Here is a 115,343-nt window from a genome sequence, read left to right on the forward strand (position 1 = left end):
AATTATCATAGCGTAGTTGCTTTAGCCTTCTCACTGATGTGGCTACCCATGTGGGTTGATTGAATTATGTACACCAAAGATCAACAGGCTCTAGTATTTAGTATTAAGAATATTGATTTCACTTAACATTATAGTCATATGTTTAGAAATGGGCGACAAAAGCCCTGTTAAATTGTGACTTTTGCAACAAACAACCTGTTATATATCAAACATAACGCGTGCAATGGCGCAGCTTTTACCTGCTAAAGTGTTAAATTGGTCGTGAGGTAGGCAGGGGGAATACTTCGCGTGTTTAAATTAATTAACACTTTTGGGGCGATTAGCAGTAAAAATGCAACGACAGTTTCATGCCGCGCCTTATGTAACTAGTTTGGCCTAATTGAACTTTCTTCATTCATTTTATTTACCGATATCTCGCTTTAATGCTATTTTTAACCTAAGCACTACTGCCACGATAAAGGACGTAAAATGGCAACCAAAACAATCGATTACTACAACCAAAACGCACAAGCATTTGTTGATGCCACGCTCGATGTAGATTTAACTCAGCTTTACGATGAGTTTTTACCGCTGCTGCCAAAAAATGGCACCGTATTAGATGCTGGGTGTGGCTCTGGCCGCGACGCCTTTATTTTTAAAGAACGCGGCTTTAGCGTTGATGCGTTTGATATAAGCCCCGAAATAGCCAAGCTAGCCTCAGAATACTTAAATCAAGAGGTGGCAGTAAGCAGCTTTCAAGACCTAAAAGACGTTGAAAAATACGACGGCATTTGGTGCTGCGCAAGTTTAATTCATGTCTCAAAAAACGACTTAACCGACGCCTTTAATAACCTAGCCCGCGCACTTAAACCTCAAGGTATTGTGTATGTATCGTTTAAATACGGCGACGGCGAGCGAGAACACAACGGCCGCGAATTTACCGATCTAAACGAAGTTGGCCTCGAAAGTATTATTAAAAATACCAATCTGTTTATTTTAAAGTCGTGGCAAAGCGCCGACCAGCGCCCAGAGCGCGCCTCAGAAACATGGCTAAACGCCATTTTGCATAGACGAACGCCAAAGTAAGTCTTTAGTCTTGCAAATTACAAAACGACAGTGCGGCATGCCTCGTTATGCCGCATTTTTAAACGAATCCCTCACATGTTAATTTAGAGCAACCACTTTATTCATCGATAAACCCTATATTTATCATGGCCATTCGTGCTAGATTGTTTTTAAACTTAATATCAGCTTAACGGCTCGTTATTTAGTATTAATAAATAACCATGGAGCGGTTTACTAATTTTAAGCCGCAGTAACAGGATTTAGCTTATGCGCTTAAAAGAAGCCCTCAGCGTTTTATCAAAGTCTTCATTAAAGGCATAGTTTGGATATGGCTATGCAGCAACAGCTCGACTTTATCGCTTATATTCAACGCATGCTGGTGGAAGGGGACTTTAGTGCCACTTACAAGTTTGCCTTGTTGCATGCGCTTGCTGATATCAGCATTGAAAAACAGCAAATAGATCCGAATGCGCAATTACAAATAACGTTTGATGAATTAGTCGAAAAGTTTATTGCGTTGTATTGGCATCAAGCATCTCCTTTTGGTGCCATTGGTAATAATAGAGACCAGCTGCTTTTACAAAATACCAATTCCAAAAAACAAGCCAAAATCATCACCACACTGCACGATGCAAAATTAAATAACATTACTTCAGTTAGCCAATTAAAAAAGTGCAGTGATTGGAAAAACATACGCAGAACAACGTTACAAACCATAAAAGATGGACCGTTATGGTTATTACAAAAGCTAAATGGCAAGGAAGAGTGTTTCTTATATCCTCATGTTAAAGGGCAGCAATACATTACCTTAAATGCAGGTATTGCCAGTTGCTTTAGACGCTTTTACGACTTAGTTGTGTACTTAGCTAAAAATGCATGGCTACAAAAAATTCAAAGTATTAAATACAACCAAGCGTTAATCGGCCCACAAAGCCAACTTCATGACTTTTTATTTGGCTTTGATCGCAATGCACTCAATAAAGCAAAACCTGTATTAATAGAACTACAACGCGGTCACTGCTTTTATTGTCAAAAGGCATTAAACAGCAAAACCGAGGTTGATCACTTTATTCCGTTTACGCGTTACGCCAACGATTTAGGCCACAACTTTGTGGCAGCTCATAGTAAATGCAATAACAGCAAACGCGATTTTTTAGCTGCGCAAGAGCACCGCGAGCGCTGGCAAGAACAAAACCTCGTTATATATAACCAGCATATATCTCGTGAGTTGAGCGATTACTTTAATTGTGATGCCGAAAAATCACGCTCAGTGAGCGACTGGGCGTATCAGGTTGCACAGGCAAACAGCGCCAAATTGTGGGTAGGCATAAATAGTTTCGAGTTTGCAGAAAGTGCTGTTTATCAACAGCAAAATAATGAGCTTGGTTTAGTGGCGGAAGGTAAGCCAAGTTATAACGTGTAGATAGTGAAGTTTAACGTACAGACCTAGAGTTTGCGTGCAGGATTTTTAAGGGATTAAAAACCTCTATTTGAGGTTTTATCGCGTTGGCGATGGCAACCAAAGAGAGGCTGCCGCCGACCTCTCTCTGGACTCTCTCGGCGCACCCGAGGATCACACTTGATCTTCAACTTACGTTAATGATGTGAACGTAACCAGCGTAGATAGGCCATCCATGGCCAAACTACGCTTTGTACAGCATCCATGCTGTAAATTACTCATCATTAACTTAGTTTCAGGTGTGATCACGGGGAATTGGAGTGTGCTGGTAGATTGGTGTTTATGGATGAAGATGAGAGCTTTCTCATAAATTGTATATCTGTATTGAAGGGAAGATCATACATCTAATACACTTCTTCTAAATCAATAGCAGCAAGACAGCTTTCAAATAAATCATCTAATTGGGTAAAATCAAATCCGTGAGTTAAAGCCGTTTCCTGTTTTAATCTGCGCCATTTTCTTAACTGACTTCGTCCACAATACTTAGCTATTTTTTCGATTGCATCGTCAATATGCTCGTTACTTTCTTTTGCTACGCGTATTAGCATTATTCTTTTTACACGCTTTAGTAAATCTTTTGTAGTATCAGGTTGTGGGCCCATATTGGGTATGTGAAGGGTAGCTATTTGAGCTTTTGAAGTTTCAAATAGTTTGAGAAAATTGTCTCGACCTCTAATTTTAAAAGCTAAAATAGGGTTGTCTTCTGCCAAGTCAGCTAATTTTTCATTAAGAGCTGGTATTACGCTCTCAGAAAGGTTCTCCTCTATAGAGGCTAGTTGCTCTTTGAATTTGCACTCAATAAGTTTAAGTACAGGGTTCTCTGATGAGATATTTTCTTCTGTAGGAGTAAATGAATTAAGTTTTTTGGCTGCATATTCATAATACTCTTTAGCGACTTCATCGATGGGTAAAGTTTTTAGCTTAATTGCGTGGCGAACCTCAAGCAAATGGAATAAGACTTTTTTTGCATTTCTTTTACTATCTCTGCGAGATCTATAAAAGAAAGCAACAGCGCCTGTTAATGCTATTATGAGAGCTACAGTAGTTGTAATTAGAGCTGAGATGATTTTAGTGTCTTGTAAAAAAGCTTCCATTTATAATTCCTATATAAAACTTATAACTAATCACCCAACCGCTAATTTCCCAGCCTCATGCCACATTTCGTTTGGCATGGTGCTTACTAATTCCCATGTTATGTTCATTGGCTGGCTGCCGCTGTGGCTTTGATATTTAACCTCGCCATAGTTCACAAATCCCATGGTTCGGCCGTTTTCATCTTTGCTTTGTTCACGCACAAACAGCAAGATGGTTTTGCCTGTTTGTTGGTGCTGAATGTAGCTTAGGCCGCGGCCGTGTTCTGGTCGGGCGCTGTTTTGCGTTTGCCAATGAAACAAGGTTGGGCTGATTGCATAGTCGTGATACAGCGTTGTTGGTGAGTAGGTTTTTTCGCATTTATTGAGCGTGACGAATAGTAGCTCTAAATTTTGTTCTTTGAACTCTAATACACCTTCGCGAGCGGTCGATTTTTTATCAAATGTATGCGCGCCGAATGCGGCTAATATTTGTTGGCGAGTGTAGCGGCTGTGCAATTTTATTGCATGGTTTGGTAAGCACGCTAAGTCACTTTCTTGTTGCTGAATACGATTTATTAAAAGTGTGATAACTTCTGATAACTCTTGTTGTAATAACGGGTTTTTTAGTGCTTGTAAGCTTTGCTTAAGGGATTTAAACCCTAAACTCTCACCTGTTGAATCCCAAAAGTTATAATGTGCCATGAGTGCGTATTGTTGATTTTGAGGTGTTATCTCAATTCTAAAGTCGCTGTTACATAAATCGCGTAAAAAGCACAAATAGCTCAGTGAATCACAGCTAAGTAATTGCGTATTTATAGCTCTGTAATAGGCACTATATATATCAACTTGATCTGCTGGAATATCATCGTCTTTTAACCAATGCCAACCGCCATGCCTTGTATCTTTCGGTTTATAAATATCTTCTAGTGTGACTTGTGGGTTTATACGTAAAAAGTTACTTAGCGTTAGCTCGTCGCTTGTATGATGAGAATAACTGTTTATAAGCTGTTGCAAACGGCGTTTGCTGTTTGTTGCTTGTTGTATATTACGTAGAATAGTTTTTTGCGTGCGTTCTTGTAGCTCTATACGACAGCCCAGCGGCAAGTGCGGAAAATTATTTTCTATTTCGGTTTTTATTGGCTGGTTACTTTTTCCAATGAGTGCGCGAAACTTATTGGCAAAGTCATATTCGGGGCGAGCGTTACCAACAAAGTCGAGTACAGTACAACATTGCTTTTGACTGTTGTCGGGTAAACGTAGGCCACGACCTAATTGCTGTAAAAATAGCGTTAGGCTCTCTGTTGGACGCAAAAAGAGCAAGGTATCTACTTCTGGAATATCGACCCCTTCGTTAAAAATATCAACGACGCAGAGTATGTGTATTTCACCCCGTCTAAGCGCCTGCTGTTTGTGTTTTCGTTCACTAGTATTTTTACTGGTAAGTACGTCTGCACTTATACCTGCAAGGTTAAACTTACTGGCCATAAACTCAGCATGATCTTGGCTTACACAAAATGCTAATGCCTTAATAGCGTTAATATTTGTAACGATGTCGTTGAGACTCGATATGATTTTATTCGCGCGGTTATTCTCGCCTGTATATAGCTTACTAAGCTCACTAATATCGTAACGACCGCCTCGCCACGTTACCGTGCTTAAATCTGTATCGTCATCAAGGCCAAAGTATTGGAACGGGCATAAATGGCGCTGATTTATGGCTTCTGGTAAGCGGATCTCTGCGGCAATAACACCACAGAAATCTTCTAATATATTTGCCCCATCTTGCCTTTCAGGTGTGGCCGTTAACCCTAATAAAATGTTTGGTTTGAAGTAATTAAGAATGCCACGGTAACTGTTAGCACTTACGTGATGCACTTCATCAATAACAATATAATCATAAAAATCAGCACTCAATTTTATGTTGTCGATTTGGTTGTTAAGGGTTTGAATTGAGGCAAATAATTGGTTGTATCTTTGAGGTTTGTAGTTGCCAACCCAAAGCTCGCCAAAATCATTATTTTTTAGCACTCCACGATATGCGCTTTGTGCTTGAGTGAGGATTTCTTCTCGGTGAGCAACAAATAAAAAGTTGGCATTTGGTTTTTTGTCGTACACGGTTTTAAAATCAAATGCAGATATGATTGTTTTACCTGTGCCAGTTGCAGCCACTACTAAGTTTTTAAAGCGATTGTGAACGCTTCGTTCAACACTTAGTTTTTCTAAAATAGCTAATTGATGAGTTTTAGGGGTTATATCAAAATAGAACTGGCTACTTGCTTGTCCTTTACCACGCTGTTCATTCAGTGAGTTTATTAGCTTTTCTTTACATTCAACTTTACCACTAAACAGTTCAAAGTCTGGTGATTGCCAGTAGGTTTCAAAGGTGCTTTTGGTTTTAGCGATAATATGCGGAATTTCTTGCGCTGTAATTTTTAAATTCCATTCAAGGCCGCTGGTGAGTGCCGAATGCGATAAGTTAGACGAACCAATATAGCCAGTATGAAAACCGGTGTTACGCATAAATAAGTAAGATTTTGCGTGTAAACGTTCTTGCTGATTGTTATAGCTTAGTTTTACTTCAGTGTTTGGTAGGCTTGCCAAAAACTCAACCGCTTTAGCATCTGTTGCCCCCATGTAAGAGGTGGTGATAACTTTTAGTTTGTTACCACTTTTGGTAAAGGCTTCAAGTTCATTTTTAAATATTCTTAGCCCTGTCCACTTTATAAATGAAACTAACCAGTAAATAGTGTCGGCCGATTTTATCTCACGCTTTAATTCTGTTTCGAGCGATATACCCGCATTCGCGCCACTAAATAATTCGCTTTGGGTAAGCCCTGTTAATGGAAATATATCTTTGGCGTAGTCTTTGAGGTTTGCTGCAATTGGGTTTTCAGTATTGAATAGTGCAGTGAGGATTCTGCCTTGGCTATCTATTAGGTTTTCACTTATTAGCTCATCATCTCGAATATGATCTTTAAGCCAAAAAACTAAGTTATTTGCTAGATTGATTTGCTCTTGTAAGCGATTATTTGAACTAGGTATAGCATCAATCGCGTGAGCAATTAACTTACCTAAAAATCGAGACAGCCAAGTGGCAGCTTCTGCTGATTCAAGTTGGCGTTCTCCGACATAAAACTGTTCACGATCTAGGTGTTGCTCGATTACTTGCGTAATCAGCTGCTCGTAAATACCAACCTGTTCCATAACGACTCCCTGTTTTCGAACAACCAGTTTACTAAAATGATTAATATAAACAAGCAGTAACTAAGACGTGTAGAGGGAATGCATCATGTTTTGATGCATTATTCGTTTAAAAGAAAATCAAGAAATAGTTCTTTACTCGGAAAAACGTTAAATGACTTTTTTCGATTTTGAGAAGTCTGATACATCAACCAATCGAAAGCTTCTTTTTTATATCCTTTCCCGTCGAAAACAATAATCACATTTTCCTCTGGGGCATTACTTAACGATTCATAAAAGAATGGAAACTTTTGATCAACAGAGCCACTCTGAACTTGTCTATGCGCTTCAACTCTTAGCAGTCCTTTTAACTTGTGATGAATTAAAAAAGTACTGTGTCTCGTGCCTCCATACATATCAGTGTATTCGGCTCTTTTAAGGTAGTGCATCGGGGAAGGTGATTTATCTTCACTTTCATTAAAACCCAACGAATTTAATTCTTCTTCCAACTCTGAGCAAAACCTTCTATTTGAATCTTGAGGTGAACTACTGTAGGCACCTGTTTCATTTATTTCTTTAAAGAGTGATAATTGGTTATCCATAACATTACCTTTTTAAAATTGAGTGTTTAATATACTAAATTATTATGTATAAATAAAAGTCACATCAAATAATTGTGCTACTAAAAATTTAATATGTTAGGTTACTTTTTCTAGGTTCTAAATTTGGTACAATGTAACTAACTTAATTACATTGATGTAACGTTATGAATAAATGGATTTTATTGCTCGCTATTTTACTCGTGGGCCAGAATGCGGTTGCTGTTGAGCAATATTCTCAAAGCCAATGCGATAGAATTAAGGCTGAGCGCGAGGGCATTCGTAAAAGAATGAATAGAAGTTACACCGCTGAGCAAGGTGAGCGGTGGAATAAGCGCTCTGACGAGCTGTTTACCTTGCTTGCTAAGTATTGTAAAAACCCCAAAAGAACATCGGGTAATGGTGGCACCCATACCTATCAATCAAGCCCTACTGCACTTTAAAATACCAAAGTACATAACTCCACGGTTTACAGTAATTCGTTTAATGATGATAAAAAACGCATTGCATGGGGACAGTTTTATCAGTTGCCTGAGCGATGCCGAGCTAAGAAAATAGAACAAGCTGATTTTGTATGGTGTAGTGAAAATAAATCGGAGCAAAAAGCCCTTTTTGAATCTATATGGGATGCAAAGCCTAAATCTGACTATAAAGATGTTGTCATTACAGTAAAGCCGACCATTACAGAAATAAACTCACCACAAAGCGCAGTTAAAACAACAGAAGAAAGTACACCCATTATTCAGCATAAAGTGCATGCTGTAACTCCTCAGTTAGATAAAATGAACGAGACCAAAATTTGGCAGTTAATAGGGGTTGGTTTTGCGGCTTTACTGTTTGTATTTGGTTTTTATCGGTGGTTTAAGGATTAATTTCTTCACCGTTAAAACGGCTCTTACGGGTGGTGGCTGTTAGGTATGGTGGTGTGTTTTTGTGTATAGTTGCGATTGAAAAACGCGCGAAATAAATTTCACGCCTACAAGGGCGGAATAGCGCCGAGGTGCGAGATTTGAGATGCGAGATGCGATGTGCGAGCTTGGAGAGTCAATCTTAGTGAGCTAAGCCTAGAGCGATACGCGCTATAAAATCGCTGCGAAAGATTCACTGTTAAAACGGCTCCTACGGGTGGTGGCTGTTAGGTATGGTGGTGTGTTTTTGAGTATTGTGGCGATTGAAAAACGCGCGAAATAAATTTCACGCCTACAAGAGCGGAATAGCGCCAAGGTGCGAGATTTGAGATGCGAGATGCGAGCTTAGACTTAGAGATTCAATCTTAGATATTCAATATTAAAGAGCCAAGCCTAGAGCGAATACGCGCTATAAAATCGCTGCGACAGGCTCCCTCACAACACAAGCAGCAAGTATTAAAGCGCTAATATTTCCCCCTGTAAGCTTGGTGAACCCGCAATACTTGTTTGTAGTTGCTCTATTAATAACTGCGCATTCGCAGAGGGTGTGCGCGAGTGAGCCCACAGGGCGTATATTGGCCTTGCTGGAATGCTGTGGGGCGTTTCTACATAACTAAAGTTGCGGGTGTCTTTTATGCAGCTAATTTCACTCATGGGCAGTATGCCTACACCGTAGCCTGCTTCGATCATTTTTCTGGCGATTGTAATATCAAAACAAAAGCTTATTTGTTCAAATTCATTTTTTAATGCGGTTAATAATCCGCTAGGTAGCTGCGACTCTGAATAGGGCAACACTAGGCGTGATGCTGGCGCCTCTTTCTTTACTATTAGCTTTATTGCAATCGCCCCTAGGCGTTTTTGAAAATAGCTTGAATCTTGTTGCTCGCCCACTCTAATCGCTAGGTCAAAACGCTTTTGGCTTAGTTGGCTATTGGCATTACTTGGGTAAATGTGGAGATTAAGCGCAGGGTTGGTTAAGGCAAATTGGTTTATTGCGCTCATGAGTGGGCCAGCAATGATATTTTGTGGGCAAAGTAGGTAAAAGTCTTTTGCTCCCGACGAGTCATTTAATTGTTTTAATTGGCTATTAAGTGCAAGCACTTGCTGACCGAGTTCATCGTAAAGGGTTTCACCTTTGGCTGTGAGTACAATGCCTCTGGCGGTGCGTTGCAGCAACGGTTCGCCAAGTTTGTCTTCTAATGCCTGTATGCGCCTAGAAAGGGTTGAAAGATTTAAGCCGAGATCTTTTGCTGTTTGGCTCATGCTTTTACGGCGCGCTATCTCAATAAATAAATGCAGATCATCCAGCATACGACTCCCTCAATCTTAGTTTGCATTTTCGTGACTGTTGTCACTTGCCCTGTGCAAATATAGTAACGCCAAGGAGGACATATGAAAATTCATTTTATTTTTACTGCGGCGTTTTCGTTCTTAATGTCGTTTTTATTATCGGCATGGGTTACATACGTGAATTTAGGCCTAAGCGATACGTTTATAGCAAGTTGGATGAAGGCCTTTGCTAATGCGTGGCCGGCTGCGTTTGTGGTGGTATTTACGGTGGCACCGCCTATTAGAACATGGGTTTTAAAGTTATTTAGTAAGGAATCAGTATGATAAATATAGTGGCAAAAATCACCCCTAAAGCAGCGTTATTCGAAGAGTGTAAAGGGCGTTTACAGTGCATTTTAGCTGCCACTCGCGCAGAGCCTGGATGCAACCGATTCGAGTTGTTTGCAAGTAAGGAGCAGCGCTGTTTGTTTTTAGTGGAGCAGTTTGTATCGCAAGCTGCGCTTGATGCGCATTATGCTCAGCCTTATACCAAAGCGGTGTTCGCGTTTTATGAGAATGCGTTGGCAGAGCCGGTTGAAGTTGAGAAAGTGGAAGAAGTTATAAACTAGAAATTAGACGCTAGAAATTAGAAGTTAGAAATTAGAAGTTAGAAATTTGATCTGACCCCGATAAAGTAGACACGGGGTTTAATTAACTTGTTCGTACTGCATTGGACTTTTATACCCTAGGGTGCCATGCCTTCTTACTGAGTTGTAGTATTTTTCAATATAAAAATAAGTTTGTGTTGTCATTTCACTACGACTCAGTTCATTTAAATTCTTTATCCACTCCTTTTTATACTGCGCGAAGAAGCTTTCTGAGCATGCATTATCCCAGCAGTTTCCTTTTCTAGACATACTCACTGTGACACCTCTATCAGTTAACCACTTCACTGTTTCCTTCGCGATATATTGAGGTCCTTGGTCTGAATGAAAGAGCAAGTTCGCACCATCAGGTTTGCGTGCTGACCATGCTTTTCTCAGTGTTTTAATAACTAACTCGGCGTTGTTTATCCGGCTTGTTACCCAGCCAACAATCTTACGGGAGTATAAATCAAGAACGACGCACAAATACTGCCAACCATCTTTACAGCGTACTTGCGTGATATCTGATACCCACACGGTGTTTGCTGTATCAACATTAAATTGGCGTCGTAATAAGTTACTCGCTTTGATTGTACCTTCTTTCTTCGCGCGGCTTGTATAGCGTCTCTTACCTGACTTTGAACGATAGCCAACGCTTTGTAAGAGCCTCTGTACACGCCCTTTACTACAATCGAAACCATGCGCTACCGCTGCCTCCCATAGCTTTCTATAGCCTGGGATACAGTGCTCCTGGTCGCTGATATGCTTAAGAAACTTAAGTAACGAACTGTTCTCTTTATAGCGCGTGCTAGGTACTTGTTTTAACCATTTATAATACCCAGCCGGCGACACAGATAACCAACTTCACAACTTCTTCACTGTGCGTTTGGCATCTGTGACCTTGTGGATATATTCGAACCTTATTCTTTTAGGCTGTCGAAGTAGACCTTCGCCTTTTTTAAAACATCATTCTCCAACTGAGCATCTTCGAGTTGCTTCTCAAGCTTGCGAATTTGGCGCTCTAAATCTGTGTATGACTTGTCTGGGCCTTGGTTCTTTAATGGCTTTGCTGTTTTCTTCTTCGAGGTCATGTGACTTCTCCAACTTGATAGCATGTCGGGATGAATATCGTATTTATTCGCGACCATCTTAACTGTATCTGTTGTGTCTAACGACTCTTGAACGACTTTTATTTTAAATTCGAGGGAATGTTTACGATATGGTTTTACTTTCATGATTACTGACTCCAAAAAGGTGTCTACTTTTATGGAGTCAGATCAATTAGACGTTAGAAATTTTGGGCGCTAAAAAAAACTAGGCTACTGGGGAAGTACTGCTATTCGTAGCCTAGTTTTACAAGGTTGAAACAGGTTAAAGCATGGTTAAAATTTGTTTGGCTTTGTCACGTGTGAGGCAAGCGGCCATGGGGCGTTTGGCAAATAATTTTGCAGACACGGTGTGCTCTTTGCCATTGTATTGATTATGCAGTGTTTGCACATTCACGCGGCACGTTACGGTGTATTGGTTTTCAACGTAGCTAATTTCAACGCGTTCTACTTTTTGAATTAAGTTTTTATAGGGGTAGCCTTCGTCGGTATCAAGCTGTGTTACAGCGGGTTGGTTTGCATAGCTTGCACTCGATAGGCAAATAAAGAGTAAAATGATGCAGTATTTCATAACAGTTATCCTTAATTGATGGCGGTTGGCTGTATGAGTATTACGTGAGAGAACAATGCTGACAAACGATTAAAAATTGCCTATGCTTAAGTTTTTATTAACCATAAGTGCATATGAAACTTCCCCCCTTAAAGAGCCTTTGGTATTTTAAGCATGCTGCAAAGCTTGGCAGCTTTAAGCTGGCCGCTGAGCAGTTATATGTAAGCCAAGCTGCTGTGAGCCAACAAATTCGGCTACTCGAACAGCAACTGGGTTGTGCTTTATTTACCCGTCATACGCGTTACGTTGAACTAACGCGTCAGGGCGAGCAATTGTTGCCTCATGTACTCAAGGGGTTTGATCATTTGCATACGGGTGTGCAGTCATTAAGCCAAGACAGTCACCCAAATACGTTAAACTTATCGGTGCTGCCTTCGTTTGCTAGTGGCTGGTTACTGGGGCGTATCAGCGATTTTCAACACCAATACCCAAACATAAAAGTACGTATTGAGCCTAGCGATCAATTGGCCGACTTTTCAACGGGGCAAGTTGATTTAGGTATCCGCTTTGGTCTTGGTAATTACCCAGACTTACAAAGCGAGCTTTTAACCGACGACAGCTTATTTTTAGCTTACAAACCGGGTTTAATTGATGTAACTAAAACGCTTAAGCCGCAAGTAATGGCGCAAAAACTAATAAAAGATATTTGCCCCGATGCCGAACGAGGTTGGTTAAGGTTTGCAGAGCAATTAGGCATGAACGCCGATGCGTTACCTTCGCTCGAAATAGACAATGCGGCATTGGTTATACAAGCAACCCTTGCAGGGCAAGGTATTGCTATCGTACGCCGACGCCTAATAGAAACGCAATTACAACTTGGGCAGCTTGAAATTTACCCCGACTTTGAATACCCATGTCAGTTTAAATACTATTTAGCGGGGCCAGCAGAGCATTTTACATGGCACAAGGTGCAGGTTTTTAAAGACTGGTTAATGCGCCAATTTGAGCTTGACGACGAGCAATTTTATAAGCATCAGCAGTCACTTTAATGACTAAGCGACATTATATTAATTCGCAAGAATACTTAATCGTTTTGAGGGATTAAACCTGTCGCTAGCGGTGCTTAAAATGTCTGATTTACGACGGCATGGATGCAGGAGGTAGCGCAATGTAGGAGCAATTGCCGAGAACAACTCAATAACGACATGTTTGCCTTGTTATCAACGGGATTTTATTGCCCCAAGATTGCTCACTTAATTAAATGAATAGGTATTACTGCCTGTTGTAGCAAGAATGATTTAATAGTGGCAGCGCCCAGTAGGTAAATAATGAATACGAGGAGCGTATTCACCTTAGCCATTATTTAAAGAAGAGCGGAGATTTAACGCAACCGTATTGAATTTTTAGCTAAAAATGGTACTCTGTTCCTCTCTATTTTACAGTGACGTAAATTAATGATTAAACGGATTTTATTCTCTCTGTTATTGTCGCCGTGTGTGTCATGGGCGCAAACAACAGCACCTTCAGTTGAATGCCACGCTATGGAAGCTGAACGCAGTGAACTGCAATCGGCACTGCGTAAAACTCACCTGCTCGACGAAGTTGATGATTACAAACAGCGCATTCAAAACTTATCTGATCGCATTGCATCGAATTGTTTAACCGAAGAGCAAATAGCTGAGCGCAAGTTCGCATTTTATAACCATGATATTGCTTACCTTGAAAATTCGTTAGCGAAACCCTTGTCAGAACAAGCATACATTAGCAAGCAAGCCGCATGGGACCGTTTTTATGTGATCCCGTCTCGTTGCCTTAATAAGCCATTGTCAGTGCAATATTTAGAGTGGTGTATTGAGAATAAGCAAGTGCAGTTTCAGCAGTTTGATATGCTATGGCAGCAAAAGAGCACCCAAACGGTGCGTTCAGAAGTGACATCTAACGACTCATTTCATGAGTTTAAATTACCCAGTAAAGCCGAAAGAACAAAGTTAAGTGCTGAGCGCGAAATAAAGCGCCACACCTACAAGAGTGACTCGTTTTTGCCAAAAAACATTATTCTTTTGTGTGTGCTGGCCGTGGCTGTTTTCTTTTCGTTGATATTTGTTTTTCATTGGTTAATGCGCCCGCGCACCACACTGAAATAAAAAGGGAAAGCACTGTGCTTTCCCTTTTTTATTTTAAAAAATCTTTATTTAAAAAACCTTAGTCGCTAGTCGTCGGTTTTGAGTTGTTTGGCGCGTTCTTCGGCGTCGATCAAGGCTTGAGATTTCGGCTGTTTAGCTTTGCTCTCTAACGAGGGTTTTTCTGATGAGTTTGGATCCCACGCAGGGTCTAGCGACAAGTTAGCAAACGGATTGTGTGGCTTACTGTCGGTATGCTCGTCGTTATCATCTTGCTGTGCGGGCTCTTGCTCTTGCTCGGTTTCTGTTAGTGTTTCATCATCGTTTTGCTCTGTATATTCAACCTGAGTGTGCTTAGGCTCTTCGTACAGTTCTTGCTCAAGTGCTTGTAACGCTTTTGCCAAATCGTCGTCGCTAATATCGTCGTCGGTGTTTGATGGCTTAGGTTCAGTGACTAGCGATGGCTGGTCGCTAAATTGATCGGCAAATGATAAATCGTCACCCATTAACGATGATAAGTCGTACTCTGGTACGTCATCTTTTGCAGGCTCGTCGTCTGACAGCGGTTCTTGCTTTGCGTACTCGTCGAAGCCAAATGATGAACTGCTAGTAAAAGCCGGCGCTTGTTCAAGCTCGTTATTTGAAAGCTCGTCATTTTCAAGCTCGTCATTAATAAGCTCATTGGTCAATGGCTCGTCGTCTGTAAGCGGCTCTTGCTTTGCGTACTCGTCGAAGCCAAATGATGAACTACTAGTAAAGGCAGGCGCTTGTTCAAGCTCGTTATTTATAAGCTCATTGGTCAATGGCTCGTCGTCTGTAAGCGGCTCTTGCTTTGCGTACTCGTCGAAGCCGAATGATGAACTGCTAGTAAAGGCAGGCGCTTGTTCAAGCTCGTCATTTGAAAGCTCGTCATTTTTAAAATCGCTGCTTTCAAAACTGTTGCTTTCAAGCTCGTCATTAATAAGCTCATTGGTTAATGGCTCGTCGTCTGTAAGCGGTTCTTGTTTTGCGTACTCGTCGAAGCCGAATGATGAACTGCTTAACAAGGTTTCAGCTTGCGTGGGCTCAGTATCTTTGGGCTCTGTCTCGCCGTTGTCGAGTTCAAGCTCATTAAACTGATCCGCATCGGCAAAATCAGTGTGTTGCTCGTGAAAGTCGCGTTCAGCACTAAAGCGGGCAAGTTCCGAAAGCTCATCGTTGCTGTCTTCGTTGTCTGTGGCTGTAAACGAACGACTTTGCTCTAGTTCACTCTCTATGTCGGGGGCTTGTTCTGTGCTTTGCTCTGCAAGTATCGCGGCGGTGGCCGATTTAAGTTCTTCGGCTTCTTTATTTGCGTTTGCGGCGGCTTTTAGTGCTTGCGCTTCTAGTAAGCTGTGTTCAAGTTCAGGGTGTGTGTCTTGTTGTTTACTTTTGCGTAATCGTACTATAAACAAACCCGCCACAAGCAGCACTAATAGCACGATTAAGCTGGGCATAAGCAGTGACGTTGACGAACTAGGCGCGGCGCTTTGCATCGGAGCTGGTTGTGGTGTTGGTGCAGGCTCTGCAGGTATTGGCGCGGCATCGACTGGTTTTTCTGCCTCTGTTGCTGACACAGGGGGTGTATCAGATACAGGCTCGCTTTCAAGGTTATCGGTTGAATTATTTGTCTGCGGCGCTGTTGTTTGTGATGCTGTTGTTTGCGGCGTTGCTGTCTGCGCCGTTGTTAGCGCTTCGTTAGTCTCGTTTTGCGGCTGCGGTACGCTCTGCACTGGCTCTGTTGTTTCAAGCGCTGATGCATTGGCAACAGGTTCAATGGCGGCTGCATCAGAAATGAGTTCTGGCTCTGATGTAGGCGGCGTATCTTGAGTTGCTTGCTCTAATTGCGTTACGTCGAGGTTTTGTGGCTCAGGTGCTGGGGTATCGTCAGCAATGCCTTGAATGGCAGCCGAGTGCTCTGTTGGGCTTACTGATTTGTTGGGGGTTATGGGGGTTGATTCTGCCGATTGCGCGGTTAACTTTTCAAATGCTTCGACATTGTGGACAGGCGTCGGATTTTTACAGTTCTTTTCATAGTTACGAGCTGCAGAGCGATAATTGCGATTACTCGTATTATTACGAAATTCATGCATTTGTTGTTTTAACAAAATGCACATGGCCTCATTATACTGCGCTTCGCTGGTGAAACTTACACTAGCAAGTATCAGTAAAAGTGTTGTTTTTATAATTGGCATAGTTTCCTGACCAGTAAGGTTAATCTGGTGACCCAAACAATGACTTAATTCTAAGCCTTGATAGGTTTTTTATCCACATTTTGTTAACAAATTAAAATAAATAGCTAAATGAATCAATCAATAACCATTAAAGCGCGGTACTCGTCGTAAGCAAATTGGTCGGTCATACCGCTAATGTAATCTTGAACAAGTCTGCAACGGTAATAAAACTCATAGGCTGCAAAGTGATCGGGCTCTGCTTTTAAGGCATCAATGGCTTTTTGGTAGCTGTTTATGTGTTTATTTGAGAGCTTTTTAACGAGCCGCGTTTCAATTAAATACTGAGGGTCGCCTTTTAAAACCCGTTTAAAGGCGTCGTGGTCAAGGGCAAGTAACGGTTTGTAGCAATCGAGCAAACCGCTAATGATCCGATAACCTTGCAGCTCTAGGCGCTCTACTTCTTTGTGGCAAAATACATGTTTAATGGCCACTTGTTTTAACGTGAGTGTGACGGCATGCAAGTGGCTGCGATCTTCCAGTAAGGCTTGGTTAAAGTCGCCGTGGTAAATGGCTTCAATATTGCCAACAAAACGCTCTGCGGCATAATTTACCAAGGGGTGTAGCAAGGTCACGCGTAGGTAAATAAAAAACTCGCTATTATAGTTATAGGGCTGCTCGGCGGCTTTACTCAGTGCGTAATCAATGGCTTTTTCAGCAAAGTCACTGTGCTTGGTGTCGTTAAGCGTGAGGTTTGTTAAGGTGCGCGTGTATTGCTCTTTTAATTTTTCGCACAATAGTTCAACGTTTATAATGCCTTTTTCTACAGCGTCTTCTATGTCGGCAAGGCAATACGAAATGTCGTCGGCTGCTTCCATTATGTAACTTGCGGGGTGGCGGCAATATTGCTCTATATCAAGCTCGGTTTGCAGTGCCTCAATAAAGGGTTTTTCGCTAAAGTAATAACCCACTTTTTTCATTAAGTAATTTTTGTCTTGTGGGATGTCTTTTTTAGCCATGCTGGCAGGGCGGGTGTACTTTAATATGCCGGCGCTTTGGCTGTATGTTAGGTTAAGTGAAAGCAAAGAATGAATAATGCGAATGCCTTGCGCATTGCCTTCAAAATTTTTGATGTCTTGTGCAAGGTGCTTAAAAATAACATGTATGCCACTGGCTTTGCAGCGTTCTGGCGTGAGCGACTCTAGGTGTTTTTCAAACCATTGGTTTATGGCGGCTTCGCCAAAGTGACCAAATGGCGGGTTGCCAATGTCGTGCATCAAACACGCCATTTCAACAAGGCTCTCTAAGGGCCTTTCTAGGCCTGCAAGGCCATACTCTTTTTGTTGAGCGTCGCTTAACTTATTAAAAATTGTTTGCACTATAAAGCGCCCCACTTGTTGTACTTCAAGAGAGTGGGTTAGCCGCGAGCGCACCGCTGCATTGCGTTCGAGAGGGAAAACTTGGGTTTTTTGTTGTAAACGACGAATGGCGGCACTGTTAATAATGCGCCCCCGATCACTTTCAAGGGCAGTGTGTAACGTGTTGGTTGAGCGCATTTCGCGCGCAGAGGTAATTTTTTTACGAAAGTCGATCATGTTTCATTCCCACGAGGCGCTTCCTATTAGGCTGCTCAGTGTTGTTATCAAAACTGCGATAGTTATTAAATTTAATCTAACAGCTTGTATCTTAAATTAAAATATTTGGATTAATTAAAGTTATTACTTTAAATCGGGACCTCTATTCATATATTATTCAGCTTTACACACTTCTTTATGAGCTCTAATAAAAAAGGAAAGCCTTTTGGCTGTAAATGCAATGATGCAAACTTCGTTTACTAAACCTTTGCTGCTGGTCGGCATTTTACTTATTTGTGTTGGCTTAACGGCCTGTAAAAGTACCCCAGAAGCGACTCCCGAAAGCACGCTCACTGTTGCACAAAAGCAAGCAGTGAAAGCCAAGCAAGAAGCACTGTTTGCCCGAGGCTTCTTTGAGAGCCAACTTGGCAATATTAACTATGTGTCGGCGCGACAATGCAGTGGATTTAACCTGCAAAGCCACCGAGGTTCGATTCGTTACGCCGAAAACTCAATTAATGCAGTGATTGATGCCATTGATAATAACTTTGATGTGATTGAAATTGACGTGCGTATTACCCGCGACGATGTGTGGGTTGTACACCACGATGCGCGTACCGGCCGCGAAACGGGCACGGTCGACAACAAGCGTCGCAAAATTGAGTCGATGAGTTATAAAAAAGAGTGGGGGTATTTACGCCTCCGCAATCAAGATACAGGCTTACTGAGTGATGACTTGCCTGCCTCTTTTCGTGAGTTAGCATCGAGCTTTGCGCGTTATCGTAAACCGCATCAAAAGCTTAATATTGAAATTAAATCAAACGCTTCGATCAACGATCTTAAAATGCTCGACTACCTGGCGTATGAATACATTGGTGGCGGTAATTACTTTTTTAGCAGTTTAGAAATGCGCAATTTAACGCGTATGCGTGACATTAACCCCGACATTTATTTAGCGTTTATTCAGTCGCCAGCTAAAGCGTCTATGAACAAGCTTGCCAGTGACTTAAAACGCGGTGCAGGGAGTGACCCTATTTATGAGCGCAACAAAGAACAGCTCGAAAGCTTGCAAGCATTAGGTAATCGTTATCACCGTGAAAAGCGTTACGACAGCCCGTTGCAGCTCGACAAATTAGCAAAACAGCTGAAGCGTAACTTTGGCTACGTGCTTGATATTCGACACTACAAGCAAACCGCTGCTCGTTTAAAGCCCAGTGCCAAGGCGCGTGGCATTATGATTGCGACTTATTCAATTAACGGTCACGACTATCATGAGCGCAGTTTGTTAGCGCAGTCGCGCTCGGTGCGTCCCGACTCTGTGATTATTGACGACACGGTGTATGGCTTTTGCTCGGTGTTTGAGCTGCCAAACGTGACCCCTTATTTTAGCGATGAAGCCGACGCTAAGTTAATAGCAAGCATGCCCGATGATCTTGATTTAGAGCGCCTAGACGAGCTTAAAGCGTATCAAAGTAACAAGCTTTATCCTGCTGTTGGAGGCACGCTTAAATCGACTCAAGCAGTGAGCTATGTTCCACAGGTTACACAGACGCCTAAAGCACCCAATCTCGAAATTGGCACACGCCAAGCCGATGAAGACTTTAGCTTGGAAACCGACCCAGCGGTTGAATTAGAACTACGTAAAAAGCAATAAAGAACAATACTATGACTACAATAATAAAGCCGTTTTGGTGGCGCTGTCTGCTGCTTGTTTTAGCTACTTTATATTTATTACCCGAAGCAATTTTTAATGCGCAACTTGTGTCGCTCGTAGGGTTAGGCACCCCTTCTGCGGCAGATTTAGAGCACCTCGAAATTTATGGGCGTGCGGTGTCGGGCGTTGGTGTCGCACTGTTATTAGCCGACTTTTTACCCAAAGCCATGGTTGCTAAAGTTGGCCGCGGTGTTGTTTCGTTTATTGCGCTACTTTGCCTTGTGTGGCCGGTGGTGTTTTTTGGGCAAAAGTACGCCATCGAAAAAACGTTAATAGAACCCTCAACGGCTGAGCAACGCCAGTTTGCAACCTATAGCGCAGCGCTGCGTGATGCCTTGGCAATTAACTCAATTAAAGTAAACGACCTTGATTACAACCCCGAACAACTGCACAGCTCAGAAAACCTGACTTTTTTAGCGTTGTTTGGTGGCCTACTTTATAGCGATGCAGCACTGTCTGATAACCTTGAGCAAGATAAGCGTAAAATTATTGCCTCTTTCGTGCAAAAGAAAGCGTATCAAGACTTTGATAAACATTATAAAAATTACAGCCAGTTGTACGATGAGCTGGTGGTTAAGTACAAAGCCTACGCACAGGGCAGTAAAAAATATAACCATACGTTAGCCAGCATTGGTGAGCGCGAGCAAGGTTATTGGCAACAGGTTGAGCAAGAAATCAACAGCGGGTGGAATAAGTATCAACAAGCGCAAAAAGCCCATATTGCTAAAGCCTCTGCGCGTGCACAAAAGTACGGCCCGAAAATATACGATTACCACAATAGTATTGCGAAGTGCCGTGAGCGCTACGATAAAAGCAGCGAAAAAGACCGCCGTAATCGCTGTTACGAACGTGAAGCGGCCGATTACAGAAGCACCATTTTAAAAGCCGGTATTGGTTACATTGAGCCAGACTATTGGTTAATTGAAGAAGATGTCTCGGTGGCAGAAAACGCCGCAGGCACTATTTTAATGGGCGTGCTAACGGGCGGTGTTTACACTGCATTGCAAGCGGCAAGTTTAGCGACCGGTGGCGACGGCGGTTTTAAAGATAAGCGGTATAAATACACCGACGACCCTGATCATTATCAATTACGTTTTTTACAGCATCCTAATTTTCATAAAATGTTTGCTAAAGAAACGGGTTACCCGTTTACCCTTGAAAACTTAATGGCGTTTCGTGCACACGACACCACGCAACAAAAGCTGCGTGCCCATTTTGCAAGCAAAGGCCTTGAGCTTGATAGCACGTGGAATGTGAATCAACGTCAGGTATTTGCTAATGCCGTTGCGACTAAAGTCACACAAGAAGCGACAAACCAATGGCAAAGTGAAATGCGCAAACGGGGTATGAGCTTACAGCCCAACTTAAGCTGGGTTGAGTTTCAGTTACACCCGGAAATTCAAGCCAAAATCGCCGACCGTATGGGCGACTTATACGTGAAAAACATTCGCGCAGACTGGAATAAAAAGAACTTTAAAGATCAGGTGCTTGATCCGAATATTGAAAAACGCACCGACAAGTACGTAGCCATGCTTAATAGCGCTGAAGGTAAATTTGCCGATGGCGGTGAGTACGCACAGTACGGTAAACAGGCGCTGCGTTCGGTGATTATTCCGCCTATTTCAATGTCTTTATCGTTATTTTTAATTTGTTTAACGTTTAGCAAGTTGCCGTTGAAATTATGGCAACTTATTAAACCTGCTCAAGAAAAGCAGCCAACAACATGGCTGAGCGTACTGCAAAAACTGATAATGCCTGCCGTGATTTTAATTGCCCCAGTGCTCTTTATTCATAATAGCTTTACCGAAGATGAGCAAAGCCCGGTTAACTACTTTTTAGACAAAGTGGATGAGTCGAGTAATCCGGTATTTAGCTACGCGATTCGTTGGACTCTTCATGCCCAGCCGGTACTGCATCCTTTAGGCTTAGCCTTTGAAGAAAAACTGCATATATACGAGCGTTTTAGCCCGATGAGCCATGCGCTGGCACAGGTTGATATTTTACGTCACGACACGGCAAATTTAAGCGCCGAGCAACAATCTCGCAGACAATATTTGGTTGAGCAAAAAACCAAACTGACCATTGCCACCAATGCACCTAATGCCACGGTTCGTATTATGAATATAGGCCCTAAGTACCGCCCAGGAATGACTTTAAAAACGGGCGCGTACGATATTCAGGTGTCGGCACCGGGGTATAAAACGTATCGTCGTTGGCATCAAATAGAGGCTGGCGAGCAAACATTAACAATTGATTTAAGTAAATAATTAAGCAAGGAATGACTATGCAACATTGCCAAAATACGGTGTATGCCACCGATCTTCACTGTTGTGATTGTGGTGAAGCTCTTGAGCAAAAAAGACAGATGCACACGGTTGAAGAGCTCAACCCAGACTTGCTTGCTGAAGTAAAACACTACTCGCCACAAGCCTGCACTATTACCGGTGTTGTTAAATCGATGTACTACTATAAGCGCCGTTATAAAACCAATAATGACGATATGTTATATGGCTATTGGTGGTTAGAAGTTGAAGACAAACACGGCCACATTCACGAGTTTAGCGTGGATGCTGAAAAAGAGGTGATTGCTAATTTACAAAAGGGCAATGTGATCACTGCATTTCAGCCAAGCCCTTTGACACTAAATTACCGAATAGCAAACAACGACGCGATTAAAGTCGTGAAGAATAACCGCTTTATGCCAATTGTGATTGTGCACTTTGCTGATCAACAATACCGCAGTTGGGATAGCAGCATTAACCGAGTCTACACCGGCGGGACTGTGCTATGGCTTGTATTGGGCTTTATTACATTTTTAGTGATGCTATTTGCTGCCAAACTTGAGTTTGTGCCGGCATTATTAGCAACCTTGCCTGTCGCTATTGGGGTATTTATTGCAGAACATAAATACCATAAAAAAGCCAAGGCCAAAAAGGAAGCACATTACGATGCGATTTTAGCGGCCACCGATGTCATGTTATCAACCAGTCAAAATCAATTGGGGTATCATATGCTTGCTCGCTTGCCGAGTAAGTCCGATGTAATTTGTATTTCGTGTCAGCAGCGTATTAGTAAAGATGCCGCACACTGTTATTGTTGTGGTGTTAAGCAGCATGTTGAGCCGGTAGCATCGGTTTTGGCAGATGACGAGCAAAGCACAGAAAACCAAACGGTGAGTGCAGAGCGAAAGGCTGAATCACATTTAGTTAAACCAACCACTATTGCTGATCTTGAACACGCCATAATGGGTGAATACAGCCTAGACTACAAAACAAACTATGTGCATAAAAACGTGTGGGCGCGTAATGAAAAGGGCACTATTCGTCACCGTGCCGTGCTAGGTAAAGTATTAGACAAAGCACAAAGCGCGCACGCCAATGAAACCCGTGAAACAGTCACTACAACAGAAACCACCACCACCTACCGTGGCGGTAATTATGTTGGCACCGATGTGACAGAGCGCGTTCAGGTATACCGTAATCGTAGCACGACCCTAAAAGGTGAGATCATGCTCGAAACAGCCTCGGGCGAGCCGTATATTTTTAAAGCCGGTGAAGACTTGTTAGGGTCTGTCGATGTCGGTGATTGGGTTTACTATGCCTACAGTGATGTAGAAACACAGCGTTATTCAAAGTACTTCCGTGAGTATGCGGTGAATATGAGTAAAGATATTAAATATGATTACTCATCAGTTAAACGCTTTGGTATGGTGCATGGTTTTAACCGTATGGTAATGCTAGGCCTTACATCAATTGGCTTGGCTTGGTATTTAGACCCGCAAGATTTTTATCCACTGGTGAATGCGCTTGTGCCAGACGCCGGCATTGAGTTACTTGATCAATACCCGCAAGTCGTGGAGCATTTAGATGGCTTTCCTGTTGTGGTATTTATTGTGTTAAGTGTGGTTACTGGGCTGTGGGGATTTATGTATAGCTTAGCAAATGGTACACGTTTAAAACGCAGTGTGAAAAAGCTTGAAAGCACGATCACAAAATTTTCAAAAGAGTACGGTAACATACTCGAACGAATCAAAAAATTAAACTAATAAGGGTTTTGTATGCGTATTTTTCAGTTACTTTTAGCAGGTTTGTTAATCATAAGTGGAACGGTAAAAGCCGATAGTGAGCAGTCTGTTGTGCTTATTTCGATTGATGGGTTTCGCTGGGATTACATTGAAAAACACCGCGCATCTGCGTTAAAAGCAATCAGTGAACAGGGAGTAAGGGCAACCAAAATGCGCCCTGTTTATCCAACTAAAACTTTTCCTAATCACGTGTCGATTATTACGGGGTTGTTGCCAGTTAACCACGGTATTGTTGATAACCGTTTTTGCGATACACAGCGCAATGAGTGTTACAGCATGGGTAAAGGCAAAGACGACAGCACTTGGCTAAATGGTATTCCGCTTTGGAACCTTGCACAAATGCAGGGGGTTAAAGCGGCAACCTATTTTTGGCCAGAGTCTGATGCGCGCTTTAACGGCATGTTGCCTGATTACTTTTACCACTATTCTAAGCACAGTGATTACCAAAAACGTGTTGATCAAATTATTCAATGGTTAAGCTTACCAAAAGAAAAGCGCCCACGTTTGGTGGTGAGTTACTTTTCGTTGGTAGACAGTATGGGGCATGAGTATGGCCCTGATGCAAAGCAAACCTTTGATGCAGTACAAACCTTAGATGCCCTAATGGCAGACTTGCACACACGCTTAAAAGCGCTTGATGAGAATATTAATTTGGTGATTGTTTCTGATCATGGCATGTCGACAGTTGATCCCCAACAGAGCATCAAAATTAGTCAGCTACCAGAGGATGATAACTTCATTGTTAAAAACACCGGTCCGCGCGTGCTTTATTACGCCAAACCAGATAGCCAAGCCGATATTGCGGGGTTTAGCAAAAAGCTTGCTAAGGCGGCAGATGGCCGATACATCGTTTTAAATGATCAACAAAAGCGTGATTATCATTACGATAAAGGCCCGCGTGTGGGGGATATTATTTTACAAACGACTGCACCGCGCGTATTCACCGACAGCAAAATGGCGCCTTATTTAGGCACTCATGGTTACGCATACACCGATGATATGGCCGCCACATTTATTGCCACCGGCCCTGCCTTTAAAAACGGTATGCAACTTGATGAAGTGAGTAACTTAGATGTGTATCCGCTTATTGCAAATATATTAGGCCTGAAAATTTTAAGCCCTATCGACAGCGATGGCGCGACTTTGTGGCCAGTGTTAAACAAGTAATACGCAGCTTAAAAGCAAAGAGCGAGCGTGTAGTGCGATGTAAAACCGCGGCTACAAACTCGCCCTTTGTTGCTTGAATCTTGTCACTTACAGCTTGGTTACCCAACCATACTTGCCATAACTTTCAAATTGGTAGTTTTCGTTACCCGCATTAAACTGCCCGTGTAAGGTATTTTCTGTCAGGGTCATAACGGCTTGATGGTAGTTTTGTGCGTGATCATTTAGCTTACCAAACACACTGCGATCACCGTTGCTGGCTTCAATAATGTCGGTAATTTCGACGGTGTAGCTTAGGTATTCGTCTACCTTCAAAATATACTGATCACCGGTTTTTAAGGTTTTGAGTGTTTCAATATCAAATTCACTAAATGCGGTATCGCTCAGCGTTTTAGGTAAGCGCCTTTGTTTGTATAAGTAGTCGTGCGCTTTGTTTGAAAGCTGATTAAGGGGCGCGGTTAAGTTAACAATAGGCTGAGGTGCAATAAATTGCTCATCTGATTTGTATGTAATAACAGGCTTTTCAGCGCTTGGCGTAGATATAAAGCCATCGCTTTGAATATGCCATTCGTTAAGCGCAAATGCACTGATTGGAAGAATGAAGATTAATGCAAGCGTCCTGTTCACATGTTTCTCTTACGGGTTTTAATGTTAACTTAATGTAAGTTTTTACCTTAAATTAACTTAATGGTCAATAGTTGTTCTATCAATGCTGCTTTTGGTAATCGTGACGATAAAATTTATTTGTTTTACTCGGGCTGCAATGCTGCGCATAATCCGCGTTTTTTTGTCACTTAAACCCCAAGACTAGAGGTACTAACCATGCGTGGGTGGATCATTTATAAAGACAGTTCGGGCTTGTTAAAGCAAGAAACCTATGAAGTTGAGCGTTTACTTGCAGCTGCCAAAGAAGAGGGCATTGATTTACAAGTTTTTTCGCCTGATCAATTTGATTTAACCATTACCCGCGAAGATGGCAAAAGCATTTTGATTGATGGTCAATCCGTTGCACTACCTGATTTTGTTATTCCACGTATGGGCGCGAGCACAACGTATTTTGCTTTGGCTATTATTCGCCACCTTGAGCGTTTAGGTGTGTATTGCGTGAATAGCTCGCAGTCAATCGAAACGGTGAAAGACAAGTTATTTGCACAGCAAATTTTAGCTGAGTGTAATTTACCAACCCCTAATACAATGCTCGTAAAGTTTCCGGTAAATATTGATTTAGTTGAAAAACAAATTGGTTTCCCGGTGGTGATCAAAACGTTATCGGGGTCGCAAGGCAGTGGTGTCTTTTTATCAAAGTCGAAAGAAGAGTTTGATGATCTTATGCAGTTAATCGAGGCTGCAAACCCACAAGCAAACATTATTTTGCAGCAGTTTGTTAAGTCGAGCCACGGTCGTGATTTGCGTGTACTTACTATCGGTGGACGTGCCGTTGCATGTATGGAACGCAACTCGCAGGGTAAAAACTTTAAAGCAAATGTCAGTGCGGGTGGTACAGGTAAGTCATTCCCAATTACCCCTGAAATTGAGTGGCTTGCAACACAAACGGCCAACGTTTTAAAGCTCGATGTAGCGGGCATCGATTTATTATTTGACGAGCAGCATTTTAAAATATGTGAAGCAAACTCAAGCCCTGGCTTTGAAGGCCTAGAAGGTGCATTGGGCATTGATGTCGCAAAAGAAATTTTGCACTTTATTCGTATCCGCTTAGGTATTTTTGACAAGCCCGTAGCGAAAGAAGTAAACGAAGAAGTGGTTGATCAAACTGCCGCTTAGTGATTACTTAACCGAAAGATGCACAAATACGGCCACCGCGACTAGGTGGCCTTCTGTATAGTAAATTACTCTTCAAATACTACAAAAGTGTACAGTGTCAACGTGTGCTTCTTGCGATAAGGTAGGTTTTTATCTGCATGTTTTGCAAGGAGTCTCCCCTTTATGAGTCAACTGATCAGTCGAGCAACCGCGGGCTTAGTGGCGGTGATTATTGGCTTTACCAGCTCAATTGCATTGATATATCAATTAGTGATGGTGCTAGGCGGTACCCCTGATTTAGTGGCCAGTTGGGTATTAATGCTGGGGCTTGCGATGGGAGTAAGCTCTATTGCATTGTCGTATTACTATAAAGTGCCCATTTTGGTTGCGTGGTCGACTACGGGCGCTGCATTACTTATTTCAAGCGCGCAAGGCTACACCTTAAACCAAGCTGTTGGGGCGTTTATGTTCTCGGCGGTGTTGGTGTTTTTATGCGGTATCACCGGTATTTTCGAAAAAATGATGAACAAAATTCCCAGTCAATTGGCCTGTGCTATGTTGGCGGGTGTCTTGGTGAATTTTGGCATTGATGTGTTCAATTTTATGAACGAATTGCCCTTAGTGATTGGCGTGATGGTGGCTGTTTATTTATGTGGTAAACGTTATTTCCCCCGTTTTGCGATGTTAGCTGTTGTTGTGGTTGGCTTTTTAATGGCTGCAATGACCGGACAAATTGATACAAGCAGTTGGCAATGGAAATTAAGCGAGTTTACATTTATTGCGCCAGAGTTTGATTTAAATGCCATGGTCAGTGTGGGCTTACCGCTGTTTATTGTGACGATGACATCGCAAAACTTACCAGGCATCGCTGTGTTAAAAGCACATCATTATAAGGCTCCGGTCTCGGCTGCTCTGAATGTTACGGGGCTTTTAAATGTGTTTATCGCGCCATTTGGTGGGTATTCGATTAACCTTGCGGCGATCACTGCGGCAATTTGTATGAGCCCCGAAGCCGATAAAAATCCCGATAAGCGTTATTGGGCAAGTATTGCTGGTGGTGTGTTTTATATCATTATGGCGTTACTGGCTGCGACATTAGTTGGTTTAGTCGCCAGTTTACCGCAAGCACTTATTTTAGCATTAGCGGGTATAGCCTTGTTTGCCACGATTGCCAGTAGTTTACAGCAAGCGTTAACAGAGGCTTACTATACCGAGGCAGCCATAGTGACATTTTTAGTGACGGCTTCAAACCTGACCTTGTTCACGGTTGGTTCGGCATTTTGGGGGATTGTTGCAGGGGTAATAACCTTAGTGATGACACGCAAAGATTAGGGGCTATTTAAACTAATCCGCAATGATGCTTAATCATTTTGAGGGATTAAACCTGTCGCGAGCTGTGTTAAAAATGTCTGATTTACGACTGCATGGATGCAAGAGGCTGGAGGCAGAGCAATGCGGGAGTAATTGCCGAGAACACCTCAATAACGACATGTTTGCCCAGTTATCAACGAGCTTATATTGCCCAAAATAGATCACTTAATTAAACAAATTAGTATTAAAGGTGAAAGTAACAAATGAAAGTAATACGAAGTCATGAATTTACTGCCGACCGTGCATGGGGCGCATTAGATATCGCCACAATGAACGGCATTACAACCCGCTTGCATTGGACGAATGAGCCTTACAAGTGGCACACCAACGATGGTGAAGAAGTGTTTGTGGTGTTAAGTGGTCAGGTTGAGATGCTTTATAAGCAACAGGGTGAAGTATGCGCTGAGCTGTTAAATGCCGGAGATATCTTTTATGCCAGTGTTGGCACTGAGCATGTGGCTCACCCAAAAGGTGAAGCGCGTATTTTGGTGGTCGAGACACAAGGCAGCGTGTGAGTATCAATTAGGCCCTAGTAACTAGGGCCTAACTACAATTACTTAAGCAAAGGCTTAATAACTTCGTACATGGCGTTAATGTGGTCATCGCGCGTATTAAGTGCAGGAATATAACGGTATTTTTCACCGCCTGCATGCTCGAATATTTCGCGGTTTTCGCCTTCTATCTCTTCTAATGTTTCTAAGCAATCGGCGCTAAACGCAGGGCTAATTATGGCAATATCTTTAATGCCTTGTGCGGGGTAACTCTCAAGCGTGGCGTCGGTGTATGGTTTTAACCATTCTGCTTTACCAAAACGGCTTTGGAACGTGGTCACCGCTAAGTCTTTGTCTAAGCCTAGCTTTTCTGACACTAAACGCGTGGTTTGCATACAAAAACAGTAGTAAGGGTCGCCATTTTCTAAAAATAGTTTTGGCATACCATGATACGAAAATACCAGTTTTTGCGGTGTGCCATGGGCATTTAAATCTTCGCTGATACTGGCTGCTAACGCATCAATGTAAATAGGGTGGTCGTGGTAGCCGTTTATAAAGTGAAGCTCGGGTACCCAGCGCCATTTTCGTAATACGTTCGACACAGCATCAAACGTTGAACCAATCGTTGTGCTTGAGTATTGCGGATAAAGCGGCAGCACAATAACGCGGGTAATGCCTTTTTCGCGCAGTGCTTCAAGCCCCGCTTCAATCGATGGATTACCATAACGCATTGCCATAACAACGTCGGTATCTTGATGGCCTTTCTCTTTTAAAATTGCGGCGAGTTTTTCGCTTTGTTGGCGTGTGATATGCGTTAATGGCGAGCCGTTTTCTGTCCATATACTTTTATAAAGTGCAGCAGAGCGCTTTGGGCGAAGCGTGAGTACAAAGCAATACAGGATGATCATCCAAATGAAGCGCGGGATTTCGACAATGCGTGGATCAGATAAAAATTCGCGTAAGTAGGTTCTGAGTGCCGCTGTGGTTGGGGCATCAGGGCTGCCTAAGTTGGTCAATAAGATACCGGTTTTTTTATTAAATCGGCCATCATGAGGCTTATCTGTTATAGCGGAAAATCGCGACACTGATCGCTCCTTTAGAAGTAAAAGTAATATAAATCACATTGTAACGAAGTAGCGATAATAAGTGATCACTTTATTCGTTAATTTTTGATCATGATCCTGAAAGGATTCGGTTTTTTCGCTTCGAGCTGCTGTAACTTACTTATCGATTTAGGGCCAAATACATGCCCTTTAGGTAAGAGCAAAATTCCATCGTAGTTTCTCAGAGCATGCCCAAGCACCATGCCGTTTTTTAACTCGTTTGCATTAATGATTTTCATGCTGCCAACGAGTTGGTTACTGGCGCAGCTAATTTTTAATCCACTTAAAATCTCGAGCAATTTAGGATGGTAGTAGGTGCCACTGTAAAGTTGTAATTGCCCCAGTGCATTTTCGAACTTGCTGTTTCCCAGCGAACTGACTTGAGCCACGGCTTGCCAAAAGTCGCGAGAAATAGCCAAAATCATGGCGGTTATCGGGATGTCGGCGCCTTTTAATCCTTTTGGAATACCATTGCCATTGTATTGCTCAAATTGGTAATAAATGGCTTCGGATACATCGTGTAAATGGGTTGCGGGCATTAACATAAGTTGCGCCGTGCTTGGGTGCGTATAAAAAAGCTTTTTTTGATTTTCGTTTAATTCACGCGTGGGCTTTTTATACAGGGCTGGCTCCATTGCCAATAAGCCAATTTGCGCTAAATAGCCTGCCATTTCGGCCATTTCTATGTGTTTTTTATCTAACCCAAGTGCCTGCGCAATTTGCTTGCAGGTGTTCGCTATATTTTGCGCTTGAATACCATCTAGGTATGGGTTGGCGTTGATAAAATTATATAAAATCTCGAAAGTTGTGCGGTGTTCGTGTTTTTCACGTTCGTTTGCTTCTTCAAGCTGTTTAAGCACTTTACGTATTTGTTGGGTGCGTTTTTCAACCATCTGCTCAAGGTTATTATTGAGCTCTTTTAGTTGGCTGTTTTGGGCTTTAATTTTTTGCTCAAGTTGCTTGTTTTTACGTTTTAAAGAGGTTTTTTCGATGCCGTCATGAATGTTGCGTAACAACAGCTCATTTTGCCAAGGCTTTTGAATATAAGCGTGAATTTTTCCTTTATTTACAGCGGCAATGGTATTGTCGATATCGGAATAGCCGGTTAATAAAATACGTTGTGTATCGGGGGCAATGTTGATTGCTTGTGCAAAAAAGTCTGCGCCATCCATACCGGGCATGCGCATGTCACAAATGATCACATCAAAGGTGAAACTGTCTAAAAGTTTTAGTGCTTCAATGGGCGAAAGGCTGGTCTTAACCGAAAGGTTATTTGCCGTTAACAACCTAACTAAGGTGCGTAAAACAATTTCATCGTCATCAATGCATAAAACCTGAATATGTTCTTTATTAAGTTGTTTTGCCATACCACATTGCTTTGAATCATCTTTAATCAATAACATAGCCTTAAATTAGGGCTTGTGCTAGGTTTTATAAGAGATGAGCTAAGTTTGAGGCTAAAATGGGTGATTTTAAACAAGCCTATTTACTAGAAAAAGCGGCGCGTGAACAAGCGGAGCAATTGTTAGCAGATAAAAGCCGGCTGTTGGTTGCATTAAACAGTGAACTTGAACAAAAAATTGCTGATTTAGAGCATCATCAGGCGATGTTTATTCAGGCCGAGAAAATGGCAACACTTGGCACGCTTTGCGCGGGTGTTGCGCATGAAATTAATAATCCACTGGCTTACAGTATTAGTAATGTTGACTGTTTAAAAGATTACTGTGATTTTTTTAGTGAGTTGCTTAGTGCATGTGACAAGTTTGCCAAGCGACACATTGAAAGAGATGTTTTTTCTGAGCAATTGACGCAACTGAATAAAAAACATGAATTTAATTATGTGGCCAACGATTTGCCTGAGCTAATTAGCGACACTGCCCAAGGCTTACAACGGATCCGTAAAATAGTTGCAAACTTGCTCGATTTTTCGCGGCCTAAAGGGCACGAAAAGCAATTTGCCGATATGACTGACGCGGTGAAAAGTGCCGTAAAACTGTTAGCAAATCAGTTAAACGATTACCACTTACACACCCACTACAGTCCTATTTCGATTAGCTGGTGTAATTTGCCTGCGATCAGCCAAGTTGTCGTTAATATTTTAATAAATGCCAAGCAAGCATGTGACAGTAATCGCTCAGAGGCACAGATTACGGTGTCGGTGTATGAGATTGAGCATCATATTTACATTGATATTGAAGACAATGGTGAGGGAATGTCGGAGCAAACAATGGCTAAAATTTATGATCCCTTTTACACCACTAAACCTGTAGGCGAGGGAACCGGTATGGGCATGACCATGGCATACGCTATTGTGCATGAGCATCAAGGCCGGATTGATATTCAAAGTACACAAGGTATGGGAACGCGTATTAGCTGTGTGTTTCCGATCCTCAGTCATGTAAGGCAAGTTGTTGACAATATCTAAGTTGTTGCAAAAAAATGTGGATTCGCTAGTGTAGGAATACACCCTAACAAAGGCAAAATATAAAGGCTCAATATGCTTAATAAAGAAAGTGCAGATGTATTTAAAAACTATCTCGCAAGTCAAAGCGAAACACAGCAGGTTAGTTTAGACCAAGTAATCGGTTTTATGAGTGGCTTGTTAGCGTGTTCTGAGTTTTTTGGCGAGTCTGAATTGGCTAATTACATAGCCGACGGCGACGAAACGGTGTTTAACACGTTAATGACTGAGTCAGCCCCTCGTGATGCGATGATTGAGCTGCTTGATAATGTAACGGAAGCACAAGTTGAGCAAAAAAAATTACTCGTACATTTATACCCAGATGAAGTGAAAGCCAACGAGCCAAGCCAAGCATTGCAAGATTTTTGCAGTGGCTATATTGCAGCCTATATTGTTAACCAAGATATCTGGCATAGTGATTTACAATTTTTGTTGAAAGCCGATGAACAGAATGACAACGCAGGTGATGGTCAGCTGTTTATTGATAATTTTGAAGCAACGCTTGATTTACTCACAACCTTAGCCATGTGGGATCAGGCGCTTGCAAATCACCCCGAGCCTGATAAGTTAGGAGAAGGTTTTGCGACCTTTTTTACCGCGTTAGATGAAAGCTTGTCTGAGATTGCAACGATGGCGCTGATGCTTGAAGATGAAAAACTCGCGATGATAGAGCAAGAATAACCTCACCCTGTTAATAGCAGAGATAAGTGTGTAGTTGCATTTTCTTGCTTATTTCTGCTCATTAAATAATCAAAACCCCTTTCTTTAATCACTTAATAGTACAAATAGGTATAATTATACCTAAGTCGTAGCTAATTTTTCTTTCTTTTCATTTTTTTGTTGATAGGATGTTTTGTAAAGGTTAACTCGCAGGCTTGAGTTAGCTTTCAAAATTAAGATTTTATAAATCTATAACACGTGCTTAATGCTTTTCCTTTGTTTCTCCCTGTGGGGCGCTTTATTTTTTAGCTTTGGAAAAGCCAGAATATCAACAGGATTCACATGACAACACATTCTTTTAGTATGCTGGCTATTGCCGTCAGCGTCGCTGTGTCGGCGACTTCATTGCAGGCTGCTGAGCAAGCAACAGACGTTCAAGCTGATAAAAATATTGAACAAATTTCAGTTTTGGGATCGCGAGTAGCAAACCGCACTGTGACCGAATCAAGCTCTCCTATTGATTTAATTGATGCTGATACCCTGAATAAAGGGGGCTTCACTGAACTTGGCCAAAGTTTACAAGCGACCGCACCGTCTTTTAACTTTTCTCGTACGCAAGTGTCAGATGGGTCTGATTTATTTAGACCCGCGACTCTGCGCGGTTTACAGCCAGATCAAACGTTGGTGCTTATTAATGGTAAACGTCGTCATAATCAGTCTATTTTTGGCCTAAACGGCACAGTGGGCGCGGGTGCAGCGGGAACCGACATGAACGCTATTCCGCTTAGCGCATTAAAAGGGGTTGAAGTATTGCGTGATGGCGCAGCGGCGCAATATGGCTCTGATGCAATTGCAGGGGTGATTAACTTATCACTTAACGATTCTACCGGTGTGACAACGGGCTATGTGCAAGCAGGTAGTACGGGCGAAGGCGACGGCGATACGATTTCGATTGGTTTAAATCGTGGTTTTGATTTAGGCGACGAAGGGGGGTTTATTAATTTTTCGGCTGAATACCGTAATGCTGATGGCACTAATAGAGCCGAGCGTGATACGGGTGGGTCGTTAGATGTCCCTGCTGGCACATTATCTGACGATGTCCGCTGGGGGCAAGGTAATGCCGACAGCGAGTTTACGTCACTTTTTTATAATATGGCACTTCCGCTGGGTGACACAGAACTTTACTCATTTGGTGGCTATTCAAACCGAACAGCATTAGGGAATGGTTTTTACCGTAACTATAATCAGGCCGCAAAGAATGTGGTGCAAGTATACAGCGATGGCTTTTTACCTCGTATAGACAACGAAGCCGAAGATATTTCATTTGCAGTGGGTCTGCGTGGCGAGCTGAACCCTGACTGGGGTTATGATGTGTCTGCTGTGTACGGTGAAAATAGCTATGATTTCACTTCAAAAAATACCTTAAATGCTTCTTATGCTGCTGAATATGTAGCTAATAACCCAGATGCGAGTGATGCAGATATTGCTGCTAATGCGGGCCCACGAGGCGGGTATTCGGGCGGATTTAGATTTGATCAAGCCACCGTTAATGCCGATTTAAACGGCGTTGTTAATATTGGCCGCAGTGAGCCTGTGTATGTGTCGGTGGGGGCTGAGTACCGCAAAGAAAACTATCAAATTGTCCCAGGCGAAGAAGCATCCTATGCGTGCGGCCTTGCTAATACAGACACTTCTTACCCAGCGGTAAACGATGACAGCGTATTTGCTGAATGTGGTTTTCAGGCTTATAACGGCCTTCGTCCTGAGGCATCAAACAAAGAAAGCCGCGACAGCTATGCATTTTATGTCAATGCTGAAACCTTACTGACAGATGCATGGCAAGTGAGTACGGCACTGCGCTATGAAGATTTCTCTGATGCAGGTGACGACATCATTGGTAAATTAGCGACACGCTATGAAATCTCTGATGATTTTGCAGTGCGTGGTGCAATCTCATCGGGTTTCAGAGCGCCTTCATTACAGCAAAGTGCTTATACGGCTTACACCACTAACTTAGGTGCGGGTGGGGTATTATTGCAGTCATTTACTGCAACGGCGGGATCTGATTTTCCTTCAGCACTGGGCGTTGATAACCTTGGTCTTGAAAGCTCAGAGAACCTAAGCGCAGGTTTTGTTTATAACGTGAGCAGTGAACTGTCGTTAACCGTTGATTTTTATCATATTGAAATTAAAGACCGCATTACGCTTGGCAGCTTAATGTCTGCGGATGATGTTGCCTTTAGCCCTGCGGCTGTGGCTGCATTGAACGCCACTGGCGCACAGCAAGCGAACTACTTTTCAAACTCGGTAGACTCAACTACGAAAGGGGTTGATATTATTGCCTCGTACCGTACTGATTTGTACGACGGTAATTTCTCAGCAACGTTTGCTGGTAATATTAACGACACCGAAATTGATAATGTTAATGCCCCAGAGGGGATCCCTGAGTCGATTGCACTGGATGATTTGCAGCGTAGCTTTTTAACAGATGGCCAACCTGGTGAGCGTGCAACGCTTACGTTTGAATATGATCGTGGCGACTTTAACAGTATGTTGCGCTTTAATTATTATGGCGAAACAGACGTTAAGTACTTTGGTAATGACCATATTGGCTTACCAGATGAGCTTTCACCTACAGGCGAATTTAAAGATACCAGTACGGTAGAGTCTGCGGTTTTAGTTGATATTAACGTGGGTTATCAGTTAACTGATGAGCTTATGCTGTCGGCAGGTATTGATAATATCTTCGACGTGACCCCTGATGAGTTAGGCGAAGATGAAGCACTTGATTTTATCACTAATCAAGCGTTTAAGTACCCTGTACGTGCCTTGCCTTATGGCTTTGATGGCATGACCTACTATGCAAAACTTAGTTTTAGCTTTTAATTCCTATATTGAAATGAAGTTTAAATAGCGCCGAAAGGCGCTATTTTTTTGTCTTTGCGAAGGTGAATACTAATACTTAATTAAGCACAGTGGTATACGTATAGCGCCCTGCATTTATAAAACGCAGCTGGGGTAAAGCAAAGCGTATAGCAGCGGTTTAATTCACTTTGAGTTATACCGCATAAAACCGCTGTTACGTGTAAGCCTTTATTGTTTTGAACTATTGGCAGCCCGTTCGCATATGTCGCGCATTCGCTGTTTAATCTCAGGCTCTTTTTCGTTGAGTAGTTTACTAATGCAGTCGATGTACGCGTGGTTTTCTTCAAATGGCACACCTATTTCGTAGGCGTCTGCGGCTAAGCGCAGCATTTCTTTGTCAAATTCGCTGAAGATATTAACCAGCTCTTGTGCTTTTTGTTGCTCAATGCCGAGTGCTTCAAATGCGCTGCGACCCATGCGAAGGGAGCTGTCGTAGGTTTCTCTTATAATGTCGCGACACCCGTATGCCCACAAGTCATAAACATGATGGCGGTCTACAGCACGCGCAACAACATGAAGGTGCGGATAGTTTTGCATTGCATAGCGAACCAGTTTGGTTATTTGCTCGGCATCATCGAGTGTAACAACTAGTAATTTTGCATTGTCTATTCCGGCGGCGCTGAGTAAGTCGGGTCTTGTTGCATCACCAAAAAAATTGCGGATCCCGACACGCTCTAATCGATCAAGCTGTTTGTAATTGTAATCAATTACGGTGGTGTTAAAGCCGCCTGCTTTTAAGATTAAATCGATAACCCCTCCAACACGACCAGAGCCAGCAATGATGACGTGGCTATCTTCAGGAAAGGTTTCTTCTCGGTGAGCTTGCTCGCCAATATAACGAGGGGCAATGAAACGTTGATACACAATGTATAATACCGGTGATAACAACATAGAAAGTGTGACAACCAATAACAGTTGGTCGGCCAAAGCCGATGGAAGCACATGATTGCCCACGCTGTAGCTTAATAGCACAAACCCAAACTCACCGGCTTGAGCAAGCCCTAGCGCCAGTAACCATAGGGCGGCTCCTTTTAAGCCAAACAGTCGTCCAAGCATTAATAACGCCGCTGTTTTAGTAAGGATCAAAATCGCCGTTAAAAGCACAATGGTCGCGAGGTTATCAGTTAATAACTGAAAATTAATACTGGCGCCAACCGTGATAAAAAAGAGCCCTAACAGTAATCCTTTGAAAGGATCGATATTGCTTTCGAGCTCGTGCTTATAGGGGGAGTTTGCAAGCACCACGCCTGCTAAAAATGTGCCCAATGCGGGTGAAAGGCCCACTAACGACATCATCAATGCTATGCCAATAACAAAAAATAGCGCCGTGGCGGTAAAGAGTTCACGTAGCCGTGCTTGTGCTACAAACCTAAAAAGTGGGGCTGTGAGATGGCTTCCGCCAAACACCACAAGCGCAATCATACCTAATGTGACTAAGGCTGCTTGCCAGCTTTCAAGCCCTGCTACGAGGCTAAGCCCTGTATGACTGTTATTGCTGGTGCTTGTTATTCCTGTTGCCAGCTCTGGTAGGGCTAATAATGGAATAAATGCGAGCATGGGAATAACCGCAATATCTTGCGTGAGTAACACACTAAATGATGCTTGGCCGCCGTCTGATTTTAATAACCCACGCTCTGACAGGGTTTGCAGCACAATCGCCGTTGAAGAAAGCGATAAAATTAAGCCAATAGTGAGGGCTGTTTGCCACGGGTGATCCAACATCATAGCTAATGCTGTAAATGCTGCACTGGTTAATAAAACTTGCCCTCCGCCAAGACCTATTAGTTGTTTGCGCATTGACCACAGTGTTTTAGGTTCAAGCTCAAGACCAACAATAAACAGCATCATCACCACACCAAATTCGGCAAAATGCTGAATGGCAATCACATCCACATTTAAGGTGGTTAGCAAAGGAGAAATGGCAATACCAGCCAGTAGGTAACCCAGTACAGACCCGAGTCCCAGCTTGGTGGCTATTGGCACGGCAATAATGCCTGCAATGAGGAAAATATAGGCTATTAACAGTAAGTCAGTCATTATGATCCTGTTGTTCTTTTTGATTTTTAGTCATTATTTTTTAATAACTATGGTTGTTTTAATCAGTATTGCCAGCTGTTGGTATGTGAATGCAAATAAAAAACACGCTTAACCATAAAAATGGCAAAAATGCATGGCAGCAATTGATTTAAATTACGACAAAATAAGGGTGAAAAAAGAGCCATATTTTTAATAAAACTACTTGCGTAGCAGTATTAACGGTATACAATCGCGACACATTCATGAGGAGTAAAAAATGAGCAAAAAGAAACAAAAAAACCAAAGCCAAGTTGATATTGGCCGCGGCGTAATTAACGACAATGCCTATGCTGCATTGGTTACCTCTAAGCTGTTTCAGGCTAAAGTTGAAAAAGCTAAAAAAGGCAAAGGTGCATATCAGCGTAAGGCAAAACATGCAGGACGAGAGTCCTATTTAATCGCTGCTTAATTGAGTTGTGATCAAATAGGATTTTTTATAAAAGCAAACACCCGTTGTTTGCTTTTTTTATTTCAAACATCTTCTAAAAAAGTCACCGCGTTTACTTTTTACACAATTTTTATATATGTTTTTACAATAAAACTAATTTATTCGCTATATACCTAAAAAAGATACATTTTTTATTAACGATATTTACCGCTATTTTCCCTCGCCAAATTCTAAATGCCTTGTAAGCCGTACGCTTCAAGGTTAAAAACTTGTTAATTTTGTGTTCATTTTTACGCTGTAGAATCGAGCAAGTTTTAGTCGCAGCTCAATAATTTTTATCAGTTTTGACTGAGATTAACGGTATTTTTCAGTAAAAATAAGAATGTATTTACCTTTATTGGGTAAATTAGAGGTTGACCTGATTATTTTTTATGTTACTTTTAGGTTGGAAATGTAAAATAATTGTTATAACAACCTTGGGCGGAGGGAGCGAATGAGCTCACATCAATTAATAAAAAATGCCTTTAAACTAAGTGCGCTGTCACTCAGTGTATTTGGCTTTACAGCACAGGCTGCAATTGATTGCAGTAACTTAGAAGTATGGCAGCAAGGCCAAACACATGTCGGTGGCGATCAGGTGCAAGCACAAGACAGTGCCTATGAAGCTAAATGGTGGACACAGACTAACCCCGTGGAGACATCGGGTGTTGATCAAGAGTGGCGTTTATTGGGCGTTTGTGACAGCGCTGTCAGTGAAAATCAAGCACCACAAGTAACAAGCTTAAACCCTGCTGAGGGTTCTTTGTTTACCACTGGTGACAGCGTTGTCATAGAGGCTGACGCCATTGACACTGATGGCACAGTTGCGAGTGTTGAATTTTTTGTTGATGGAACATCGGTGGCTGTTACAAGCAGTGCGCCATATTCAACAAGTTGGCAGGCAACCGTGGGAAGTCATGTAATAAGTGCGGTTGCAACGGATGAGTTAGGGCTTACATCAACAGCGGTGGCACATTCGGTGAGTGTGTCTGATGCTGTCGAACCGGGTAATCAAGCGCCGACAGCAAGCATTGAATTTAGCACTGTGGCGAGCCAAGTTACCGTGGGTACTGATATTGTATTTGCACTTTCGGGCAGTGATAGCGATGGTCAGGTGACTGGGCTTAGTTTGGCAGAAAATGACAGCGCTGTTTATCAGGCAAGTAGCGCGTCATCAAGCTATACATGGCAAGCACCGGCACTGGGTCAATTTACCTTTACGTTAACCGTGACAGACAATGAAGGCGCAACTGGCACTGCCACTCACGTTGTGAATGTGGTTGAAGCGACGCCGCCAGGTGCTGATTGTAAGCCCCACGGTTTATACCAAACACCGGGTGTGAATACACCGTATTGTACAGTTTATGACAGCAATGGCCGTGAAAAAATGGGCGCTGATCATCCGCGTCGTGTGATTGGTTATTTCACTAGCTGGCGCAATGGTGCAAATGGTCAACCGAGTTATTTAGTGAATGATATTCCGTGGGACAAAATTACCCATATTAACTATGCCTTTGCGCACGTTGATGCCAATAACAAGGTGTCGATAGGCGATCCGAATGCTGCGGGCAACCCCGCAACAAATATGACTTGGCCGGGGGTAACAGGGGCCGAAATGGATCCTAGCTTTAGCTACACAGGTCACTTTAATCTACTGAATAAATTTAAAAAACAGCATCCAGATGTAAAAACATTAATCTCTGTGGGTGGCTGGGCCGAAACCGGTGGTTATTTTGGTGCAGATGGCACGCGCGTAAACAGCGGTGGTTTTTACACAATGACAACGAATGCCGATGGCTCGGTAAACCAAGCTGGTATTGATGCGTTTGCGAAAAGCGCCGTTGAATTCATTGAAACGTATGGTTTTGATGGGGTTGATATTGACTATGAATACCCATCGTCGATGAATGATTCGGGCCATCCTGATGATTTTGCTATTTCGAATGCGCGTCGAGCAGGCTTAAATGCCTCGTATCGTGTGCTGATGAAAAAATTGCGTGAAGAGCTTGATATTGCGGGTGAAAAAGCCGGTAAGCATTACCTACTCACGATTGCATCACCGTCTTCGGGTTACTTACTGCGTGGTATGGAAACTTTCCAAAGCGTGAAGTACCTAGATTACGTGAACATTATGTCGTACGACTTACATGGCGCATGGAACTCACACGTAGGTCACAACGCAGCATTGTATGACACTGGCCTTGATTCAGAGCTTGCACAATGGGGCGTGTATACAACAGCTGAGTTCGAAGGCATTGGTTACTTAAATACCGATTGGGCTGTACGTTATTTCCGTGGCGCGGTGTCTGCTGGTCGCATCAATATTGGTATTCCTTACTACACGCGTGGCTTTAAAGATGTGTCGGGTGGCACACATGGCCTGTGGGGACAAGCTGCGTTACCTGATCAATCTAACTGTGCAAAAGGCACCGGGGTTGGTGAGAAAAACCTATGCGGCAATGGTGCGCTAGGCATTGATAACCTGTGGCATGACAAGAACGATGTAGGTGAAGAAATGCCTGCAGGTTCTAATCCTTTATGGCATGCGAAAAACTTAGAAAACGGGATTAATCCGTCTTACCTTGAAATCTACGGCTTAACGCCAGATACCGACACAGATGATGTTTTAACGGGCACTTATACACGTTATTACGATGATGTTGCCGTGGCGCCTTGGTTATGGAACGCAGATAAAAAGGTGTTCTTATCAATTGAAGATGAACAGTCGATGGCAACCAAAGTTGATTACGTTATCAACAATGGCTTAGGTGGCATCATGTTTTGGGAACTGGCGGGTGACTTTGATTACGACTCGGCAAAAGGCGAGTACTTTATGGGGTCAAGTTTAACGACGCTGGCTTACGATAAGTTTAATCAAAGCGGTGTGGCATACGACACACATCAAGGCAATGTTGATTTTACCGTGCCCAGCGAAGCTGTAGATGTGAGCTTTACGGTTAAAGACTTCCCGATTGGTGATGATAACTACCCAATTTCACCGACTTTCTCATTTACTAATAATTCAAATATTGATTTAAGCGGCGCGAAAATTAGCTTTGATGTGCCGGTATCGACATCAGCCATTTTCAAGTCGAACTGGAATGCGCAAGAAAAGCTCGGTATGGCGGTTGAGGCAAATGGCTCGAATGCTGCGGGCAACAATATTGGTGGTTATGAGAATGAATTCCATCGCTTTTCAATCACTCTGGTAAATGAGTGGGGTGGAATTGAAAAAGCCTTTAACACCGGCGAAACCGTTGATGCACAAGTCATGTATTACATGCCTATTACTGGCCCAACTAATTTCACTATTGAAAAAGAGGGCAAAACCTACGCATTTAAATACGAGTACCCAATGTTGCCTGATGCCGTGCCGGGCACCACAAATCCAGGCGGTGACAATGGCGGTGACACAGGGGGTAACGATGCAACGTGTGACGGTGTCGATGTCGCCAGCATTGCGGTCTATCCAAATTGGCCGCAAACAGACTGGGCTGGTAATCCAAGCCATGCCGTTGGCGGTGATCTGATGAATCACAACAATGTGATTTACGAAGCTAAGTGGTGGACAAGCACAGAGCCAGGCACATCAGCTGATTGGACTGTGAGCTGCACGCTTTAACTCAACAAAGCGGGGCACGCAATGTGCTCCGCATTTCTACAGCGAGAATACAACAATGAAAACAACTAAATCGAAGGCATTGTCTTTATCGGCAGTGGCAACCAGCATGCTGCTTGCCTGTGTATCAAGCCATGTGAATGCCCACGGATTTTTAGAAAGCCCTAAAGCTCGCCAAGCATTTTGTCAGGCAGACGGCGGTTATTGGTGGCCCGCTGATGGTAGCGCTATTCCTAATCTTGCTTGCCGTGCAGCATTTGCAGAGGCAGGGCATGTGCAGTTTGTGCAAGATATTGAATATTCAGCGAACACGATTGATTACACCAACCTAGCAGCGGTAAAAGACAGTGTGCCCGATGGCCGTTTATGTGCGGCAGGCGACAGTGAAAAACGAGGCATGGATTTACCCTCGGCTCATTGGCAACGTACCGAGGTGGTGCCCAACGCGAATGGCGATATTTTAGTGCGTTTTTTAGCAAGTACGCCTCATAACCCAAGTTTTTGGCAGTTTTACCTGACAAAGCCTGGATTTGATAGCGCCACAGACGTTCTCACGTGGGACGATTTAGAGCTGGTTGAGGAATACGGCAATCTTGATTTTGTGATTGGTGATAATAACGACCGTTACTATGAAATGAGCGTGTCTATTCCTGCTGAGCGCAGTGGCGACGCTATTTTATATACTCGCTGGCAGCGTGATGATGCAGGTGGCGAGGGCTTTTATAACTGTAGCGATATTACCATTGTCACAGATACAGCACCGACTGATCCGAGTGAATGGTCTGCACTGACGTATTTTGTGCGCCAAGGTCAAAATGCAGAAGTGGGTGACAGTGTGTCTGCGCGTTTGTTTGATGAAACGGGGCAAGAGCTGTTTACGCAACAAATGCAAGTCACCAGCGATAATCAGGCTAATTGGCAAGCAGAGTTTGCTCAGCTGCTTAATCTGAATTACAGCCATTTACTACGCATTGGTGTGCAAGATGCTGGTGGCGCAATCGCTTTTAATGCCAGCGATATATTAACCAATCAGGTGTTTGCAACAAACGCCAACTACAGTTTTGCACTGAGCGTAAAAGCCGCACCTGAAAATACTGCCCCTATTATCCATCAACCTGAAGCTATCACCCTGAATGAAAATAGCACGGCAGATGTGCACTTACATGCCTTTGACGATCAGCAAACTGCATTAACATACCGCTGGAATGTACCGGCTCCTCTTCGCTTTACAGGGGTGGGTGCCGACATCACGTTAATAGCACCAGAAGTCGATGCAGATACCTCTTTTACTGTCACGGCCTCAGTATCTGACAGCATGCTTACCAGCGAAGCCAGCTTTACGGTCACGGTGCTAAATAGCAGTGTGGTTGAGCCAAACCCCGATGCGCCCGCGTGGGATAACAGCGCGCAATATAACACTGGCGATAAAGTGAGCTTTAACGGCGGGATCTACAGTGCGAAATGGTGGAACCAAGGCGCACAACCCGACAGCAGTGATGCATGGCAGCTTGAATCAGGTTCGGCATCGAGCGAATGGAACATCGGCAAAGCCTACCAAGGCGGTGACGAGGTGACCTATCAAGGACAGCGCTATCGTGCGCAGTGGTGGACTCAGGGCGATACACCGAGTACCAGCCAAGTATGGGCAAAAATCTAAAGTTTTGTAGTTCAAACTTTATCAATAACAGCAAACAGCTAAATAAAAATAGATAAGAGAGAATCATGAATATAAAACAATTAAGCGCAGCCATTGGTGTTGCATTATGTGCCAGTGCAGCAAATGCTGCACTATCGACACCGACCATTATTTGGGAACCGCAAGAGTACTCGTTTGTTGAAGTAAACCTTGAAGGAACGGGCTCGTATAAAAGCCTCGTTAAACGTGTTGATCAAGTAACGATTAACATTGAGTGGAATGCATGGAGCGGTGATGGTGGCGATAGCTACAAAGTGTATTTTGACAATATGCTGGTAAACGAAGGCCCTTTGGCTGCGGGCACTAAAAGCGGAGTGATTAGTTTCCCTTATGATAAAGCGGGTCGCCACACTTTGTATGTTGAGCTTTGTGAAGGTGGCACAACGTGCGCGCGCAGTGAAGGCAAACCCATTGTTATTGCCGACACCGACGGTGCGCACTTAGCCCCATTACCCATGGATTACGATCCAAATAATAAAGACATTGGTACAAAAGAAGGGTTGGTAACAGGGGCTTATTTCGTTGAATGGGGTATTTATGGGCGTGACTACGATGTCACAAATATTCCTGCACAAAACTTAAGTCACATTTTATATGGTTTCATTCCAATTTGTGGTCCGAATGATTCACTGACTGGAGGCCCTAAAAACGCGCTAAATACTGCGTGTGCGGGCTCAGAAGATTTTGAAGTCGTTATTCATGATCCGTGGGCGGCGATTCAAAAAGCCCTTCCGGGTGTGAGTGCAGACGACCCAATCCGTGGTACTTACTCACAATTAATGGCGCTAAAACAACGCTACCCTGATTTAAAAATATTGCCATCTGTAGGCGGTTGGACGTTATCTGACCCATTCGCATATTTTACTAATAAAGCAAACCGCGACACGTTTGTCGCATCAATGAAAGAGTTCTTAAAAACATGGAAATTCTATGATGGTGTCGATATTGACTGGGAATTCCCTGGGGGCGACGGTGCTAATCCGGCGTTAGGTGACCCAATTGCAGATGGCCCTGCTTATGTGGCATTAATGCAAGAGCTGCGAGCTATGCTTGATGAGCTTGAAGCCGAGACTGGTCGTCAATATGAGCTAACATCAGCGATTGGTGCAGGCTACGACAAAATTGAAGATGTTGATTACCAAGCAGCTAGCCAATATATGGATTACATTTTTGCCATGACGTACGATTTTTACGGCGCGTGGAGTGGAGTAACAGGCCATCAAACCGCCCTGTACTGTTCATCGCATTTCCGCCCTGGCCAATGTGATGGCACAGGTGTTGACGCCCAAGGCGTACCATACAAAGGACCTGCTTACACCACCGATAACGCAGTGCAGCTATTACTTGCGCAAAATGTTCCATCGAAGAAAATTGTTGTGGGCACAGCGATGTATGGTCGTGGTTGGGAAGGGGTTTACCCAGCAGGCACGACTATTGATGGTAACCCTATGACTGCAACAGGGTCGGGTCCTTTAAAAGGCAGCACTGCGCAAGGCGTCTGGGAAGACGGTGTTATTGATTATAAAGGCATAAAAGCACATATGATCGGCGCAGCAGGCACTGGTATTAATGGCTTTGAAGTGGGCTACGATGAGCAAGCAAAAGGCGCATATGTCTGGAATCGCTCTACAGGTAAACTGATTACGTATGACAGCCCTGCCTCTGTTATTGCAAAGGGTAACTATGTTAATCAACATGACTTAGGGGGATTATTTGCATGGGAAATCGATGCCGATAATGGTGATATCCTGAATGCGATGCACGAAGGTTTAGGTGGTGCGGTTACAGAGCCTAGCAACAGAGCGCCTGTGCTGTCAGTATCAAGCACCGTAACTGTAAACGCCGGTGAGTCTGTTTCAGTTGTTGCATCAGCAACCGATGCCGATAACGATGCACTGACTTACAGCTGGACAGCAGACGCCGCGCTGTCTGTAACGGGTGAAAACTCAAATACACTGGTTATTGCTGCGCCATCAGTGACAAGTGATGCGCAATACCTAGCAACGGTATCGGTCACCGACGGTAAAGCCGTGGTGAGCCGTAATGTAACAGTGAATGTTGTGGCGCCAAGTACGGGCGGCAATTCAGCGCCTGTCGTGGCTGCAATTTCAGATAAAACCGTTGCTGAAGATGCAAGCGTTGCGGTATCAGTGTCTGCTACAGATGCAGATAATGATGCACTTAGCTATAACTGGACAGTGCCTGCGGGCTTAACATTGGTGGGTTCAGGTGCAAATATTAGTTTGCAAGCGGGCAGCGTTGATGCAGATACAAGCTATGTTGTAACGGTAGAGGTATCTGACACACAAGCTACGACATCGGTAAGCTTCAACGTGACAGTGACTGACTCTGGCACAACAAACCCACCGGGTGGCGATACAACATGGGATGAAGCCGCCATTTATGTGGGCGGTGACACGGTAATCTATAACGGTGTTGAATATACTGCAAAATGGTGGACACAAGGAAACCGTCCTGATTTAGGTGGCCCGTGGGAAGCAAGCTCAAAACCAACAGACGGTAATGGTGATGTGGTTTGGCAAGCTGCTGGTATCTACAATGGGGGCGACCAAGTCGTTCACCAAGGTACAAAATACGAAGCGAAGTGGTGGACTCAAGGAGAAGAGCCAGGCGTTGTGGATGTATGGAAAGCACTTTAAACCTACCTAGCTACATGTAGTGTATTTTATTAAAATGTGATTTCCCTACAAAGCAGCCTTCGGGCTGCTTTTTTAGTGTCTAATCTCTAACTTTTCCTTATTTTAATTGCTCACTTTCCTCCTCGCTTAGTTTTTGTGTTTCACCTATTATGAACCATACTAAAAGAGTGATGAGTTTAGGCTCTTAAACTACAGGTGTGTTGATGACGATGAAAGTGCTTTTCTTATTGGTTTTTGCTGCGTTAAGCACTGAAGCGTTTGGCTGCGATAGGGTTTTAAAAGTCGGGGTGAGCCAATCGTGGCGACCCTATGTTTTTAGCCAAAATGATCAGCTCACCGGGATTGATATAGAGATTACTGACTTGGTGTTAAAGGAAGCGGGTTTTTGCAGTCAATTTATTGTAATGCCTTCGTCAAAACGTGGATTTGCTGAATTAAAACATGGCACTGTTGATTTACTTCCCGCAGCCAGCTACAGCCAACAGCGAGATGATTTTAGTACTTTTTCAGTGCCTTATCGTAACGAAGTTATGCGTCTTTTTTGGTATCCGCACAGCCATTTGGAATCACAAGACTTAAAAGGTTTACTCGACCATAAACAAACTATTCTTACCAATAGCGGCAGTTATTATGGCGATGAATTGACACGTTTAAGTGCGAATAAAAAATATAAAGATCAGTTTGTTACTGTCCCATCATTACGACAGCGCTTAGCAATGCTGGTGGCCAAACGCGTTGATTTTTTTATTGACGATGAACTAGCAGGCTTAAGCTTGATTCAACAACATCAGGCTAACAACGTAAAAATTCATCCGTATATTATTAATAACGATTATATTTATTTTATGCTAAGCGACTTGAGCCTCTCCGAGGAGGAACGACAGGCTATTAACCACGCGATTCAATTCAACAAGCAAGCAATAACCGATATAATCAGTTCCTATAAAACACAGTGAGTTAGCCTAACCGCGTAACACGCAACTTGATACGTCCGGCATTGGCACCATAAAAACGATTTAAGTCATTCGCAAATGGGCAAAACTCGCCTGACTTTGTAATGCGAATATCGGCACCTTCAGCAATTTCAAATAAATGCTCATCGTTGTCATCAATCGCGCCAATAAGTGCAAACCACTGTGCATGCGCTAAGCGTCTAAATGGCTCAAGCACAGCCATGGGAATTTCTTTTACACCTAATTGCACGTTATCACGATGCCAACCCGCGGGGCCGCAACTAATGCCATCGTCATACCAAGTTTGATCAGGATAAGGCGTAAACCGATAGGTCGCCCCTTGCGCTAACATTAATCCGGTGTGGTTATATTTTTCGGCGCCATAAACAAATACATCTTTACTTTGACCAATACTGAGTACGGTCATGTTTTGTTTATCAAGCGCAATATGTGGGCTTAAGCCGTTGAAGGTTAAGCGGCTTTCATCACTGTAGAGCACATCATACGTAAGGCTTTTTAGCGACTCAGGACGATAACTGGTTAAACGGTTAATACGCTCTGCCACGGTGTAATGAATTGTGGGAGGATGTTCACTTTGCTCATTATCAACCAATACGCAGCACTCACGGTCAACAAGCTTAAATAAAGGGTTAAACCAAAAGTAATTTTGTTGGTGACTAAGCGCCAACGGATCGGGGGTGACTGTGACATCGTCTTGGGCAATTAAATTACGGTGCTCATCGGGCAGTAAACTATGGTAATTAATATCAGCACTGGTCAGAAGGTTAAGTGAAATCGTTTGTTCTATTAACCACTCAATAGCATAACGCAGACAAATGTCGGCTAAGCCATCACGGTAATACCCGCCACCCACGTCAGAGTGTGCGCCCGCAAACCATACCTCTTCTACATGGGGCGCTTTGTTTATGAGTGTTGGCTCAAACGCGCGGCGCTTTTCATCCAGTGCAACACAATGCAGGGCTGCGTTAATATTACTGGCTAGGGTGTAATTTTCAAAAATAACGTGTTCAGCGCCACGTGTTGCTTTGGTCACTTTTGAAAAACCAATGGATGCCACGGTATCAAATACGCATAGAAAAACATTGTCGCTTATTAAGGGCTCAAGGCATTTTGCAAAACGCCTTGCCAATGCTGCACCACGACTAAAACCCGTTAGCAAAACCCGATCGCCTACAGCGTAATATTGTTTAAAGTCGTTTATTGCGCGGTTTAAAATACTGGCGACATCGTCGCCTCTTGGGGCTAATGCTTGATTGAATAAACGTCTGAAGCGGCTTCCTTGAGTGCCTATGCCTTGATAATAAAAACTAAGTTGGCTTGGGAATGGCGTTTCGGGTTCACTGTTGAGTGTGCCGCCAAATAACAAATGAAGTTTAAGAATATTGGAAATACTGGCATCTTCTTTGAAATGAGCGGCACTAAATTGTTCTGCATCACGGGGCTCACTGCCTGTGCCATCAAAGTTGAAAATCAGCGTTTTAGGGGTCATAGCGTCATTCCTTTAGTGGTTTGTCATAACATACAAGGCATTTATTAAAATTTGAAGACAAATTATGCGTGATGGCACTCTTTTTATATCAGGCTTTTTATATCAGGCTTTTTATGAGAACACAGAAGACAGGAGAGAGATTTGGGCAAGGTGTGTGGTTAACCTTGCCCAAAATAGCCGTTTGAACAGCTAAAATTAAGCGTAAGTGTGGCTGTATAGAATGCCTGAGCCAATTAAGATAAGGGCAATACCGCCAATGGCTTCAGCTTTTTTGCCAACCCAGCCACTCATCACATTCCCTAGTAATGAGCCGATAGTCACCATTACGGTTGTGGCGAGACCTATCATTGCGGCAGCAACATAAATATTAACTTTCATAAACGCAAGGCTTATGCCCACGGTCATTGCATCAATACTGGTGCCTACTGCGGTCAGCAGGGTTGCCATTAATGAGCGCTTATTGCTTGGCACTTCGTCGGCGTCGTCATCGTCGTCTTTACGACTTTCAATGATCATGTGTATGCCAAGGCCCACCAATAATACAAACGCAATCCAGTGATCATAGGCTTCAACGTACTCGGCACCCGCACTGCCAATTAACCAACCTAAAACAGGGGCAATTGCTTCAATGCAGCCAAAAATTAAACCCAATTTAATGGCACTAAGAATACGTGGGTTTTTAAGTGAACTGCCTTTGGTGATTGATGCAGCAAACGCGTCGGTTGACATTGCAAGCGACAATACGCTGAGAGTAATAATATTCAATTTTTGCGCCCCACAAAAAGTGCGCATTATACGCGTATAAGCCGTAAACAGGTAGAGTAATTTACGGCTTAGGATGAGTCGCGCTGTTTGTTAATGCAGTTTCATTTTGGGTCTTACCACGCGGAGTACTTTTTCGCTGATCCACAATGCAAAGGTTTTGGCACTGCCATGAATGGCGCGCTGGTGCATGCGGTAAAGAGAAATATACATGAACCGCGCTATTTTCCCTTCGATAAAAAAGCTATTACTGGTTAAGTTACCCATTAAGCTGCCCACGGTGCTGTAACGTGACAAATTCACCAAAGAGCCATGATCACTATAGGTAAACACGCTTAACGGATTGTTTTTGAGAGTGGCTAGTAGGTTTTTTTCTACGCATTGTGCCATTTGATGCGCTGATTGTGCGCGTGGTGGAACCTGTGAGCCATCGTCTTGAGTAAACGCGCAGCAATCACCAATCACAAAAATAGTCTCATCAACACTGCTTTGTAGGTATTGATTTACCTTAATTTGGTTGTTGCGTGTAAGCTCAAAAATACCAATATCTTTGATAAAATCGGGGGCTTTTACACCCGCTGCCCATACCATGATATCGGCCTTTATAATGGCATCATTGTTAGTGATAAAGCTGTTTTCTGTGGCTTCTTTTACTTGCGTGCCTTCGCGCACCGTGACCCCTAGTTTTACCAGTTCTCGTTTTGCCGAGTTGGCTATGCGTTCAGGCAAGGCAGGCAAAATACGAGGACCTGCTTCGATTAAATCAATGTGTAGGCGCTTGGCTGTCATTTTATCTAGGCCATACATTTTTAGCATATCGGATACATGATATAGCTCAGCCGAAAGCTCAACGCCCGTCGCTCCACCGCCAACAATGGCAATTGTTAGAGCCTGCTGTGGGTCGTCATCTTGGTGTAAGCGAGTAAAGTTATCGAGTAATGCATGTTGAAAACGCTCGGCCTGTTGGTTTGAATCAAGGTAAAAGCAATGATCTTTTACGCCGGGGGTATTAAAGTCGTTACTCACACTGCCGATGGCGAGCACTAGGTAGTCATAGCTGACATGTCGCTGTGGCAAAATGCGATGGCCAAGCTCGTCTTTTAACTCGCTTAAGGTAATGGTTTTGTTGGTTGAATCTAAGTGGCAAAAACTGCCGAGTTGAAAATTATAATGGTGTTTTGCTGCATGAGCAGAGTACACAACGCCGTCTAAATCGGCATCAATCGACCCCGTCGCTACTTCATGAAGTAACGGTTTCCAAATATGGCTACGGTTTTTATCGATTAATAAAATATCTGCTTGGCGTTTTTTCCCGAGTTTATGTCCTAATTGTGTTGCAAGCTCTAAGCCGCCTGCGCCACCACCGACTATCACGATTTTAGGAGGTTGGTTAGTCATTACGTTGCCCTCAAAAGTATAATACCTAAACACTCTCGATTTAAAAGCGCTTAGGTATTGCAAATCCATTCTTCAATACCCCATGGCAACGGGTCTATTGTGCGCCTTTTTACTGGTTTTGTCAGCAAAGCTTACGAACAATATAGTGTGTTTAGTGATATTAATGGCCTTGGGTGATGAGCCTAAACACGTTAACATGGCTAATTCGCACTAAGGCACCTATCATTACCTAATACAGGGAAATGAAACAAGGGATCAGGATGACTACAGCACTCCACACTTCGCTAAATCAATACTTTGGCTTTACTGAATTTCGCCAGGGTCAGCAACAAACGATTGAACAACTGTTAAATCAACAATCATCATTGGCTATCTTTCCGACGGGGTCGGGCAAGTCGTTGTGTTATCAATTAACTGCATTGCATTTGCCTAATTTGACCTTGGTGGTTTCACCTTTGTTAGCGCTGATGAAAGATCAAATCAGCTTTTTGAATAGCAAAGGTATTTACGCGGCCAGCTTAGATTCGAGTCAAACGAGCGAACAAAGTCATACCGTGATGAGTGATGTGCGAACCGGGAAGGTTAAAATTTTAATGGTGTCGGTGGAGCGTTTTAAGAACGAACGCTTTCGCGAGTTCATCAAGCAAGTGCCGATTTCAATGCTGGTGGTTGATGAGGCGCACTGTATTTCTGAATGGGGGCATAACTTTAGGCCCGACTATTTAAAACTGCCACGTTATCGCGATGAGCTTAATATTCCTCTGGTGTTGCTATTAACTGCAACGGCAACCAAAAAAGTAAAACGTGACATGTGTGAGCGGTTTGCCATTGCACCTGAATGCGTTGTGCAAACAGGGTTTTATCGTGCGAACCTTGATTTATCGGTGTTAAGTGTGGCGAGCCAAGACAAACAATCGTACTTAACACGCGTTATTGCTAAGCAGCAGGGCGCTGGCATCGTGTATGTGACGCTGCAACACACTGCCGAGCAAGTGGCCGCAGCGTTAGCGCAGACAGGAATTAATGCAGTGGCGTATCATGCGGGTCTTGACGATGATAAGCGCTGGCAAATTCAAGATGACTTTATGGCGGGTAACATTAATATTGTGGTTGCCACCATTGCGTTTGGCATGGGCATTGATAAGTCGGATATTCGCTTTGTTATTCATTATGATTTACCTAAATCAATTGAAAACTACAGCCAAGAAATAGGTCGCGCTGGGCGAGATTCTAAGCAATCAAATTGTTATACCTTGGCAAATCTAGATGGCCTGAACACGGTTGAAAACTTTGTCTATGCTGACACCCCTGAGCAAAGTGGTATTGAATATGTGATCAACAATATTCGCACGGAGCAAACGAATAGTCAGTGGGAAATGCAAGAATACAGCTTGTCGAGTGACAGTAATATTCGTGCATTAGCCTTAAAAACGTTATTAGTACAGCTTGAAATTCATGGCGCTATCACGCCGTTGTATGCCTATTATGCTGACTTTAAATATAAGTTTTTAACAGAAAAAGACATACTTCTTCAGCAATTTGATGAGCAGCGCCAAGCATTTTTACAGCAGGTATTTAATCATACTGAGTTTAAGAAAATTTGGGGCACTCTCAACTTTGACGCCTTAACACATGCCACGCAAGTCGATAGAAAACGGGTGGTTGCTGCGCTCGATTATTTGGCCGAAAAAGGTCACATAGCCCTTGAAACTAAACGCATTACACAAGTGTATGAGGTGAATAACGAAGTCATTAATGCAGACAATTTAGCGTCGCAATTACATCACTACTTTATTGAAAAAGAGCAGGCAGAAATAAAACGCATTGCCGCATTGGTGCGCTTTTTTGAGCTTAATAGCTGTTTGAGTTATAACCTTGCACGTTATTTTGATGATCACAATGCCCCAAAAGAGTGTGGCCATTGTTCTGTGTGTCGAGGCCAGTCTGTAAAACTTAGTTATTCACTTGAGCACACCATGCCAGACACTGCGGTTATTGCAGCTAAAGTTACACAGCTAAAAGAGCACTTAGCCACTAAAGGGGTAACTGAAATCAGTATTGATACTCAATGCCGCTTTTTAGCGGGGATGAGTGTGCCACTGTTTACCCGCAATAAAGTTAGGCAGCTTTCAGGTTTTGGGGTGTGTGAACACCAGCGTTATAGCGATATTAAAGCGGTGTTACAGCAGTTGTAGCATCGCTTTAAATTTTAAACGCATGTGCTTAAGCTTCGGTAACCATTTTTGACGAACCTGTCTTGAATAACTCTGTCAGTGTATTTTGTAAGGACAACTGAAAGTTTTCTTTGTAGAGTGGTAACTATTACAACGTGCCACTTATCAGTTTTAGGGCTGAGTATTTAGGAGCTTCTTTTTATTGCTTCCAAAACGTACGCGTAAAAAGAGCAAAAACAGTAAAATATTCCAAGCGACCAACAAGCATTGCGCTGGTTAATATCCAGGTTCCTGCGTCTGAAACCGGTGCAAAGTTAGCGCCTACTTCACCAAACCCCGGTCCGAGCACATTGACACATGCGGCGACTGCTGAAAACGCACTCCAAAAATCCAGCCCAGTAAACATGAGTAATAATGTAAACAGCATGCTTGATCCTGCGGCAAAAGTCATAAATGCCATAACGGCATGAAGTACATCATCTTTTACAGGGCTGCCTTGGTACTTAATGGTGAATATAGCGCGGGGATGAAGAAGTTGTTTAAAGTTATTGTTGAGCATTTTAACCACTAGAATATTTCTGATGATTTTATTTCCGCCAGCCGTTGAGCCCGCGCATCCCCCTAAGTAGCCAGTGATAATAAGTAAAAATCCGACAGCTTCGGGCCATTCAGTAAAGCTTGCTGCACCAAATCCGGTGCTGGTTATAAACGACACTATATGAAAAGTTGAAAAACTCAATGACTCAAAAAAAGAGGAGTAGGTGTCGTGACTGTACAAAATAACGCCCGACAACACTGAAAGGGTTGTAATGATGTATATAAAATAACGCGTTTCTTCATCAGCATAGTAACTTCCGAGCGCTCGTTTGTGGACGACTCTAAAGTGCAGTGCAAAATTAATAGCACCTGCAATCATAAATAAGTTGGCGACCCATAAAATTAAATGACTTTTGTAAAACCACATACTGGCATCGTGGGTCGAGAACCCTCCCGTTGAAACGGTTGTCAGTGCATGAGCCAGTGCATCGTAAAAAGTCATGCCTGCAAAATAGTAAGAAACAGTACACAACACGGTTATGCTTAAGTATACACTCCAAAGGTAATGCGCCGTGTTTGCAATACGAGGTGATAGCTTTTCATCTTTAATTGGCCCAGGTGTTTCGGCTTTTAAGAGCTTCATGCCACCTATATTTAGCATGGGTAAAATAGCCACCACGAAAATCACAATGCCGAGCCCTCCCATCCATTGTAAAAACTGGCGGTATAATAAAAACGTACGCGGCATATCATCTAAGCCCGACAGTATTGTGGCGCCAGTGGTGGTTAATGCGCTTATTGATTCAAACATGCCATCTGTAAAGCTCACTTTGGTGACTAAAATGATTGGAATTGCCCCCAAAAAGCCAGCAATCACCCACGTGGCTGTCGCGTAAATCAGTGCATCCCTAAAGTTGGCCAGTGATGAATCAACATGCTGGGTTTTTAACAGTATGACACTTGCTGTAAAAAGCATTATTGACGCAGGCAATAGGAATGACACGGATACATTATCTTTAAATAAAAATGCAGATAAAGCTGCAAATATCAATTGCACTATACTCATCCACAAAATAGGGAAAGCGAGTAATCGAAATGTGATTTTCCAATTGATCATACGTCTACTGATTTAATGAACGGCTCTTAAATCAGCATGCTATTGAAATAGGCGTAGATGTCTTTAGAGAGAGTGAAAGCTTTATAAAGATTTTATGCCGAGATAAAAAAACTTTATAAAAACTTTATAGTGACAAAAATAAAAACACTTTACTCTAATGACAATTCGTTAGATGAGCTTAAACAGATGATGCAGTCAGTATTCAAACCCCCGTTATTTAAGGCCATATTTTTAAGTGTATTGATGCCACTTGTGGTGGTGCTTGCTATTTTTCCGTTTAGAGAACTGTTTACAACCACCGATATTGTGATGTTACAGCTGTTGTGGGTGACGTGGGTGGCTGTACGAAGTAATCGCCGTGTTGCAGCGCTGACAACCCTAGTGAGTGTAGCCTGCACCGACTGGTTTTATGTGGTGCCGTACTTTACCTTTCATATTGAAAACATTGAATATGTGGTGACATTTGTGGTGATGCTTATTGTTGGCCTAGTGATAAGCCATTTAGCCGGTGAGCTCAATACTAAAGTGCGCGATGTGCAAGAACACGCCAGCAATAGCCGACTGCTCTACGAGCTTGCGAAAAAATTAAATGAACTCGACAGTTTAGATGAGCAAAAGCAATTATTTATAGCCGCGATGACGGCGCATTTAAAGGTTAAATGTGATTGGCATGTAACGCAGACAAACAATGTTATGTATTTAAATGAGCAGCAGCCTGAATTAGGGGGGATCGCGTTTGCAAAACCCTTGACGAGTGAGCAACAAGCGCTGGCAGATACGGCGTGCTCTTTATTGTATCAAGTTCACGAAAAAACGTTATTGCGCCAACAGTCTGCGGCCATTGCAGTACAAGCGGAACTTGAACGGTCAAAGAATACCTTGCTGCGCAGTTTATCGCATGACTTGCGAACTCCTTTGGCAACCATAATGGGGGCATCAAGTATGCTGGCAGATGAGGAGATTGAATTAAGTCGTGACGTGGTTAAAGAACAAGCCAATAATATTTTTGAGCAAAGTAAAATACTTAATCAGCATTTTGATAAGGTAATGGAACTAAGCAAAGTCAATAAGTTAGGTGAGAATATTACATGGCAAAAACTCAACGTTTCGAGCCTCATTAGCGAAGCAAAAGCGCGTAGGCAACAGCAATTAAGCGACTTTAAATTAACCATTAATGCTGCACAAAATAGTGCCTGCTATGGTGATGAAACACTGCTAGAAATTGCCTGTGCTAATATGCTCGAGAACGCAGCGCGTTATGGTGACGGAACGGCGGATATGCAATTTATTGAACGAGATAATGAGTATCAACTCGTGCTAATAAACTCGATTAATCGCAATAATGAAACCAGTCAAGACGAAGGCGTTGGTCTTGGCAGTATTATCTGCGATGTGGTTGCTAAGTGTCATCAAGGTCAATTTGAGTTAACCCTTAATGAGCAAACAGGGCAGGCGAAAGCCCAGTTGATTTGGAGTAAACAGCATGGCTAATATTTTAGTGTTAGAAGACTCACCTCCACTGCAAAGTTTTTTAAAAACGCTGCTTAAAGCCAGTGGCTATGAAGTCAGCCTATGCGCAAAGGGCTTAGATGGCTTTGCACTATTAAGTGAGCAACAGTTTGATTTAGTGCTACTTGATTTAGGCTTACTCGATATGGATGGACAAAATTGGCTGCTTGAGTTTAGGCAATGGAGTTTATTACCGGTATTGGTTTTATCTGCACGTGATGGCGAAACAGAAAAAGTAACCGCACTGGATAATGGCGCAAACGATTACATAACGAAGCCCTTTAGTGCCAACGAACTTCTTGCCAGAATACGGGTTTTATTACGCGCCCAATCTTCGCCAAATATGACATTGCAATGTGGTGATATTCATATTGATCCCCACAAGCATGTTGTTAAAAAAGACGGGCAGAGCATCAAGTTAACTAAAAAAGAATACGCTATTTTACTGTTACTCTTTCAACAAAAAGATAAAGTATTAACGCATAACGCTATTTTATCTCAAGTATGGGGGGAGCAATATATAAATCGCCCTGAATACGTGCGTGTTCACATAGGCCAGTTAAGACAAAAACTCGAAGATAATGCAGCAAACCCTAAACACATACTTACCGAGCCCGCCGTGGGTTATCGGCTAGTTGATTAAGCTTTATGTCTTTTTCGTTGAGCATACCCCATTTATTGACTACTCTTTTAATATTAAAAACAATAAATTGGGGTATTTGATTGACGTCTAATTCAAAGGGCAGCAAAGGGCTTAATGCGCTGTCCAATAAGCAGCTAGAGCGTATTATTGCAGAAATTGATCAAGCAATTGAATGGCACCAATCTTGGTATAAGCAGTTACTACGCAGCCTAATCTCAAATGTCCCTGCCAATAAGCATGACCTTAGCGACAATGCGCATACTTTTTGCGAGTTTGGTCAGTGGTTTAATAAGTTACCAACCGACACTAAAAAGTTGCATCCTCATTTTTCTGAGATGGGCACTGCGCATCAAAAAATGCATCAAGGTGCTAAAGTGCTTTTGTCGTTAAATGAAGCTAAATCGGCTATTCCAGTGAGCTTACTCGATCAATTTCATGCTGATTTAGACACACTCAGAGATTTATTTGAAGCGGTGAGCGATGAGTTTTCCGACGTTTTGCATACCCGTGATCCCCTTACTGGGGCAACTGATCGCACCAACTTACTGAGTCACCTGCGCAAAGAGCACGAACGCTGTAAACGTCACTCGCTTGAATGTGCAATTATCATGATAGATCTTGATCATTTTAAACGCGTAAATGATGAGCATGGTCACGCAGCTGGCGATAAGGTATTGGTTGCCTTAGTAAAATGTATTCAATCGCATTTACGAGAGTACGATCAACTGTATCGTTATGGGGGGGAGGAATTTTTAGTGTGTCTGCCAGAGACAGAGCTTGAAGGGGCCAAGTCATTTTCTGAGCGTTTAAGAGCGAGTGTCGAAGAGTTAAACATTAATATTGGGACCAACACGCCTATAAATGTGACAGGCTCGTTTGGTATTGCCTCTGTCAGTGTTAACGATGATATTGAGCAGGCAATTGAAAGAGCAGATCACGCGATGTATCAAGCTAAAAAGTCTGGCCGCAACAGAGTCTGCGTGACGTAGGGATATTAGCGACGCTTGCCTCTTCTTTACTGATTATTTTTGGCGATGAACATGGCCATGCTTACTTTACCTTAAGCCCAATCAACACAGACGACTTTGCATTACGTGAACTAAACAAACTGGCACATAAATAGCCGCTATCAGCGATATAGGCTGAAAGTTGTTGTGAGTGTTTCGTGAAAGTTTCTAAATCAAGGTGAGTCGATGCTAAGTACAGGCCATTGCTAACGATAGCGTTATTTACGGTGTTTAAAAATGTCACCGCTGCTTGAAAGGAATCAAAGCAACATAATGTGTCTGCTTCATTATTAAGGTTTATGATATCTGCAAGGTCTATATTGCTCGGCATTTCATGACTGTAAAGCTTGGCAGCAATATTTAAAATGACATTTTGTATCACGCTTGTGTCGTTGCTTGGGTGGGTTATTTTAATGAGTGGTGTGCCATACGATGCACAATAATCAGTAAGCTCTTTTGTGTTAGAGCAATCAAGCCCGCCAACAAATACGGCATCGAATTGAGCAAAATCTGTTGCCTGAAATGTCTGTGGGTAAAGCAATGTTGCATGCTCTGAGGCCGTTAGGTTTGGTACTAATATGGCGATGTTTAAATCGTTAGATAATTCGTGAATAGGTGCAAACATTACTTATTTACTATTTAAAAAATGCCCAGTAAAACCACGGCTATGCCCTCCATCGTAATAATATAGAGGCAGTAAAGGCACAAAACAGTGCCCTTACTTTTTACGCTAATCGTATTTTGCTTCTAGCTCATTGGCTGTGTGATAGCTCTCGTGAGTTTTTAGCTGCTCAAAGTAGCGTTCGATTTCAGGGAAGTGCGACAGCTTACCCGCCTGAGCAACCTGCTCTACAACAAAAGACATCATGAAATCAGCGCCTGTCAATGTGTCGTCGACTAAGTACTGCTTACCTTGTAATTGCTGATTAACATAGCTCAGTATTTTAGCAATTTCATGGTCGGCATAGTCGGCAATAAAGTTAGTTTGACAGCCATCTTTAGTAATAAAGAGTTTTAGTAGAAGAGGCACCATGGCAGAACTTTCAGCAAAATGCAGCCATTGCTGGTAATCAACATAGCTGTCGCTTTGCTGACTTGGCATAAACTTGCCTTGCCCGTACTGGCTAATTAGGTAATCAGTAATTGCACCAGACTCGGTAATTACTTTACCGTTATCTTCAATAACGGGCGATTTACCCAGCGGATGAATTTGTTTTAGTTCATCAGGCGCTAAAAACGTTTCTTTATTGCGTTGATAGGCAACAATGTCGTAATCGACACCAAGCTCTTCCAGTAACCAAATAATACGTTTAGAACGTGATTTATTTAAATGGTGTAACTTAATCATTCGTTATCCTTATTAGTGGCGAAGCATGGGTTGCTACGCCTAAAAAATTTACATTGGCTGCTGAACTTGTACGACAGTTTTGCCAAAATTCTCACCATTCAACATAGCATTAAAGGCGTTAAGTGTATTTTCGAAATTAGCTTCAAGGTGCTCTTTATATTTGATTTTTCCTTCGCTTAGCCATGCTTGCATGTCTTTTGCGAACTCCTCATAACGATGAGCGTAGTCATCAAAAATAATGAAACCTTGCACTTTAATACGTTTCTTTAAAATTAAGCCCATAAGCATAGACAAACGGTCTGGACCCGGTGGCAGCTCGGTTGCATTGTACTGTGATACTAAGCCACATAATGGAATGCGCGCTTTGGTATTTAACAGTGGTAAGACGGCATCGAGTACATGACCACCGACATTTTCATAATAGACATCAATGCCTTTATTACAGGCTGCGCTTAACTGTTCTGCAAAATCATCCGCTTTGTGGTCAATACAAGCATCGAACCCAAGGTTTTCAACGGCATGTTGGCATTTTTCTTTACCGCCAGCTACGCCAACGACCTTACAGCCTTTTAATTTAGCAATTTGTCCTACCGTTGCACCGACAGGTCCTGTGGCCGCAGCAACAACGACCGTTTCGCCTGGTTTTGGTTCACCAATATCCAAAAGCCCCATGTACGCCGTAAAACCAGGCATACCCATAATACCTAACGCATAAGAAGGGTTTTCAGGGTTCTTACCCAGCTTCATTAAGCCTTTTGTGTCGCTGATTGCGTATTCTTGCCAGCCCGTATACGCCAACACCCATTCACCTTCTTGGTAGTCAGGGTGGTTTGATTGCTCAACTTGGCATACGGTTGCGCCCACCATCACATCACCAATTTCGACAGGGTCAGCATATGACTCTGCATCGCTCATTCGCCCACGCATATAGGGGTCGAGCGATAAATAAATAGTTCTTAGCAGTACCTCACCGTTTTTTGGTGCGGGTACTGAGTGTGTTTTTAATACGATATTGCTTTCATTTGCGACGCCATTTGGGCGAGACTCAAGAATATATTGACGATTTTGAATATCAGACATACTTTGTTCCTATTACTAGGTTTATGAAGTGGTGCATATAGATGAAGTGCGGGCGCATTCATAAAATTCAATGATTAAATTGTCACTGTGAAAATAAACACAATTTCAGTCATGCAATAATCGATTTTGCAGAGGGCATAGAAAGGTGTATGCTCAAATGCAACAGATAAGTCAAAAGGATTGATATGAAACGTATTTTATTGTTAACGACGGCGCTTTTAACTGGCGCGTTTAGCGCTCAGGCTAACGCGAATGATGAGGTTTTATCGGTTGACCCTGTCTCGCTTTCGGGCGGTGCGTTTGCATTTGAAAACGACGCCAAACGTTATCCCAAACAAAGCCAATTTAGTATTTTGCATAGTGTGATGATGAGTAGCGAAAGTGGCCGACGTCTCGCCGTGGTTACTATCGAAAACAAAGCATCTGGCTCTCGTATTTTACAAGCCGACCATATTATGGCGTTGTTTGCAGATGGCAGCCGATTAAACCCACTCACTTTCGATGAAGGCATTAAGCTTGATGATGGAGAAAAGCGCTCCCTTACACTTTCGTTTGGTGAAAATGAGTACCCAATTTTAGCTGTCTATACCAGCCTAGATAAATAAAAGGATGATCATGAAATTTCGCACTTTAGCAGCTGTCGTTGCGCTTTTTAGCTCACAAACCGTTATGGCCGTTGATAGCCAAGACTTTGTAAAAGACAATGTGTTTACGCAAGGCATTGAAGGACCTACCATGTTCAACGGCACTTTGTATGCCGTTAACTATGCAGAGCAAGGGACGATAGGCCGAGTCGATAACATGGGCAAGTCGTCATTATTTGTGCGCTTACCAAATGACAGCGTTGGTAATGGTTTGCAATTCGATCAACATGGTAACCTTTATATTGCCGATTACGTTAATCACCGTATTTTAAAAGTGCCTGCGAACAGCCAACAAGTCGAAGTATTTGCCCACAACAGTGAAATGAATCAACCTAATGATATTGCGATTACGCAAGGAGGAAGCTTTTTTGCCAGCGATCCTAATTGGGCAAAAAGCACCGGACAGCTGTGGCGCATAAACGCAGACGGTAGCACACACCTTCTCGAAAAAAACATGGGAACCACTAACGGGGTTGCCGTGAATAACGACAACAGCAAGCTGTATGTAAATGAAAGTGTGCAACGCCTTGTATGGCAGTATGACCTTGACGATGCACTGAATATTAGTAATAAACGCGTGTTGATACGCTTTGATGATCATGGCCTAGATGGCATGCGCGTGAATAACCAAGGGCATATTTTTATTACCCGTTACGGAGCGGGTAAAGTGCTGGAGGTTTCACCTGAAGGTAAGGTTTTAAAAACCTACACGCTTAAAGGCCAGCACCCCACAAACCTAACCTTTAACGACGAGCAGGATACGATCTTTGTTACTATGCAAAAGCGCGGTGCGATAGAGGTCATTAAACTTTAAATTAGCCTTGCTTAGCGCGAGTGATAGCGGCGTTAATCGCCGCTTTTGCCTGTGGGCTATTTTTCCAACAGCTTGAATGCAGCATTGAGGCAACTCGCTCAGCAATTGTGTTTGCATCGAACCCTGCTAACTGCTCAAATGAGTCAATCCCTATTTCTTCAAAGCGTTTTACCACTGTGGGCCCCACCCCTTTAAGCGCTAATAAAGCCGCGCGTTCTTGTTCATTAAATGGCATGTATACATTCCCTGTTTATCAGTTTTTATTTAGGTACTTTGACCTAATTATTAAGGCGTTAAAATTAAATATTATACTAATTCGCTTAATTAAGTGGTCTATCTTGAGGCAATAAAAAAGCGCACCGGGCAGGGTGCGCTTGAGGGGATTAATCCTGTGTAGCTAAAACAGTAGGACTAATTAAAACTCGGAGCGTATCTCAGTGAAACACCGACAGAGCGGCCAATCACACTATAATCACTTACGGTATTAAAGTGGTTTGCACCGATTTCAGGTGTTGGTGGTTCACGGTCTAACAAGTTATCGACACCAAAATTAACAGCAAGTTCCTCATTAACTTGCCATGCTGCTGCGAAATCAAGATAATTTTGTGCTGAGATTGTTTCTGAACGGTCTACAGCATACTCTACTTCCCCGATTCTGCGCCAGCCAAGTTGGAAATTCATGTTATCTAATTGCCAATCAATGCTTGCACGGTGTTTATAGTCTGCTTGTAAAATACTCGCAAAGTCACCAGAACACGCACTGCCATAGGTGCCTTTACAGTCTACTTCTGCCACGGTGCTGTTATTTTGGCGAGTTTGTTTAGTAACAAAGTTACCTTGGTACGAGAATCTAAAGCGACCGCCCATTTGAGCTGGGGCATCAATAACGTAGTTAGCCGCAACATCAATACCTGCTTGCTCAATTGCTGCTAAGTTAAAGTCGTTGACAATAGCTGTGCTAATAAACCCAGTATTCGGATCGCGAAGTACTGCACCACACAATGGGTTATTCGGGTTAGGATCGTCAATGTAACAGCTTTGCAGTGCCGCACCTGGTTGAATTTGACTTACCGCATCCGTTACGCGAATGCTGTAATAATCTAACGATAAATCAAAGCCTTCTAAATAGCTAGGGGTGTAAACAATGCCCAAAGTATCAGATTCAGCTTGCTCTGGTTTAATATTTGGGTTTCCGCCGTACGTGTATTTTGCTGTGCTTGAGTCAAACTCAGTGCCAACTGGCGGCGCACCAAATGCAGCACATTGGCTTGCATCGCCCGTACCTAGCAAACAAGGATCGCCGTTATAACGGCCCGCTAGTCGAGGGACAAATTGATCACTGTTTTGATCAAATAACGACAGCGAAAGTGCCGTAATAGGGCTGGCAAATTCACCTAAGTTAGGTGCTCTAAACGCCGTTAAGCGGTTTGCACGAATACGAATATCGCTGTTAATTGCCCAGTTTATACCCAGTTTATAGGTGTCTTCTGCTTCAGTGTTTGAGTAGTCAGAAATGCGATAAGCACCTTCAAAGCTAAGCTCTTCGGCAAAGGGCTGATCAACTAAAATAGGCACTAATACCTCAGCATAAAACTCTTCTGAGCTGAAGCTTGCGTCCATATCAAATGCACTAATTGACGCAAAGCTGGTGCCATTTCTAAACGCATCGCCCGGTGTTTGTTTACCGGTTTCTTTACGGTATTCGTAACCAACGGCAAAGTCGACAGGGCCAGCAGGAAGCTCAAACAAGAACCCTGAATCACCCGATAAAGTTGCTGAAATCACACTTTGTGTACGGTCGCGAGTGGTATAAATTAGTGGGTCGCTGAAATCAGTTAAGTCGAGGTTGGGATCAAAAATGTCCACTGAGTTAGCAAGCGCTGCAAAGCGGCTGTTGCCACTGTTGTCATTGCGATAGGCATTGTTATAAATGGTTGCTACTTCGTCAGTTTTACCGTATTGGCCATACACATCGTAGCGTAAGTAATCGGTTAAATCGCCTTTTAAACCTAATTGAAATTGCATTGAATCGCGAACGGCTTCTGTATGTTGCACACCTAAACCAAGGTTTCGCTCTACATTTACACGTGCATTACCTTCGCTATCAAACGTTAGTTGGTCACGTAACTCGCTAGGAATATACGGGTTATTACTGGTAAGAGTGACTTGCTCGTTCACAAAAATAGGTGTTTGACCACTGGCACCCGCTCCCTTTACAGTCACTTTCGAATACATGGCACGCCCATATGCAACGGCGCTGTTGCTTACATCAACATCGAATAACAAGCCGGTTGAAAAGCGATCCATTGGTTGGGTTAAGTAACGATCGGCTGTAAAATCAGTCGTTTGACGCTCATTTGAAACACTTCCTGCATCTGTAATAGCAAGGCTATTGCCTGATGCAACATCGGTATAGTAACCACCACTATTAATCAGCGGTGTTGAGTTATCAAGGGCGTAGCTTCGCTCGCCTGCTAAAAGTTCTTTACGTTCGGTGTAGCCTAAATATCCGGTAACGTGGCCGCGACCCTCGGCGATATCACCCCCGAAAATTGCTTCAAAATTGAGTTTTTCATTCCCGCCATCTGCACTTTCATAACTCGTCGAGAATTCAGCACCGGTAAAATCATCATCTAATACAAAGTTTACAACCCCTGCAACGGCATCAGCACCGTATACCGCAGCAGCACCGCCGGTAAGCACGTCAACACGCTTAATTAAACCTGCCGGAATCGTATTTACGTCAACTGAGTTTCGAAAACTAAAAGGCACAGCGCGTGTACCATCAATAAGCACAAGTGTTCTGTTTTGACCTAGGCCACGTAAATCAATCGTCGATGAGCCAAACGAGTCGCCAACGGTTGCGCCTGTGCTATTTGCACCTGCTGCCGCTTGTGGCAGTTTAGCCGTAATATCTTCAACGTTTACCGCACGGTCTAGGTGAATTTGTGCTTCATCAACGCTGACAACAGGGCTGCTTGAAACTAATTCGGTTCGTTGAATACGTGAGCCTGTTACAGTGATTACTTCAGGCTTTTTGGCTTGTTCGGTATCTGCAGCGTGCGCCACCCCCATAACCGAGCTTACAGCAATAGCAAGTGGTGAGAGCAGCAGTAGCGAACGTTTTGTGTGAGTTGTCTTTGCTTTCATGTTGATTCCCTAGCGTTTTATCATTTAAATCAACGCTGGTTGGTATGCGACCAAGACCATTTAGTTAATTTAATGCGTCATACTTTTTGTTATGATGGCTGTTGTGTTCTCCTTTTGGGGAGCTCACCCGTACAGTTTTAAAGCAAATTAAAAATCTTTGCAATAATTATTCTTTAAATGTATTGTTTTAAAATATAAACTATTCCAATCCATCAAGCGGCTTATTATTATATAACAAGCTGATTTTAAGTGATTTATTTATGCATCAACATATTGAAAAACTGTATTTAAGTGCAAAAAAAGAAAAAAAATTAATTATTGGTCTGATGAGTGGCACCTCATTAGATGGTCTTGATATTGCGCTGTGTGAGGTCTCTGGGCAGGGCATGAATACCCATGTTGATGTTATTAAGTTTACTACCGTTGATTACGACGATAATTATAAATCACGCGTTAAGCGCGTGTTCGCAAAGCGAGAATGCGACCTTGAAGAAGTAACCTTACTTAACCCGTGGATAGGCCAGCTTCATGGCGAGATGGTTGCACATACTTTAGCTAGCTGGGGTATAGATAAAGAGCATATCGATGTAATAGCAAGTCATGGACAAACTATTTATCATTGCCCTAAAACTCAGCACAAACGCCCTGAATACGGTAATGCAACGTTACAAATTGGCGACAGTGATCATCTCGCGGTTACCGCAGGGATCACCACTATTGGCGACTTTAGGCAAAAGCATATTGCTGCGGGTGGAGAAGGTGCTCCTTTGGCGGTATACGGTGATTATTTGTATTTCACAAGTCATCAAGAAAACCGTATTTTGTTAAATATGGGGGGGATTGCTAATCTTACCTATTTACCAAAATCTGCCGATGCGCGAGCTGTTTTTAGTTCAGACATTGGCCCAGGCAATACCATTATGGACGCGTATGTACAGCGTCATTTTGCACCGCTTCAGTATGATAAAGATGCATTAATCGCCAGTAAAGGCACCGCAAACGACGCTTTGTTAGCGGCGTTATGCAGTGATGCATTCTTTAGTTTAGATTTTCCAAAGACAACAGGGCCAGAAGTATTTAACCTAGATTATTTAGCGTCGGCTCAAGTGCGTTCTAACACGAGCGATCTGTCTCATTACGACGTCATGGCCACTTTAGTCACGTTTTCGGCTTTAATGATTGCTAAAGCAATCAATCAATGCAGTGAAAAACTGACCGATATTGCAGTGTATGCCAGTGGCGGTGGAGTGCATAACCCGCTGCTAATGAAAATGATCTTAGCGAATTGCCCGCAGCTTTCAGCTATTAAAAACACCGATAGCTTAGGCATTAATCCAGATGCGAAAGAAGCGGTATTGTTTGCGATTCTGGCAAATGAGTGTTTGTCGGGGGGTCAACAGCGTTTTGGTAATACCGAGCAAGGGATCCCCGATATTACCATGGGTAAAATAAGCTTTTGCGATTAGAAAAACGCTAAGAAACTTGCCCCAAGATTACTGATATAGTGCCGAAACCCCTGATTTTTAGCGTGGTTTGTCGGCGCTAATTGTGGCGATGCGCTGGCAGCGATACCCACGTCGAATTGCGCGCTGTCTTTCAATGTTGCATGCTTACCATGAAGCATTAGCTGCAATACAAATTCACCACTTTGTGTCACGTTTTCTAACGTAAGCATAATAAGCTGCTGATCTAGGTCATGTTGCGTCAGTGTGCGCGCAGTAAAATACGCTGATTCACGCGCATTAGGATAGGTCGCACTAATAGAGATCACATCGCCCTCATGCGCATCTTCGGGTAGCACACAATAAAACAAAACCTGCTTTTGCTCGTTAGCAACAAAATGCAGTTGTTCGTATTCCATTGTATGCTCAAGTGCCGCACATAAGGGATCATCACTAGAGGGGAGTGCAAACGAAAGTTGCACCAAAGCACTGTTCATTACTTCTTCATTACGTTAGTTGATTAAATTAGCGCCAATTATTGATCAATTAAATGACAGAATTATGACTATTGTCATAAGAGGGATTATTTATTTTATGAGCAGCTAAAATTTGTTCTTTCTGTTCTAAAACTGGAATAGTAATAAATTAAAATCCGATAAATGATATGGATCTCAACTAGGCGCCGCAAGATAACCATTAAGCAGCTTTAAGAGTCGTATTCATTGGTTGAAGACTGTTTGTAACTTTGCGTTATGAATGTTTTGATGAGACTTTGTAAGCAAGTAAAAGCATATGTAGCGTCGTTTTAATTAGTCAATGAGCTAGGCACCTAGCTCATTGGGGTAGGAATATTTAAACATTAGATAACTTAAACACACTAATCTGAAGTAAGTGTTCTCGTTAATTTTTGTTCACTTGAGCTATTTGTAGTCTTATTGCTTGAATATATAAAATATAAGGCCACACCAAGACAAATAATTGCAATTACCCTATAAATTGAAAAAGGTATTGGCTCATTCCCCAGCCAGCCAAAATTATCAATTAACATACTCATTGTTAGCTGCCCGAAAATAACCGCAACCGTTGCGACAGCGGTACCGATACGTTGCACCGCAAGTACCATTATGACTATATATGGAACACCACACATAGCTCCCAGTAATTGCCATTTGGGTACATCCAGCAACGTGATTGAATGCTTTGGCTCAAAGTAGAAGATCAATAAAGCTGTGATTAATGCACCCACTGAAAATGTAAGGAATGCGGTCTTAAAAACGCCTAATTTACTTCCAAGTTGACCATTAATTGCTGCTTGAATACTGAGCATAACGCCACCGAGTATCGCTAATAAAATCATTATAAATGTCATAATAGATCCTAACCTTGTGCAACCATCGCTAACGCGATAATGATGAAAATGAGTGCAATAATTCGTCTATTGTCGATTCTTCTGTGAGGGGTACCAAATAGACCAAAGTGATCGATAATTAAACTTTTAGAGATTTGCCCAGCTAAAATACCAATCATCGTCATTGCAATACCTATTTTAGGCGTCGCCACAGTGAGAATAACGACATAAACGACACCTAATACTCCCCCTGACAGTTGCCATGATGGCTGAGAGAAAAAAGATGCACTATTACGAGGGCTAAAAAACAACATCAACAAAAATGTTAATGCAGCCCCAACTGCGAAAATACTAAATGTTGCCCATAAATCGCCAACTTGCGTTCCCAAAGGCCCTAGTAACCCGGCTTCAACGGAAAGCCCCATACCACCAGCGATAACAATCAAAATTAAAAAGAGTTGCATATAAAACTTTCTCCATTTTTTAAGGTGAAGAAGAATACGCTTTTCGATTGATGAGAAAAATGCCATTATTGTGTGAACACCTTTGCACAATATGCATATATGAGTAATTTTGAATCTATAAATCTAAAGAGCTTACTGATTTTCATCAATGTGTATGAGCTAAAGAATTTTTCGTTGGTAGCGAGACGGGAAGGGGTGTCTGCTTCTCAAGTGTCTCGTGTTATACACAATCTTGAAGATGCGCTTGGACATCAATTATTTTATCGGAATACGCGTGCGATAATACCCACTGAAAGCGGTAACCTATTCATAAATCATGCGCGTGCAATGGCTTTAAATTTTCATGATGCACAACAAGCGTTAAGTGAAAGATTACTAGAACCCTCGGGACTTGCTCGGATAAACGCGCCAGTATTTTTTGGTCAAAAGCATATAGCTCCAGCCCTTGCTAATCTGAGCGAAAGATATCCAGAATTAGATATAGAGCTAACTCTTACTGATGATTACATTGATCCGATGAAAGATGCGTCAGATGTCATATTTCGGATTGGTACGCTTAACGACTCCTCATTACGAGCACGTATTGTGGGAGAGCAGAGTTATCATCTTACTGCATCACCCAAGTACATTCAAAAATATGGTGTGCCTAAAAAACCTGAAGACTTAGTTACACATAAATGTCTTGTCTATAGTGGCTCATCAGGTCCAAATCGTTGGTATTTCAGGCAACCCGAAGGTTTATGGGTTCACTGCCCGATCACTCCGACTTTAAGTTCGAACAACGCCGAGTCTCTGCTCACCGCCGCTTTAAATGGTATGGGAATAGTATTGTTTCCAGATTGGCTCATTGCTGACAGTCTATCTGAGGGTAAACTTGTGAAGCTTTTTACAGAGATTGATTCATCAATTAATACTGAAACTCAAACTATTGCTGCAATATACCCGAATGCCCGTCACCCATCACTTAATGCAAGAGCCATTATTGACTACTACATAGACGTGTTTGGGTCCCCTTTGTATTGGCAGCTATAGCCTCGCTATATTTAAAAGAAGTTACGGCCTTTTAAAGCCTATATTAGGGTCGAATGCAATTTTCAACGCTTAGTTTTGATAAAAAATAACGGTAGAGGGCTTTAGCGTTCAAAACGACGAGTGACTATCCCCCAAAAAACTCCCCAAACTATTTATATATACCAACTAACTAACCTCTCTCAACGGGGTTATTTACTGATCTAGTTAAAAAATTCATTCGTATTTTTATGCGGATAGATGATCTTAAGAATGTAAGAGTCTCTATTGCTACACTTATACGATGCAATAGCATTCGCATACTGCCGTTGTTGGTCGATCTCTCTACAAGAATAGGATCTGCCATGCAGACCCCACAATAAATTTTGAGAGGATGAAATAGATGAAAAAGTTTTTACCAATTTTTCTTTCTTGTATTTATGGGTTGGCAACCCCTTCAGTACTGGCTTTAGAGGATAGAGAAGCACTGGTTCCTTTACCTTCATTAGATGATTTCACTAAAGGGAAAGACGGCTGGAGCTTTGGGCTTGGTGCAGGCGTTGAATATGAAACGGCTTACGAAGGTTCAGACGAATTTGGGTTTGAATTACAGCCTGCGGGAGCGGTGCAATGGCGTAAGGGCGATAATATATTTTATTTTGCTGGAGAAGCATTTGGTTGGCGTGGTCTTCGAAACAATGATTGGTTGTTAGAGGCATCGGTAGGTTTTGATGAGGGGCGAGAAGAAAGCGATTCAGATGATGGCCGATTAGATGGGTTAGGTGATCAAGAAGAAGGGTTTGAACTGGTGTTTCAGGCTCGTCGTTCTTTCACACCTGATTGGCGTTACTGGCTAGTAAGCCGTGTTGTGGCGAGTGAAGATGGAAATTTAGGTTTGTTTGGGGTGGGCAGACGCTTTGGAACCCACACGGATGGGTCGGGTTCTGAAGTTAATATAGTGGCTGTTTTTCATGATAGTGACTATGCCAACAAAGGGTTTGGTATAGACGAAATGCAATCTGCGGCATCAGGCTTAGAAACGACCTCTTTGAGTGGGGGATTACGCTCGTTTGGCGTGGATTACAGTTACCGACATAATATGAATGATAATTGGCAGATTTACGCGGAAGCTCTTTTTGAGTACTTCAGCAGTGATGTAAGGAAAAGCCCCATCGCGCGTAGTAATTATGAAAGTGAAATAGGCGTCGGTTTCATTTATATTTTCTAACTTTAATGCTCTTTGGCAGCCTGCTCAATGCGTTGGGCAGGCATAAATTACCGTGTCTAAATTACGGTATTTTATATTTTTGCTTGTGCTACATAGTTGTAAATTTCATTGCTGAGTCACCTCATAAATATGCTTGCCGTTTTTGCATTAGGGATGCTCAGGAAGTTCTAAGCAAATTGAGAATATTCGGTAATCAAAATATAGTAAACCGCTTATATTTTATAGATGTAGCCGTTGATTTTGGATTAAAGAACCTCGCTCGGGTAACTACAGATTTATGAGTCTCCATAATGTTATGTATACGCGCTTTTAGGCGGGCCAACAGATTTCAATTATGGTTCCGCCGGTATCACTTATACGACAACTAACATTGCCTTTATGCGCGTTAGCAATAGCAGCAACAACTGCTAACCCTAATCCGCTACCACTTTTGGGGTTATCTTTTGCGCTGTGAAATGCGCAGAAAATATGTGGGATAAGATCAGGCGAAATACCTGGACCACTGTCTTCCACGCTCAGGTAGCAAAAGTCTCCTTTAAGCTTAGTGGTAATTTTTATTGCGCCAGAATGAGCATATTTACTCGCATTTTCGAGTATTGCTAAAAGAGCTTGCCTGATTCGGGTCGGGTCGCACATGACTGGCTCTGTTGTTAGGTTTAGTACTACGTATTGATTTGCCTCATGAAGCATGTTTACCGATAAATCGGTGAGTAATTTTATTTCTGTGGAGAGATTCGTTTTTTGTACATTTATTCTTAGTTCACCGCTATTCATTAAACTAATGACACGAAGATCTTCTATTAATCGAGACAACCCTTCAATTTGCACTAATAGTTTGGTGAACTGGGTTTTATCGGGAGTGAACACGCCCTCTGCTAATCCTTGTAAACGGCCTCGTAAAATAGTCACTGGGGTTCTTAGTTCATGGGCGATAGCTGCATTCCAAAAAGCATGCTCTTCTGTCATTCGCTGAAGTTTTTCAGCAAGGAGGTTAAAATCGTCCACCAGTAATGCTGCCTCGCCTAAGGAACGATCTCCGACATTAGCCCTAAAATGCAGTTCGCCTTCCGCGATTCTATGCATTCCTTCGGCAACGGCACTAAGCGGTTCTAAAATACGTTGGGATAACTTAAGAGCAAGACTTGCAGCGAGCAATATGACTATGATGCATGTCAATACAATCCAAATCCACTCTGGCCAAGAGGGAGTAATATAGACATCATTAGGTATGTAGTTGGGCCAATATTTATCCCAAAGGTAATAAAAAATGAACGAACCAACAATTGTAATTAATGCAGAGCCTATCGCTATCTTCATCATGGAAAACGCAATTTGACGGCTCAAACCACTTGATTTCATTGTTCCCCCTTGAAGCGATAACCAACGCCACGCACGCCAGCGGGAATGCCATGAATTCCAAAGGTTTCAAGTTTTTTACGGATCTTACTGATATGACTGTCGATCGTCCTTTCGAGGGTATCTCCCTCTGGTAAGCAGGAATTTAATAGCTCTATTCGGCTAAACACTCGTTTTGGTGAATTTATGAAATGTGTTAAAAGTTTAAATTCAGTGAGGGTTAGCGTTGTTATGGCATGACGCTGTCCATCCACATTGACAGTAATTTCATGGCTTTCTAAATCAACTTCAAAGGGATCCGTTCGCAGTATGTTTTGCTGCTTAGGTTGATTAACTCCTAAGGTACGCCTTAGAACAGCTTGCACTCTCGCAACGACTTCTGCCGGATTAAAGGGTTTAACAACATAATCATCAGCGCCAATTCTGAGCGCCATTAGTTTGTCTAAATCTTGGTCCATTGCTGTAAGCATAATGACGGGCGTGTTACTTTTCTGACGAAGTTGAGATAAGACATTCCACCCATCCATTTTTGGCATCTGGATATCGAGCAATATAAGATCAGGCTTCATGGATGAATGAAGTTCAAGTGCTTTTTGCCCGTCTGAGGCATGAATGGTGCGCAAATTATTACGAGAAAGGTAAGCGGAAAGTATATCGACAATTTCAGACTCGTCCTCAACAATCAGGATTAAAGCCTGATGGTGAGAAACTGACTCTGTATCTTGATCTGAATACGCAGCTAGTTTCTGTCTTTCAACGTACAAATTATTCATCTCCATCAAATCTCCATATTAGCTCAGCGTGACCTCCATACATAGCGAGTACACTCAACACTATCTACGGCGGATAGCCCGCTTTAACTTGTTCAGAGGATACCTCAGTGAAAAAGATAAATATATGTGCATTTAGCAGCTTACATATATTGATACTGTTCTTTTTAGTTGGCTGTTATCAATCTAATAAAGACGAAAATGCCATTGATCTACAAGAGTCTTCCCCTTTAGTGTCAACTATAAAGTTGAAGCCGCAACATGTAGATGTCTATGAAGAACTGCCAGGAAGAGTGAGGGCTGTAAGAGTGGCAGAGATTCGCCCACAAGTTGTTGGGATCGTAAAGCATCGCTTGTTCAAACAAGGCACTGAAGTGAAAGCGGGTCAACCGCTCTTCCAAATTGAGCCTGCGCCATTTGAAGCAGATGTCGACACAGCAAAAGCAAATTTATTAAGAGCGGAGGTGACTTATAAGCGTGCTCAGGACAAAGAGTTACGATTACGCCCCCTTGTAAAAGCCAATACGATTAGCCAACAAGAGTTTGACGATATTGTCTTACAGCGTGATCAAGCTGCAGCAGAAGTCGCTGTGGCTAAAGCAACGCTTGCACGACGTGAACTTGATTTACAGTTCGCACGTGTTACAGCGCCAATATCTGGATTGATTGAACAAACGTTGGTGACTGAGGGCGCTTTGGTAAGTAGCACAGATGCAACTTCGATGGCGCGTATACAGCAGATCGATAACGTGTTTGTTGATATTCGTCGACCAGCGTCTTCACTAGAGGCTACTCGTGAGGCTCTAGCGGAAAATTCTGGCGACAACCCCAGTGTTAATGAAACAAAGATTGAAATTTTACGCAGCAATGGGCTTCCTTACCCTGTCAAAGGGCACATTTTGTTTTCAGGGATCAATATTGATGAAGGCACCGGTGATGTGTTGCTTCGTGTGCTTGTAGATAACTCCCAGCGTCTTTTACTGCCGGGTATGTTCGTTAAAACAAAGGTGCTTCGTTCGCGTTATAGCAATGCACTCACTGTTCCACAGCAGGCTGTTTTGTATGTTGCTGGCTCTCCTCATCTTTGGAGTATTGATTTGGAAGGGCATGCACACCTAAAACCAGTAAAACTTGGGGAATTAATCGATGGTCAGTACCGCATCAAATCGGGCGTTGAAAAAGATGAAAATATCGTAGTCGAAGGTAAAGAAAGACTTGAGGACGGTATTCTAGTAGACCAACAGCAGTGGCAAGAACCTGAGGTTTTTATCACATCTATGACACACTGATTAAAGTTAGAGAGCCTCTTTTATGTCTCAGTTTTTTATTCATCGCCCTGTATTTGCTTGGGTTATTGCGCTTTTCATTATTTTATTTGGATGTATTTCGATTCCGAAATTACCTATTTCTCGTTACCCCTCTGTTGCACCACCGACGGTTAGTATTATGGCGACGTATCCTGGAGCGAGTCCTAAGGAAATGAATGATGGTGTGCTTAGCCTTATCGAGGGAGAGCTGTCGAACGTTAAAAACTTATTGTATTTCGAGTCATCAGCTGACAACTCTGGCTCTGCATCTATCACGGCAACATTTAAGCCAGGAACAGACCCAGACTTAGCGCAAGTTGACGTACAAAACCAACTAAAAGCGGTTGAATCTCGTTTGCCTCAAGCTGTGCGTCAAAATGGCTTATCGGTGGAGTCTGCATCATCAAATTTTTTGATGATTGTTGGATTAAGATCGGATGATAACCGCTTTGATGAAATAACATTGAATGACTATTTAGCTCGTAACATTGTAGATGAACTACGCCGAATAGAAGGGGTAGGGCGCGTTCAGTCATTTGGCGCAGAGAAAGCAATGCGGATTTGGGTTGACCCGAGTAAACTCAATTCATTGGGCTTGACGATGAATGATATTAGCGTGGCTATTGCTCAGCAAAATACGCAAATTGCGCCTGGTAGTATCGGTGCTGCGCCTACAGTATCTGGACAAAGAGTATCAGTCCCATTAACTGTGCAAGGTCAGTTAACGAGTGTTGAAGAATTCTCTCATATTATTCTCCGCGCAAATAACCAGGGGTCAAAAGTCGTTTTAAGTGATGTTGCACGTGTAGAAATTGGTTCTCAATCATATGGTTATTTAAATCGGGAAAATGGTAAAACGGCAACGGCTGCGGCTATTCAGCTCACACCGGGAGCGAATGCTGTTAAAACTGCTGATGCTGTCCAAAAACGTTTGGCAGAATTGAGCCAAAGCTTGCCTTCTGGGATGACCTATTCAATCCCGTTTAATACGGCACCTTTTGTAAAGGTTTCAATCAATAAGGTTATTTATACGTTAGTTGAAGCCATGGTGTTGGTTTTTTTTGTTATGTTTTTGTTTTTACAAAACATTCGCTACACATTAATTCCAGCTATCGTAGCGCCAATTGCGCTGTTGGGAACATTCACGGTGATGTTGTTAACCGGCTTTTCGATAAACGTATTAACGATGTTCGGTATGGTTTTGGCGATTGGCATTATTGTCGATGATGCGATTGTCGTTGTAGAAAATGTAGAACGTCTCATGTCGCAAAAGGGTTTATCCTTGAAAGAAGCGACATCTAAGGCGATGAAAGAAATTACAGGCGCTATTATTGGTATCACGCTTGTGTTGACGGCGGTGTTCATTCCAATGGCATTTGCCAGTGATTCGGTTGGTGTAATTTATAAACAGTTTACATTATCAATGGCCGTATCCATTTTGATCTCCGCATTTTTAGCACTGACACTCACGCCCGCTCTTTGCGCCAGGTTATTAAAACCAGTGAAAGGTAATCAGCACACACAGACTCGATTTGCCAAATGGTTTAATCGGGGTTTTAACCGAATCAATAGTCGCTACGAAGTTCAGGTCAACGCATGTGTGAATCGCAAAGGGCGAATAATGCTTGTTTTTGTCTTTCTGTGTGCTGTTCTCGTTTTAGTGTATAGACAGCTGCCTTCCTCGTTTTTGCCAGAAGAAGACCAAGGTTATTTTATCACTAATATCCAACTTCCTGCAGACGCAACCACCGTTCGCACATTGGATGTTGTGAAAAAATTTGAACAATATGTGTTAAGCCGACCTTCTATAGAGTCAACAATGACAGTCATTGGCTTTGGCTTTTCGGGCTCAGGCACTAACACCGCACAAAGTTTTACGATGTTGAAAGATTGGGACGATCGCAACGACACCTCAACAATAGATGAGTTAAGGCTTGCTGAGGAGGCGATGACAGATGTTAAAGAAGGCACTGTTATGCATATGTTGCCCCCTTCGATTGATGAGTTAGGAACGAGTTCTGATATTACGTTTTTCTTGCAAGATCGTGGCAATCAGGGATACGAAGCATTGAAAGCTGTTGAGGCGACGATGCTAGCGTTGGCTAGAGATAGTAAGTCATTTAGTGATGTTTACGCTGATGGACTTCCTGTGGGCACAAGTATTCATTTAGATATTGATCGCCAGAAAGCAGAAGCACTCGGTGTTTCATTTACAAGTATTAGTGAGACGTTATCAACGGCGATAGGCTCGTTGTACATTAATGACTTTCCTAATGAAGGCAGGATGCAGCAAGTCATCATGCAAGCTGAGGCGTCATCTAGGATGCAGATAGAGGATGTACTTAAACTTCACGTACGAAATATCAATGGTGGCATGGTGCCGTTATCAGAAATGGTGATCCCAACGTGGACTGAGTCAGCGCCGCAATTTATTCGTTTTCAAGGTTATCCTGCGGTCCGAATTTCGGGTAGTGCATCGTCTGGCGTCTCCAGTGGCGAAGCGATGGCTCAGATAGAAAACATGGCTAAGCAACTCCCAGCAGGTTTTACCATCGCTTGGACAGGACAGGCATTGCAAGAGCTTCACTCAGCCAAACAAGCACCAATGCTTATGGCGCTATCGATGTTAGTCGTCTTTTTAGTATTAGCTGCACTTTATGAGAGTTGGGCTATTCCATTATCCGTCATGTTGGTTGTGCCACTGGGGTTATTGGGTGCGGTACTTGCTGTTGTACTACGTGATATGCCGAACGACGTTTTCTTCAAAGTGGGGATGATCACCGTCATTGGTCTTTCGGCGAAAAATGCAATTTTAATCGTTGAGTTTGCTAAGCAGTTGAGAGAGCAAGGCCACGGATTGGTTCAGTCTGCGGTTCAAGCTGCGAAGTTGAGATTAAGACCTATATTAATGACCTCTCTTGCATTTGGTCTTGGGGTTGTGCCTCTGATGCTAGCGGAAGGCGCAAGTGCAGAGACTCAACGCGCCATAGGTACTGGGGTGTTTGGCGGAATGGTTAGTGCAACCGTACTTGCCATTTATTTCGTACCTGCTTTTTTTGTGTTTGTCATGAGTATTCAAGAGCGCTTGCAGACTTGGCTACAGATTAGTAAGAAATCAAACAGGCAGCTTGAAGATTAGTTATGCGCTTATTTCTGGGTGTTTTCTTATTCCAAAATTACGAGAAAACATGGTGTGATAGAGAGTGCTTCTGTTGTATCTAAAATAGAAAATTTCCGATTAAACAATGGAATGACTGCATTCGAGATAAAACATAATTCACATAGAGAAAAATTGGGAATGTATTTTCAAAAGGCCAACTTAGATTATGAATAAAAAAACTGTACGCTTTGTACCGGTAACAAAAGAAGAACTATCTGATTTTAAAATCAAATTACAGCAGACTTTCACCGATGCGTTAGTCGAACAATTTGGAGTTTCACACAGTGAACCCATACCATCAGATGAGGATATAACGACGTCTTTTAACGCAAAAGGCGCTGTTGTATCTCATATAGTATATGAACAAAAGAGGGTGGGGGGTGTTGTGTTGAATATTAATACAGATAGCCAATATAACAGCCTCGATTTGTTTTTTATTTACCCAGAAAATCATAACAAAGGTTTAGGGCTGGCGACATGGAAAGCCATTGAAGCTGCGTACCCAGATACTAAAGTTTGGACAACAGTCACGCCTTATTTTGAAAAAAGAAATATTAACTTTTACGTAAATAAGTGTGGTTTTCATATTGTTGAATTCTTTAATAAACACCATCTTGACGGTGATTCTGTGGTTCAGGATATTGATGATTCTGGCATCAACGAAGAAGACTTTTTCAGGTTTGAGAAAATCATGAAGTAACTTGAGTCCTCAAGCACAGTGACAATGAATACGGGTTTTCATTGATGAGCAGTGATTATCATTATCCGTTCGCGCTTATGCGGGATAGAAATGAAGTATTCGACTGAAATAACAATGAAATTAGGTTAAGTCCATATGGGTAAAACATTGGATACCATGAAAAATACATTGTCACTTTTCCTTTCGGTAGGCTTCTTTGCTTATGAGGGGTAGTTTGCGGGTATTTGTTAGATTACAACAAGACAGCAAATTGCTAGAACATTTTCAACCTTAATGTCGTGTTGCTATGAGGGGTTAGAGCATTGAGTAAGTTATTGAATATTGTTATTACGTTTATTCTATGGTCAATGTAATGTGTTTTGTTCTTCCTATTGGTGTTAATTTTAATTGTCTACAGGTTTTAGCGCGGGTATCTCGTTAGCGAGTAAATCGCTGATAGGCACTAACACTATGTGGTAAACACATTGTTCAGACGTATTTTGATCCGGCACCATTAAAGCACGAATGTAGAGTACGTCTTGGCAATCACTCTTTTGGTTTTTTACAAATGTTTGCACCAAATGCCCACCTCGGCAGGCTGATTTTATGTTTTGAAAATCATCAGAGGCAATTATTTCGCTAATTTGGTCTGTTTGAATATCAATCTCAATATGGGCGTGTTTATTGATGCGTGTTAGCGCTCCTTGCTCATTAACAATGATAAAAGGGGCGGGGAACTGGTTTGTTGAATCGAAGTGCTTTTTATTGGGGAGGCGCGAATGAAACCCTTCAAACGCATGCACCATCATAACGTAGTTACCTTCTTGTGAAACGCGGGGGATTTGAATACAAAAGACTTTTTTGTGCCGACCATTTGGGTAAAAATCCCATTCAGAACTTATTTCGGCTTCTCCTGAAACAAAGCGTCGATAATAGCTTTTTAGCCGTGTTTTAACTGAGTAACTCATTAAGTTGAATGTTTTTGCTTGTAAGTTTTTGAGGCTCTCTACTCCCCAAAATTTAACCCCAGAACGATTTGCCCAAATGACTTTATTGGTGTTGAAATCCCATAGCCAAGAAGGATGTGGGCGAAGCTCTAGTAAACGAAGCTCTTTTTCACTGAGTAACAATGTGGCGTTATCACATTTTGCGCTGTATTGACTGTGAGTATAATTAGTAATCCACTCTTTAAGAGCGTGCTCTTCAACCCCTTTGTCAAATAAAAAGCCCTGACCAATTTTGGCACCGGCTTCAATAAGAATGCCTCGTGCCATGCAGGTTTCTATGCCTTCGATTACACAACGCAGCTCTAAATCACTGCACAGTTGAAGAATAGCATTCATGCCTGCCATGCTTGCTTTGTCATTAATAAGCTGCGAGGTTAAGGAGTAGTCAATTTTTACTTCGCTAAACACATTTAACCGAATCGTTTCGAGTGTCGAAAAGCCCGTCCAAAAATCATCAATGGCAAGTTGAATACCCAATTGACTGAGTTGTCTTAGGTTTGCCACGCTTTGGTTGCTGAAAATACCTGCGGTTTCGGTGACTTCGAGTACAATCGAATCTGCATTTATCTGGTATTGATTGATTAAATGACCGATTTGTTTGGCGAAGCCTTCAATGGTGAGGTCATTAGCTGACATATTTAATGAATAGTGAATAGCCGTTTTCGTATTATCAAGGGGCTGAATGGTCTGCAGCATTCGCTCAAACAGTGTGAGTGTTAATAAATAACATTGTTCATTTATTTCAAGTAGATCAATAAAATGAAATGGTGCGATGACACCATATTTAGGATGATTCCAGCGTGCCAGAAATTCAAACCCGACCAGTTCGTATGTGTCGAGGTTGACTTGTGGCTGTGCGACTAAAAAGAACTCGTTGTTTTTGATGGCCATCAAAATATCGTCAATTTTAAAGCGCGGTATATTCGACAGCATCAAGGTTCCTTATTTTTTATTGGGTTGTGTTTATTGCCGTTACAGTATTGGTGAACGTAGTTATGTTAGCCAGTCGGAAAGGGTGATTAAACATTCAGAAATTGCTTAAAATTAAGGAATTACGATTTTTTGAATAGCGTGAAGTAAAAAAGCAGGTGTCGTGTAGCACGCTACCTGCTTGTTTATCTGTAATGTCGTTGTTTTTCGTGAGGATTAATTAGCTAGCAGCTCTTTTCGTACAAGCTCTGTCCCTGCGCTGAGGGCTTTTAATTTGTCATTTGCGATATCTCGGGGCAATGGGGCCATGCCGCAGTTGGTGCAAGGGTAGAGCTTATCGGCATCAACATATTTGAGTGCTTCACGCAGTGTTGCGGCAACCTCTTCTGGGGTTTCTATTTCATTGCGAGCGACATCAATGGCGCCTACCATCACTTTTTTTCCACGGATCAGCTCAAGTAACTCAATTGGTACACGCGAGTTATGACATTCGAGCGAAATTATATCGATATTCGATTTTTGTAGCTTAGGAAATATTTCCTCGTATTGGCGCCACTCGTTACCCAATGTTTGTTTCCAATCGGTATTGGCTTTAATGCCGTAACCGTAACAAATATGAACGGCGGTTTCGCATTGCAGCCCTTCGATTGCTCTTTCAAGGCAGGCAATACCCCAGTCGTTAACGTCGTCAAAAAACACATTAAAAGCGGGCTCATCAAATTGAATGATATCGACACCTGCTGCTTCAAGCTCTATGGCCTCTTGATTAAGAATTTTAGCAAATTCCCAGGCGAGCTTTTCGCGGCTGTGATAATGGTCATCGTACAGGGTGTCGATCATGGTCATCGGACCCGGCAACGCCCATTTGATTGGCTTCTTGGTTTGTGCGCGCAAAAATTTGGCATCGTCAACAAACACCGGTTTGGTACGTGATACAGGTCCAACAACACACGGCACACTGGCATCGTAACGGTCACGTATTTTAACGGTTTTACGGTTTTCGAAATCAACCCCTGTTAAGTGTTCAATAAAGGTGGTGACAAAGTGCTGGCGGGTTTGTTCGCCATCACTCACAATATCAACACCTGCTAACTGTTGTTCATGTAACGAAACACGCAGTGCATCATGCTTGCCATCGCTAAGTTCACTTCCTTGTAATTTCCAGGGTGACCAAAGCGTTTGTGGCTGTGCCAACCAAGACGGTTTTGGCAAGCTGCCAGCGGTTGAAGTAGGTAATAATTTTTTCATAATAATCGCTTAGTTATCTCGTTATTAGGCCAGATTGCTAGACCATTGCTCAAGCACTGTTTTATAGGGCTTTATAAAGTATTGTTCGGCAAATTTGCCTTGTGCAACAGCTAACTGACTGCGCTCTTCACGGTCATAAATAATCTGTGTTAATGAATGATCTTGGTTCTTTAAGTTTGGTTTATAACGGCTCCCTGCGACTGCATTGGCGTTATAAATTTCTGGCCTGTAGATCTTTTGAAAGGTCTCCATGGTGCTAATGGTGCTAATTAGCTCAAGGTTAGTGTAATCGTTAAGCAAATCACCAAAAAAATAGAATGCCAGAGGAGCCACACTGTTAGGAGGCATAAAGTAACGCACTTGTAAGCCCATTTTTTTGAAGTATTGTTCAGTTAATGATGTTTCATTTGGCTGATACTCTACCCCTAAAATTGGATGCTGATTTTCGGTGCGGTGATAGGTTTTGTTGTCTGACACGCTTAAGCAAATAACCGGTGGTTTTTTAAAGTGGCTTTTGTAAGTATCAGAGCTTACAAAGTGTTGAAACAGCTTGCCATGTAAGTCGCCAAAGTTATCGGGGATGCTAAATTGGCTTTTACTTTTATTATGATCAAGCAGCAACACACTAAAGTCATAGTCGCGAACATAAGATGAGAAGTTGTTACCCACAATGCCTTCGATTCGTTCATCGGTCTGGTGATCAATAATATTCGTTTTTAACACTTCAATAGAGGGAAAAACGTCACCACTGTTCGCAATATCGATATCAACAGAAATAATTTCCAGTTCAACAGAGTAGCGAGTGCCTTGTGGGTTATCCCAATTTGCTAAGGCATTAAAACGATTATTAATCATTTTTAAAGCATTGCGTAGGTTCTGTTTACGGCTTTCGCCTCTTGCTAAGTTTGCAAAGTTGGTAGTGATACGCGTGCTGTTTGATGGATGGTAGTTTTCATCCAAGCAAATGCGCTTAATAGTAAATGTAAAATCATTTTTCATGGCTGTAGGTATCCAATGTTTAATCCGAAAACGTGACTGCTGTTTAATCATTTATCGCTGTGTTAGTCATAACAGGCTACTCAATTAGCTGTCGTAACCTTTGCAGCGTTAATAAATTTATACGTGCTCTGGAGCATGAAGAAAAACGTTTTTATTTCAGGTAAAACATGAATGCGATTCATACATTAAAGGGACGTACTCTTGTGGTGTGTATTTAATATGGGTGCAAAGCACTTAAACATACTTTGAAAGTCTAGATGGCTAAATGGGTGAGGCTATGATGTGGTTTTTTCATGTGAAACGTGAGTAATATTCAATACTTAACGCCGCAACTATTGTTCCTTTAATTGATATACTCGAAATCTAAACGAATAACAGAGATAAAGGGAATGAGTGAATTAATCGTGTTGGTGCTTTACTGCGCTTTACTTGGCAGTGGCGTTGGGTTTTTAGCCGGTTTATTAGGGATTGGTGGCGGTTTAGTGATTGTGCCAATACTCAGCATTATATTACTGCACTTTAATGTCTTACCCGCAGAGCAGGTCGTGGTAGTGGCTATTGCAACCTCATTGGCATCCATACTTTTTACTTCAACGTCGTCAGCAATAGCGCATCATAAAAATGGCAATGTGCCATGGGAAATTGCGCCTTGGGTGATGGTTGGTGTGGCACTTGGTGCGCTCATCAGTGGGTTTATTGCGGCGTTATTACCAGAAAATGTGGTGAGGTTAGTATTCGCTATTTGCGTTGTGCTCATTGCGCTTAAAATGATTTTTGGGGGCAGGGGAGATACATCCACTGCGCGCCAATTACCTAATAAAGGTCTGCTTACATTTTTAACCACAATCACCGGTGGTTTATCTGCCATGATAGGTATTGGGGGCGGTGCGGTGCTTGTGCCATTATTAACGTTTTTTTCAGTCGATATGAAAAAAGCCATTGGTTGCGCATCGGCTTGTGGCATTGTTATTGCGCTATTTGGTTCGGTAGGTTACATCAGTGCGGGTAGTCAGTACTTTGCATTGCAAGACGGTTTTGCAGGGTTTGTTTATTTACCGGCTCTGTTGGGTATTGTTTGTACGTCTTGGTTTACTGCGCCTTGGGGGGCCTTAGCAACGCAGACATGGCCAGTGTCATTGATCAAAAAAATATTTGCCACTTTACTCATTATAATGGCCGTTAATATGCTGACTCGCTAGCATATTTTAATGCTTGAATGTAAGGCACCTGTTGGGCAACCATGTCTTGCATTCAAGTTTTTTGGGCTAGCGTAATCTAGCAATTTGCATTTTATCGTGGGATGCTATGTTTACGTTTAACAGCTGAATTTTATGTGCGTTCGCAATTTCCTACTAAACTTGCAAGGGCTGAATTCATAGCGCGCAGCGATGCAGGGAAGTGAAAAAGCACGTATATGTTTGTCGATGAGCAAGTGGGCGTAAACAGTGCGGCTAAAGCCTATGCGATTAATCGTTTGCTTATGGAAATGACGCAAAATAATGATTTATATAATCGCTATGCTTGGTTTGAGCAAAAGCACTCCCCACGCTTGTCACAGAATGAGCTGGCTGATGCTAATACCTTGTTTGAGCAGTGGTTAGCAGAGATAAATAAAAATGGCTCTCTTTATCCGAGTGAGTGAGTTTTAAGGAGGAAATTTACGATGATAAAACCAGATTACGCAAATTATACATTGGCAGAACTGATTGATTGCCAACATCATATAGACGCACACGCATGGCCTGAACGTGTTAAAGAAATCGATCACTATCTTGGCCTGTATGCTGCAAAATCGCCTGAACATGAACGGGAATACAAGCAGGCAGTCTTTAACGCATTTTGCGATACCTTACGTCGCGATCTTGCGATAAACATCGATGATAACATTTTGTGGTTTTTAAGGTTTTTTTCTAAGCGTGCAAAAGCGTTAACTCCAAGTACATTTGCTGATGAAGTGTGTCCACTTTGCCATGCAAGTCTTCATGCTCGAACTTGGGCTGGTGGTTGGGAATTGCACTGTAAAGCATGTGATGTGGCGGGTATTGTCGTCGAACGTTACTCTGTTTAAGAAGTCGAATCGTGGTAAAAAAACAAGTAAAAAAGGTGTAGATTTTACTTTGTACTTGTGACTTTTGGTTATATAGTCTACGCCTAACCTTAGGGGAGTAGTCGCTTAGTTACTAAGATGAACGTCAACAGTCTCCGAACATTCGTTCGTGGCGTTCATGTCCGTAGTATGGATTGACAAGACTTAAGGCATCTACTGTGTTCCGGGCGGGCATAGTGTATGCCTTATTGTATTCCGCCCTAAGGGGTCTGCTCGTGTTTATTACTTTTCTAGCGTGTCGTCTGGGTGACTACGCAATGTTCAAGTCGGTCATTTTGTTACCACTGATGCGCCGGGAGTTCATATGATTACTTTTGTCCTCGCTATTTTATGCGGTTTTGCATTGCTGATTTGGAGTGCCGATCGATTTGTTGATGGTGCCGCTGTCAGTGCTAAATATGCGGGTATGCCAACTCTTTTAATTGGTATGGTCGTTGTTGGCTTTGGCACGTCTGCGCCAGAAATGTTGGTGTCAGCTATGGCGGCGGCAGACGGCAGCCCTGAGCTTGCTTTAGGGAATGCCGTTGGGTCAAATATCGTAAATATAGGGCTGATCTTGGGCCTTACAGCTATTATCTCGCCGATAGTCGTTCATTCAACGATTGTTAAAAAAGAGCTACCACTATTACTGCTTGTTAGTATTTTGCTTGCTGTGTTGATATGGGACAACAGCCTAACGCGTTTTGATGCCATTGTATTATTACTTGGGTTTCTAGCCTTTATTGGCTGGAGTATTTTTGCTGCGCTAAAAAGCAAAAACGATACTTTACAAAACGATGTTGAGCAGGAACTGAGTGCCCAACCTATGTCGCTTAAGGCGGCTATTACTTGGTTAGTCATCGGGCTTATTGTACTCATTGCCAGCTCTCGTTTACTTGTGTGGGGGGCGGTAAATATTGCTGAACTTATGGGAATAAGCGATTTAATTATTGGCTTAACTATTGTGGCACTGGGTACGTCGTTACCTGAACTTGCCGCCTCAGTTGTCGCAGCGCGAAAAGGTGAACACGATATTGCCATTGGTAACGTGATTGGCTCTAACATGTTTAATATTTTAGCGGTGACAGGCATTGCTGGTGTTATTGCGCCTGCCGTTAATCTTTCAAGTGATTTATTAATGCGTGATTGGTTAGCGATGTTCTTTTTAACGCTATGTTTATTAGTATTTGCTTATGGTTATCGCAGGACTGGCAGAATAAACAGAGTTGAAGGGGTTGGGCTACTGCTTGTGTACTGTGCCTATAATGCGTGGTTACTGTTTTCAGTAAGCAATTAAGTTAACGAATTGAAATATAAATATATTATACAGGACATAGTATGAAACAAACGGTTAGCGATTTTTGGCTTAATCACTCACAGACTATTATTGCGCTGGGCTACAAATTGGTGCTGGCGATTGTAATTTTAATTGCCAGTGCGCTTATCGCCAAGTCTGTGAAAAAGGCGATTAAAAATTCTCATTCAAAACTGAATAAAGTAGACGACACACTCTTGCCTATTTTGTCATCGGTTGCAGGCTATACGGTATATGTGATTGGTGGTGTGTTTATTTTAGATATTTTTGGCGTAAATACCGCAAGTTTGATTGCGTTAGTGGGGGCCGCAGGCCTCGCGATTGGTTTAGCGCTTAAAGATACTTTAAGTAATATTGCTGCTGGCATGATGTTACTTATTTTAAGGCCGTTTAAAGTGGGTGACTTTGTTGAAATAGGTTCAATGCAAGGAACAGTTTCTGAAGTTAATTTGTTCACCACTATTTTTCAAACCATCGATGGCTTATATATCGCATCACCGAACGGGATTGTGTGGGGCAATAATATTAAAAACTTTACTCGAAATGGTAAACGCCGCATGGATATTGTTGTGGGTATTTCGTATGCCGATTCGATTGATGAAGGGTTCGATGTATTAAAACGTATTGCTGCCAGTGAACCTCGCTTACTTTTAGAGCCTGCACCTCACGTTATGGTATCGGCTATGGCCGAAAGTGCAGTTAATATACAGCTTAGAGCGTGGGCTAAAAATGACGATTATTGGCAAACGTATTGGGATTTAAATAAGCGCGTTAAAGAGTCAATCGAAGACGCAGGCTTAACGATTCCATTTCCGCAGCGTACCTTACACATACCCGAACGGCTTGTTACTAAAAGCGAGCCTGTGTGAAATAAAAGCCACAATTGTGGCTTTTATTGTTTAACCACCGTGGGTGGTAACAATGCATTATGGTAAAGATAAACAAACGCTCACTTAAAACCCAATTGCCAATGATGTTTTACAATTTAAAAACGACAAACATCGACATCAGCACACATAAGCTGTCGTTTCGATGGGTTAATAAATGGTATGAACGGCATGAATACACAGTTTAAAAATAAACCACCCGTTGTCCTTATTCATGGTATGTGGAGCACCGCGGTGGCTATGCAAGACGTGGCGGCAGTATTTACGCAACAGGGCTTTGAAGTTCATGCATTAACGTTGCCAATGCATTTTGACAAATCAAGTTATACAACAGCAGATAAACAGACATTAGCGAAGCTGCGCTTACAAGATTATGTTGCGTTTATTATGGCAGAAATAGCCAAGCTTGATAGGCCTGCCATTATTGCTGGTCATTCGATGGGTGGTTTACTGGCTCAATTGGTCGCTGCAAGGATGCATGTTGCCAAGCTTATTTTACTTTCATCAGCCGCACCGGGGGGGATCAATGCATGGAGTTGGTCTGTTATTCGCACATTTGGACGTAATTTATTTTTATTCCCGCTATGGCGGCGGGTAACACACATTACGCTTGCGCAGATTCGTTATGGTATTGCGAATACGCAACCTGATTCGGTTCAGCAGCTAATATATCAGCATGCGACTTATGAGTCGGGGCGGGCTACATTTCAAATGGGGGTAAGTGGCTTTTTTCCAACGGGTTATTCACGCGTTAATAGTGCATCAATTCGCTGCCCAATACTTATCATTGCGGGCAATAAAGACAGGGTGACCCCCATCAAAGCACAGCGAGCAATGGCAAAAAAATATGCCCGAAATAAGGCTCAGTTTATTGAGCTTGAAGGTGTTTGTCACTGGACTGTGGGCGGCGAGCATATTGAAGTTGTCCGCAGCGCCATGTTGTCATGGCTGGCTGAGGACGCGCAAGCTTAAGCTTTCTTTACAAATTTTGCAGTGACCATCATTTCGCCGATACCGTCTACTTTACAGTCGAGCTCGTGGTCTTTTTTATCGAGCACTCGACGAATAACAGCTTTGGTGCCAATTTTAATGACTTGTGAGCTGCCTTTGATTTTTAAATCTTTAGCAACTGTCACTTTATCGCCATCTACCAATAAAGTGCCGTTGGCATCTTTTACTGTGATCACGTCATCGCTATTTACAGCCGTTGGATTCCATTCATGCCCACATTCAGGGCATATGAGGTTGTTTTGATCTGGGTATACGTATTCCGATTGACACTTTGGGCAAGGAGGGGTCGACATAAACTACACCTAGGTTAATTTTATTTGCGCTTATATTAATGGCTAATGGTGCACTATGCGAGCCTAAGTTACTTACAAATACACCATCATGGCATTGTATTAGGGGGTTTCCAGTGTTTTGCTCACAGAAAAAATGCCTCTTAAATCGCCTAGTTTATACCCAGTTGCTAAGTCGTTAGGGTAATGATTATTGAGCGCTTGTTTTACCTCTGGTGATATTTTTTCACCGTGACAGGCTAAACACACCGGGGCAACTTTTATGGCTTTGGCAAAGCGAAACTGACCATCGCGGGTGGTTGAAAATGTGACATTCTCGATGCTTTCGCTGTTTCGTAGCATGTCCAGAAGTTCGGCTATTTTCTCGGCCTCCCAACCATCAGGTTTATTGTTCGGGTTTCGGTTTTTGCTGCTTTTACGAGCGACTTTCCAGCCATTGATTGACAAACTTTCAGCGATAGCGGGCGCCTTCATTTGGCACACATCAATCCCTGCAACAAGCCCACCTTGCTGTATTGCCTCACCAAGTTCAGATTTGAGTGTGTTTGCAAATAATGCAATGCGCTCAACGGCTTCGCTCTCCAAACTCGCGATATTAGGCGGTGTTGTTTGTGCATAGCTCATTGAGCTGAAAAGTACTAAAAGACCGCTGACTCTTTTTGCTGTGACCATGGTGATTCTCATTATATTAGTTATAACTAATATAATAGGGTAGATTTTAAGATTTTGCGAATAGCGTGTGATCATAGGCCGAATTGAAAGCAGGGATGTTGATTTAACCCTATTAATGCACATGTTTTTATTCATCGTAGAGGTTTATTTTAGAGCGTTTAGTGTTGTTTTGAACGCACCTAAAACTGGTGTAAATAAGCGCAATTAGTTATTGTGGGACTTTAATAGCGTAGAGAATAATAATTATGAAATATGTATTGAGTGCCTTTGTGGTGCTTTTGTCAACGACGCTGTTTGCCGCTGAAGCGCCCTATGCTGGCGATATAACGGTTGCAGACTTACTTAAAAACTACGCTGAATTTAGCGAAGAATATGAAGACTATTCGCCAAGCGAAAATGACCTAAACACAATAAAAGCACTGCAAGGCAAGCAAGCTTTAGTTTTTTTAGGCACGTGGTGCCATGATTCTAAACGCGAAGTACCGCGCTTTTTAAAATTGCTTGATATGGCTAAAGTGCAACTTGGTTCATTGCGTTTAGTTGCGGTTGGCTACGACAAGCTCGACCCTAACGGCCTCGCAAAGAAGCATGACTTACGTTACACCCCTACCATCATTATCAGTGATGATGGCACAGAACTTACCCGAATGATTGAAAAGCCTCAGCAAAGTATTGCCCGCGATCTTACGGGGCAGGATCAAATTCAATAAACTTTTCGATTGGTAATGGCATTGAAATTAAATACCCTTGAATGTAATCAATGCCTTTATCACTGACCAGTTGCCATTGTTCTGAGCTTTCGACCCCCTCGGCAGTGATGGTTAAGTTTAAATGATGCGCCAAGTCACTCATGGTTTGTAAAAAAAGACCGTCACGCGGGTTTTCGACGCAATTACAAATAAACGCGCGGTCTATTTTCACGTTATCAAGGGGGAATTGCTGTATGGACGCAAGCGATGAATAACCCGTTCCAAAGTCATCAAGCGATAAATCAAAGCCGGCTGTTTTTAGTTTGTGCATTAAGCTAATGGCATATTGTGTGTTTTGAAAAAGAGCAGACTCAGTGATCTCAAGGTTTATTTCTTGATCTGCCGGGAACAAGGTCATTTTTTCTTGGCTTAAACGTTTTACGAGATGCGCATCTGAAAACTGTTTACGAGACAGGTTTATCGACATTCTTATATGAATGTTATTTTCCACTAATCGGTGACAGTCTTCAGCGACTTTGGCAATGATCCACCGCGATAATAAGTTGATCAACGCAGACTGCTCTGCAATGGCGATAAATTCGTTTGGTGACACATAGCCCCTAACAGGATGCTGCCACCTAACTAATGCCTCGCATGCAACCAACGCCCCTGTTTTGGTATTAAGAATGGGTTGGTAAACCATACTCAATTGCTTACCGGTAGAGAGGGCGTGACGCAAATCACTTTCTAAGTCGCTCTTTGCTATCAGCTTATCTTTTAGAGACTGGCTGTAAATAGTGAATGCTTTTTCTAAGCTATGGCACTCATTCATTGCAATAAGTGCCGTATTAATTTGCTCTCTTGCATCGAGACTTTGTAAATGAGGATAACCCACACCAATATAAAAATGATAAAAGTGGGCCGTGCCTGCGGTTTCAATTAAACCAGCAACTTGGTGTTGAAGTTTATCAACAAAGGTTGCAAGCTTTTCATCAAAAATAGCTTCTTTTAACAGCAGTAGAAAACACCCGGGTTTAATATGGGCGCAAAATGCGTGGTAGTGCTCTGCAAACTCTATTAAACGATTGGCAATGATTATTTGTAATTCGTTTATGAAATTATGACCATAGATATCTTCGAGTTGTCGAAAGCCTTTTATTTCAGCACATAACAAGGTAAGTCCTGAGTTATATTGATTTTGAGGACATAAGCTGGTGATGTATTTTTCAGTGTAATGGCGATTAGCCAGTCCGGTCATTGGATCAAAATTAGCCTGCCGATAGAGTTCATGTTGCTGGTGTTTTTCGTCACTGACGTCTTCGACAGTCCCCACTAAAGTGTTGGTTTTAAAGTTCCACTCTGCAAGTTCGTGAAACCAGCGCTTTTCGCCATTAATTTTTATGGTGTACTCAAGCTCTATAGGCGTATTTGGGCGTGAATTGATAAAATTTAAAAAGGCATTTTTATAAAAACTGTCGATGCTGTTACAGATAGCGTTGATCGTTTGTTCTGTCGAATCTGAGTTAAAAAGCACTTTGGCTTGGGCTGATAAATGACGCGTTCCCGTATCGGGTGATAAGTGCCAGCTCCCCACACCACTCAATGATTGTGCTTGTTTGAGTGCTAACGCTTGTTCTGAAAGTTCGACTGTTTGCTTTTGCACTAATTCTTCTAAATTATGCTCGTGCTCGCGAAGACGCGCCGTGATAAAAAACAAATAACAGCTGATAGATGACAACAGCAGTGAGAACAGCAGTAAAACAGCAATTTCGGTGTGACTACGCAATATAAATTGGTCTTTAATGCCGACTACCCATTGCTGATTTTTTATCATGATCGGCTGAGTTAGCCATTCACTTTCATCAAACGTCTGATTAGCGAGTAAAGGCCGGTAATTGGTGTCTTGTTTTTGCCAGACTTCAAAACGATGAGATGCAGAGGCAAGTTTAGGTTTAATATTGCTTATAAATTCAGGAAAGCGCAGCACAGCAATACTAAAGCCCCAAAGGGTGTCTTGTTTAAAAATAGGTAAGCGTGCGACTAACCCTTGCCCACCTTGTGAGAGCTCTTTAGGCCCATCAAGTTGCATTTGTTTGGTTTGTATCGTTTTTTGCAAAGAATCTTGAATGGTTTTGTTTTTGAATAAGTCTGCATTGATGACACTTTCATGGCTTAGTAATGGATAGCTGTAGGCAATAATTCCGTTTGGCGCCAACTGGATCGTTTGGCTGCCATCGCTGTGATTAAGGATTTGTTTGGCGAGTGTTTCGAACTGCTCTTGTGTGTATGAATAGTCACGCATTGCTGCGCGCACTAAATAAGGGCCTTGAAGGGCATTGAGAATGGCCTTTTCAACATCGCTACTGTAACTATTCAGAATCGTTTTTTGTTCCAGCTCATGCATTTCTTGCCTATCAAAATACACCTTGAATGCAATCGTTGAAAATAAGCCGAAACTAATGATAAAGGAAAGTAACGATTGAGAGATTTTATTTTTCTTCAGCAAGGGCATCCCTAAACTCTTAGGCAATTAAAGTATGAAATTACTTACTGAAAAATACTAGTTTAGGGTTGCTTTATTGTCTAGCAAAGCTCAATAATTACTCATCAATTTCAACAAAATAGCAAAATGTAACAGACCAGATTACAATAATTTGCAAATACTTAAGAAAGAACTCCTATGTACCAAGCTGTAATAAAAGCAATAGATAATGCAAATAATGCTGATCCAAATAGTGTGAAGTTCGAGGGGCAGTCATATGCAAAAGAATTCCTTTATGCGATGCGTATGACAGACATGCTAACGCGTTTTAAACCTGACGCTGATGAGTTAATGCACATTGCTGCACGAGGTCAGCATATTGAACGTTGGCGCTCACCTCGCAGTGATTTCCCTTTAGGTAAGCAGGGTTATTATCAGTGGCGAGGCGCGTTATACGATTTTCATGCTGAGCGAGTGACTGCGCTAATGAAAACTGCGGGCTATTCATTAGCTGATTGTGAGCGTGTGTATGCTGCGGTTGCTAAAAAGAACATTAAACATAACCCTGACAGCCAACTGATAGAAGATATTGCAAGTTTGGTATTTATTGAGCATTACATGCTTGATTTTGCAATGAGTAAACCTGATTACGACGAGGCTAAATGGCTGGGGATCATTCGTAAAACATGGCAAAAAATGTCGAGTGAAGCACATGAGTTTGTTTTAGCTGGGCAAATCGCATTGCCAGAACCATTAAAACCGCTTATTTTAAAAGCGCTTAACTAATATTAAAAACAAGGATGTTTTATGGATTGTCCACGCACAAATACACCACTTAATGAGGTGAGTATTGGCGATACTAAGGTGTATTTTTCATCAACGGGTGGCGTGTTTTTTGATAATCGGCAAATATTTCACTTCAGCGATCCCAATTTAAAAACAGCACAGGTGTTGGTCGCACACTTACAAACATTACCGACAGAATGCATTGATCTTACCAAGCGGATTAATTGCCCTAAGTGCCCTGATATCGTGATGATGCGGCGTTTTTTTACCCCGCTTAAAGTAGTTGAGTTAGATGAGTGCCCCAACTGTGCCGCGATTTGGCTTGATAATGGTGAACTTGAAAAAATTCATGAAAATCACCTAACCCCAAAAGATCGTGAACTATTACGTAACGATATGGCAAACAACCATGGCTTTATTCAAGTTAAGATCCCAAAAAGGCGTTATTCTGTTGATGCTGAAAAACCAGAATCTAAGGCAAGCTCATCATTAGAAAAACTGGCACAGCTGGCATACTTATCGCTTTTGAATGGCTGATAACCTATATAAAGCCCCTGAGGCTGAGCTAACTCGCAAAGCTATGTACCTCTCGAAACCTCGAGATTTAGCTATTTGTGACGTACTGTTTTCTTTTCAAGGGCGTTTAAATCGTAAACAGTTCTGGTTTCGACGATGGTATCTTTTAAATTTGTTCACTTTTAAAAAGCCTGTGTCAGCGAAGACACAGGCTGTTTATTACACGTTTAGCGTGTTATAGCTTAACCAGCATTTTGCCCTTATTCTTACCTTCGAATAAACCAAGAAAAGCATTTACGGCATTTTCTATGCCTTCGTATACTGTTTCTTCAGACTTAACTTTATCTTCACTGAGCCATGCGCCCATTTGCTCGATAAATTCAGGGAATTGGTCAAAATAATCAATAACAATAAAGCCCTGTACGGTTAACTTTTTAGAGTTAATGAAGAATAAGTTATTTGGCCCAGGTTGCGCCGTGTCGTTGTTGTAACCTGAGATCATGCCACAAACAGGAATGCGGCCGTAATCGTTCATCACATTTAATGCTGCTTCAAGGTGGTCGCCACCGACATTTTCAAAGTAAACATCAATCCCTTGTGGAGCGGCTTGCTGAAGTGCTTGAGTAAGGTTTTCAACGGTTTTGTAGTTGATTACAGCATCAACCCCTAAGTCTTTTAGCATGCGTGCTTTTTCATCTGACCCCACAGAGGCGATAACTTTACAGCCTTTTAGCTTAGCAATTTGGCACACAACACTGCCGACTGCGCCAGATGCAGCAGACACAAACACAGTGTCTGTTTCTTTTAGAGTGATAACTTTTGTAAGGCCTGCCCATGCAGTTAAACCCGTCATACCCATGGTGCTTAAAAATAATTGATCAGGCAGTGGTACATCAGGTAACAGGGTTAAGTCGCTGCCATTGCTAATGTGTGCAGTGCGCCAGCCACTAAGGTGAGTTACTTTACTGCCAACAGGAAATTGATTGTTACGTGATTCAATTACTTCGCCAATGGCACCGCCATCCATAACGTCGTTTAATTTAAAGGGTTCGATGTAAGATTCACGATCTATCATACGTGGGCGCATGTAAGGGTCGACTGACATCCAGGTGTTTTTAATTAAGACTTCACCATCTTGTAGTTCAGGCAATGTTATTTCTACTTGCTTGAAGTTATTGTGGGTCGGCATGCCTGTAGGGCGTGATACTAAATGAATCTGTTGACTTGTAGCCATAAGAACCTCGTATTTTTTAATCTAGCAATGCTAGTGAAATAACAAACTAAGATTCACGCAAAACATTTGCGCGCAAACTATTTGCGATCAATTTAATGATCTTTTAGGTAAATGGCAAGTGTTATTCGAAAATAATTTGCGCGCAAAGTAAATTAACGTAATAATAGCCGCAGTAATTATCTTTAAGGCACTGCAATGACTCAAAACTTATCAGACAATGTGTGTTTTACGCTTTACAGTGCGACTAATGCGCTAATAAGAGCGTTTCGCCCTTTACTCGAAGCGTATGACTTAACCTATCCGCAATACATCGTGATGCATTCTTTGTGGTACAGAAATCAAGTAAGCTTAAAAGAGCTTTCTTTTGATACGCATTTAGACTCAGGCACACTGACCCCTATTGTGAAACGGTTAGAAGCAAAAGGCTTGTTAACTCGCCAAGTCTCTAGTGAAGATGAACGCAAAAAAGTGATCTCGTTAACAGAGCAGGGCATACAGCTTAAAACAGACGCGGAAGAATTAACTGCTAAGTTAATGGCACGCTCTAATATGAGCTTAGATCGCCTTGAGGAACTTCGCGTGCTGACACTAGAGCTGCATACCGAGCTGACAAAAAGTTAAATCTCAATGAGGCACACCAATGTACCTTCAATGGCCCTTACATAGGCATAATGTTGGGCGTCTTTTTTTGTCGGTGGGCATAAAGGTTCAGCACCTGCAAGTACGGCTTTATCGTAGCTTTGTGCTAGGTTTTCACAACTAAATCTTAATTCAAATCCCAATGCGGGTTGCTTCGGGTGCGCGCGAATGTAGCCTTGCTTAAAATAAGATTGCGCGTGTGGGTGAGTGGCAAACGCTAATTTCACCGTGCCCGTTACGAGCTCGCCGTACTCTGCATCGTCACTTATATGATTGGTATTAAAACCAAATGCTTGATAATAAAAGTCGAGTACTTCTTCTACGTTATCGACGTAAATAACCTGACTTATAAACTCCATTCATTGTGCTCTTGTTTTTATTCGTCCTATAAATAAAGCACAGTTTTTGCTGTTTTGCAGGGATAAAAAAACCTTGTAGGCAAATGCGTACAAGGTTTTTTATAGTTGTTAGAGTTTTGTCTAACTCTTCTGTCTTATGAATTTGGTATTTATATCACTTAAATTATTACACAATGGAAATGGTGCTGAAATATCGATAGTAAATGATTGCAATATGACTTGGTCATCAATTATTGCACGAATAATAACCGTGGATTGCCCAATATCTGAATCAGAAGGCATCCACGTTATTTCATTTTGGTTAATTACCATGCCACTAGGTGCTTTAACAAGGCTATATTCAACGCCTCCAACATAATTAACAGTAATGGAATATGAAAATATCTCTTCAATCATAACTTGGGTAGAAGGGGTTGAGGTAAATTCATAATCACTAACAGGAATGTCTAGATCAACATCTGATTTATTCAAACGGCTTAGCTTACCATCAAACCAGGTTAAAATACTCTCGCCTATTTCCTGTAAAACTACTATTCGCGAATCACTTGGAACAGAGCCTATATCATTCCCATCTTGATCTTGAGATAACTCAATATAAGAGCCCTGAGTTTGACCGAAATATCCACTGCCATAAGCCTAGTATGATGTATCGTTGTGCTAAATATTTAACCAGCTACCGGTGCTTCTTGTACCGATAACTGCATATTTCTCACCTGCATTTATGTTGCCAACAAGTTCAGATGATGATGTTGCCTGAGCTCTTAAATTGACTCTTTTTATATGCTCAGAAATTAAAAATTATGAAAAAGCATGAGGAGAAAAATATACATAGATAAATAAACGTCCTTGTAAGTTGAATAAATTAAGCTGTTTTTTATTTGCAATGTTATTTGAGTTGTTTAATAGCTAATTTTTGTTTTTTCTTTTTGTAGTTATATTTTGTTTGTTTTTATTTTAATGTAGTGATTTATTATGCTTTCTGTTTTTTAATATTTATTTTGTTTGATACATTATTGAATTGATGTAATGTTTGTTTTAATAAAGGGGGAGTTTTAATGATAAGGAATAGTTATGGAAATTAGGCCTAATAGTTTTGTATCTTGTTTTTTTTGGTTGGTTTGCTGCTTTTTAGCTCTAAATTACTCGCTGTTAATTTAAATGATGTCAATCAAATAGAGTCTGAAATAGAAGATCTTAGAACGTAAGCTGGTTATGGTTTAAGTTACATTCAAAATTTAGTTATACAGCTCAATAATGTTGAGATTAATCTAAATAAAGAACGTGTGTTAAATAATGAAAAAATTTCTTATCTTGATTTTATTTTGAAAAATAAACTGGCCTTATTAAAGCATGTAAATGAGAGTCGTTTATATGGTGTTCTTAATCAATAGCTAATAATGTTAATGGTAGGTACAAATAAAAGCATGACTCGCTATGAAAGAGATGAAGCGCTTGGTTATATTTTAAAAAACAATAAAGCTGATTTATTAAAAGAGTTAGGGCTATTGTTTGATACAGACAACGGCCTTGTTTTATCGCCTGAGCTGGCGCAACTTGCAAATATTTATGGCTACCAAATTAGTGGCAGTGCCGACAACCCCATTATTAGCGCTAAATAATTATTAAAATAGAAGGTTAATAGTGTGAAAAATTTAGTAATGTACTGTGTGCTACTGGCGTGTTTTTTGACATCAGGCTGTGATTTTTTATTTGATAAAGCACATGGTTATCGTGGGCCTATTGTTGTGACGATTGAAACAGAGGATGGCTCAGTGCCAGAATTTCCTTTTTTAATAGAGTCGGGCTATTCGGAATCGTGTGGTCACAGTAGTTGTGGTATTGAATTTGGTTATAAATATTTTAAAATTGCCTATGCTAATGAGCCAATTACCTTCCCTCGTGAGCGTTTGGATTTATTACAGCCCAACGCCTATGCATCGATTGAGTTTACGGTTACCCATCCTAATTATCACCAAGGCGGATTTCCGCGAGGTTTTGGGCCTACCGATGCTGATGATCCTATTCATATTACGTTTACCGTTAAGCCGTTTGCTGAACAAATGAATAAAGTAGCTGGGTGGGCGACTGGCCCTAAGCAAGACATGCAAAACTTTACACCTGATAGCAGGGAATATAAAAAAGCAGACATTCGGTATCGCCAAGCGCGCTTTAATTTGGGGGCGACGATTACAAGGCACATTACGGTGATCAAAACTATGTACTTACCCCATTTTTCAAAACGTATGCAACAACGGGTAATTGAAAAGTATCAACCGATTTTTAGAGCGTGGTATTACGGCGTACCTGAAACGGATTGTTGGGATATGGTTGACTGTAGAAAGCAAATTTTAAAGCCAAGGGAAGCTGAATATGAAGGATTATAAGCGTAAAGCTGCACTGCAATTTTACTGTGTGCTACTGGCGTGTTTTTTGACAACAAGTTGCACTACGGTATTCGATAAGGCTCATGGCTATCGTGGGCCTATTGTTGTGACGATTGAAACAGAAGATGGCTCAGTGCCAGAATTCCCTTTTTTGATAGAGTCCGTGTACACAGAGTCATGCGGTCACAGTAGTTGTGGCATAGACTCCGGTTATAGATACTTTAAAACCACGCATGCTAATGAGCCAATTACCTTCCCACGGGAGCGTTTGGATTTATTACAGCCCAACGCCTATGCAACAATTCTTTTTAAGGTTACTCATCCTAATTATCACTACAATGTATTTACGCGAGGCTTTGGGCCTACCGATGCTGATGACCCCACTCATATCACGTTTACCGTTAAGCCGTTTACTGAACAAATGAAAAAAGTAGCTGGCTGGGCGACTGGCCCTAAGCAAGACATGCAAAACTTTACACCTGATAGCAGGGAATATAAAAAAGCAGACATTCTGTATCGCCAAGCGCGCTTTAATTTAGGAGATATGATCACAAGGCACATTACGGTGATCAAAACTATGTACTTACCTCATTTTTCACCAAGTATGCAACAACGGGTGATTGAAAAGTATCAACCGATTTTTAGAGCCTGGTATTACGGCGTACCTGAAACGGATTGTTGGAGTATGGTTAAATGTAGAAAGCAAATTTTAAAGCCAAGGGAAGCTGAATATGAAGGATTATAAGCGTAAAGCTGCACTGCAATTTTACTGTGTGCTACTGGCGTGTTTTTTGACAACAAGTTGCACTACGGTATTCGATAAGGCTCATGGCTATCGTGGACCCATTGTTGTGACGATTGAAACAGAGGATGGCTCAGTTCCAGAATTCCCTTTTTTGATAGAGTCCGTGTACACAGAGTCATGCGGTCATAGTAGTTGTGGCATAGACTCCGGTTATAGATACTTTAAAACCACGCATGCTAATGAGCCAATTACCTTCCCACGGGAGCGTTTGGATTTATTACAACCCAATGCCTATGCAACAATTCTTTTTAAGGTTACTCATCCTAATTATCACTACAATGTATTTACGCGAGGCTTTGGGCCCACTGATGCTGATGACCCCACTCATATCACGTTTACCGTTAAGCCGTTTACTGAACAAATGAAAAAAGTAGCTGGCTGGGCGACTGGCCCTAAGCAAGACATGCAAAACTTTACACCTGATAGCAGGGAATATAAAAAAGCAGACATTCGGTATCGCCAAGCTCGCTTTAATTTAGGAGATATGATCACAAGGCACATTACGGTGATCAAAACTATGTACTTACCTCATTTTTCACCAAGTATGCAACAACGGGTGATTGAAAAGTATCAACCGATTTTTAGAGCCTGGTATTACGGCGTACCTGAAACAGATTGTTGGGATATGGTTGACTGTAGAAAGCAAATTTTAAAGCCAAGGGAAGCTGAATATGAAGGATTGTAAGCGTAAAGCTGCACTGCAGTTTTACTGTGTGCTACTGGCGTGTTTTTTGACAACAAGTTGCACTACGGTATTCGATAAGGCTCATGGCTATCGTGGACCCATTGTTGTGACGATTGAAACAGAGGATGGCTCAGTGCCAGAGTTCCCTTTTTTGATAAAGTCGGCCTATTCAGAGTCATGTGGTCACAGTAGTTGTGGTATTGAATTTGGTTATAAATATTTTAAAACTGCCTATGCTAATGAGCCAATTACCTTCCCTCGTGAGCGTTTGGATTTATTACAGCCCAACGCCTATGCATCGATTGAGTTTACTGTTACCCATCCTAATTATCACCACCGCGGATTTCCGCGAGGCTTTGGGCCCACCGATGCTGATGATCCTATTCATATCACGTTTACCGTTAAGCCGTTTACTGAACAAATGAAAAAAGTAGCTGGCTGGGCGACTGCCCCTAAACAAGACATGCAAAACTTTACACCTGATAGCAGGGAATATAAAAAAGCAGACATTCGGTATCGCCAAGCGCGCTTTAATTTAGGAGATATGATCACAAGGCACATTACGGTGATCAAAACTATGTACTTACCTCATTTTTCACCAAGTATGCAACAACGGGTGATTGAAAAGTATCAACCGATTTTTAGAGCGTGGTATTACGGTGTACCCGAAACGGATTGTTGGAACAAAATGACTTGCCAAGAACATATTTTAAAGCCAAGGGAAGCTGAATATGAAGGATTATAAGCGTAAAACTGCACTGCTTTTTGGGGCGGTAATGGTATTTAATTGTGCAGCGCACGATACCAATACCAGCCACCCACGTATTACAGAAGCAGTTTATTTTTCAATGCTAGGCCTAGATAAAGAAAGCTTTTCTTATTACCAGCTATATCAAACCCACTCAGGTTATGTCACTAAGCTTGTGGGGGATGCGCACCCAATAAAATTTTTTTAATTTCAAAAAATACTGAAAATGGCTACTTAATCCAGGTCATCGATAAAAAAATATAATTACTCAGTCAATAACGACGGATAATACTGTAACAATAGACACGATAAATTACTTAAGAATTTTAGCCGATGGGGGAGTTCTCCAGATCATTCATCCAATAGAAAAAAAGGAAATATATACACCTAAATTTTTAGATTTTATTACTCATAAGATTGATATACAGCTGAGTTGTTGGTGCGCTGATGAAACATACCCAGAGGAACAAGATTTATCTTTAGTTTATCTCCACTTTGTTGATTTAAAAGAACAATATATTAAGAATGTAGATGTTGTTAGTCGGAGAAAGGCTATTGAAGGAAGGAGTCGAGCACTTTATTCTCTCGTTGCCGTCGCAAGCTCTAGTGTCAATGAATCAAGGAAGCTACATAAGAGCCAAGTAAGTCAAATGAAAAAAGAGATGGGGAAGATAATAGGTGATTTATATGTTGATCAAAGCTTAAGTTACTAGTAAAAACCTTGTAGGCAAATGCGTACAAGGTTTTTTCATGACCGAATGAAGTTTATGACTTATTGCGGTTTTCTTTCGCAAATGCACGTATTTTACGTTTTTGCGATAAGGTCACTTTATTGGTGCGGCCTGCGTATGGGTTATCACCTTCTCTAAATTCAATTTTGATAGGTGTCCCCATGATATTCAATGCTTTACGATAGTAGTTCATTAGGTAGCGTTTATAGCTATCAGGTAAGTCATGAACTTGGTTACCGTGAATAACGATACGTGGTGGGTTATAACCACCGGCATGCGCATATTTAAGCTTAACACGACGGCCACGAACGAGAGGAGGCTGATGATCCGCTTGAGCCATGTCCATGATACGACGTAGCATTGCAGTACTAATACGCTTAGTCGCAGACTCATATGCTTCATCAACTGATTCAAATAAGTGACCCACACCGGTGCCGTGTAACGCAGAGATAAAGTGTAAGCGTGCAAAGTCAATAAAGCCTAAACGACGGTCAAGCTCAGATTTGATTCGCTCTTTAACGTAATCGTCTAAGCCGTCCCATTTGTTTACGGCTACAACGAGCGAACGACCTGCATTTAAGGCAAACCCTAATAAGCTTAAGTCTTGATCTGAAATGCCTTCGCGAGCATCAACAACCAGTAATACAACGTTTGCATCTTCAATAGCTTGCAGCGTTTTGATAACAGAAAATTTCTCAACAACGTCGCTTACTTTTTTACGCTTACGAACACCAGCGGTATCAATAAGGATGTACTCTTTGTCATTACGCGTCATCGGAATGTAGATAGAGTCGCGCGTAGTACCTGGCATATCGTAAACGATAACGCGTTCTTCACCTAAAATACGGTTAGTCAGCGTAGACTTACCCACATTTGGGCGACCAATGATTGCTAGTTTTACAGGTTTATCTGCAAATGCTTGTTGGTTCTCTTCGCTGTCGTCGTCTTCACTGTAAAGATCAATTAATTCGTCATCACTTTCTTCAACGTCATCGTTTTGTGCAGCCATTTCAGCGATAACTGGTTGAAGTGTTGTTTCAAGTAACTGCGTAATACCACGACCGTGAGCCGCGGCAATGTGGTGAATATCACCCAAGCTTAATTGAAAAAACTCTGCACAGTATGAGTCAGCATCAATACCATCTACTTTGTTTGCGACAACAAAGCATTTCTTTTGCTGTTTACGTAGGTGATTAGCAATTGCTTGGTCTGCGGCTGTCATGCCCGCACGCGCATCAACTAAAAATAATACGATATCGGCTTCTTCAATCGCGAGTAACGATTGCTCGGCCATTTCAGTTTCGATACCTTGCTCAGAGCCGTCAATACCGCCCGTGTCTACCACGATAAATTCATAGCCATCATAGTCAGCTTGGCCATATTTTCTATCTCGTGTTAAGCCTGGAAAATCGGCAACGAGGGCGTCACGAGTACGTGTTAAACGGTTAAATAATGTGGATTTGCCCACATTGGGTCGCCCAACAAGAGCGATCACGGGAAGCATAAACTACCTCTTTAAAAAACAACAAAAGGCTTCGCCAAGCGAAGCCTTAGAAAAATAACGTTTACTATTAGTAAGTTAGTCTGGAATTTTAACCGCGCTAACTTCACCATCTCGGGTGTATAAAATTAACTTGTCACCGGCAACAACAGGCTCAATAAAGAAACCTGAGCTGTCAAAGTCTTCACGCGATACAAGCTCGCCCGACTCTTTATCTAACCAGTGTAGGTTACCTTCTTGGTCACCCAATGCTAAATATTTTCCAGCAACTGTTGGGCCTGTTAAGTACCAGCCACGTAGAGCAGGTTGGCTCCAACGTTCAATACCAGACACTTTATCTAAGCCGTATACCACACCGTTGCTGTCAACAATATAGATATATTGGCTGTCCATCGATAAATCACGGTAGCTGCTGTACTCACGTTTCCATACAACATTACCAGAGCGAATATCCACGGCTGCTAAGTTACCATTATAGGCGATAGCATAAGCATATGGGCCGCTAATTAAAGCTTGTGTATCGACATCAACTAAACGCTCAAACTCAGAAGCCCCTTTTGGTGACGCAATTTCAGCGCTCCAAGCAGAGTAACCGTTTTCTGAAATTAATACGTTGAGCTTGCCTGTTTCAAGGCCTATTAATACCCCACCATTCGCAACCGTTGGTGAGCTTTGGCCACGCAGTGTTAGTGGCGGTACTTCTTGCTCATAACGCCAGCGTTCTTCACCTGTGTCTGGGTGAATGGCCAGTAATTTACCAGAACCCAAATTAACGAATATTAGGCCATCGCCCGCAGCTGGTTTTGAAAGTACTTCGCCCGGCACTGTTTTGCGCCAAATAATTTCACCCGTTTCGCGGTCAAGAGCAGTTAAATAGCCGTGCTCAGAGCCAACGAATATTTTACCATAAGCTTGTAAAATACCGCCTGATAATTTAGCGCTCTCAGATGTTTCCCAAGGCCAAAAAGCGGGGTTTTCACGTACATCGGTATGCCAAAGAGTATCGCCATTTTCAAGCGATAAGGCTTCTACTTCACCTTCACGGTTGGCAACATACACAACGTCGTTATATACCGCTGGAGTGAGGCGAGAAAAATAGTGCTGAACACCATCACCAATCGACTCTTGCCAAACAACCTTTGTTTCAAACTGATTAACAATTTCTGGTAATACTAATTCATCTTCGTCATCACTTGATGAACACCCCGTTAGGGTCGCAATACACAGAGCAAGTGTTGCCGCTGTTAACTTCTTCATCTTAACCCCTTATGCCGCTGGGCTAGTTTGTGCTAAGTCATCAAGTTTAATTTGTAATAACGGGTTATTTTCAAGGCCACCTTTATCAGCCGCAGCTTGATATTGGCTGCGCGCTTGGTCTTTGTCACCTTGTGCAGCAAACACATCGCCTTTTAATTCCGCAACCGTTGCAGCAAATGATTCTGGTAACGTTGAGTTTAATGTTGCTAATGCTTGCTCATACTGCTTTTGTGCAAGATGAACACGAGCAAGACGCGTTGCAGCTGTGGCTTTTAACTCGGTGTTTTTCTCGTGCGTGATAATCCAATTAAGTTTTTCACTTGCCGCATCAAGATCATTTTTTTCTACGGCTTCTTTAGCTGCAACGAAAGCAACTAAGGTACTGTAGCTTGATTCATTATTATCTTTGATAAACGTTTCTGCTTTGTCTAGCACGGCACCGCTATCAACAAGTTGAGTGAATGAGTCTGATGCATTTTCAGCACTGGTGATTTGGTGTTGATTATATGCTTTCCAGCCATACAAACCACCTAGGCCTGCGATAATACCCACTGCCAGTGCGACACCGTTTTCACGAAAAAAGCGTTTAATCGCTTCTGCTTGTTGTTCTTCTGTTGAATAAATTTCCATGCTTACCTCTGTTGCTAACTGAACTTAAATAAGTTCAGCTAGTAGCGTTTTCGCTTCTTCTAGTTTTAAGGTGACTTGTTCTTTACGCTCACGTAAATATTTTACAGTCACAACGCCTTGTTCTAATTCATCTTCGCCGATAATGAGCGCAACTAATGCATCGCTTTTATCAGCGCGTTTTAATTGCTTTTTAAAATTGCCGCCGCCAGCGTGAACCATCACTCGAAGACCCGCCACATCTTTGCGAAGTTGAGCTGCGATGATAGGCGCTTGAATACTGGCTTTGTCGCCCATGGCTGCCAAATATACATCAGCACTGCGACGAATGTCACCTACACATTCTAATGCTTGTAGTAGCAGAACTAAACGTTCAAGACCCATTGCAAAACCAACGGCTGGGGTTGCTTTACCACCTAGTTGCTCAACTAGGCCGTCGTAGCGACCACCGGCACATACGGTTCCTTGTGCGCCCAGACTATCTGTCACCCACTCAAAAACTGTGCGGTTGTAATAGTCAAGGCCACGTACAAGCTTTTCGTTTACAGTGTATTCGACGCCAGCTGCGTCTAAACGTTCACATAAATTTTCAAAATGTTCTTTTGATTCAGCATCTAAATGCTCAGACAGTTTTGGTGCATCAGTTAAGATTGCTTGTACATCTGGATTTTTACTGTCTAAAACACGTAATGGGTTAGAATACATGCGACGTTTTGAGTCTTCATCTAGCACATCAACATGTTGCTCTAAGTAGGCAACAAGGGCATCGCGATAGTCAGCACGTGCTTCATTAGAGCCTAATGAGTTAAGCTCTAGACGAACGTGTTCGCTAATACCAAATTCTTTCCATAATTGGGCTGTAAGCAAAATAACTTCTGCATCAATATCGGCAGTGGCAATGCCGAATGTTTCTAAACCAAATTGGTGGAATTGGCGATAACGGCCTTTTTGTGGACGTTCATGGCGGAACATCGGTCCCATGTACCATAAACGTTGTTCTTGATTGTACAGTAAGCCATTTTGGTTACCTGCACGTACACACACCGCGGTTCCTTCAGGGCGAAGTGTTAGGTTATCGCCATTACGGTCAGCAAATGTGTACATTTCTTTTTCAACGATATCAGTAACTTCACCAATAGAGCGTTTAAATAGATCGGTTGACTCAACAATTGGAAAACGAATTTCTTGATAACCAAACGATGAAACGGTATCACGTAAGATATTTTCTACTTTCTGCCAAATCTGCGTGTCGCCTGGCAGACAATCGTTCATACCACGAACTGCCTGAATTTGTTTTGCCACTGATAAATCCTAAATACTGTACTTGCGTAAATAATCATTACGCATCAAGAAAACTAAAAATTGACCCGCTATTATAACGTCTGAGCGGTAAAGGTAAACGGCAAACCGCTGGGTTTGCCGACTATATTCGTATTATTCAACTATTTTGATGTCGATTGGCGTTTCTTTCTCTTTTTTAGCGATAAAGTCGCGCACATAGCCTTCGAGCTGGTCAACAATGTTGTCGTTATCGATACGTGCTTTTTGACGCTCGCCATTAATGTAAAGGCCTGAACGACGGTTTGCACCCGCAAGGCCAATATCACTCACGAGGGCTTCACCCGGACCATTAACCACACACCCAATGACAGACACTGACATGGGGTCAACAACGTCTTCAAGACGTTCTTCGAGTTGATTCATCGTGCTAACAACATCAAACTCTTGACGCGAACAGCTTGGACACGCAATAAAGTTGATACCACGCGAGCGAATACGCAACGATTTTAAGATATCGAAGCCAACTTTGACCTCTTGCACTGGATCAGCCGCAAGTGACACACGTAATGTGTCGCCAATACCTTCGGCAAGCAGCATACCTAAACCCACTGCAGACTTGACTGAGCCAGAGCGCATACCGCCAGCTTCCGTAATACCTAAATGCAGTGGCTGATCAATTTCTTTGGCAAGGAGTCGGTACGCACCGACTGCTAAGAATACGTCTGATGCTTTAACCGAGACTTTAAATTGATCAAAGTCTAAACGTTGCAAAATCTCAACATGGCGCATTGCTGATTCTAGTAATGCTTCGGGCGTTGGCTCGCCGTATTTCTCTTGTAAATCGCGCTCTAATGAGCCGCCATTTACACCAATACGAATGGGAATATTGTGCTCGCGTGCAGAGTCTACCACTGCACGAATACGTTCTTCACTGCCAATATTACCTGGGTTGATACGTAAACAATCTGCGCCATACTGCGCTACTTTTAGTGCAATGCGGTAGTCAAAGTGAATATCAGTCACCAGTGGAATAGTGACCTGTTCTTTTATGCTTTTAAATGCTTCAGCCGCTTCCATGGTAGGCACTGAAACACGAACGATATCGGCTCCAGCGTCTTGAATGGCTTGAATTTGTGCAACCGTTGCATCGACATCTAATGTGTTGGTGTTAGTCATCGACTGAACAGCAATCGGTGCACCATCACCAATGGGGACATTGCCTACGTTAATGCGTGTCGATTTTCTGCGTTTAATAGGAGATTCTGAAAACATTGCGGTTACTCTGATAACGGTAAAGTAAATTTAGCTAATCGGTTTTTGGCAAAATGTGAGGTGTCGACAGGTTGACCTTCAAACGTAATATCAACCATTTGGTGTTTGCCTAGCACGACATTAAATGGCTGTGGACCTGTGACAGTCATGACGTAGCCGGCTTTTTTTACGCCAAATGCTACGCGGTCACCGTTGCCATCGTGAATTTCAACCCAGCTGTCTTCATTAAAGTGCATGACAATGGTGCTTTGTTCAGGATCGCTTGAGCTTGCTTGCTCTGGTGTCACAGGTGGTGTTGTCGCAGAGGCTGGTTCAGACTCTGCAACAGCTAAATCAGTACTGATTGGTGCTGCACTTTCAGTGTGTTCTTGGACAACGGGAGGCTCTTGAACAGGGGACGAAAGTTCACTTGTTTCAAGTTGATTTGGCTGAATTGTCTTAATGGGCTCTTCAATCGCTGGTGCGCTATTTTGCCACCACCAAAAAACAGACGAGCCAATGATCACAGCTAAAATAAAGTAGCTGAACAACATTAAGCGGCTGTCATGTGCTTCTTTTTCAGTACGACGAGAGAAACTTTGCATTTTTGACTTTTTCGCAGGTTCTATCTGCTCAGGCAGTAATGCAAGCATGGCTTGACTGTCAATTTTAAGCTCTCGGCAATAACTTTTAATATAGCCTTTAACAAACGTGGCAGGGCCAAGTAACTCGTGTTCGTCGTTTTCTAGTCTCTGTAATTGTAAAACAGATAATTTTAATGCTCCGGCAAGTTGCTCAAGGCTCACTCCCGCATTTTCGCGGTGCTTTTTTAGCGCTTGACCGAGCGTTTCTTGCGGTTGTTCTAACGTGTTTTCTTCATTCATAATGCGTATGAGTCTGGGTCTACCAATAAGAGTCTATGCCCAGGTTTTAGGGCTACATCTGGGCTCAATTTGTTCCAGCGCATTAATTGATCGATCAATACGCTATGCTGGGTGGCTATGCCATAAAGAGTATCGCCAGCGTTAATGTCATGGTAAATGTGCGGATCATTTAAATAGATTTTTGTGCCGTTTTGCACACGATCCGATTCTTTTAAGCCATTCCATTGCAAAATCTTCTGTAGTTTAACATTGTATCGCACCGAAATGCTAAATAGGTTTTCACCATTTTGAATAACATGGTAAGGAATATTTAATGCGGCGACACTGGGGTTCAGCATGGGCAGTTGTAATTGCTCTGTGCTGACGCTGTAGCGCGTGTTACTTGTTTGCGCAGAACGAGAAGAACGGGTGTTAAATACATCGGCATCTTTTTCTGCTTCGTAAAAAACCACGGTGCCAGTGTCTTTTTTCACCGCGTTTGTAGATGGCTCAATTTGCTGTTTTATTTCAGGTGTTTGTGGAGCACCAAATGAAACAATTTTTACGTCATCACTGTTTGTTTGTGTGGGCTCAACTGCTGGCGTTGTGGTTTGTGATGAACCAAGTGCATTCATAACTGCTGAGGTATCGTTAGCCACCGCGGTTTTTACTACTGGGCGTGATGACACGGTGGTAAAACCGCCTATTTTAGGCTGCGTTTTCTGTACGGTTGCCACTGGCTGTTGTTTAGGTGCCGTGACTGCGGCCTCTTCTTCGACTGCGTCAACGTGCTCAATATCAGCTTGCGCAACTTCAACAGATTTTACTTCTGGTAATGAGTCTGCGGGCGTTGGCATGGTTGCCACAGGTTGTGTGTCTGTTGGTTCTGCAGCGACAGACACCGCTGCTGATTCTTCAGTTGCGACAGGTTTAATTGTCGCGACAGGCTCTATTGTTGTGTTTGCAGCTACTGTTGTGCTCGCCGAACTTGGTTGTTGTGGCTTAGGCGGTGCCTTTTTCTTTACGATACGGATTTTTGGCTGATCTTTACTTACCGACGAGTAATCGCTTGAAATGAGCAGTTCTTCTAACTGAGAAAGGCGGTATTTTTCTCGTAAAATCTCAAATTCAGTGTTCTTTAACTGCTGAGAGGAGATGGCTTTAGCTTCACTTGAGCCGGGGTAAGTTTGTAAAATAATGGCCGCCGTGGTTTCTGCTTTTTCAATGTGGCCCATGCGTTGTTGAATAAGGTAACTTAGCATTAAAGCGCGAGGAGTGACACGGCCTGTAGATTCAAATTGCTCCACGACTTCCTGTGCTTTATGTAAGTCGCTTTTAGCATAATATAAACCTGCAAGGTTTATTAATGATGATGGGCGTTGTGAGCTGTGACTTAATGCTGATTTAAAATATTTTTCAGCATTTTCAAAATCATTAAACTCAACGGCACATAACGCTAAGTTTTCGTAACTTTCGGCTACACGAATATAGCTTGGAATCGCAATGGCTTTAAGGAGTTCTTCTGCGGCGCGGTCATATTCACCGATACCACATAAAAAGACCCCATAGTTATTTAAGGTATTAGGATCGTCGGGATCAAGTTTTAATGCTTGTTGATAGGCCCTGTCGGCCAACTCATTTTCATCAACTTGCTGATAATAATATGCCAGAGAATAGTGTACTTCAGGTAGTTGCGGTGCGAAGTCAGCTGCACGCTCCAAATTATACTTTGCTTGCGAGTTATTGCCTGTTTTTAAGTACTGTAAAGCAAGGGCTATACGAGTACGCGCGGCACCAGTATTATTGATTTTATTTTCAACAACAGGTTTGTTACTTCCGTTGTAGCTGTTTTCTGTGACACACCCAGCTAATGCTAAAGCACTAACAGTTATGGCAAGTAAAGATCGCATTACCTAATCTCTTGTTTGATTCCGTATGCCTATCTTACCGAAAAGCCTTTGTCTTGCATCTATTATTTTAAAAATAAGCTGCTTAACACAAAGGCTTGTCTTGGATTTAACGATTATGCTTGATGAATATTAACAGCAATTGCGTTGTCATCGCGCATTTTCTTTTTCGCTAAACGCTTTGTTCTGTCAACCACATCGCCCACTAATTGACCGCAGGCTGCATCAATATCGTCACCACGAGTACGTCGAACAATACAGGTAATGCCTGCCGCTTGTAGTACTTTAGAAAAACGGTCAATACGGCTATTACTTGAGCGACCATATTCGTTGCCAGGGAATGGGTTAAACGGAATAAGGTTTACTTTAGACGGTGTCCCTTTTAATGTTTTAACCAGTTCATGGGCTTGGTCGGTGCTGTCGTTAATGCCTTGCAACATGACGTACTCAATAGTGACATCTTTATTCGCTTTTGAGCCATCGATGTAACGACGACACGCCGCTAAAAACTCTTCAATTGGGTACTTTTTATTGATTGGCACTAGCACGTCACGCAGCTCGTTGTTTGGCGCGTGAAGAGAGATGGCCAACGCAACGTCGATTTTTTCTTTTAGTAAATCAAGAGCAGGAACAACACCAGATGTGCTCAGTGTAACGCGACGCTTTGATAGACCAAAACCCCAGTCATCCATCATCAGTTCCATTGCTGGCACAACATTCTTAAGGTTTAAAAGTGGCTCACCCATACCCATCATTACAACATTAGTAACAGGGCGTTTGGTGCTATCGCCATCAAGGCCAATATCTTTAGCAACACGCCATACTTGGCCAATAATTTCAGATACCGTTAGGTTACGGTTAAAGCCTTGCTGCGCTGTTGAGCAGAAAGTACATTCTAGCGCACAGCCTACTTGTGACGATACACATAAGGTTGCACGGTCTTTTTCAGGGATCCACACAGCTTCAACTTCTTGTCCACCTTGTAGCAATAAGGCATATTTAATTGTGCCATCACTTGCTACTTGTTTTACTGAGATCTCGGGTGCAACAATTTCACATTCAGCTTTAAGCTTTTCTTTTAACTTTTTATTGACGTTGCTCATGTCGTCAAAATTATCTACACCAAAATGATAAATCCATTTCATCACCTGATCGCCACGGAACGGCTTTTCGCCGAAGGATACAAAAAGCTCACGCATTGCATCTCGGTTTAAATCTAATAAATTAATCTTTTTTTCTGTGGTCATGAAACAACCTCAATCAGTGACGGTGGTATAAGTATTTAGGGTGCGCGATTGTATATTATTTAATCGACTTAGTCATTAGCTAAACAGACGAATAATAAGCTTAGCTAATGACTAAAAAAGGGCTCGAAAGCCCTTTTTCTTCTGCATCACAGACTTAGCTGTGAACTCGATATTAACGAGTACGTGGGCAGATTTCTTCGTCAGCGAAGAAGTATGCGATTTCACGTGCAGCTGATTCAACAGCGTCTGAACCGTGAACAGCATTTTCGTCGATGCTGTCAGCGTAGTCAGCACGTAATGTACCTGCTAGCGCTTCAGCTGGGTTAGTAGCACCCATGATTTCACGGTTTTTAAGTACAGCGTTCTCACCTTCAAGAACAGTAACCATTACTGGACCAGATGTCATGAACTCAACTAAAGCACCGAAGAAAGGACGCTCGCTGTGCTCAGCGTAGAAGCCTTCAGCTTTTTCTTTTGAAAGGTGAACCATTTTAGCTGCAACGATCTTAAGACCTGCAGTTTCGAAACGGTTGTAGATAGCGCCGATGTGGTTTTTAGCAACTGCATCAGGTTTTACGATTGAAAAAGTACGCTCTAAAGCCATCTTTGTGCTCCAATAATTTTATATATAAAAGGTTAAATATTAACGGGCGCGAATTATACGCGCTTTACGCTAAAATTCCTAATTTTATTAAATAGAGCATAGATGGCATTTTTATGATCCTTTTGGCGATTGCCCTAAAAGGCTGCCTTTAATTCAATTATGACTGCAAAGTTGTTACTGCAGAGGGATTTTGAGCTATCATTTTCAGCAAGGAAAATAGAGTACTAAAATAAGGAAAAACAATGAAAAAACTTCTTTTAATAGGTTTACTTGCTAGTGTTTTAGCTGGCTGTAATTCAGATTCAAATGATGAATTAACATGTCCGCCTTCACCTGTAGCCATCGATATTGCTAACTACGCTGTGGTAGCTGAACAGGATAGCGCAAATACACTTACACCCATTGCCTTTGACACCTATAAAATCAAGCTAAGCGGAATGGGGGACGGTGTTTATCAAGACGGTAACGAACCAGATCCTAATAAAGAATACGCTGATTGCCCAGTGGCGGCTGTGGTGCTTGGCAGTATTAATAGCATTACTGCAATTAATGTTTATTCAAGCGCCGATTATAACAGCGAACTAACGGCTGGTATGAGCTTGAATAGTATCTTCAATGTCACAGAGATGTATGTGAATGACTTTGACTACTTTAATGAGGGAGGCTATGCCAGTGTCGCTGATTTTGCTGACATATTACCTACTACAGCACCTGTGTTTATTGAACTAAAACCAAATCAAGCGCCTGAACTGCAAAGCAGTCATATTTTTTATATAGATATTTATTTTGCAAATGGTAAAACGTTCACACTCGAAACAGAAGAAGTTGCGCTTTTTTAGGCAATCATAAAAGGCACTAGAACTAGATAAGTGAAGTTACTTTGCATATCGCTACTTTACTTATCTAGGTGGAACATTCCTTTTTAAAATCTCATTGTTGTTAACCTTTCATTCACTTTTGCGCTGTTAATGTATACCAATGTGTTATGCTGCTATAACTTTAACTTTCTGAATATATAGATTTTAAATTCACTTTCCTTCTTTTACCCTACCTTAAAATAAAAAATAAGCACCTTTTAAATTGTAACCGAAATGTTAAATTTAAGTGTACAAAAGGCTACATGTTTTTGCGTGAACTCTTGTCTTTATTCAACCATAAATAATTAGCGATTAGGTTTTTTGTAGTTATAAATCCTGATTCAAAACAATAAATACACGAATTAAAGAATGATAGGAGATAAGAATGAAACTACGCAGGTCATTAACCAAGCTGTCATGTGCATCTATTTTTGCACTAGGCACTGCGATGGCATTGTCGCCAGCTGCCAATGCAATGAAATTAAAGCAACAAAACTTACAAGAGATGACGACAGAGTCACAAAGTATTATTTCAGGTCGTGTGATCAAAGTGACCGATGGGTTTGACAACAACCGTCCTTTTACAGAAATCACTATTCAAGTTGGGTCTGATGCAAAAGGCAAATTAAAAGAAAACTCGACTTACACTTTTCGTCAATTTGGTTTAATTAAGCCTCGCTCAATGGGCAATGGCAAAGTGTATTTAGGAGCAACACCTGAAGGATTCTCGAAATGGCGCGAAGGTGAGCAAGTTATTGCTTTTATGTATAAGCCAGCCTCAATCACAGGTTTTCAGACGACTGTCGGGCTTGCGCAAGGTAAGTTCGTTGTTCGCAATGGCAAGGTAGAAAATCGCTTTGCTAATGATGGTGTTTTTGAAGGATTAGATACCAGTAAGTTGACAGCCGAACAGCAAAATATTTTAACCACACCAGGCGCAGTCGATGTGGGAGTTTTTATGGATTTAGTAGGTAAACTGACTGGAGTACAACAATAATGAAATTTTCAAAAATTGCAGCAGCCCTTGCCTTAGCCACAATGACCTCTGGTGCGTTAGCCGGAGGGCCTTTATATATCCATGAACCAACAATGCAGCCATATAAGTGGGACACCTCTAAAGGCAGTATTCCGGTGTGGACTGATGGTGGCCAAATAATTAAAGACAAAGACGGTAATGACGTAGAAACATTCACAGTGCTTGAAAAAGGCACCGTGTTTAATATTGATATCACTTTGCCTGATGGCACGGTTATACCAGCCAATACAGAGCTTGACCGTGATTATACTTTTTTAAGTATTGAGCAAGCAAACGCGCTTACTGCGACTGCAATAAAAGAGTGGTCAGATGTTGAAACATCAACCTTTGAAATGTCAATTCAAGGTACTATTTTTGAAAAAACAGGCATTGCTGATGTAACAGCCCAGAACGTTGATCAAATTTACGGTGTTGAAAATGGCTACGGTTTTTGGGTGAATTACGATACTGATGGTGGCATTTTAGAAAACTATTTTGGTGTGCCAAGAAGTTCAGTGCTCGGTATTGCATTTCCTGAATGGGCAGATGAAGAAACGGGTGAGATAACAGAAGCCACCGCGTTAATGAACGGATGGTATGTCGATATCAATGATACTGACGGTACGCAAGTTGGTGGTGTTTTTACCCATGAATTTGGTCATGCTATTAACATGTCGCATTCGCAAGCAAATGGCCATTTAGTCTATATGTCGGCAAGTTATAGCCCACAATATGACGGTGTGCCTGGGTGTGATGGGGTCACTAAATTTACCAGTGCAAGTATGCTCGACTTTTCTGCGATTGAAACAATGTTCCCGTTCATTAATGTGCGTGGAAGCGCAGGTGCAAATCAGCACACAGTTAATGTGAAAGACGACATTGTTAATATTTCAGACCTTTACCCAACGGCTGAATATAAGTCGCAGTTTGGCAGTATTAAAGGAAAGTTACTCACCAAAGAAGGCGTTGAGTATTCGGGCGTGAACTTAATAGCGCGTAACTTAGATAATCCATATGAAGATGTGATAAGTCAGCAGTCAGGTAATATGACCCAAGGGCGTATTGGTCCTGATGGCTCATTTACTATCAATGGCTTAACCCCCGGTGCGCGTTATGCTCTGTACACGCAAGAAATTAATGCTGGTGGTTACCCAACACCACAGACCAATATTTTATCTGAGCCTGAATATTGGAATGACAATGAAAGCGCTAATCCAAGTACTGATAACGCCTGTGAAATGACAGAAATTGTGGTTTCGGCAGGTGAAACAAAAGAAGTCGAAATGGTGTTCAATGGTTATCAAGATGGTATCCAATACACACCATTAATAGCTGCATTTGTTATGGATCATGCCAAAAATGGTAAAAAAGCACTGGGTTCAACCTCTTCAGGCATTCCGTTTATTTATGATAGCGCAACCAATAGCTTTGACACGTTAACCACACCAGATGGTTATGCATTATTAAGCTCAACCAGCGCCGCAATGAATAAGACCGCGACTAAAGCGGCAATCACAGCTCATTTCAATGATAATGGCATTATGCAAGGGGGTGTGTGGGATATTAACTCTGGAAAAGTCTCTGCATTAGAAGATTTAACAGGTAATACATGCTCGCTGTCGAGCCAACAAGGCATGAGCTCACACAGCATTTGGGATATGGATGATTTAGGGAAGGTGGTTGTTGGTACATCACGTTTCCCTTATGACGGCAGTGATCGCTGTCAAGAAGGAGAAAGCGCGTCATCAGTTGCCATGCCAACAGTATGGAATGCTGACACCGGCAAAGCCACTGTACTGAGTGGAGTAAAAGCGGTTGACCGTTCATACGGTTCAGGCAAGGAAGTGGCATTGATGAACGGTGACACCGAAATTAGACGCACCGCATGGGCACGCGCTGATCGTGTTTCTGGCAATGGTCAAACTGTGACGGGAACAACAAATGGTTTTTCTCAAATCGCGTGGGTTAATGGTCAATTAATTGATACTTATACTGAGTTTGGTGCAATTGATAACTCGGTAATTTCTGAAGATGGTCGATATATTGCTTTTGGTTCCCTAGAAAATCGTCGTCCCGTAGGGGTGAAAATGTGGGATACCCACACGAACACCACCAAGAAACTTGGCAGCTTACGTTGGTGTGAACATATTCCTGCAGTGAGTTTTTGGACTAACTACTGTGATATGGGTTACAGCCACGAAGAGCTTGTCGATTTGGGCTTTGGTCTACCTTCAATTACGGTTCTGGATGCAAATGCTGATCTGTCTATGATCACAGGTCGTGCTGGTAGTCCTCGTTCAGGTGGTTTCCATGGTGCTATCTATTTAGAGGGAATAGGCTGGATGTCCTCTAAGGAGTTTTTCTCTAAACAAGGTGTTTCAGAAGCCAAAGGCTTATTAACCGATAATATATTTGGTTTAAGTGCGAATGGCTCTGAGATGATGGCAGGTATTGCAGGAGCCGTGTTATCAATAGAAATTGATGCGAATAAGGCATTTGTTTGCGATAACGGTAACGATTATGAACTAAGTTTCCCTAAACAGGTGGTTAACGCTGTGAAGAAGGGAGCAGAGTTTGGTCGCTGTGCCCACATAGATGACTAGTATTTTGCTAGGTTAGTGGATGGCCCACTCAAAATGTGGGCCATTTTATTGTTACAACAAAGAATTGTTTATGTTTAAAAATATAATAAAAATAATGTGCTTATTATCTGTGATTAGCACAGCTGAAAACTTACATGCACAAATCAATCAAGAATCGAACCCTGTAGAGGCTGAGTTTCCAACTGAACTTGAGACAACATGGGAACTTGATGAGGCTGCATCAATTGAGTACGCAAAGCGCTCTGTGTACTGGAATGATAATATCGCAAAGTTACTGCCTAAACTCATAGCGACGAATAAACAAATAAAATATCGTTTTAATGAAAATGAGCTGGTGAGTGTACTCGAAGACACTAAGCAGAAAATAGCGATTACCTTAAATAAACAAACCCTTACAACGTTTTTATTTAACTTTCAGCATGATGACAAGCAAGGTCATTTAAAAGTTGAAAAAGCGGCGGGCGGGCGAATTAACATTCAAGCTGAAGGCTT

99 protein-coding genes and 1 pseudogene (1 of these 100 running past the window's edge) are annotated in these 115,343 nt (G+C 42.2%); 55 read left to right on the plus strand and 45 right to left on the minus strand.

The window, feature by feature from the left end:
* Nucleotides 1-468 precede the first annotated feature (468 nt).
* Together ACSSVW_RS16710 and ACSSVW_RS16715 are read left to right on the plus strand one after the other, a co-directional pair.
* Nucleotides 469-1,065: a class I SAM-dependent methyltransferase gene (locus tag ACSSVW_RS16710; protein ID WP_454179749.1), complete on the plus strand. Its 597-nt coding sequence runs from the start codon at nucleotides 469-471 to the stop codon at nucleotides 1,063-1,065.
* Between the two features lie 313 nt (nucleotides 1,066-1,378).
* A complete protein-coding gene (locus ACSSVW_RS16715; protein ID WP_454179751.1) occupies nucleotides 1,379-2,467 on the plus strand; it encodes an HNH endonuclease in 1,089 nt (362 codons plus the stop codon).
* A gap of 380 nt (nucleotides 2,468-2,847) precedes the next feature.
* Here ACSSVW_RS16715 and ACSSVW_RS16720 read toward each other — a convergent pair whose 3' ends face one another.
* The 3 genes from ACSSVW_RS16720 to ACSSVW_RS16730 form a co-directional block, all read right to left on the minus strand.
* Entirely contained in the window at nucleotides 2,848-3,597 is a 750-nt protein-coding gene (locus ACSSVW_RS16720; protein WP_454179752.1) for a hypothetical protein, read from the minus strand.
* Between the two features lie 30 nt (nucleotides 3,598-3,627).
* Nucleotides 3,628-6,780, minus strand: a complete 3,153-nt coding sequence (locus ACSSVW_RS16725; protein WP_454179753.1) for a DUF3427 domain-containing protein — start codon at nucleotides 6,778-6,780, stop codon at nucleotides 3,628-3,630.
* 98 nt (nucleotides 6,781-6,878) lie between these two features.
* Nucleotides 6,879-7,358 carry a PD-(D/E)XK nuclease superfamily protein gene (locus tag ACSSVW_RS16730; RefSeq protein ID WP_075593403.1) on the minus strand — a complete coding sequence of 160 codons (480 nt, stop codon included), beginning with the start codon at nucleotides 7,356-7,358 and terminating at the stop codon, nucleotides 6,879-6,881.
* 164 nt (nucleotides 7,359-7,522) lie between these two features.
* On the opposite strand from ACSSVW_RS16730, the gene ACSSVW_RS16735 reads away from it, so the two are divergent.
* Entirely contained in the window at nucleotides 7,523-7,798 is a 276-nt protein-coding gene (locus ACSSVW_RS16735) for a hypothetical protein (protein ID WP_454179754.1), read from the plus strand.
* 84 nt (nucleotides 7,799-7,882) lie between these two features.
* Nucleotides 7,883-8,227 (plus strand): hypothetical protein, encoded by a 345-nt coding sequence (locus ACSSVW_RS16740; RefSeq protein ID WP_454179755.1) that lies wholly within the window; start codon nucleotides 7,883-7,885, stop codon nucleotides 8,225-8,227.
* Between the two features lie 492 nt (nucleotides 8,228-8,719).
* Here the strand turns inward: ACSSVW_RS16740 and ACSSVW_RS16745 are convergent, their stop codons facing one another.
* Complete coding sequence (locus tag ACSSVW_RS16745; protein WP_454179756.1) at nucleotides 8,720-9,574, minus strand: LysR family transcriptional regulator; 855 nt, start codon at nucleotides 9,572-9,574, stop codon at nucleotides 8,720-8,722.
* 81 nt (nucleotides 9,575-9,655) lie between these two features.
* Here ACSSVW_RS16745 and ACSSVW_RS16750 point away from each other — a divergent pair, with 81 nt between their 5' ends.
* Both ACSSVW_RS16750 and ACSSVW_RS16755 read left to right on the plus strand, forming a co-directional pair.
* Nucleotides 9,656-9,877 (plus strand): DUF2798 domain-containing protein, encoded by a 222-nt coding sequence (locus ACSSVW_RS16750; protein WP_454179757.1) that lies wholly within the window; start codon nucleotides 9,656-9,658, stop codon nucleotides 9,875-9,877.
* On the plus strand, nucleotides 9,874-10,161 hold the full coding sequence (locus tag ACSSVW_RS16755) for a putative quinol monooxygenase (RefSeq protein ID WP_036972494.1): 288 nt from the start codon (nucleotides 9,874-9,876) through the stop codon (nucleotides 10,159-10,161). Before ACSSVW_RS16750 ends, ACSSVW_RS16755 begins: the two co-directional genes overlap by 4 nt.
* 78 nt (nucleotides 10,162-10,239) lie before the next feature.
* Here the strand turns inward: ACSSVW_RS16755 and ACSSVW_RS16760 are convergent.
* Nucleotides 10,240-11,411, minus strand: a pseudogene (locus tag ACSSVW_RS16760) (IS3 family transposase).
* A 136-nt stretch (nucleotides 11,412-11,547) separates the two neighbouring features.
* Nucleotides 11,548-11,853 (minus strand): hypothetical protein, encoded by a 306-nt coding sequence (locus tag ACSSVW_RS16765; protein WP_036972957.1) that lies wholly within the window; start codon nucleotides 11,851-11,853, stop codon nucleotides 11,548-11,550.
* A 113-nt stretch (nucleotides 11,854-11,966) separates the two neighbouring features.
* On the opposite strand from ACSSVW_RS16765, the gene ACSSVW_RS16770 reads away from it, so the two are divergent.
* Together ACSSVW_RS16770 and ACSSVW_RS16775 are read left to right on the plus strand one after the other, a co-directional pair.
* Nucleotides 11,967-12,881, plus strand: a complete 915-nt coding sequence (locus tag ACSSVW_RS16770; RefSeq protein ID WP_454179758.1) for a LysR substrate-binding domain-containing protein — start codon at nucleotides 11,967-11,969, stop codon at nucleotides 12,879-12,881.
* Nucleotides 12,882-13,286: 405 nt separating this feature from the next.
* Entirely contained in the window at nucleotides 13,287-13,976 is a 690-nt protein-coding gene (locus tag ACSSVW_RS16775; protein WP_141687249.1) for a hypothetical protein, read from the plus strand.
* 65 nt (nucleotides 13,977-14,041) lie between these two features.
* On the opposite strand, the gene ACSSVW_RS16780 is transcribed toward ACSSVW_RS16775, so the two are convergent.
* A complete protein-coding gene (locus ACSSVW_RS16780; RefSeq protein ID WP_454179759.1) occupies nucleotides 14,042-16,165 on the minus strand; it encodes a hypothetical protein in 2,124 nt (707 codons plus the stop codon).
* Nucleotides 16,166-16,278: 113 nt separating this feature from the next.
* On the minus strand, nucleotides 16,279-17,736 hold the full coding sequence (gene dgt, locus ACSSVW_RS16785; RefSeq protein WP_454179761.1) for a dGTPase: 1,458 nt from the start codon (nucleotides 17,734-17,736) through the stop codon (nucleotides 16,279-16,281).
* 205 nt (nucleotides 17,737-17,941) lie between these two features.
* Here dgt and ACSSVW_RS16790 point away from each other — a divergent pair, with 205 nt between their 5' ends.
* The 4 genes from ACSSVW_RS16790 to ACSSVW_RS16805 are packed head-to-tail and all read left to right on the plus strand — an operon-like array spanning nucleotide 17,942 to nucleotide 24,680.
* Nucleotides 17,942-19,369: a glycerophosphodiester phosphodiesterase gene (locus tag ACSSVW_RS16790; protein WP_454179762.1), complete on the plus strand. Its 1,428-nt coding sequence runs from the start codon at nucleotides 17,942-17,944 to the stop codon at nucleotides 19,367-19,369.
* A gap of 11 nt (nucleotides 19,370-19,380) precedes the next feature.
* Complete coding sequence (locus ACSSVW_RS16795) at nucleotides 19,381-21,696, plus strand: carboxypeptidase-like regulatory domain-containing protein (RefSeq protein WP_182396685.1); 2,316 nt, start codon at nucleotides 19,381-19,383, stop codon at nucleotides 21,694-21,696.
* A gap of 17 nt (nucleotides 21,697-21,713) precedes the next feature.
* Entirely contained in the window at nucleotides 21,714-23,474 is a 1,761-nt protein-coding gene (locus ACSSVW_RS16800; RefSeq protein ID WP_454179763.1) for a hypothetical protein, read from the plus strand.
* Nucleotides 23,475-23,486: 12 nt separating this feature from the next.
* Nucleotides 23,487-24,680, plus strand: coding sequence for an alkaline phosphatase family protein (locus ACSSVW_RS16805; protein ID WP_036972487.1), 1,194 nt, complete (start codon nucleotides 23,487-23,489; stop codon nucleotides 24,678-24,680).
* Nucleotides 24,681-24,767: 87 nt separating this feature from the next.
* On the opposite strand, the gene ACSSVW_RS16810 is transcribed toward ACSSVW_RS16805, so the two are convergent.
* Entirely contained in the window at nucleotides 24,768-25,304 is a 537-nt protein-coding gene (locus ACSSVW_RS16810) for a hypothetical protein (protein ID WP_454179765.1), read from the minus strand.
* Nucleotides 25,305-25,499: 195 nt separating this feature from the next.
* Here ACSSVW_RS16810 and ACSSVW_RS16815 point away from each other — a divergent pair, with 195 nt between their 5' ends.
* The 3 genes from ACSSVW_RS16815 to ACSSVW_RS16825 all read left to right on the plus strand — a co-directional run bounded on the left by ACSSVW_RS16815 (nucleotide 25,500) and on the right by ACSSVW_RS16825 (nucleotide 28,324).
* Complete coding sequence (locus tag ACSSVW_RS16815) at nucleotides 25,500-26,459, plus strand: ATP-grasp domain-containing protein (protein ID WP_036972486.1); 960 nt, start codon at nucleotides 25,500-25,502, stop codon at nucleotides 26,457-26,459.
* A 162-nt stretch (nucleotides 26,460-26,621) separates the two neighbouring features.
* The gene (locus ACSSVW_RS16820; RefSeq protein WP_036972485.1) at nucleotides 26,622-27,770 is read left to right on the plus strand and encodes a benzoate/H(+) symporter BenE family transporter; all 1,149 of its coding nucleotides are present in this window, start codon (nucleotides 26,622-26,624) and stop codon (nucleotides 27,768-27,770) included.
* A gap of 242 nt (nucleotides 27,771-28,012) precedes the next feature.
* Nucleotides 28,013-28,324, plus strand: a complete 312-nt coding sequence (locus tag ACSSVW_RS16825) for a cupin domain-containing protein (protein ID WP_036972483.1) — start codon at nucleotides 28,013-28,015, stop codon at nucleotides 28,322-28,324.
* 38 nt (nucleotides 28,325-28,362) lie between these two features.
* On the opposite strand, the gene hemH is transcribed toward ACSSVW_RS16825, so the two are convergent.
* Nucleotides 28,363-29,385 carry a ferrochelatase gene (hemH, locus tag ACSSVW_RS16830; RefSeq protein ID WP_074988485.1) on the minus strand — a complete coding sequence of 341 codons (1,023 nt, stop codon included), beginning with the start codon at nucleotides 29,383-29,385 and terminating at the stop codon, nucleotides 28,363-28,365.
* 77 nt (nucleotides 29,386-29,462) lie between these two features.
* On the minus strand, nucleotides 29,463-30,770 hold the full coding sequence (locus tag ACSSVW_RS16835) for an HD domain-containing phosphohydrolase (RefSeq protein ID WP_036972952.1): 1,308 nt from the start codon (nucleotides 30,768-30,770) through the stop codon (nucleotides 29,463-29,465).
* 95 nt (nucleotides 30,771-30,865) lie between these two features.
* Between ACSSVW_RS16835 and ACSSVW_RS16840 the strand changes: the two genes are divergently transcribed.
* The 3 genes from ACSSVW_RS16840 (at nucleotide 30,866) to ACSSVW_RS16850 (ending at nucleotide 35,410) form a co-directional block, all read left to right on the plus strand.
* Nucleotides 30,866-31,828, plus strand: coding sequence for a sensor histidine kinase (locus ACSSVW_RS16840; RefSeq protein WP_075593414.1), 963 nt, complete (start codon nucleotides 30,866-30,868; stop codon nucleotides 31,826-31,828).
* Nucleotides 31,829-31,900: 72 nt separating this feature from the next.
* On the plus strand, nucleotides 31,901-32,545 hold the full coding sequence (locus tag ACSSVW_RS16845; protein WP_036972480.1) for a UPF0149 family protein: 645 nt from the start codon (nucleotides 31,901-31,903) through the stop codon (nucleotides 32,543-32,545).
* 321 nt (nucleotides 32,546-32,866) lie between these two features.
* The gene (locus tag ACSSVW_RS16850; RefSeq protein WP_454179766.1) at nucleotides 32,867-35,410 is read left to right on the plus strand and encodes a TonB-dependent receptor plug domain-containing protein; all 2,544 of its coding nucleotides are present in this window, start codon (nucleotides 32,867-32,869) and stop codon (nucleotides 35,408-35,410) included.
* Between the two features lie 207 nt (nucleotides 35,411-35,617).
* On the opposite strand, the gene ACSSVW_RS16855 is transcribed toward ACSSVW_RS16850, so the two are convergent.
* Entirely contained in the window at nucleotides 35,618-37,486 is a 1,869-nt protein-coding gene (locus ACSSVW_RS16855; protein WP_454179768.1) for a cation:proton antiporter domain-containing protein, read from the minus strand.
* A gap of 256 nt (nucleotides 37,487-37,742) precedes the next feature.
* Here ACSSVW_RS16855 and ACSSVW_RS16860 point away from each other — a divergent pair, with 256 nt between their 5' ends.
* The 5 genes from ACSSVW_RS16860 (at nucleotide 37,743) to ACSSVW_RS16880 (ending at nucleotide 46,883) form a co-directional block, all read left to right on the plus strand.
* Nucleotides 37,743-37,934, plus strand: coding sequence for an alternative ribosome-rescue factor A (locus ACSSVW_RS16860; protein WP_036972476.1), 192 nt, complete (start codon nucleotides 37,743-37,745; stop codon nucleotides 37,932-37,934).
* Between the two features lie 472 nt (nucleotides 37,935-38,406).
* Nucleotides 38,407-41,574: a glycosyl hydrolase family 18 protein gene (locus tag ACSSVW_RS16865; RefSeq protein ID WP_454179770.1), complete on the plus strand. Its 3,168-nt coding sequence runs from the start codon at nucleotides 38,407-38,409 to the stop codon at nucleotides 41,572-41,574.
* A gap of 55 nt (nucleotides 41,575-41,629) precedes the next feature.
* On the plus strand, nucleotides 41,630-43,228 hold the full coding sequence (locus ACSSVW_RS16870; RefSeq protein WP_454179772.1) for a lytic polysaccharide monooxygenase: 1,599 nt from the start codon (nucleotides 41,630-41,632) through the stop codon (nucleotides 43,226-43,228).
* Nucleotides 43,229-43,293: 65 nt separating this feature from the next.
* Nucleotides 43,294-45,927 (plus strand): glycosyl hydrolase family 18 protein, encoded by a 2,634-nt coding sequence (locus ACSSVW_RS16875; RefSeq protein WP_454179774.1) that lies wholly within the window; start codon nucleotides 43,294-43,296, stop codon nucleotides 45,925-45,927.
* A gap of 203 nt (nucleotides 45,928-46,130) precedes the next feature.
* Nucleotides 46,131-46,883, plus strand: coding sequence for a substrate-binding periplasmic protein (locus ACSSVW_RS16880; protein ID WP_417698767.1), 753 nt, complete (start codon nucleotides 46,131-46,133; stop codon nucleotides 46,881-46,883).
* A gap of 1 nt (nucleotide 46,884) precedes the next feature.
* Here the strand turns inward: ACSSVW_RS16880 and ACSSVW_RS16885 are convergent, their stop codons facing one another.
* From ACSSVW_RS16885 to ACSSVW_RS16895, 3 genes are all read right to left on the minus strand, one after another.
* On the minus strand, nucleotides 46,885-48,390 hold the full coding sequence (locus tag ACSSVW_RS16885; protein WP_036972472.1) for a phospholipase effector Tle1 domain-containing protein: 1,506 nt from the start codon (nucleotides 48,388-48,390) through the stop codon (nucleotides 46,885-46,887).
* 195 nt (nucleotides 48,391-48,585) lie between these two features.
* A complete protein-coding gene (locus ACSSVW_RS16890; protein ID WP_036972950.1) occupies nucleotides 48,586-49,155 on the minus strand; it encodes a manganese efflux pump MntP in 570 nt (189 codons plus the stop codon).
* 90 nt (nucleotides 49,156-49,245) lie between these two features.
* Complete coding sequence (locus tag ACSSVW_RS16895) at nucleotides 49,246-50,550, minus strand: NAD(P)/FAD-dependent oxidoreductase (RefSeq protein ID WP_180311782.1); 1,305 nt, start codon at nucleotides 50,548-50,550, stop codon at nucleotides 49,246-49,248.
* Nucleotides 50,551-50,810: 260 nt separating this feature from the next.
* Between ACSSVW_RS16895 and ACSSVW_RS16900 the strand changes: the two genes are divergently transcribed.
* Nucleotides 50,811-52,745: a RecQ family ATP-dependent DNA helicase gene (locus ACSSVW_RS16900; RefSeq protein ID WP_454179777.1), complete on the plus strand. Its 1,935-nt coding sequence runs from the start codon at nucleotides 50,811-50,813 to the stop codon at nucleotides 52,743-52,745.
* Between the two features lie 178 nt (nucleotides 52,746-52,923).
* Here the strand turns inward: ACSSVW_RS16900 and ACSSVW_RS16905 are convergent, their stop codons facing one another.
* Nucleotides 52,924-54,378, minus strand: a complete 1,455-nt coding sequence (locus ACSSVW_RS16905; RefSeq protein ID WP_454179778.1) for a TrkH family potassium uptake protein — start codon at nucleotides 54,376-54,378, stop codon at nucleotides 52,924-52,926.
* 186 nt (nucleotides 54,379-54,564) lie between these two features.
* Here ACSSVW_RS16905 and ACSSVW_RS16910 point away from each other — a divergent pair, with 186 nt between their 5' ends.
* The 3 genes from ACSSVW_RS16910 (at nucleotide 54,565) to ACSSVW_RS16920 (ending at nucleotide 57,519) form a co-directional block, all read left to right on the plus strand.
* Nucleotides 54,565-55,869, plus strand: a complete 1,305-nt coding sequence (locus ACSSVW_RS16910; protein WP_454179780.1) for a DUF4118 domain-containing protein — start codon at nucleotides 54,565-54,567, stop codon at nucleotides 55,867-55,869.
* Complete coding sequence (locus tag ACSSVW_RS16915) at nucleotides 55,862-56,530, plus strand: response regulator (RefSeq protein ID WP_180311780.1); 669 nt, start codon at nucleotides 55,862-55,864, stop codon at nucleotides 56,528-56,530. The genes ACSSVW_RS16910 and ACSSVW_RS16915 overlap by 8 nt, the downstream gene beginning before the upstream one ends.
* 80 nt (nucleotides 56,531-56,610) lie before the next feature.
* The gene (locus tag ACSSVW_RS16920; protein ID WP_454179782.1) at nucleotides 56,611-57,519 is read left to right on the plus strand and encodes a diguanylate cyclase; all 909 of its coding nucleotides are present in this window, start codon (nucleotides 56,611-56,613) and stop codon (nucleotides 57,517-57,519) included.
* 61 nt (nucleotides 57,520-57,580) lie between these two features.
* On the opposite strand, the gene ACSSVW_RS16925 is transcribed toward ACSSVW_RS16920, so the two are convergent.
* From ACSSVW_RS16925 to ACSSVW_RS16935, 3 genes are all read right to left on the minus strand, one after another.
* Entirely contained in the window at nucleotides 57,581-58,162 is a 582-nt protein-coding gene (locus ACSSVW_RS16925) for a hypothetical protein (RefSeq protein WP_454179784.1), read from the minus strand.
* A 105-nt stretch (nucleotides 58,163-58,267) separates the two neighbouring features.
* Entirely contained in the window at nucleotides 58,268-58,885 is a 618-nt protein-coding gene (locus ACSSVW_RS16930; RefSeq protein WP_036972455.1) for a glutathione S-transferase family protein, read from the minus strand.
* 48 nt (nucleotides 58,886-58,933) lie between these two features.
* Nucleotides 58,934-59,965: an NADP-dependent oxidoreductase gene (locus ACSSVW_RS16935; RefSeq protein ID WP_065978549.1), complete on the minus strand. Its 1,032-nt coding sequence runs from the start codon at nucleotides 59,963-59,965 to the stop codon at nucleotides 58,934-58,936.
* 185 nt (nucleotides 59,966-60,150) lie between these two features.
* On the opposite strand from ACSSVW_RS16935, the gene ACSSVW_RS16940 reads away from it, so the two are divergent.
* Together ACSSVW_RS16940 and ACSSVW_RS16945 are read left to right on the plus strand one after the other, a co-directional pair.
* Nucleotides 60,151-60,570: a hypothetical protein gene (locus ACSSVW_RS16940; protein WP_065978548.1), complete on the plus strand. Its 420-nt coding sequence runs from the start codon at nucleotides 60,151-60,153 to the stop codon at nucleotides 60,568-60,570.
* Nucleotides 60,571-60,580: 10 nt separating this feature from the next.
* Nucleotides 60,581-61,423, plus strand: coding sequence for an SMP-30/gluconolactonase/LRE family protein (locus tag ACSSVW_RS16945; RefSeq protein ID WP_454179786.1), 843 nt, complete (start codon nucleotides 60,581-60,583; stop codon nucleotides 61,421-61,423).
* A 1-nt stretch (nucleotide 61,424) separates the two neighbouring features.
* Here ACSSVW_RS16945 and ACSSVW_RS16950 read toward each other — a convergent pair whose 3' ends face one another.
* Together ACSSVW_RS16950 and ACSSVW_RS16955 are read right to left on the minus strand one after the other, a co-directional pair.
* Complete coding sequence (locus ACSSVW_RS16950; protein WP_036972450.1) at nucleotides 61,425-61,658, minus strand: hypothetical protein; 234 nt, start codon at nucleotides 61,656-61,658, stop codon at nucleotides 61,425-61,427.
* Nucleotides 61,659-61,834: 176 nt separating this feature from the next.
* Nucleotides 61,835-64,573, minus strand: a complete 2,739-nt coding sequence (locus tag ACSSVW_RS16955; RefSeq protein WP_454179787.1) for a TonB-dependent receptor domain-containing protein — start codon at nucleotides 64,571-64,573, stop codon at nucleotides 61,835-61,837.
* A gap of 260 nt (nucleotides 64,574-64,833) precedes the next feature.
* Between ACSSVW_RS16955 and ACSSVW_RS16960 the strand changes: the two genes are divergently transcribed.
* Nucleotides 64,834-66,039 (plus strand): anhydro-N-acetylmuramic acid kinase, encoded by a 1,206-nt coding sequence (locus ACSSVW_RS16960; RefSeq protein WP_454179788.1) that lies wholly within the window; start codon nucleotides 64,834-64,836, stop codon nucleotides 66,037-66,039.
* On the opposite strand, the gene ACSSVW_RS16965 is transcribed toward ACSSVW_RS16960, so the two are convergent.
* From ACSSVW_RS16965 to ACSSVW_RS16975, 3 genes are all read right to left on the minus strand, one after another.
* Nucleotides 66,036-66,512 (minus strand): hypothetical protein, encoded by a 477-nt coding sequence (locus ACSSVW_RS16965; RefSeq protein ID WP_075593428.1) that lies wholly within the window; start codon nucleotides 66,510-66,512, stop codon nucleotides 66,036-66,038. The genes ACSSVW_RS16960 and ACSSVW_RS16965 overlap by 4 nt on opposite strands.
* Nucleotides 66,513-66,892: 380 nt before the next feature.
* Nucleotides 66,893-67,384 carry a DMT family transporter gene (locus ACSSVW_RS16970; protein ID WP_454179790.1) on the minus strand — a complete coding sequence of 164 codons (492 nt, stop codon included), beginning with the start codon at nucleotides 67,382-67,384 and terminating at the stop codon, nucleotides 66,893-66,895.
* Nucleotides 67,385-67,392: 8 nt separating this feature from the next.
* Complete coding sequence (locus ACSSVW_RS16975; RefSeq protein ID WP_227006875.1) at nucleotides 67,393-67,893, minus strand: DMT family transporter; 501 nt, start codon at nucleotides 67,891-67,893, stop codon at nucleotides 67,393-67,395.
* 33 nt (nucleotides 67,894-67,926) lie between these two features.
* Here ACSSVW_RS16975 and ACSSVW_RS16980 point away from each other — a divergent pair, with 33 nt between their 5' ends.
* Together ACSSVW_RS16980 and ACSSVW_RS16985 are read left to right on the plus strand one after the other, a co-directional pair.
* Nucleotides 67,927-68,859 (plus strand): LysR family transcriptional regulator, encoded by a 933-nt coding sequence (locus ACSSVW_RS16980; RefSeq protein WP_036972445.1) that lies wholly within the window; start codon nucleotides 67,927-67,929, stop codon nucleotides 68,857-68,859.
* Between the two features lie 379 nt (nucleotides 68,860-69,238).
* Nucleotides 69,239-70,063 (plus strand): MipA/OmpV family protein, encoded by an 825-nt coding sequence (locus ACSSVW_RS16985; protein ID WP_454179791.1) that lies wholly within the window; start codon nucleotides 69,239-69,241, stop codon nucleotides 70,061-70,063.
* A 309-nt stretch (nucleotides 70,064-70,372) separates the two neighbouring features.
* Here the strand turns inward: ACSSVW_RS16985 and ACSSVW_RS16990 are convergent, their stop codons facing one another.
* Together ACSSVW_RS16990 and ACSSVW_RS16995 are read right to left on the minus strand one after the other, a co-directional pair.
* A complete protein-coding gene (locus ACSSVW_RS16990; protein WP_454179793.1) occupies nucleotides 70,373-71,422 on the minus strand; it encodes an ATP-binding protein in 1,050 nt (349 codons plus the stop codon).
* Nucleotides 71,419-72,198, minus strand: coding sequence for a response regulator (locus ACSSVW_RS16995; RefSeq protein ID WP_421419984.1), 780 nt, complete (start codon nucleotides 72,196-72,198; stop codon nucleotides 71,419-71,421). Before ACSSVW_RS16995 ends, ACSSVW_RS16990 begins: the two co-directional genes overlap by 4 nt.
* A 101-nt stretch (nucleotides 72,199-72,299) precedes the next feature.
* Here ACSSVW_RS16995 and ACSSVW_RS17000 point away from each other — a divergent pair, with 101 nt between their 5' ends.
* The 3 genes from ACSSVW_RS17000 to ACSSVW_RS17010 all read left to right on the plus strand — a co-directional run bounded on the left by ACSSVW_RS17000 (nucleotide 72,300) and on the right by ACSSVW_RS17010 (nucleotide 77,356).
* On the plus strand, nucleotides 72,300-73,478 hold the full coding sequence (locus ACSSVW_RS17000) for an efflux RND transporter periplasmic adaptor subunit (RefSeq protein WP_454179794.1): 1,179 nt from the start codon (nucleotides 72,300-72,302) through the stop codon (nucleotides 73,476-73,478).
* A 22-nt stretch (nucleotides 73,479-73,500) separates the two neighbouring features.
* Nucleotides 73,501-76,635: a multidrug efflux RND transporter permease subunit gene (locus tag ACSSVW_RS17005; protein ID WP_454179795.1), complete on the plus strand. Its 3,135-nt coding sequence runs from the start codon at nucleotides 73,501-73,503 to the stop codon at nucleotides 76,633-76,635.
* Nucleotides 76,636-76,822: 187 nt separating this feature from the next.
* The gene (locus ACSSVW_RS17010) at nucleotides 76,823-77,356 is read left to right on the plus strand and encodes a GNAT family N-acetyltransferase (protein WP_421419989.1); all 534 of its coding nucleotides are present in this window, start codon (nucleotides 76,823-76,825) and stop codon (nucleotides 77,354-77,356) included.
* A gap of 383 nt (nucleotides 77,357-77,739) precedes the next feature.
* On the opposite strand, the gene ACSSVW_RS17015 is transcribed toward ACSSVW_RS17010, so the two are convergent.
* The 3 genes from ACSSVW_RS17015 to ACSSVW_RS17025 all read right to left on the minus strand — a co-directional run bounded on the left by ACSSVW_RS17015 (nucleotide 77,740) and on the right by ACSSVW_RS17025 (nucleotide 81,519).
* Nucleotides 77,740-79,275 carry an EAL domain-containing protein gene (locus ACSSVW_RS17015; protein WP_230236174.1) on the minus strand — a complete coding sequence of 512 codons (1,536 nt, stop codon included), beginning with the start codon at nucleotides 79,273-79,275 and terminating at the stop codon, nucleotides 77,740-77,742.
* Between the two features lie 213 nt (nucleotides 79,276-79,488).
* Nucleotides 79,489-80,520 (minus strand): methionine synthase, encoded by a 1,032-nt coding sequence (locus ACSSVW_RS17020; protein WP_454179797.1) that lies wholly within the window; start codon nucleotides 80,518-80,520, stop codon nucleotides 79,489-79,491.
* A 24-nt stretch (nucleotides 80,521-80,544) separates the two neighbouring features.
* Entirely contained in the window at nucleotides 80,545-81,519 is a 975-nt protein-coding gene (locus ACSSVW_RS17025) for a DUF1852 domain-containing protein (protein WP_036972439.1), read from the minus strand.
* 389 nt (nucleotides 81,520-81,908) lie between these two features.
* On the opposite strand from ACSSVW_RS17025, the gene ACSSVW_RS17030 reads away from it, so the two are divergent.
* The 6 genes from ACSSVW_RS17030 to ACSSVW_RS17055 all read left to right on the plus strand — a co-directional run bounded on the left by ACSSVW_RS17030 (nucleotide 81,909) and on the right by ACSSVW_RS17055 (nucleotide 86,779).
* The gene (locus tag ACSSVW_RS17030; RefSeq protein ID WP_036972438.1) at nucleotides 81,909-82,718 is read left to right on the plus strand and encodes a sulfite exporter TauE/SafE family protein; all 810 of its coding nucleotides are present in this window, start codon (nucleotides 81,909-81,911) and stop codon (nucleotides 82,716-82,718) included.
* A gap of 215 nt (nucleotides 82,719-82,933) precedes the next feature.
* Nucleotides 82,934-83,161 carry a hypothetical protein gene (locus ACSSVW_RS17035; RefSeq protein ID WP_075593433.1) on the plus strand — a complete coding sequence of 76 codons (228 nt, stop codon included), beginning with the start codon at nucleotides 82,934-82,936 and terminating at the stop codon, nucleotides 83,159-83,161.
* Nucleotides 83,162-83,182: 21 nt separating this feature from the next.
* Nucleotides 83,183-83,587: a hypothetical protein gene (locus ACSSVW_RS17040; RefSeq protein WP_036972435.1), complete on the plus strand. Its 405-nt coding sequence runs from the start codon at nucleotides 83,183-83,185 to the stop codon at nucleotides 83,585-83,587.
* Between the two features lie 343 nt (nucleotides 83,588-83,930).
* Nucleotides 83,931-84,902, plus strand: coding sequence for a calcium/sodium antiporter (locus ACSSVW_RS17045; protein ID WP_421419999.1), 972 nt, complete (start codon nucleotides 83,931-83,933; stop codon nucleotides 84,900-84,902).
* 41 nt (nucleotides 84,903-84,943) lie between these two features.
* On the plus strand, nucleotides 84,944-85,789 hold the full coding sequence (locus ACSSVW_RS17050; protein WP_036972433.1) for a mechanosensitive ion channel family protein: 846 nt from the start codon (nucleotides 84,944-84,946) through the stop codon (nucleotides 85,787-85,789).
* Between the two features lie 189 nt (nucleotides 85,790-85,978).
* Entirely contained in the window at nucleotides 85,979-86,779 is an 801-nt protein-coding gene (locus ACSSVW_RS17055; RefSeq protein ID WP_454179798.1) for an alpha/beta hydrolase, read from the plus strand.
* Here the strand turns inward: ACSSVW_RS17055 and ACSSVW_RS17060 are convergent.
* Together ACSSVW_RS17060 and ACSSVW_RS17065 are read right to left on the minus strand one after the other, a co-directional pair.
* Nucleotides 86,776-87,111: a zinc ribbon domain-containing protein YjdM gene (locus ACSSVW_RS17060; protein ID WP_074988514.1), complete on the minus strand. Its 336-nt coding sequence runs from the start codon at nucleotides 87,109-87,111 to the stop codon at nucleotides 86,776-86,778. The genes ACSSVW_RS17055 and ACSSVW_RS17060 overlap by 4 nt on opposite strands.
* Nucleotides 87,112-87,210: 99 nt before the next feature.
* On the minus strand, nucleotides 87,211-87,780 hold the full coding sequence (locus tag ACSSVW_RS17065) for a Tll0287-like domain-containing protein (protein WP_074988515.1): 570 nt from the start codon (nucleotides 87,778-87,780) through the stop codon (nucleotides 87,211-87,213).
* 245 nt (nucleotides 87,781-88,025) lie between these two features.
* Between ACSSVW_RS17065 and ACSSVW_RS17070 the strand changes: the two genes are divergently transcribed.
* Nucleotides 88,026-88,490, plus strand: a complete 465-nt coding sequence (locus ACSSVW_RS17070; protein ID WP_036972428.1) for a TlpA family protein disulfide reductase — start codon at nucleotides 88,026-88,028, stop codon at nucleotides 88,488-88,490.
* Here the strand turns inward: ACSSVW_RS17070 and ACSSVW_RS17075 are convergent.
* Nucleotides 88,465-90,975 (minus strand): bifunctional diguanylate cyclase/phosphodiesterase, encoded by a 2,511-nt coding sequence (locus ACSSVW_RS17075; RefSeq protein WP_421420003.1) that lies wholly within the window; start codon nucleotides 90,973-90,975, stop codon nucleotides 88,465-88,467. The two genes, ACSSVW_RS17070 and ACSSVW_RS17075, sit on opposite strands and share 26 nt — an antisense overlap.
* 174 nt (nucleotides 90,976-91,149) lie before the next feature.
* Between ACSSVW_RS17075 and ACSSVW_RS17080 the strand changes: the two genes are divergently transcribed.
* Together ACSSVW_RS17080 and ACSSVW_RS17085 are read left to right on the plus strand one after the other, a co-directional pair.
* Complete coding sequence (locus tag ACSSVW_RS17080) at nucleotides 91,150-91,737, plus strand: DUF4202 domain-containing protein (protein WP_065979606.1); 588 nt, start codon at nucleotides 91,150-91,152, stop codon at nucleotides 91,735-91,737.
* A 21-nt stretch (nucleotides 91,738-91,758) separates the two neighbouring features.
* On the plus strand, nucleotides 91,759-92,274 hold the full coding sequence (locus tag ACSSVW_RS17085; protein ID WP_421420005.1) for a TFIIB-type zinc ribbon-containing protein: 516 nt from the start codon (nucleotides 91,759-91,761) through the stop codon (nucleotides 92,272-92,274).
* Nucleotides 92,275-92,488: 214 nt separating this feature from the next.
* Here ACSSVW_RS17085 and ACSSVW_RS17090 read toward each other — a convergent pair whose 3' ends face one another.
* Nucleotides 92,489-93,487 (minus strand): NADP-dependent oxidoreductase, encoded by a 999-nt coding sequence (locus tag ACSSVW_RS17090; RefSeq protein WP_454179800.1) that lies wholly within the window; start codon nucleotides 93,485-93,487, stop codon nucleotides 92,489-92,491.
* A gap of 195 nt (nucleotides 93,488-93,682) precedes the next feature.
* On the opposite strand from ACSSVW_RS17090, the gene ACSSVW_RS17095 reads away from it, so the two are divergent.
* A complete protein-coding gene (locus ACSSVW_RS17095) occupies nucleotides 93,683-94,108 on the plus strand; it encodes a MarR family winged helix-turn-helix transcriptional regulator (protein WP_036972421.1) in 426 nt (141 codons plus the stop codon).
* Here ACSSVW_RS17095 and ACSSVW_RS17100 read toward each other — a convergent pair.
* The 3 genes from ACSSVW_RS17100 to ACSSVW_RS17110 form a co-directional block, all read right to left on the minus strand.
* Entirely contained in the window at nucleotides 94,105-94,485 is a 381-nt protein-coding gene (locus ACSSVW_RS17100) for a VOC family protein (protein ID WP_036972420.1), read from the minus strand. The genes ACSSVW_RS17095 and ACSSVW_RS17100 overlap by 4 nt on opposite strands.
* Nucleotides 94,486-94,605: 120 nt before the next feature.
* Complete coding sequence (locus ACSSVW_RS17105; protein ID WP_182396717.1) at nucleotides 94,606-94,956, minus strand: hypothetical protein; 351 nt, start codon at nucleotides 94,954-94,956, stop codon at nucleotides 94,606-94,608.
* A 186-nt stretch (nucleotides 94,957-95,142) separates the two neighbouring features.
* Entirely contained in the window at nucleotides 95,143-95,277 is a 135-nt protein-coding gene (locus ACSSVW_RS17110) for an SH3 domain-containing protein (RefSeq protein WP_421420670.1), read from the minus strand.
* 632 nt (nucleotides 95,278-95,909) lie between these two features.
* Here ACSSVW_RS17110 and ACSSVW_RS17115 point away from each other — a divergent pair.
* Genes ACSSVW_RS17115 through ACSSVW_RS17140 form a run of 6 tightly spaced genes read left to right on the plus strand, consistent with a single transcriptional unit; the run spans nucleotide 95,910 to nucleotide 99,315 of the window.
* Complete coding sequence (locus ACSSVW_RS17115) at nucleotides 95,910-96,104, plus strand: hypothetical protein (protein WP_155950855.1); 195 nt, start codon at nucleotides 95,910-95,912, stop codon at nucleotides 96,102-96,104.
* 24 nt (nucleotides 96,105-96,128) lie between these two features.
* Nucleotides 96,129-96,869: a hypothetical protein gene (locus ACSSVW_RS17120; RefSeq protein ID WP_421420010.1), complete on the plus strand. Its 741-nt coding sequence runs from the start codon at nucleotides 96,129-96,131 to the stop codon at nucleotides 96,867-96,869.
* A complete protein-coding gene (locus ACSSVW_RS17125) occupies nucleotides 96,856-97,614 on the plus strand; it encodes a hypothetical protein (RefSeq protein WP_421420011.1) in 759 nt (252 codons plus the stop codon). Before ACSSVW_RS17120 ends, ACSSVW_RS17125 begins: the two co-directional genes overlap by 14 nt.
* Nucleotides 97,601-98,359, plus strand: coding sequence for a hypothetical protein (locus tag ACSSVW_RS17130; protein WP_421420014.1), 759 nt, complete (start codon nucleotides 97,601-97,603; stop codon nucleotides 98,357-98,359). The genes ACSSVW_RS17125 and ACSSVW_RS17130 overlap by 14 nt, the downstream gene beginning before the upstream one ends.
* The gene (locus ACSSVW_RS17135) at nucleotides 98,346-99,104 is read left to right on the plus strand and encodes a hypothetical protein (protein ID WP_421420015.1); all 759 of its coding nucleotides are present in this window, start codon (nucleotides 98,346-98,348) and stop codon (nucleotides 99,102-99,104) included. The genes ACSSVW_RS17130 and ACSSVW_RS17135 overlap by 14 nt, the downstream gene beginning before the upstream one ends.
* Nucleotides 99,091-99,315: a hypothetical protein gene (locus ACSSVW_RS17140; RefSeq protein ID WP_421420017.1), complete on the plus strand. Its 225-nt coding sequence runs from the start codon at nucleotides 99,091-99,093 to the stop codon at nucleotides 99,313-99,315. Before ACSSVW_RS17135 ends, ACSSVW_RS17140 begins: the two co-directional genes overlap by 14 nt.
* 557 nt (nucleotides 99,316-99,872) lie before the next feature.
* Here ACSSVW_RS17140 and der read toward each other — a convergent pair.
* From der to ndk, 9 genes are all read right to left on the minus strand, one after another.
* Nucleotides 99,873-101,342, minus strand: a complete 1,470-nt coding sequence (gene der, locus ACSSVW_RS17145) for a ribosome biogenesis GTPase Der (protein WP_036972413.1) — start codon at nucleotides 101,340-101,342, stop codon at nucleotides 99,873-99,875.
* A gap of 75 nt (nucleotides 101,343-101,417) precedes the next feature.
* On the minus strand, nucleotides 101,418-102,596 hold the full coding sequence (gene bamB / locus ACSSVW_RS17150) for an outer membrane protein assembly factor BamB (RefSeq protein WP_036972412.1): 1,179 nt from the start codon (nucleotides 102,594-102,596) through the stop codon (nucleotides 101,418-101,420).
* Nucleotides 102,597-102,605: 9 nt separating this feature from the next.
* Entirely contained in the window at nucleotides 102,606-103,226 is a 621-nt protein-coding gene (locus ACSSVW_RS17155) for a YfgM family protein (protein WP_036972411.1), read from the minus strand.
* A 24-nt stretch (nucleotides 103,227-103,250) separates the two neighbouring features.
* Entirely contained in the window at nucleotides 103,251-104,525 is a 1,275-nt protein-coding gene (hisS, locus tag ACSSVW_RS17160) for a histidine--tRNA ligase (RefSeq protein ID WP_036972410.1), read from the minus strand.
* A 132-nt stretch (nucleotides 104,526-104,657) separates the two neighbouring features.
* Complete coding sequence (gene ispG / locus ACSSVW_RS17165) at nucleotides 104,658-105,776, minus strand: flavodoxin-dependent (E)-4-hydroxy-3-methylbut-2-enyl-diphosphate synthase (protein ID WP_454179801.1); 1,119 nt, start codon at nucleotides 105,774-105,776, stop codon at nucleotides 104,658-104,660.
* A gap of 5 nt (nucleotides 105,777-105,781) precedes the next feature.
* Nucleotides 105,782-106,639, minus strand: coding sequence for a RodZ domain-containing protein (locus tag ACSSVW_RS17170; protein ID WP_421420020.1), 858 nt, complete (start codon nucleotides 106,637-106,639; stop codon nucleotides 105,782-105,784).
* On the minus strand, nucleotides 106,636-108,528 hold the full coding sequence (gene pilW, locus ACSSVW_RS17175; protein WP_421420022.1) for a type IV pilus biogenesis/stability protein PilW: 1,893 nt from the start codon (nucleotides 108,526-108,528) through the stop codon (nucleotides 106,636-106,638). Before pilW ends, ACSSVW_RS17170 begins: the two co-directional genes overlap by 4 nt.
* Nucleotides 108,529-108,641: 113 nt before the next feature.
* Nucleotides 108,642-109,772, minus strand: a complete 1,131-nt coding sequence (locus ACSSVW_RS17180; protein ID WP_036972406.1) for a bifunctional tRNA (adenosine(37)-C2)-methyltransferase TrmG/ribosomal RNA large subunit methyltransferase RlmN — start codon at nucleotides 109,770-109,772, stop codon at nucleotides 108,642-108,644.
* 172 nt (nucleotides 109,773-109,944) lie between these two features.
* On the minus strand, nucleotides 109,945-110,376 hold the full coding sequence (ndk, locus tag ACSSVW_RS17185; RefSeq protein WP_036972405.1) for a nucleoside-diphosphate kinase: 432 nt from the start codon (nucleotides 110,374-110,376) through the stop codon (nucleotides 109,945-109,947).
* Nucleotides 110,377-110,618: 242 nt separating this feature from the next.
* Here ndk and ACSSVW_RS17190 point away from each other — a divergent pair, with 242 nt between their 5' ends.
* The 4 genes from ACSSVW_RS17190 to ACSSVW_RS17205 all read left to right on the plus strand — a co-directional run.
* A complete protein-coding gene (locus ACSSVW_RS17190) occupies nucleotides 110,619-111,215 on the plus strand; it encodes a hypothetical protein (RefSeq protein WP_421420023.1) in 597 nt (198 codons plus the stop codon).
* 403 nt (nucleotides 111,216-111,618) lie between these two features.
* On the plus strand, nucleotides 111,619-112,230 hold the full coding sequence (locus ACSSVW_RS17195; protein WP_421420024.1) for a hypothetical protein: 612 nt from the start codon (nucleotides 111,619-111,621) through the stop codon (nucleotides 112,228-112,230).
* A complete protein-coding gene (locus ACSSVW_RS17200) occupies nucleotides 112,230-114,851 on the plus strand; it encodes a hypothetical protein (RefSeq protein ID WP_454179802.1) in 2,622 nt (873 codons plus the stop codon). Before ACSSVW_RS17195 ends, ACSSVW_RS17200 begins: the two co-directional genes overlap by 1 nt.
* Before the next feature lie 70 nt (nucleotides 114,852-114,921).
* Nucleotides 114,922-115,343 carry the 5' portion of a hypothetical protein gene (locus tag ACSSVW_RS17205; RefSeq protein ID WP_454179803.1) on the plus strand. It continues 58 nt past the right edge of the window, so only the first 422 of its 480 coding nucleotides appear in the window; it begins with the start codon at nucleotides 114,922-114,924; the stop codon falls past the right edge of the window.

Source organism: Pseudoalteromonas sp. MBR-15, from assembly GCF_053628915.1.

What these genes read in the sequence shown, in the direction of transcription:
- ACSSVW_RS16710 (WP_454179749.1), top strand. Translation starts at nt 469, where the DNA reads ATGGCAACCAAAACAATCGATTACTACAACCAAAACGCACAAGCATTT.
- ACSSVW_RS16715 (WP_454179751.1), top strand. Translation starts at nt 1,379, where the DNA reads ATGCAGCAACAGCTCGACTTTATCGCTTATATTCAACGCATGCTGGTG.
- ACSSVW_RS16720 (WP_454179752.1), bottom strand. Translation starts at nt 3,597, where the DNA reads ATGGAAGCTTTTTTACAAGACACTAAAATCATCTCAGCTCTAATTACA.
- ACSSVW_RS16725 (WP_454179753.1), bottom strand. Translation starts at nt 6,780, where the DNA reads ATGGAACAGGTTGGTATTTACGAGCAGCTGATTACGCAAGTAATCGAG.
- ACSSVW_RS16730 (WP_075593403.1), bottom strand. Translation starts at nt 7,358, where the DNA reads ATGGATAACCAATTATCACTCTTTAAAGAAATAAATGAAACAGGTGCC.
- ACSSVW_RS16735 (WP_454179754.1), top strand. Translation starts at nt 7,523, where the DNA reads ATGAATAAATGGATTTTATTGCTCGCTATTTTACTCGTGGGCCAGAAT.
- ACSSVW_RS16745 (WP_454179756.1), bottom strand. Translation starts at nt 9,574, where the DNA reads ATGCTGGATGATCTGCATTTATTTATTGAGATAGCGCGCCGTAAAAGC.
- ACSSVW_RS16750 (WP_454179757.1), top strand. Translation starts at nt 9,656, where the DNA reads ATGAAAATTCATTTTATTTTTACTGCGGCGTTTTCGTTCTTAATGTCG.
- ACSSVW_RS16755 (WP_036972494.1), top strand. Translation starts at nt 9,874, where the DNA reads ATGATAAATATAGTGGCAAAAATCACCCCTAAAGCAGCGTTATTCGAA.
- ACSSVW_RS16765 (WP_036972957.1), bottom strand. Translation starts at nt 11,853, where the DNA reads ATGAAATACTGCATCATTTTACTCTTTATTTGCCTATCGAGTGCAAGC.
- ACSSVW_RS16770 (WP_454179758.1), top strand. Translation starts at nt 11,967, where the DNA reads ATGAAACTTCCCCCCTTAAAGAGCCTTTGGTATTTTAAGCATGCTGCA.
- ACSSVW_RS16775 (WP_141687249.1), top strand. Translation starts at nt 13,287, where the DNA reads ATGATTAAACGGATTTTATTCTCTCTGTTATTGTCGCCGTGTGTGTCA.
- ACSSVW_RS16780 (WP_454179759.1), bottom strand. Translation starts at nt 16,165, where the DNA reads ATGCCAATTATAAAAACAACACTTTTACTGATACTTGCTAGTGTAAGT.
- dgt (WP_454179761.1), bottom strand. Translation starts at nt 17,736, where the DNA reads ATGATCGACTTTCGTAAAAAAATTACCTCTGCGCGCGAAATGCGCTCA.
- ACSSVW_RS16795 (WP_182396685.1), top strand. Translation starts at nt 19,381, where the DNA reads ATGACTACAATAATAAAGCCGTTTTGGTGGCGCTGTCTGCTGCTTGTT.
- ACSSVW_RS16800 (WP_454179763.1), top strand. Translation starts at nt 21,714, where the DNA reads ATGCAACATTGCCAAAATACGGTGTATGCCACCGATCTTCACTGTTGT.
- ACSSVW_RS16805 (WP_036972487.1), top strand. Translation starts at nt 23,487, where the DNA reads ATGCGTATTTTTCAGTTACTTTTAGCAGGTTTGTTAATCATAAGTGGA.
- ACSSVW_RS16815 (WP_036972486.1), top strand. Translation starts at nt 25,500, where the DNA reads ATGCGTGGGTGGATCATTTATAAAGACAGTTCGGGCTTGTTAAAGCAA.
- ACSSVW_RS16820 (WP_036972485.1), top strand. Translation starts at nt 26,622, where the DNA reads ATGAGTCAACTGATCAGTCGAGCAACCGCGGGCTTAGTGGCGGTGATT.
- ACSSVW_RS16825 (WP_036972483.1), top strand. Translation starts at nt 28,013, where the DNA reads ATGAAAGTAATACGAAGTCATGAATTTACTGCCGACCGTGCATGGGGC.
- ACSSVW_RS16835 (WP_036972952.1), bottom strand. Translation starts at nt 30,770, where the DNA reads ATGGCAAAACAACTTAATAAAGAACATATTCAGGTTTTATGCATTGAT.
- ACSSVW_RS16840 (WP_075593414.1), top strand. Translation starts at nt 30,866, where the DNA reads ATGGGTGATTTTAAACAAGCCTATTTACTAGAAAAAGCGGCGCGTGAA.
- ACSSVW_RS16845 (WP_036972480.1), top strand. Translation starts at nt 31,901, where the DNA reads ATGCTTAATAAAGAAAGTGCAGATGTATTTAAAAACTATCTCGCAAGT.
- ACSSVW_RS16850 (WP_454179766.1), top strand. Translation starts at nt 32,867, where the DNA reads ATGACAACACATTCTTTTAGTATGCTGGCTATTGCCGTCAGCGTCGCT.
- ACSSVW_RS16855 (WP_454179768.1), bottom strand. Translation starts at nt 37,486, where the DNA reads ATGACTGACTTACTGTTAATAGCCTATATTTTCCTCATTGCAGGCATT.
- ACSSVW_RS16860 (WP_036972476.1), top strand. Translation starts at nt 37,743, where the DNA reads ATGAGCAAAAAGAAACAAAAAAACCAAAGCCAAGTTGATATTGGCCGC.
- ACSSVW_RS16865 (WP_454179770.1), top strand. Translation starts at nt 38,407, where the DNA reads ATGAGCTCACATCAATTAATAAAAAATGCCTTTAAACTAAGTGCGCTG.
- ACSSVW_RS16870 (WP_454179772.1), top strand. Translation starts at nt 41,630, where the DNA reads ATGAAAACAACTAAATCGAAGGCATTGTCTTTATCGGCAGTGGCAACC.
- ACSSVW_RS16875 (WP_454179774.1), top strand. Translation starts at nt 43,294, where the DNA reads ATGAATATAAAACAATTAAGCGCAGCCATTGGTGTTGCATTATGTGCC.
- ACSSVW_RS16880 (WP_417698767.1), top strand. Translation starts at nt 46,131, where the DNA reads ATGACGATGAAAGTGCTTTTCTTATTGGTTTTTGCTGCGTTAAGCACT.
- ACSSVW_RS16885 (WP_036972472.1), bottom strand. Translation starts at nt 48,390, where the DNA reads ATGACCCCTAAAACGCTGATTTTCAACTTTGATGGCACAGGCAGTGAG.
- ACSSVW_RS16895 (WP_180311782.1), bottom strand. Translation starts at nt 50,550, where the DNA reads ATGACTAACCAACCTCCTAAAATCGTGATAGTCGGTGGTGGCGCAGGC.
- ACSSVW_RS16900 (WP_454179777.1), top strand. Translation starts at nt 50,811, where the DNA reads ATGACTACAGCACTCCACACTTCGCTAAATCAATACTTTGGCTTTACT.
- ACSSVW_RS16905 (WP_454179778.1), bottom strand. Translation starts at nt 54,378, where the DNA reads ATGATCAATTGGAAAATCACATTTCGATTACTCGCTTTCCCTATTTTG.
- ACSSVW_RS16910 (WP_454179780.1), top strand. Translation starts at nt 54,565, where the DNA reads ATGATGCAGTCAGTATTCAAACCCCCGTTATTTAAGGCCATATTTTTA.
- ACSSVW_RS16915 (WP_180311780.1), top strand. Translation starts at nt 55,862, where the DNA reads ATGGCTAATATTTTAGTGTTAGAAGACTCACCTCCACTGCAAAGTTTT.
- ACSSVW_RS16925 (WP_454179784.1), bottom strand. Translation starts at nt 58,162, where the DNA reads ATGTTTGCACCTATTCACGAATTATCTAACGATTTAAACATCGCCATA.
- ACSSVW_RS16930 (WP_036972455.1), bottom strand. Translation starts at nt 58,885, where the DNA reads ATGATTAAGTTACACCATTTAAATAAATCACGTTCTAAACGTATTATT.
- ACSSVW_RS16935 (WP_065978549.1), bottom strand. Translation starts at nt 59,965, where the DNA reads ATGTCTGATATTCAAAATCGTCAATATATTCTTGAGTCTCGCCCAAAT.
- ACSSVW_RS16940 (WP_065978548.1), top strand. Translation starts at nt 60,151, where the DNA reads ATGAAACGTATTTTATTGTTAACGACGGCGCTTTTAACTGGCGCGTTT.
- ACSSVW_RS16945 (WP_454179786.1), top strand. Translation starts at nt 60,581, where the DNA reads ATGAAATTTCGCACTTTAGCAGCTGTCGTTGCGCTTTTTAGCTCACAA.
- ACSSVW_RS16950 (WP_036972450.1), bottom strand. Translation starts at nt 61,658, where the DNA reads ATGCCATTTAATGAACAAGAACGCGCGGCTTTATTAGCGCTTAAAGGG.
- ACSSVW_RS16955 (WP_454179787.1), bottom strand. Translation starts at nt 64,573, where the DNA reads ATGAAAGCAAAGACAACTCACACAAAACGTTCGCTACTGCTGCTCTCA.
- ACSSVW_RS16960 (WP_454179788.1), top strand. Translation starts at nt 64,834, where the DNA reads ATGCATCAACATATTGAAAAACTGTATTTAAGTGCAAAAAAAGAAAAA.
- ACSSVW_RS16965 (WP_075593428.1), bottom strand. Translation starts at nt 66,512, where the DNA reads ATGAACAGTGCTTTGGTGCAACTTTCGTTTGCACTCCCCTCTAGTGAT.
- ACSSVW_RS16970 (WP_454179790.1), bottom strand. Translation starts at nt 67,384, where the DNA reads ATGACATTTATAATGATTTTATTAGCGATACTCGGTGGCGTTATGCTC.
- ACSSVW_RS16975 (WP_227006875.1), bottom strand. Translation starts at nt 67,893, where the DNA reads ATGGCATTTTTCTCATCAATCGAAAAGCGTATTCTTCTTCACCTTAAA.
- ACSSVW_RS16980 (WP_036972445.1), top strand. Translation starts at nt 67,927, where the DNA reads ATGAGTAATTTTGAATCTATAAATCTAAAGAGCTTACTGATTTTCATC.
- ACSSVW_RS16985 (WP_454179791.1), top strand. Translation starts at nt 69,239, where the DNA reads ATGAAAAAGTTTTTACCAATTTTTCTTTCTTGTATTTATGGGTTGGCA.
- ACSSVW_RS16990 (WP_454179793.1), bottom strand. Translation starts at nt 71,422, where the DNA reads ATGAAATCAAGTGGTTTGAGCCGTCAAATTGCGTTTTCCATGATGAAG.
- ACSSVW_RS16995 (WP_421419984.1), bottom strand. Translation starts at nt 72,198, where the DNA reads ATGGAGATGAATAATTTGTACGTTGAAAGACAGAAACTAGCTGCGTAT.
- ACSSVW_RS17005 (WP_454179795.1), top strand. Translation starts at nt 73,501, where the DNA reads ATGTCTCAGTTTTTTATTCATCGCCCTGTATTTGCTTGGGTTATTGCG.
- ACSSVW_RS17010 (WP_421419989.1), top strand. Translation starts at nt 76,823, where the DNA reads ATGAATAAAAAAACTGTACGCTTTGTACCGGTAACAAAAGAAGAACTA.
- ACSSVW_RS17015 (WP_230236174.1), bottom strand. Translation starts at nt 79,275, where the DNA reads ATGCTGTCGAATATACCGCGCTTTAAAATTGACGATATTTTGATGGCC.
- ACSSVW_RS17020 (WP_454179797.1), bottom strand. Translation starts at nt 80,520, where the DNA reads ATGAAAAAATTATTACCTACTTCAACCGCTGGCAGCTTGCCAAAACCG.
- ACSSVW_RS17025 (WP_036972439.1), bottom strand. Translation starts at nt 81,519, where the DNA reads ATGAAAAATGATTTTACATTTACTATTAAGCGCATTTGCTTGGATGAA.
- ACSSVW_RS17030 (WP_036972438.1), top strand. Translation starts at nt 81,909, where the DNA reads ATGAGTGAATTAATCGTGTTGGTGCTTTACTGCGCTTTACTTGGCAGT.
- ACSSVW_RS17035 (WP_075593433.1), top strand. Translation starts at nt 82,934, where the DNA reads ATGTTTGTCGATGAGCAAGTGGGCGTAAACAGTGCGGCTAAAGCCTAT.
- ACSSVW_RS17040 (WP_036972435.1), top strand. Translation starts at nt 83,183, where the DNA reads ATGATAAAACCAGATTACGCAAATTATACATTGGCAGAACTGATTGAT.
- ACSSVW_RS17045 (WP_421419999.1), top strand. Translation starts at nt 83,931, where the DNA reads ATGATTACTTTTGTCCTCGCTATTTTATGCGGTTTTGCATTGCTGATT.
- ACSSVW_RS17050 (WP_036972433.1), top strand. Translation starts at nt 84,944, where the DNA reads ATGAAACAAACGGTTAGCGATTTTTGGCTTAATCACTCACAGACTATT.
- ACSSVW_RS17055 (WP_454179798.1), top strand. Translation starts at nt 85,979, where the DNA reads ATGAATACACAGTTTAAAAATAAACCACCCGTTGTCCTTATTCATGGT.
- ACSSVW_RS17060 (WP_074988514.1), bottom strand. Translation starts at nt 87,111, where the DNA reads ATGTCGACCCCTCCTTGCCCAAAGTGTCAATCGGAATACGTATACCCA.
- ACSSVW_RS17065 (WP_074988515.1), bottom strand. Translation starts at nt 87,780, where the DNA reads ATGGTCACAGCAAAAAGAGTCAGCGGTCTTTTAGTACTTTTCAGCTCA.
- ACSSVW_RS17070 (WP_036972428.1), top strand. Translation starts at nt 88,026, where the DNA reads ATGAAATATGTATTGAGTGCCTTTGTGGTGCTTTTGTCAACGACGCTG.
- ACSSVW_RS17080 (WP_065979606.1), top strand. Translation starts at nt 91,150, where the DNA reads ATGTACCAAGCTGTAATAAAAGCAATAGATAATGCAAATAATGCTGAT.
- ACSSVW_RS17085 (WP_421420005.1), top strand. Translation starts at nt 91,759, where the DNA reads ATGGATTGTCCACGCACAAATACACCACTTAATGAGGTGAGTATTGGC.
- ACSSVW_RS17090 (WP_454179800.1), bottom strand. Translation starts at nt 93,487, where the DNA reads ATGGCTACAAGTCAACAGATTCATTTAGTATCACGCCCTACAGGCATG.
- ACSSVW_RS17095 (WP_036972421.1), top strand. Translation starts at nt 93,683, where the DNA reads ATGACTCAAAACTTATCAGACAATGTGTGTTTTACGCTTTACAGTGCG.
- ACSSVW_RS17100 (WP_036972420.1), bottom strand. Translation starts at nt 94,485, where the DNA reads ATGGAGTTTATAAGTCAGGTTATTTACGTCGATAACGTAGAAGAAGTA.
- ACSSVW_RS17115 (WP_155950855.1), top strand. Translation starts at nt 95,910, where the DNA reads ATGACTCGCTATGAAAGAGATGAAGCGCTTGGTTATATTTTAAAAAAC.
- ACSSVW_RS17125 (WP_421420011.1), top strand. Translation starts at nt 96,856, where the DNA reads ATGAAGGATTATAAGCGTAAAGCTGCACTGCAATTTTACTGTGTGCTA.
- ACSSVW_RS17130 (WP_421420014.1), top strand. Translation starts at nt 97,601, where the DNA reads ATGAAGGATTATAAGCGTAAAGCTGCACTGCAATTTTACTGTGTGCTA.
- ACSSVW_RS17135 (WP_421420015.1), top strand. Translation starts at nt 98,346, where the DNA reads ATGAAGGATTGTAAGCGTAAAGCTGCACTGCAGTTTTACTGTGTGCTA.
- ACSSVW_RS17140 (WP_421420017.1), top strand. Translation starts at nt 99,091, where the DNA reads ATGAAGGATTATAAGCGTAAAACTGCACTGCTTTTTGGGGCGGTAATG.
- der (WP_036972413.1), bottom strand. Translation starts at nt 101,342, where the DNA reads ATGCTTCCCGTGATCGCTCTTGTTGGGCGACCCAATGTGGGCAAATCC.
- bamB (WP_036972412.1), bottom strand. Translation starts at nt 102,596, where the DNA reads ATGAAGAAGTTAACAGCGGCAACACTTGCTCTGTGTATTGCGACCCTA.
- ACSSVW_RS17155 (WP_036972411.1), bottom strand. Translation starts at nt 103,226, where the DNA reads ATGGAAATTTATTCAACAGAAGAACAACAAGCAGAAGCGATTAAACGC.
- ispG (WP_454179801.1), bottom strand. Translation starts at nt 105,776, where the DNA reads ATGTTTTCAGAATCTCCTATTAAACGCAGAAAATCGACACGCATTAAC.
- ACSSVW_RS17170 (WP_421420020.1), bottom strand. Translation starts at nt 106,639, where the DNA reads ATGAATGAAGAAAACACGTTAGAACAACCGCAAGAAACGCTCGGTCAA.
- pilW (WP_421420022.1), bottom strand. Translation starts at nt 108,528, where the DNA reads ATGCGATCTTTACTTGCCATAACTGTTAGTGCTTTAGCATTAGCTGGG.
- ACSSVW_RS17180 (WP_036972406.1), bottom strand. Translation starts at nt 109,772, where the DNA reads ATGACCACAGAAAAAAAGATTAATTTATTAGATTTAAACCGAGATGCA.
- ndk (WP_036972405.1), bottom strand. Translation starts at nt 110,376, where the DNA reads ATGGCTTTAGAGCGTACTTTTTCAATCGTAAAACCTGATGCAGTTGCT.
- ACSSVW_RS17190 (WP_421420023.1), top strand. Translation starts at nt 110,619, where the DNA reads ATGAAAAAACTTCTTTTAATAGGTTTACTTGCTAGTGTTTTAGCTGGC.
- ACSSVW_RS17195 (WP_421420024.1), top strand. Translation starts at nt 111,619, where the DNA reads ATGAAACTACGCAGGTCATTAACCAAGCTGTCATGTGCATCTATTTTT.
- ACSSVW_RS17200 (WP_454179802.1), top strand. Translation starts at nt 112,230, where the DNA reads ATGAAATTTTCAAAAATTGCAGCAGCCCTTGCCTTAGCCACAATGACC.